This window comes from Celeribacter sp., assembly GCF_048261515.1.
In the GTDB taxonomy this organism is placed as follows: Bacteria; Pseudomonadota; Alphaproteobacteria; order Rhodobacterales; family Rhodobacteraceae; genus Celeribacter.
Map to the genome: position 1 here is coordinate 1 of NZ_JBLXFZ010000004.1, position 112,957 is coordinate 112,957.

The window sequence follows — 112,957 nt, forward strand, 5'->3', positions numbered from 1 at the left end:
AACTGCCTCTGATGTTGCCTCGCAGAACCTCTAGAGCGTCGCTCCGTCCGTCCCGTCTGGCGTCCCGTCCGCGCTGTCTGCGCCGCCGGTGAAGGGGGTTCTAAGGCTAACAAACAAAACCCGCAAGACGTTTTTTCAAAAAACTTCATTCAAACGCATTTTTTTTCTCAAACCCCTAGTTTTACTGGGTAAAAAGAAGGCAAATTCTTCACGTGCCCTTTGGTTTTCCCACTCTCTCGCCTTTGGAAGCCGAGAATCTCTTGGCGCGAATATGGGGCAATCCCCGCCCAACCACTATATGCAGTGTTCCTCACCCCAACCTGTCGTGGAATCGCCGTCCGACTCGCGATCGCCCTGCCCCGAATCTTTCCGATGGCGACATCAAAACGGGTGATTCAAATGCAAACGGGGCGCGCCGCGGGAAAATCCGTGGCACGCCCCGTCATCGTTGCTTGATCCGTATCAGCTGTAGCGAACGTCGTCGCCTGCGCTGTCGGGCGCCTTGAGGGCGTCAATAGCGGCATCGAGAGTCACATTGCCTTTCGGCGCTCCGCTATCATCCACAACGGGACAACAGTTGCTCTCTGACGCATGCAGTTTCGGCAGGGCCTCTTCGATGCTCGCCGAAAGTTGGATCGGGTCGCCTTTGCTCTCGGACACTGGGCCCATGATAGAGCGCATCCGCACCACCTTGGCGCGGTTCACGTCCTTAATGAAGTCGGTGATATAGGCGTCAGCTGGTCGCATCAGGATGTCCTGCGGATCGCCCGACTGGATGATCGCCCCGTCCCGCAGGATCGCGATGCGGTCGCCGATACGCAGCGCCTCGTCGAGATCGTGGGTGATGAAGATAATCGTTTTGTGCAGCTCCTCCTGCAATTCGAGGAGGATCGACTGCATATCCGTGCGGATCAGCGGGTCGAGCGCGGAGAAGGCCTCGTCCATGAGCAGGATGTCGGCATCCGTTGCAAGAGCGCGGGCAAGGCCCACACGTTGCTGCTGACCACCAGAGAGTTGCGAGGGGTACTGGTCCTCGAACCCGTTCAGCCCCACACGATCGAGCCACTTGCGTGCCCGTTCGTCGCGCTCTGGCTTTGCGACGCCCTGCACCTCCAGACCGTATTCGGCATTCTCCAACACCGTGCGGTGCGGGAAGAGGCCGAATTTCTGGAAGACCATGGACATCTTGAACCGTCGTAGGTCACGCAGCTTCTGCTTGCTCATGCCCAGAACATTCTCACCGTCGATCCAGATCTCCCCCGCCGTGGGTTCGATCAGGCGGTTGAGGTGGCGGATCAGGGTCGACTTCCCTGACCCCGACAGGCCCATGATGACCTGTATCTTGCGCGCAGGAATATCGAGGTTGATATTCTGAAGCCCGAGCGCATGGCCGAAGTTGTCCATCAACTCGGGTTTGCTCATACCTTCGCGCACATGCTCCATCATGGCTTCGGGCGTGTCGCCGAAGATTTTGTAGAGATCGCGGATCGAGACCTTGATCTCGTCAGAGGCGGAGGCGTCGGCAGAGCCGCTTAGGATTTGGGATGCATCAGTCATGCGCCGTCTCCCTATAGGCTTGCAGGCGTTTACCATAAGTCTGGCTCACGCGGTCGAAGATGATGGCGAGCACAACAATCGCCAGACCGTTCATCACGCCGAGCGCGAGGTACTGGTTAGCAATAGCTTGCAGCACAGGCGTGCCGAGGCCCTTCACACCGATCATCGATGCAATCACAACCATAGACAGCGCCATCATGATCGTCTGGTTCACACCCGCGAAGATGTTTGGCAGCGCCAGAGGAATCTGCACGCCGAAGAGCTTCTCGCGCTCGGAGGCGCCAAATGCGTCGGCTGCTTCCATCACCTCACGGTCTACAAGCCTGATACCGAGGTTTGTAAGGCGCACAATCGGCGGGATGGCGTAGATGCAGACTGCGATCAGACCAGGCACCTTACCGATCCCCAGAAGCATCACGACGGGGATAAGGTAGACGAAGGAGGGAATGGTCTGCATCACGTCGAGGATCGGCGTCACGATACGCTGCGCCAGATCGGAGCGCGCCATCATGATCCCTATGGGAATGCCGATTGCGATACATAAGGTTGTCGCCACCGATATGATGGCCAAGGTTGCCATCGTGTTTTCCCACATATCGAGATACCCGATGATGAGAAAGGCGACGATGGTGCCGCCCGTGATTTTCCACGACCGCGCACCAAACCACGTCATTGCCGCGATCACGGCGATGACAAGCGGCCAAGGCGCTTCGGTCAGCAGGTCTTCGAAAAAGATCAGAAATTTGAGAAGCGGCGAGAAAAAGGCTTCCAGTTCGTCGCCGAATGCGCGCGAGAAAGTTCGAAAGCTCTCGTCGATGCTTTGCTTCAACTGCGACAGGTCACGGCGACCCATAGCAGGAAACTCGATCAGCCAGTCCATATGATTGTCCCTGTTTTATAAAGAAAGGGCCCGCGGTATCCCCGCATACGCGGACCGCGGACCCTCTTATTGTCACGTCACGCACATATTAAAGTGCGTCTTTGACCTTCTCAGCCACATCGGCGGGAACCCAAGGGGTCCACACGTCTTCTTTCGTGGCAAGGAACTCAAATGCGGCGTCTTCGCCCGAGGCCTGGTTCTCGCTCATGTAAACCAGCATCTCGTTCATGACCTCGCCGGGGAAGATGCGGCTGGACATATATTCCATCGCGACACCGCCCTTTTTGGTGAACTCGTCGGTCACAACAGTGTGGACCTCGGAATTCGTCCAGGACGACGGCTGCGGATCGGCACAGTCCTGCTCGTTCTTTACCATACAGCCGTCCCAGTTTTCCGTCCCAGCCCATTCGGCTTCGAAGGGCAGCATCTGCAACTCGTACTTGCCGATAACAGCAGTCGGGGACCAGTAGTAGCCAAACCAAGGCTCGCTGCGCTCAACCGCTTTCGCGATGGAACCGTCAAGACCAGCGGCCGAACCCGGATCAACCAGAACCCAACCTTTTTCTTCCATGTCGAAGGCACGGAACATGTTGATGTTCACAAGCTGACAGCCCCAGCCCGCAGGACAACCGATGAAGGCGCCTTTGCTCTCGTCTTCGACGTAAGGGACCAGCTCAGGGTGTTCGAGCATCTTTTCGACAGTGTCGATTTCAGGATGCGCTTCCTTGAACTCTTTCGTCACCCACCAGCCTTCGCCGAGGCCCGTGATCGGACCTTCGAGAGCGGAGTGGAGACGGCCCTCTTCGAGAGCTTTGGCGAGGGGTTCACGCACTGCGTTTACCCAGAGCTCGGGCGCAACATCAGGCTCACCCTTCTCGTTCATCGAGGTAAAGGTCGGCGTGGTGTCGCCTGCGAGCAGCTCAACGTCGCAGCCATAGCCTTCTTCAAGGATAATCGCGTCGACATTCGCCATAAGCGAGGCCGAAGCCCAGTTCATCTCGGCAATAGTAATGTCGCCACATTCGTCTTGTGCGAGGGCGGCGACGGTAGATGCGGCAATAGCCATAGCGCTTGCAGCAAAAAGGTTCGTGTATTTCATAAGGGGAACTCCCGCTTACTTCGTGTGTGTGTTCATCGACCCCCTCATGTTCCACATGTGGTAACGGATCGAGCACCACCCCGAATTGGGCGATTTCTCTGCACTGTGCCGATTTTTGTCCCCTAGAGGACGCCCGTCCCGTGTGTGGAACAGGCTCGGTGGCTGAGCATGGCCAAAGACCAACACATCGCTCCCCTGTTTGCAAGCGGATATCCGCGGATAGCGGCACCTGTGACCTCAAGCGCGAACCCGCACGTAATTCCGTCGAAATGCGCACACCTCACAGCTCCCCTCGCGCACGGCACGCTACATATAGGACCATTGCTCACGCCCACCTCTATCCATGCCGCGCATCCTCCACCCTGTTCCCTGCGACGCCAGAGCGGTTGCTCTCCCGATGTGGCGTGGTTATCTGTCTTGCGACACGCCGCGCGCAGGCCTTGCCTATCGTGACGCAACAAGACCAACAGAACCAAGAAGGGCGCGCCAATGGCCAACGATCGCACACTCCTCGAAGCGGAAAACCGCGAGAAATCGAAGCGCGTGGGCGCATTGGCACAGCTTTGGCCCTTCATTCGCCCCTACCGCGCCATGATGGCACTGGCGCTCATGGCGCTTGTGCTGACGGCCTGCATCTCTCTCATCCTCCCGATTGCCGTGCGACGTGTTGTCGACGGGTTCCAGTCCTCCGAAGGTCTGCTGCTCGACAAGTATTTCGGTGCGGCATTGGCCATTGCCTTTCTTCTCGCGCTTGGCACGGGGCTGCGCTACTACCTCGTGACCCGTCTGGGCGAGCGCGTGGTGGCCGATATCCGAAAATCCGTCTTCGACCGCATGATCCGCATGTCGCCCGCCTTCTACGAGAAGATCATGACGGGTGAGGTTCTTTCGCGCATCACCACGGACACCACGCTGATCCTCTCGGTCATAGGCTCGTCTATCTCGGTGGCTCTGCGCAACTTCCTGATCCTGATCGGTGGGATGATCCTGATGCTCTTCACCTCGGCGAAGTTGACTGGGCTCGTGCTTCTGATCGTGCCCATTGTCATCGTACCAATCATCGTGCTGGGCCGCCGCCTGCGCAAACTCAGCCGCGAAAACCAAGAGTGGATCGCCTCCTCCTCAGGCACAGCCTCCGAGGCGCTTCTCTCCGCGCAAACCGTGCAGGCATTTACCGCCGAAGCCGAACAAGCGGCCCGCTTCGACGAAGTGACCGAGAAGAGCTTTGTCTCCGCACATATCCGCGTGCGGACCCGCGCAGTGATGACCGTGATCGTGATCTCGCTGATCTTCTTCGGCGTTGTCGGCGTACTGTGGATCGGTGCGCGCGATGTGCGCGAGGCCACCATGTCCATCGGCGAGTTGGTGCAATTCGTGATCTACGCGATCATGGTTGCAGGAGCCGCAGGCGCGCTTTCGGAAATATGGGGCGAGTTGCAGCGCGCGGCGGGGGCAACCGAACGACTCGTGGAACTTCTCGGGGCGCAAGATCCCGTGACCGATCCCGCCAATCCGCTCGCCCTGCCCCAACCCGTCAAAGGCGCGATCTCCTTCGACAAGGTGCGCTTCTCCTACCCTTCCCGTCCTGAAACTGCCGCGCTTGATACTGTGTCCTTCGACGTTGCAGCGGGTGAAACCGTGGCGCTGGTCGGCCCCTCGGGCGCAGGGAAATCCACGATCATCCAACTTCTGCAACGGTTCTACGATCCGCAGTCGGGCACAATCTCCATCGACGGAACACCAATCTCGGAGCTGGCGCGCGGTGCCTATCGCCAGCATATCGCGCTCGTGCCGCAAGACCCTGTAATCTTCGCCGCGTCAGCTGCGGACAACATCCGTTTCGGCCGCCCCGACGCGAGCATGGATCAAGTTATCGCGGCGGCGAAAGCGGCCAATGCGCATGACTTCCTTGCCAAGCTCCCCGAAGGCTACGACAGCTACGTCGGCGAACGCGGCATCATGCTCTCAGGCGGACAGAAGCAGCGCATCGCCATCGCCCGCGCGATCCTGCGCGATGCACCGATCCTGTTGCTCGACGAGGCGACCTCTGCACTCGACAGCGAAAGCGAACGGGCCGTGCAGACCGCCGTCGAGGAAATGTCACGCACGCGCACCACGCTCATTGTCGCGCACCGCCTTGCCACCGTGAAGAAGGCCGACCGCATCCTCGTTTTCGAGGACGGCAAGATCGTGGCCACCGGCACGCATGACTCGCTCGTCGCCGAAGGGGGCCTCTACGCCCGCCTCGCAAGATTGCAATTCACCGACGGCGGCTGAACGCTCCGTCACACCGCGGCCGTGCAAAAAGCCCCTTCCCTTCCACGGGTGTTCGGGGTCTGATACGGGCGAACATTCCAACCGACGTTAGGGAGACAAACATGGGTGTGTGGAGCTTTGTTAAAGATGCGGGCAAATCGGTGTTCGGCAAGTCCGACGATGCGCCCAACAAGGACGATCTTCTGGCCGAGATCGAGCAACTGGGCCTTGAGGCCGAGGGCGTCGAGATCGACGTCGAGGGCGACACGGTGAAAGTCGCAGGCAAGGCCAAGTCGCAAGAGCTGAAAGAAAAGATCATCATGGCTGTCGGCAATGTCGAGGGCATCTCCAAGGTGGACGATGCAGTTGAGGGCGACGATCCCGTCTTCCATGAGGTCAAGAAGGGCGACTCGCTGTGGGCCATTTCCGAGAAAACTCTCGGTTCGGGCGCGCGCTACAACGAGATTTTCGAGGCCAACCGCCCGATGCTCTCGCACCCTGATAAAATCTACCCGGGCCAGATGCTGCGTATTCCGCAGGATGGCGGCACCATGGCGTAAGCCGCCAAGGGCTGAGAACATCAAACGAAAAGGGCGTCCCGCGGGGCGCCCTTTACTTTGTCTGATACTGTACTGTGTCCGCGATTAAACCCGTTCGACGATCACCGATCCGACAGAGTAACCCGCTCCGAAGGAGCAGATCAGCCCGACCGACCCCGCCGCCAGATCCTCGCTGTTTTGTGCGAATGCGATGATGGAACCCGCCGAGGATGTGTTGGCGTAGTCTTGCAAAATGTTGGGCTGTTCGCCCGCCTCGGGCACGCGCCCCAGGACCTTCTTCCCGATGTAGTCGTTCATCGTCTTGTTCGCCTGATGCAGCCACAGACGCGTCAGATCATCCGCCACCACGCCTTCGCGCGCCATATGCTCCGCGATATGGCTGGAGACCAATGGCAGGACTTCCTTGAACACCTTACGCCCGTTTTGCATGAACTGCATGTCGCGGCGGTCGTCCATCTGGTCCTGCGCGCGACGCAGGAAGCCGTTGTTATTACGGATATTGTTGGAGAACTGCGTAGCACAGGCGGTCGAGCGGACATTGAACTGCGCAGCCCCCGCAACATCAGCCGCTTCCAAAAGCACCGCCGTCGCCACATCGCCAAAGATGAAGTGGCAGTCACGGTCACGCCACTCAAGGTGGCCCGACGTCAATTCGGGCGAGATCACGAGCGCGCGTTTGGCCGAGCCACCGCGGATCATGTCTGTTGCCGCCTGAATGCCGAAGGTCGCCGAAGAACAGGCCACATTCATGTCAAAGGCAAAGCCACCCGCGCCCATGACCTGCTGAATTTCGACCGCTATCGCGGGATAGGCGCGCTGGTGGTTCGACGCGGCACAGATGATCAAATCGACATCCCCCGCATCCACGCCTGCTTGCGCAAGCGCTTCTTGCGCCGCCGTCACCCCCATCTCCGCCATCAGCGACGGCGCGTCATCGGGGCGCGCGGGATATCGCGGGCACATCCGTTCAGGATCGAGGATACCTTCCTTGTCCATGACAAAGCGCTGCTCGATGCCACTGGCGGAGAAAATGAACTCTGACGACGAAGGTGATTTCGCCTCGACCGTCCCAGCCTCGATCTCCGCTGCATGTCGCGCGTTGTAGAGGTCGACATAGGCGTTGAAACTGGCCACCAATTCGTCATTGGTGATGACATGCGGCGGCGTGAAGACCCCGCTTCCGCTGATGACAACTTCGGCCATGGGCCCTCCCTACGGTGCGATAGAACGTTGAGCAAAGCTATATCGCGGGTTCACCCACGTCCACCGTTAGCGCAACATTTGGAGCTTTCAATGCGCCTGTGACGTGACGTCCCGACGCTGGTTTATGAAAATGACGCCGCGTAGCCCGCACCTTATCCACCCTTGCGCCGTGCCGCCGTTGCGCTCAAACTTGCAGGCGAGAAGGAGATTGTCCCGCGGCCAACGCGGGCGCAACAGGAGGGGAAACTAATGGCATCCGATTTCAGCTCGATGGAAGCGCGTGACGCAATCCACAATGAGATGGCGTGGGAAGAACGCGACGTGGCCACCACGATCTATGGGCTTTTGAGCGATACGACGTCGAAATTCCCCGACCGTCCCGCCTTTTCCTATCAGATCACCTCAGGCCCGAAGGATAAAAAAGAGACCCTGACGTGGCGGGCGTATCACGCCAAGGTCACGCAGGCCGCGAACCTGTTTCGCAAGCTTGGCATCGGTGAGAAAGACACCGTTGCCTATATCATGCCCAACTGCCACGAAACGGCGATCACCTTTGTCGGCGGCATGGTTGCGGGGATTGTGAACCCGATCAACCCACTGCTCGAACCCGAGCAAATGGCCGCGATCCTGCGCGAGACAGGGGCGAAGGTTGTTGTCACGCTCAAAAGCTTCCCCAAAACGGATGTGGCGCAAAAAGTGGCCGAAGCCGTGCGCCATGCTCCTGCGGTCAACACCGTGCTTGAGGTGGACTTGCTGCGCTACCTCAGCCCGCCCAAAAGCTGGATCGTGCCGCTCATCCGCCCCAAGAACCCCACAGCAATTGCCCATCACGCCGACTTGCTCGATTTCAACGCCGAGCTGGCAAAGATGCCCACGACGCTGCAATTCGAGGACGTCCAGAAAGACCGCGTTGCGGCCTACTTCCACACGGGCGGGACGACGGGCATGCCGAAGGTGGCACAGCACACTTACTCGGGCATGGTCTACAATGGCTGGCTCGGCAATCGGCTCCTCTTTGACGAAAAAGACGTGATCATGTGCCCGCTGCCGATGTTCCACGTGTTCGCCTGCCACGTCATCATGATGGCGCAGTTCACCTCGGGCGCGCATGGCATCTATCCTACACCTGCGGGCTATCGTGGCGATGGTGTCTTTGACAACTTCTGGAAGCTGGTCGAGCGCTATCGCGTCACCTTTATGATCACTGTGCCCACGGCCATGTCCGCGCTGATGCAGCGTCCTGTGGATGCTGACATTTCGTCGATCAAGACCGCGTTTTCGGGATCTTCCCCGCTCCCCGTCGAGCTTTACAAACGCTTCGAGCAGGCCACAGGCGTTGAGGTGATCGAGGGCTACGGCCTCACGGAGGCCACTTGTCTCACCTCGATCAACCCCGTGGGTGGCGTGAAGAAAATCGGCTCCGTTGGCATTCCCTTCCCGCATTGTGACGTCAAAATCCTGCGCGACGGACCAGACGGGCCGATTGAATGCGGCGTTGATGAAATCGGTGAGATTTGCATCGACAACCCGGGCGTTTACGCAGGCTCGACCTACACGGAAGTGGACAAGAACCACGACCTGTTCCACCACGATGTCTACCTGCGCACGGGCGATCTGGGACGTATTGATAGCGATGGCTACATCTGGATCACAGGTCGCGCCAAAGACCTGATCATCCGTGGCGGTCACAACATCGACCCCGCCGAGATCGAGGAAGCTCTGGCAGGTCACGAAGCGGTCGCCATGGTCGGCGCTATTGGCCAACCTGACTCGCACGCGGGCGAAATTCCCTGCGCCTATGTGGAGTTGGTCGCGGGTGCATCCGTGAGGATCGAGGAGCTGATGGAATACGCGCGCATCCATATCCACGAACGCGCCGCCTACCCCAAGCACATCGAAATCCTTGACGAACTGCCCAAGACCGCCGTGGGCAAGGTTTTCAAACCCGACCTGCGCAAACGCGCAATCACCCGTGTATTCAACACCGCAATGGAGGCCGCCGAGTTGAGCGCGCGCGTGGTCTCGGTCATCGATGACAAGAAACGTGGCCTTGTCGCTCAGGTTGATCCGAATGCGGGCGATGATGCCGCAACCGTCGGCAAGGTACTCGGCGCCTACGCGATCCCGTGGGAGTTCGCCAAAACCGAAGAGGCGTCCTGAGGCATCGCATTCAATTGAATGAAATTTGAAAGCAAAAGAGGGCCGCGCACTAGTACGCGGCCCTCTTCACTTTAACAGTTGTTAACGCTTTGCGCATAGCGTCCGTGAAAGAGATCGGATGTGCGCCGACGTGACCTTCAAAGGGCACGTGGACAAGGCCATATCCCTGACACAACGACACGGACGCACAGCTGCTGCAAAGGAACTGTTCACATGGTCATGGGCCTCGCCACACTTGCCGCATCACTCGCACTGACCTTTACGGTCTTGCTTAACTCCGCGGGCGCGCCACTTTGGCTTTGCATCATCAGCTACCCTTTGACGGGGGCTGCCCTGACCTTCGGCTTCGCCGCACTCTTCTTCAAATTCAAAGGCGAGAAGGATGCGCAAGCACCCATCAGAAGCGCTGGCACAAGCGGTTGGAACCGCGAGATCGAAACCCGCAAGAATGCCGCACCGCGCACATCAGAAAGGCGTGTGCCCGTACAAGAGCCCGCCGAACACGCGAAAGTCGCCTGACACCGAGCGGCGGCGCAACGCCCAACTCATCTCCTATTGCGGCAGTTCGATCTGCATCTTCACTTCTTCAGGTGGGGCGGAAGCCGCGATATCAAAGGCCTCGACGCTCTGGGAAAAATCGAACACCCGCGTGATTAACGGCCGAACATCAATCGCCCCCGACGCCAGCATCCCCAGACAACGCGGAAAGACATGGGCATAACGGAAGATGTTCTCCACCCGCGCCTCGCGCACCATGGCCGCCCCAGCGTCATAAGCAACAGGCTCCGATTGCCCCCCGATCATCACCACGCAACCACCTGGCGCGAGAGGCTCAAACACACGAGCGGCCGCTTGCGGAGCGCCCGTGGCCTCAAAAACCACATCCGCCCCCCACCCGTCCGTGGCGGCCAGCACCGTCGCAGCAAGATCATCGTGGATGGCATGAATGGGTGTTATGGCGCGCGAGAGGTTGCTGGCAATCTCCAACTTCTTCTCAGCAATGTCAGAGACGAACACCCGCGCGCACCCCGCCGCTACGGCCGAAAGCGCCGTGACCAGACCAATCGGCCCCGCCCCCATTACCACGGCCGTATCCCCGGGCTTGATCCGCGCCTTGGTCGCGGCATGCACCCCCACGGCCAGAGGTTCGACCATCGCCGCCTCACCGAAGGACACCCCTTCAGGAATGTGATAGGTGAAATCGGCGGGATGCACACAGGTCGGACGCAACACGCCATGTATCGGCGGCGTCGCCCAAAAGCGCACAGACGGATCAATGTTGTACATTCCCAAACGGGCCGCGCGCGAGTTTGGATCAGGAAGCCCTGGCTCCATACAAACACGATCGCCCACGGAAAGATTCGCAACCTCTGAGCCGCATTCGATCACCGTGCCTGACGCCTCGTGCCCCAAGACCATCGGCGCCTCCAACACAAACGGACCAATGCGCCCGTGGGTGAAATAATGCACATCCGAGCCACAAATCCCGACCGTATGCAATTTGATCCGCACATCACGCGGCCCAAGCACGGCCTCCGCACGGTCCAATTCAGGCATGTCGCGCAAAGCTAGCCTGCCGACCTCTTCAAGAACCAATGCCTGCATTCCGCGTTCCTCCCATGATGCCGAGCACCATGCATTGTGACGGTGCCACAGAAGACCGCAAGCCCATCAAACAGACAACACCCTTCTCCGCATCGGCAGCCCCCAGATCAGACGCGTGATTTCAAAAGAACGACATTTTATCTCAACGCCGCGAACGCTGTGAACTCTAGGATCAATTCTGTACCGGCGTTGTGAGCGGGCGACCATATCGTCGCAATCTTTCACTTCAGGGTGAAAGAGCTGGAGCCCCGCCATGGCCACGTTATGCGACGTTTTGGCACGATTAGAGGGAATTGAAGCGTGTTCGGCAGTGCTTAGCTATACAGGGTACACATTAGCTCATGAGAGGAAAAGTTATGTCTATTCGCAAGGTTACGGTACTCGGCACTGGCGTATTGGGCGCCCAAATCGCCTTTCAGACTGCCTATAGAGGGTTTGATGTTACCGCTTACGACATTGACGACGACAAGATCGCCTCAGCACGCAAAACAATGGAAAAACTGGGGCAGGCCTATCTCAATGATTTGCCCGATGCGACTGCGGACAAGATCACTGAAACAACCGCCCGCATCAGCTATGCCACCGACTTGGAGCAAGCGGTGCAGCAAGCCGATCTGGTGATTGAAGCGATTCCGGAGATCCTTGACCTCAAGAACAAGGTTTATGCCGAACTTGGCCGCGTTGCCGCGAGCGAGACGATTTTTGCCACCAATTCCTCGACCCTGCTGCCCTCCGACATGGCCGAGGCAACAGGACGGCCAGAACGGTTCTTGGCGCTGCACTTTGCCAATAACATCTGGCTGCACAACACCGCCGAAGTTATGGGGCACGCAAAAACCGATCCGGCCATTTTTGATGAGATTGTGAGCTTTGCCGAAGACATCGGCATGGTGCCAATTCAGGTCAAAAAAGAACAACCCGGATATGTGCTCAATTCGCTGCTCGTCCCGTTCCTTCGCGCCGCCTCGGGCCTGTTGGTCAAAGGCATTGCCAGCGCCGAAGATATCGACAAGACATGGAAAATCGGCACTGGCGCGCCCGCAGGCCCGTTCGAAATCTATGACACGGTTGGGCTAAACACGGCATATAACGTGGCCATGACAGGCGACGACACGCAAAAAGAGTTCGCCGCCTATATCAAGGAGCATTACATCGACAAAGGGAAACTGGGCCGCGCCACAGGCGAAGGGTTTTACACCTACCAAAGCTAGATTAATGGCTGACTTTACGTTCGGGCCACTCTGGTCCGAACGGTAAAGATTGGGGTATAGGCTGAATCGTTACATGCATGATTCAGCGATAATGCACATAACCCAACCGATCACATTCGCTTTGCGCCGTTAGACAAAATGGAGTTTCCCATGACGCGATCCAGTCGCATCGTCCCAGCATCTCTCAAGTCCAAGATCATGAGTGCGGAGGATGCAGCCTCGCTTATTCACAACGGCGCAGTCGTCGGGATGAGTGGCTTCACAGGCTCTGGCTACCCTAAGGAAGTTCCGCTCGCACTGGCCGCTCAAATTGAGCAGCAACATGCGCAGGGGGAACCCTTTCGGGTGAAAATCTGGTCGGGCGCTTCCACGGGGCCAGAGTTGGATGGTGCGTTGGCCAAGGCCGATGGCATTGATTTCCGCCTGCCCTACAACTCCGACCCGATCGCCCGCAAAAAGATCAACGCGGGAGAAATGAACTATTTCGACATGCACCTGAGCCAAGTCGCCCCCTTGGCATGGCAAGGGTTTCTCGGCCATCTCGATACCGCCGTGATCGAAATCTCCGGCTTTACTCCCGAGGGCAACCTCATCCCCTCCTCGTCTGTAGGCAATAACAAAACGTGGCTGGATCAGGCCGACAAGATCATTCTGGAGGTCAACCGCTGGCAAAGCGAGGCGTTGGACGGGATGCACGACATCTATTACGGCACCGACCTTCCGCCCAACCGCGTCCCGATCCCGTTGGTAAAGCCCGATGACCGCATCGGCCAAGCCCATTTCAAAGTCGACCCCAGCAAAATCGTTGCGATTGTTGAAACGGATACACCCGACCGCAATGCGCCCTTTGCCGAACCTGATGACACGGCCGAAGCCATCGCGGGGCATTTGCTCGAGTTCCTCAAGCACGAGGTTAAAGTCGGCCGCTTGCCTGCCTCTATGCTGCCACTGCAATCGGGCGTGGGCAATGTGACGAACGCGGTTCTGTCTGGCCTTCTCGACAGCCCCTTTGAAAACATGACCGCCTTTACCGAAGTGATTCAGGACGGCATGTTGGACCTTCTGGACGCGGGCAAACTGCGCATGGCCTCGGCCACCGCCTTTTCGCTGAGCCCTGACGCGGCGCACAAATTCAATGCCGATGCGCAGCGCTACCGTGACAAGCTGATCTTGCGTCCGCAGGAGATTTCCAACCATCCCGAACTGATCCGCCGCCTTGGCTGTGTGGCCATGAACGGGCTGATCGAGGCGGATATCTTCGGCAATGTGAACTCTACCCACGTCATGGGCTCACGGATTCAAAACGGGATCGGTGGTTCGGGAGACTTTGCGCGAAATGCCTATCTGTCGATCTTCATGACACCCTCGACCGCCAAGAACGGCAAAATCTCGGCCATTGTTCCGATGGCAAGCCACGTCGACCACATCTCGCAAGACGTACAGGTCATTGTCACCGAACAGGGGCTCGCAGATTTGCGTGGGCTTGCGCCGAAACAAAAGGCTGCGCTCATTATTGAGAAATGTTCGCACCCCGATTATCGCGATGCCTTGCACGACTATTTTGCGCGCGCACAGCACAGCTCCTTCGGACAACATGCGCCCAATATCCTCTCCGAAGCGCTGAGTTGGCACCAGCGCTACGTCGAAACAGGATCAATGGCATAGGCGTCATGGCATACAGGTGAAGTTGTCCCGAAGGCTGGACAGTCGGCTAGGGTGTATCCCAAAATTTTTAAGGGATGCGGCGATGGCAAAGTGCTGAAAGCTTACAGACCAGTTTCGGCGTGATGCAGTGTGCCGCTTCAACGGCGGAACAAAGCCCAACCACTCTGGCGACGCGGAAGTCGGCCAGAGTGGGCTTTGCGTCTTGGAGCGCGCAGATCTGAAATAGCAGGCTCGTTCCAAGGCGCATTTGCCGTCAGGTCGGCGCCGTTTAGTTGGCGTATGTGATGTCTATCCCGACTGCGCAGACCAATGCCTAACTTTCCTTGAATGCGCGCTGCATGGAGTCCAGAACGGGCTTGATCAGATATTGCGCAAATGTGCGCTCTGCGGTTTGAATCATCACTTGCGCGGGCATCCCTGGCACAGGGACAAATCCCGGCACCCGCTCAAGCTCGGAAGCAGGTAGAGAAATGCGCACCACATAAACCTCACGCGCGACTTGTCCGTTATCATCAAGGATGGCATCGGCGGATATATAGAACACCTTTCCCTCAAGTATGGGAGTTGTGCGTTGATTGAGCGCTGTGAGCCGCACCGACGCGAGTTGACCCGATTTAACGCTGTCGATGTCGGTTCTCGCAATCATCGCCTCAATGATCAGCGGCACATTTGAGGGCAGAATCTCGGCGATAATTGCCCCTGCTTCGACCACAGACCCAGGACCAGAATAGTTCAAACTGACGACCGTCCCCGAAACGGGCGCTTCGATCACGATGCGTTTCAAGACCGACTGAGCGTCCCTTTCTCGCTCGCGCACGGTGTCGAGTTCAATTTGAATGGACTGCAATTCGTCTAGAGCGGCTTGTCGGTAGGTATCAATGGTTTGAACCTTTTGCGCTTCATATCGCGCTTTCATTTCAAGGGACTCTTCGATCTCCGCCTCGATTTGCCCAAGCTCGCCTTCAGCATCAGCGATGGCTCGCTCAACCACACTCAACTCGCTACCGATGACAAGGCCGCGATCATACAATTTCAGCTTTTTCTGCCGTTCTTCATCAAGGAGGGAAATCTGGCGTTCGTAAGATTTTTTCTGCGCGCCATAGCCTTTGGCGCGGGCCTCCAATACAGCGATGTTTCGCGTAATGAGTGCGAGATCATTTTCCAATCTCGATCGGGCAACATCGAAAGACAACAGTTGACTGTCGAGCATCGTGGCGACCTCGGGATCAATGCGCGCCTTCAGTAACTCAGGTGGAAAACGAACCTCCGATTTTGCCCCGTATTCGGTAAGCAACCTTGCCTCGATAGCTTGAAGCCTCAGACGGCGCAGATACAGCGCACGTTGATTAGACTGCGCCGTGGTTTCATCCAACCTGAGCATTGGCTCGCCTTTGACCACTTCATCCCCTTCGGAGACATTGATCTCGGCAATGATCCCGCCCTCAAGGTGCTGCACCATCTTGTTGCGCCCCGTGGCAACGAATGATCCAGGGGCAACAACGGCGGCGGCAAGAGGTGCGGTAAATGCCCAATATCCGAACCCGCCGATAGCAAATACAAGGATTGCCAGTCCTGCGCTTACTTGGGCACGTATCGAGCGGGGAATTTCGTGATCCCACGGCTCGCTTGCTTCGATAGTTGCAGGAAGCGTGCTCATGCCAATGCTCCTTCATTAGATGCGTGCTCGGCTGCGAATTTTTCCGCCGCGGCCTTCCTGCGTTTTTCGAGTTCGCCAAGGACTTGATTCCGCCAACCGAAAATCGAGATATTGCCATCAGTGAGCATCATGATTTTATCAACTGCGGTCAGGATCGCCGGCTTTTGAGTGATAACCACGATGGTTATGCCGTTTTCGCGTGCATGGCCGAGCGCATTGACCAAGGCGGTATCGCCCGCGGCATCAAGGTTGGAATTCGGCTCGTCGAGAACAAGCAGCTTGGGGTTCCCAAAAAATGCGCGCGCAAGCCCGATACGTTGTTTTTGTCCACCGGAAAGAGGCGAGCCGTCTGCTGCTACAACCGTTTCGTACCCTTGTGGCAGGCTTGCGATCATATCATGCACATCAGCGAGCATAGCCGCACGATGGATCGCCTCATCACTGGCATTGGCACGCATACGGGCGATGTTCGCCTTGATCGTTCCAGGAAATAGCTGAACGTCTTGAGGCAAGTATCCAAGCGTTTCACCCAATTGTCTGGGTTCCCAATTCCTAAGATCCATGAGATCGAGCCGCACGGCGCCAGAGGTGGGAATGATTGAGCCAACCAGCATTTTCCCCAGTGTCGTTTTTCCCGCACCTGAGTTTCCGATGATGGCAAGCGTTTCTCCAGCACCCAGACTGAATGTTAATGCGTTCAGAACCACACTCTTGGTGCCTTTGGGCACGAACAACAGCCGCTCCACATCCAACCGCCCTTCTGGTTTGGGCAATCTCAGCTTGTCATTCAATTTCGATGTGCGTTTGAGCAATGAGGCAACGCGTTGATATGCGCCCTGTGCCATCAAGAACCCGTTCCATCCTTCAATCGCGCCTTCAATGGGGGCCAATGCACGCCCCGCCACGATAGAGGCGGCGATCACCATACCGCCTGTAATCTGGCCATCGAGGGCAAGATACGCGCCCCACCCAAGCATTCCGATTTGAGCGATCATACGAAGCATTCTCGAAATAGCCGCCGAGAAGATATTGCGATCTTGAGCCTGCACTTGCAGCTTTAAAGACTGCGCCGTGTCACTCCCCCAGATCCGAACAGCCTCTGGAATCATCGACATTGCGTTGATGATCTGGCTGTTGCGTGACATGCTGTCGAGATGGACGTTCGCCCGCACTTGAGCTTGGTTCGCGGCTTGGAACCCCTTGGATGTCATCCTTTGGTTGACCCACGCCACGATCGCCAATGCGATTGCCGTGACGACCACAATGAGCCCGAGATGCGGGTGGATCAGGAAGATCACGAAGATAAAAAACGGCGCAAAGGGCACGTCCAAAAACGATAAAAGCGTGCCGGAGACGATGAACTGGCGCAGCGTTTGCAGATCACCAAGCACCTGATATTCGCGCCCGTTGGAGTGCAACGAGGCCTGCGCCGCCGCAGATAGAACAGGAGCGCCCAATCGTGACGCCACATCCACCGCCGTGCGCATTAGCGCCAGACGGCGGATTGCGTCGAAAACAGATTGTAAAATGATCGCCCCTAAAATGACCGCCGTCAGCATGATCAACGTATCAATTGACCGAGAGGTCAAAACACGGTCAGAGATTTGGAATAGGTAGATCGGCACCGCCAGGACGAGCATATTGGTCACGGTCGTCATCAGGGCGACAAAGACGATATTACTCGTGACCCGACGATGGATCGAGCTGAGCGTTTTTGTGTAATCTTCGGGTTTGATTCGACGGTGGAAATCAGCGGTAGCCTCGTTGGCACTGCCCGTTCCCCCCATCTCGGCTAGTTTCGTTCCTTGTGTGCCAGTCACTGCAATTCTCCCATAAAAATCGCGAGTTAAGTCCCGTTAATTCAAGAAATCATTGTATTGAGCGCATCGAAATTTCCGGATTGGCATCCTTCAACGCCACAGATATCGGCCCCCGTCGCCTCATCGGACGCGGGGGTGCCATCAATCATTCCGTCGACAAGAAATGCGACCGCCTCAGTGGCCAATCCGCTCATGTCCGTATCGCCAAGATCAAGCGATGCAGCATCCGTGTCATACATTCCGGCCTGAAAGATCACGACATCGGAATAGGCGCCGCCACTGGCCATGATATCGCTGTCCAGTCCCATCACGTTGACCTTGGCGGTATTAGCGAGAATGTTGTCACCCGTGCGCAGGTCAAACTGTGAGAATGCAGCGGCATCATCGGCAAAGAGTTGGATGAGGTCGGAATCTGAAAGGATGTTGATCTGTGTGAGCGTCGTAGACATGACGTAGTCACCCTCGACGGCCAGAACCCGCGCAACCTGCGTCCCGTTCAGACCATCCAAACCATCCAAACGGAAGGGATCGAAGTCACCGGAATTCAGGCTGTCCAGCGCACGCGATGCATCGCCCGTCATTTCGGAGACCGTATCAATGCCAGAGATCGAAATTGTAGCCTCGTTCCAGAGCAGATTGGCTCCAGTTAAGACCGATCCGAGCGTTCCGTTTTCGGCAACCACAAAGTCATTATCGAGCAGGATATTTGTCTGGCTGATCGAGGCGGACTGAAACATGTCTCCGCCGACCATGATAACATCATAACCAAACTGGAAACCGTTCAGGACCGCACTGTTGACCGACATATTCTCGCCCAACGAAATATCCACCGAATGGAAAACCTGTTCGTAGGTGATAACGTCGTTGTCGGAAATCAGATTGATCTGAACGATCTGCGAGGTGAACACCAAGTCACCGTCAAGCGTGGCAAGTGCATAACCCGCTGGTGCACCAGTGTAGACTTGACCATTCGCTCCAACGACTGCGGTTGGCGCGTTCGAGCTATATGAAATCTCTGCGAAATTCCCGGACATGCTTGGCGCGACCTCGGCCTGCCCCGCAACATCGCTCATGACGAGGTCTGTGTTGCTTTCAACGTTGATCTGCGAAATCTTGACCGTTGAGGTATACTCGCCACCAACAATGAATGTCCCCGCATCAGGGGCGATCCCGCCCCAAACGGCTTCGTTCATCAGCAAGTTGTCTCCCGTGGAAATCTCTTGCGGAACGGATGTGGCGGGGGCAGCGCTCGAAATTTCGACATGCTCGGTGACACTTTCACCAGAGACAGCGCGGCCTTCGTTTACCTCTGGTTCCTCGTCGAGGACCTCCTCATCAGTCAACCGCTCCAAACGCGCATCAAGAGCGTCCGTAAGCGTTTCGGGCGTAGAGACAAGTGAGGCCCCGTCGAGGACCAAAACGCCACCATCAGCGACCGTATCGAAGGCATCATCATCACCTGTGACACGGGATATATGAGCGCCAGACAGAGCTTCAACTGGAGGTTCTTCTGTTGGGTTCGATGCGTATCTATCAAGTGCATCCGCGGCTCTAGCCAGGTTCACCAACAGCGCATCAAGCGCCTCAGGCGATGCATCTCGCGCAATACCTTCCGGCAAATCGAGCGGGCGCAGCAACAGCGTATCGTCATCCAAAAGCGTATTTTTCTGCGCCACGATCGCTGCCCAACTGTTCTCAGGCGGCAGGATGAAAAGCATCTTCCCCTGCCCGAAGTATTCCCATGCAGACATGCTGGAATAGAGTTGATTGCTAGTGTCGGCTCCGAACGCACGAAAACCCTCGCTATGAGGAATACCAACACCCATCGGGGACAGGGGCGCCGAGCTAAACCAGATCGGCATATCCACCTGCGGATACATGTCGGTGAGTGAAAGGGGAGAGGAGACATTGACCTTCACATTCAACAGGTCGCCTGGCTCATACTCAGCCTTTTGTTGTGCGGAGAATTTGTCATAGTCCAAACGGGTGAGGAGCGCGTCGATTTCTCGATCGAAATGACCAATGAAATGGGCGATCGCTTCTGAATTGCGATCAAGCATTGTCTCCTCCTTCCTGTTGCTATGGGGTTTTGGACCCTCTTGGGGACCTCTCATGGGAGGTCTTAACTGTCAGGCGTCGAGCCATTCCCGAATGGGATGTGCTGAACTAAGGACAGGAAAATGATGCGCCCGCGTGGCTATGGGATAGTGCGGGCGCATCGTGCTAAGGTCGTAGGGACCTTATGCTTCGTCGTCACCGATGGAGTAGGTGGACGTCATACCGCCACCGACCACGGTTGTGTCGACGGTATTGCCCAGAACGTTGGCGCCCATGACGATGGACTGGTTGAATGCCGTGACATCCATCTCAGCACCCGCATCAGAGTAGGCAGAACCGCCAACATAGCCATCGTCACCGTTGCCTGAGCCCCAGTCACCAATGCCGCCACCAGTGCCAGAGTCAGCGTCTTCGCCACCTTGGCCATGGCCCATTTTACCGTGACCGCCCCACCCGGAGTCAGCCTCTTCAGCAGCTGCCGAGCCACCAGCCGAAGAGATACCGTCACCGGTTTCACTTCCACCACCAGACGTGGTGCCGTTGACCGTGAAGCCACCGTTGTTCGCGACATTCGGGCTATTCAGCGTGTCGTTATCAACGAGGTTGTTGGACTGGCCAAAGATCTGACCTGAGTCGTTGCCTGCGCCAGTGAGAGCGTGATCAAGCAATTCACTCATATTCAACTCGTTGCCGGGATCGAACGAACCGTTGATATAGTCGCCCATCGAAGCGTGATCGAGGTCAATGAAATCATTGTCCTCAGGCGCGATGCCCTTGATACCAAGATCAACATCAACCGTCACAGTGGTGTCGGATGTGTTGGTATTGGAGTTCGTGTTGCCATTCACGTTTGCGTTGGTGTTCCCATTGGCATTCACGTTACCGTTGGAGTTGCCATTGGTATTACCATTGTGGTTGCCGTTCATGCTCCCATTCAGGTTACCGTTCATGTTGCCATTCAGGCTGGACGAACTCTGGGACTGACCTTGGTCCTGACCTTGACCTTGGCCCTGGTCTTGGTGTTGCCCTTGACCTTGGGCTTGCAGCTGAGCCTGAAGCTCCGCTTGCAGCTGAGCTTGTGTCTCAGACTGACCTTGGTCTTGATTCATATTCGGATCACCCTGTGGTTGAGTGGGACCGTTGCCACGACCTTTATTAGACATTGTAAATTCCTCCATGTTGGTTGCAGATCCGGAGGCCGTCATTCATTTCCAAAACGGATATTCCAGATCTTTTTGTGTGGGGAGAATCCCCGGACCTTTTTGACCGCGCCTCTTACGAACCGCTGATGGCCAAACAAGCCGCCGACGAAACGTTGCCGACAAACGAACACTGCGATGAGATCAGCGAACAGCCTAGTCGCCCATTGGGTATAGCCACTCCAAAGAATCGACCTAAGTCATTGTTTTGTAACTATTGAACAAACATCACCCATCTGAAGGAGGATATTCAGAAGGTATAGATCGATACCCCTGACTACCCAAACGGCCTACATCTTACGGAGAGCGCTTAGTTGGGTATTCTGCGACGCGGACCCCTCCCCGAAGGCGGCACAAGGAAGGCGGAAACAAGGGAGACTTCCCGCGATTTCAGGCCCTAACGGAGCCTGAATTTAGCGCTTCGCCTACACCTTTTGACGGATAGACCGCAGCCAATAGGTGATTGATAGGTTTGGTTATTGATTAACTTTTAGGCGGATCTCTTGCAGTCTCTAGGAATCAACTGGCCTCACCGTAGATTTTCCGAGGCCCAGATTTCTTCACGAATTCCGATTGCTGCTTTGTATTTGGTTCAGTCTTTAAATGTTGCTTTGCGCGTAAGTGGTCGCTTTGCGCGCAAGTGTTTGTCGCTCAGTTTCTGTGGCGAGTACTGCTTTTTCCTGGGGGGGGGAACTATGGAAAGTATTTCACTTTCTGAGGTCTCGAACGGTGAACCCGTTGAGACCTTAAAACGGTTAATATTCTTTATCGGATCTTCGAGTGTTTTTTCACCTGTCACGCTACGGACGGTGGAAACGGAGATCGAACACACACACACACTGCACGTACCTGACTTTCAGGTGCTGCATCTGGTTATGTCTGCAACACGCAGTGTGCCTCATGGGCCCGAACTATTCATGGTGGTGTGCGATTTGCATAACGCCACGGACCTATTGCAACGCTTGAGGGGCACAGATCCCTTACTGGTCAGAAGTAAACTCGTCATAGGATTCGAGAACACAGAGGACGCGCAAGTATTTTACGAAATGCATGCACAAGAAATCTGTAAACAGCACATCAGCTTTCTTCCTATGAATCTCAACGTCTGCGCTTTTCTCGGACTAATGACCGTGATCTGCGCAGGGGCGCATTACATTCCACCCGAAATAACAGTCAAAATGGCCCAAAAACCGACCGATGCCGTGGACGGGGCGCATCGTTACGCCCCCGCACCCGCACCTGCCGCCCACCATCCAACAGCGGCGCAGGCAGAGGCCATTCAGGCAGCCCTCACACCACGTGAGACCGAAGTGCTATCCTTGGCCGCTCAAGGATGCCCGAACAAAGTCATCGCCCGCGATCTGAATATTTCAGAGCACACCGTTAAGCTGCATATGCATCGCGTCATTTCAAAACTCGGTGTGTCCAACCGGACGGAGGCCGCGGCGCGCTTCCACCATGGTTACAATGAGTAGCCCGACGACCCAGACGCCGCCGAAAGACTTCGATGCGTTCTTGATGCGCATCGGACAGATTAACTATGCGTGGACCAACACAGAAAGCACGCTCATTCATTTGATGGCTGGCTTGATCCCGACGGATACGTCAACGGCAACGATTATTCACCTGACATTGAACACGACCCGTGCGCGCCTCGATCTCGTCGATCGGCTCGCCAAACGCCAAAACTGCCCCCTGCCCGCTGACGCGATCCATCGGATTCTCACCATCAGCAAAAGAATGAAAAAGCTTTCGGGGCTACGCAATCGCCTAAATCATTGCCTCTATGCCTTCGATCAAGACGGCGGGCCTGTTCGCGCAATTCAAATGCGGATTGCAGATCGAAAAAACAGTTTGGCTTATGGTGCCGAAACAGTCCTGGACGAGGCGGAACTTGCCGAGATTGATCTTGCCTTGAGGGACATACAGACACTCAACGAGGACATTTGGTCCGTCGTTTGTGATTACGACATGCCACAATGAAAGGGATGAAACAGCCGCCGCAAAAGGGCTTCGATGCATTTCGCAGCGTTTTATGTTAATATGATTTAATTCGTGGGATAGACGCGTATGGCAATCACCTTGAAACAACTGGAAATCTTCCACGGCGTTGTTGTGGCAGGCTCCATTTCCAAGGCCACAAAGCTTCTTGGCGTGTCACAGCCAACCGTATCGCAACAGCTCTCGAAGCTTGAGGATTGCCTCGGATCGCAATTGATCAAGCGTAGCCCCTCACGCTCTGACGAACTTACTCCGAGCGGAGAGCATTGGTTCCGCGTTGCAAGCGAGATAAGTCAAATATTGTCGTGCGCATGGGAACGTCATCACACCGAATTTGACGGTAAACAATTGGTCTTGCAACTGGGCTCGATCCCAAGCATGCGCCGTCGCTTTATCGCCTTAGCCGCACAAGCCGCGCGCGATGTTGAAGGGTTCAAACACTTTGCGTTCAAAACAGGCGAGAATTCCGAGCAAGTGATCGACATGATCTCCATGCACCGCGTCAATTGTGCCATCGTGAATACCAAGAGCGCCGAAGCTCTCAGTTCGTCTCTTCAGCAAGAATTCCTGTTTAGCGACCAGATCCTATGGGCCGTCCCACGCGATGTACCTATTGACTACATTGAACAAATTTTGAAAACGAAACGGCTTGGAGCCAATGCTCCGCCGTCTCTGTCATGCTTCGTCGCCATAACGGATCCTGTCTCATGGCAGAACAAAAGCGAAGGATGGTATGCGACGACGCTTCCCTTTGCCGAACCATTTTATTCCTGCCCTGTTCACCGTGCGGGAATGGAAATTGTCGCCCAAGGGCTCGCGACAGCACATTTGCCAAGCTCCCTGCTGCCGCATCTTTCGTCCTCTCTACAGGACAAAATCCGGTTTATTGATACAGGCGAACACGCGCGCGACATTTCTCTGGTCATGCCAAAGCACTTGATGACTCTAAAGCCCTTCGCACAATTTTTCACGCTTCTCGCGAAACGGGTGAAAGAAGCCCACGCCTCGGCCATGGATCAGTTTCTAACCAGAAGTGTCGGTCAGATGCGCGGCACAGATCGTTCCCCCACGCACCCCGTGAGCTACAACAGCGACTTAATCAAATAGCGATCCTTCCAAGGTACCTGCTCAGCCGCTAGCATCTGCATCGCGGTAAATTCGTTGACCTTGTAGCGTATGATGTAGCGACGCACGGAATGCCGCTTGTCGATCGACTCGGGGAAGCATCGCGCATCACAATCGCGGCCTACCTCGCCTTCCTATGGGATCGCCAGAAGCATGAGCAATCACCTCATCTTTCGACACGCCTTTAACGGAATGACCAAGAAATTAGCCCAGTGCGCCGCCTGCGGTCCCCATAACAATATGACTGATTCAATACTTTTCGGCAGGCAACCCAAAGCCATCCACAGCCGACGAAAATGGGACGAAAAAAGGCTAAAGCATTGATCTTTCGACCAGCCCGTAAATAAGCGAAGAAAATATCTGCGTTGATGGTGCTGCTGGAGAGAATTGAACTCTCGACCTCTCCCTTACCAAGGGAGTGCTCTACCTCTGAGCTACAGCAGCGCCGTGGGCGGCTGATTAGACGCAATCGCGCGCGCTTGCAAGCGCAATTTGGAGAAAAATTTGTGGCGCGCGCGCGCGCCTGCAATGGCAGGCGTGGCGCTTGGACTGGACGGGAGAGGGAGGTTTGGCTACATGGAAAGACATGAACAAGAACGCCCCGAAGGACACAGCCAAATCCAACGCCAAGCCGACTCGCGACGAGCGGCTCAAAGCGGCGTTGAAGGCCAACCTGTCGCGGCGCAAGGCACAGGCCCGCGCGCGCAAGAGCAACGCGTCCGACGGCCCCGAGACAGAGCGATAGGCAGGCAAAGATGGACAGCATTCTGGTACGCGGCAACGGGCCGCTTTCGGGGGATATCGAGATCGCGGGCGCGAAGAACGCCTGTCTGACGCTCATGCCCGCAACGCTTCTCTCCGAGGAGCCTTTGACGCTGACCAACGCCCCGCGCCTGTCAGATATCAAGACCATGACCGAACTGCTGGCCTCTCTGGGCGCCGAGGTTTCCGCGCTGCAAGACGGCAAAGTGCAGACGATGAGCTGCCACGGTGAGGTCAATCCCGTTGCGGACTACGAGATCGTGCGCAAGATGCGTGCGTCCAACCTCGTGCTCGGCCCGCTCCTTGCGCGTCTGGGTCACGCGGTTGTCTCCCTGCCTGGCGGCTGTGCAATCGGCGCGCGTCCGATGGACCTTCATACCACGGCTCTGGAAGCGCTCGGCGCGGAGATCGAACTCAAGGACGGCTACCTGCACGCAAATGCGCGCGGCGGTCTGAAAGGCGCGGTCCATAAAATGCGCTTCCCCTCCGTGGGCGCGACCGAGAACTTCCTGATGGCCGCGACGTTGGCCAAGGGCACCTCGGTTCTGGAGAATGCCGCGCGCGAACCCGAAATCGTCGATCTGGCCTCCTGCCTGCGCAAAATGGGCGCGCAGATCGAAGGCGACGGCACATCGCGCATCGAGATTCAGGGTGTTGACCGCCTGCACGGCGCAACCCACCCCGTTGTCACTGACCGCATCGAACTTGGCACCTTCATGCTGGCACCCGCGATCTGCGGCGGCGAAGTAACCTGTCTTGGCGGCAAGCTGTCGCTGGTCGAGAGCTTCGTGGCGAAACTGAACGAGGCGGGCATCGACGTGACCGAAGACGCGCGCGGGCTCACGGTCAAACGCGCGGGCGATCGGGTGAAGGCAGTGGATGTTGTCACCGAACCCTTCCCTGGCTTCCCCACCGACCTACAGGCGCAGATGATGGCGCTGCTTTGCACCGCCGAAGGCACCTCAAGACTCGAAGAGACCGTTTTCGAGAACCGCTTCATGCACGCGCCCGAACTGATCCGCATGGGCGCGGACATCGACGTTCAGGGCGGCGTGGCAACGGTGCATGGTGTTGACCGCCTCAAGGGCGCCCCAGTAATGGCCACCGATTTGCGCGCCTCTGTGTCGCTCATCCTTGCGGGTCTGGCCGCCGAGGGCGAAACGGTAGTCAGCCGCGTCTACCACCTCGATCGCGGCTATGAGCGCGTCGAGCAAAAACTGTCGGGCATCGGCGCAAGTATTGAACGCATCACGGAATAAGGAACGCTCCCATGGTCGAAGACGCACGGTTTGAAGATGGCGGCGAGCGTCCGCTCTATCTGCGCGCACTCGACACCGAGGATCTGACGGTCCTCTCCGCGCTCTGCCAGGACGCGGTGGTGCCGATGGGCGAGATTTCCTACGATGCCACGCAGCGCCGCTTTGCCTTGCTGGTCAACCGCTTCCGCTGGGAAGATGTCGCATTTGCCGAGGAACGCCGCCGCCCCGTGGAGCGAGTTCAGGCGGTTCTGGTTTTCGACGACGTTATGACCGCGAAATCCATGGGTTTCACGGCTGGCGACAAGGACACGGTGATCTCCATTCTCGCCATGACCTTCACGCCATCGACAGACGGCGCGGGTCGGGTCGAAATTACTCTGGCGGGCGACGGGGCCATCGCACTCGACGTCGAGGCGCTGGATGTCACGCTCAAGGATGTGACGCGCCCCTATGTCGCGCCATCGCGCAAAGCGCCCTCCCACGACGACCTGTGATGGCGAGCGAAATCAACCGAAACGGAAATGCTTGCCGCGACCGAGTGGCGCGAAACGTCACGCGGCCACGCCTCCACGCTTGAGGCGCGGGCAGGCGTGCGGTAAAGGCGTGGGTTCAAGGAGAACCACCCAATGCCCCAGTTTCTGTCCACCACCGACCCCGATTTCGACGCGCGCCTACGCGAGGTTCTGTCCGCCAAGCGCGAAGACAGCCCCGAAGTCGATCATATCGTGGCCGAAATCATCGCAGATGTGCGTGCGCGCGGTGATGCGGCGGTGCTGGAACTGACCGAGAAATTCGACCGTATGTCGCTCGACGCGGCGGGCCTGCGCTTTTCCGATGCCGAGGTGGATGCGCTTTGCGCTCAGGTCTCCGCAGAGGACCGCGAGGCGCTGGAACTGGCCGCCGAACGCATTCGCGCCTACCACGTTCGTCAGGTTCCGGAAGACACCATGTGGACCGACCCCGACGGGGCAACACTGGGCTGGCGCTGGACACCCGTTTCGGCGGCGGGTCTCTATGTCCCTGGTGGCCTTGCAACCTACCCGTCCTCAGTCCTGATGAACGCGATCCCCGCCAAGGTTGCGGGCGTGCCGCGGCTGGCGATCACCGTGCCTACGCCTGATGGCGAGGCCAATCCGCTGGTGCTTCTGGCCGCGCGGATTGCAGGAGTGGACGAGATATACCGTATCGGCGGCGCACAGGCCGTGGCCGCCCTCGCCTATGGCACCGAAACCATCGCCCCAGTCGACAAGATCACCGGACCAGGAAACGCCTTTGTCGCCGCAGCCAAACGGCGTGTCTTTGGCAAGGTCGGCATCGACATGATCGCAGGCCCCTCCGAGATCCTCGTGATTGCGGACAGTGACAATGACCCCGACTGGATCGCCATTGACCTGCTGTCGCAGGCCGAGCACGACGAAAGCGCCCAGTCGATCCTGATCACCGATGACGCAGCCTTCGGCAAGGCGGTTGCGGAAGCGGTTGAGGCCCGACTGGAGACACTCGAACGCCGCGCCATTGCGGGACCGTCATGGACCAACAACGGCGTTGTCATCACGGTGCGCGACCTTGATGAAGCCGCCGAGATTTCCGACCGTTTCGCGCCCGAACACCTCGAACTTTGCGTGGCCGATCCCGAGGCCCTGTCGCAAAAGATTACCCACGCGGGTGCGATCTTCCTCGGCGCATGGACGCCAGAGGCCATCGGCGACTACATCGGCGGACCGAACCACGTCCTGCCCACGGCACGCTCGGCGCGGTTCTCCTCTGGCCTGTCGACACTCGACTTCCTCAAACGCACAACGCTGGCTAAGATGACCCCCGAGGCGCTCAAGGCCATAGGCCCTGCAGCGGAAACATTGGCAAAAGCGGAAAGCCTCGAAGCGCACGGTCTGTCGGTGCGCGCTCGGCTGGATCGGCTCAACGGAGGCGTCGATGAGTAACCTCATTGCCATCACCATCGACGACACGGGTCTGGCCCCGCCAACCGCCGAAATCGAACAGGAACGTAAAGTAGCGATCTTCGACCTGCTCGAAGACAACAGCTTTGCCCTGCCTGCCCGTGACGGGCGCGACGTGCCTCCTGGTCCGTTCAAATTACTCCTGTGCATCCGAGATCGCCGCCTCGTCTTTGACCTGTCCGACGAGAGCGACGCGAAGGTCGGCGAATTCCACCTTTCGCTCGGCCCCTTCCGTCAGGTCGTCAAAGATTACTTCCAGATCTGCGAGAGCTATTTCGACGCGGTAAAGACCATGCCCCCGAGCCAGATCGAAGCCATCGACATGGCGCGGCGCGGCATCCACAACGAGGGCGCGCGCGTCCTCCAAGAGCGTCTGGAAGGCAAAGCGGTGGTCGACAGCGACACCGCACGCCGCCTGTTTACGCTCATTTGTGTGCTGCACTGGGGGGCGTGATCGCATGACAGCAGAACGCCCCACCTCCGTCCTGTTCTGCTGCGACCACAATGCCGTCCGCTCGCCCATGGCCGAGGGGCTGATGAAGAAATTCTACGGCACCGACATCTACGTCCAATCGGCGGGCGTCAAAAACGACATGGATATCGACGGTTTCGCCATCGCGGTCTGCGAGGAGATGGATGTCGAGCTGCATCGCCACCGCGCGCGCTCGTTTGAGGATATGCGCGATTGGGGCGACGACATATCGAGCTATGAACTGGTGGTGGCACTCTCGCCCGCCTCCCAACGACAAGCGCTTGAACTCACGCGCTATTACCACCTCGATGTGGTCTACTGGCCCATCATGGACCCCACGGGCATCGGCACGACCCGCGAGCAAAAGCTCGACGCCTACCGCCAAGCCCGCGACCAGATCATCGCGCGGATGACAGAGCGTTTCGGCCCGCCGCAGGGTGCATAGGGCGCAATTCACGCGCCAAAACCCGCGCCAAACCCAGCATTTGACGTCGAATGCGCGCCATTTGCGCCAATTGTGCCTTGAAAAGCCGCCCGTAAAGGCGCATTTACTGACGCGCCCGCACAATGGCGGGGAAACACATATAGGAGTGAACATGGCCAAGGAAGAAATGCTCGAATTTCCCGGTGTCGTGAAGGAACTCCTGCCGAACGCGACATTCCTGGTCGAGCTGGAAAACGGCCATACGATCATCGCTCACACGGCAGGCAAGATGCGTAAAAACCGCATCCGCGTTCTCGCAGGCGACAAAGTTCAGGTCGAAATGACCCCTTACGATCTGACCAAGGGTCGGATCAACTATCGCTTCCGCTAAGCGAACCGACCCCACATGAAACTGATCCTCGGTTCAGGCAGCCCGCGTCGGAAGGAACTTCTGGCGCAAATCGGGCTGTCGCCAGACGAGATTCGCACCCCCGACATCGACGAGGACCCCGCCAAGGGGGAATTGCCCCGTCCCTACGTTCGCCGCATGGCACGCGAAAAGGTCGAGGCCGTTCCGCGCGTGGATGGCGAGGTTGTGCTGTGTGCCGACACGACGGTTGCTTTGGGCCGGCGGATCATGGGTAAGCCTGCGGACGAGAAGGAAGCCGCTGCGTTTCTGATCGCCATGGGCGGCCGACGCCACCGCGTCATTACGGCCATCGCCGTTGCTGCGGGCGACCGTATCCTTGAGGCCGATGTTATCACCGAGGTGAAGATGAAACGCCTCAGCGACGCCGAACTCAACGCCTACCTTGCCTCTGGTGATTGGAAAGGCAAAGCGGGCGGCTATGGCATCCAAGGGCCTGCGGGCGCCTTTATCCCGTGGATACAGGGCAGTTATTCCGCCGTCATGGGCCTGCCCGTGGCCGAAACCGCCTACCTGCTGATGGCAGCGGGATACCCTGTCTATGGAGAACGTACATGAAGGGCTCCGTGATCGCCTTGGGCGAAATTGATGGAAAGCGCGCTGCGGCCCTGATCCGCGACGGCAAGCTCGATGATTTCGTCGTCGAGGCGGGCGAGAATGCCCCCCCTGCCCCTGGCTCGATTTTCCGCGCCAAAGGCGGCCGCCTCCTCAAAGGAATGGGCGGAGCGCTGCTTGATCTGCCCAATGGGGAAAGCGCCTATCTGCGTGGCTCGAAAGGTCTCAAACCTGGCGCACCCATGCTCGTGCAGGTCACGCATATCGCGGAAGAGGGCAAGGCTGTCCCCGTCACAACCCGCCTTCTGTTCAAATCGAAATACGCGATCATCACCCCCGATGCCCCTGGCCTGAATATCTCGCGCCAGATCACCGGCGAAGACGCGCTGATCATCCTCCACGATCTCGCCGCCGAGACGATGGAGGGCGCGGACGAGACGCTCGGCCTGATTCTGCGCTCCGCCTGCGAAGGGGCCAAACCCGAAGATATAATCGAAGACATCGCTGCCATGCGCGCACTGGCCGAGGCCGTTCTCGCCGACCGCGAGGGTGCGCCCGAACTGCTTGTCGATGGTGCGGACCCGTGGGAAATCGCGTGGCGTGACTGGGATGCCGATGTTTTCGACGATAGCGAGGACGCCTTCGCCAACCACGGTGTCGAGGAGATGGTGGACGCCGCTCTTGACCCGCGTTGCCCACTCACTGGCCCCGCCAGCGCCTATATCGAACCAACCCGCGCGCTTGTCGCGGTGGACGTGAACACGGGCGGAGACTTCTCCCCCGCCGCGGGCCTCAAGGCCAATATCGCTTTGGCCCGCGACCTGCCGCGCCAGTTGCGCATTCGCGGCCTTGCGGGACAGATTACCCTTGATCTGGCTCCCATGCCGAAGAAGGATCGCCGCCAGTTTGAACATAGCCTACGCGCCGCGTTCAAAGCAGACGGCAAGGACGTTGTTCTCGCAGGCTGGACCCCGCTGGGCATGTTCGAAGTGCAGAAGAAACGCACCCGTATGCCAATCGCCGAGGCCCTGAAATGAGCTGCCCGATCTGCGGAGAAGAAAGCGTCAAAGCCTACCGCCCGTTCTGCTCCAAACGCTGCGCGGATATCGACCTTGCCCGTTGGCTCAACGGCTCCTACGCCGTGCCCTCAGCGCGCGAACACGATCCCGAAGAGGTCGCCCGCGCGCTTGATGAGGAATTGAACAAGGACACCGAAAACGGCGGTAACGGCAGCTCTAACGCGCCGCATTAAGCACGACGCCGAAATAGGCGCCGCCCAGTTCCGAATTTCTTCAAATTCCCTCTGGACACCGCCGCGCCCCCCCACTAAAACCCCGCTACCCGAACGCAAAAGCGTTCCCCGTGCCTGGGTAGCTCAGGGGTAGAGCAGTGGATTGAAAATCCTCGTGTCGGTGGTTCGATTCCGCCCCCGGGCACCATTCTAAAGCCCTGAAGATAAAGGATATTCCGGACACATCAGTTATGGAATATTTACTGCTGGTCTGTTCGGGGCTACATCTGGGCTACATCCTGAAACGCTGAACCGCTTCGGGACTCCTTGTATGCCGCGCGATGCGCGGAGTCTGGGGACCGCCGGTCCCCCACCTCAACCGGAAAATACTACGTCCTGCGGCGGGCCGTGTCCTCGGCTTCACCTGCGGGCCGCTCCACCCCTTGCATGTCTTGATTTTCCAATTGCGGCGGTTCCCCCCCTGCTCTCGGCGAGGGCCAGTCCGGCAAGAGAGACACGCGCGATGCGCGGCTCACTTGCCAGCCCGTCCAATTCTGGAAGGGAGCAAGAGACTGAGGGAGGCCACAAATGGCTAATCAATTCGACATTCAACAGCATGTAACAGATTCGATTATCGGAGCGATTGAGGCGGGAACACCCCCATGGCGTCAACCGTGGACCGGGAGTAAGGCGGGCGCAGCGTTTCCCCTGCGGGCCAACGGGGAGGCGTACCGGGGGATCAACACGCTGATGCTCTGGATGATTGCCGGTCGGAAAGGCTTTGCAAGCCCGTATTGGTTCACATTCAAACAAGCCAAGGACGCGGGCGGAATGGTCCGCCGTGGTGAGAAATCCGCTTCCGTTGTCTATTACAACACGCTGGAGAAAGAGGATGAGGTGACGGGGGAGGAGGTTAAAATCCCTTATATACGGGGCTACCGTGTTTTCAACGCCGATCAGATCGACGGACTACCCGAGGATTACTATCGCTCCGCCGCCGTGGAGGCCCGAGACCTCGGGACCGAGGCCAGTCCCGAGCTTGACGCTTTCTTTGCTGCGACAGGGGTGCAGATCAAGACGACCGAGAAGCCGGAGCCTACTACCACTCAGCGCGTGACGTAATCCACATGCCCCCGGTCAGCACCTTCCATGATGCAGGCGGCTATTATGCAACCCTTGCACATGAAACGATCCACTGGACCGGCCATGAGAGTCGCCTTGACCGCTTTAAAAAAGGCCGCGACCGCGAAGCATACGCACGGGAAGAGCTTGTGGCAGAAGTCGGGGCTTGCATGACCTGCCTTGCCCTCGGGCTGATCCCTGATTTTGGGCAGAGCGGCGCATACATCGAAGGATGGCTTAAAGCGCTACATGATGACAAGAAGTTCATTTTCAGCGCCGCCAGCGCGGCACAGAAAGCGGTGGACTACATCACCGCACCCAACAAATTCCAGCAACGGGAGGCCGCGTGAGCGGCCCCCACTTCACAGGAGAGAACCACATGAAACTCCACGACCTGACGTTCGATCAGCTCGAAAGCGAATATCCGAGCGAGGCGGCGGACGCTTTCCACAACGTCGAGAACATGCAGGGGCGGAATGGTCGCGATTTGTATGAATTGATCGAAGAGGAATTCGCCCGCATCACCGAAGGGGTTGAGGCCATCGGGCAGCATGTCGTCGCGGTTGCCATCGCTCACAACCGTGACCGAAAGAGCTACCCCGCACATGCCCGAGGTAAATTTACGCTCAAAGCGGTTTCCGGGATTCCGGAATAAAGAGTCGAAGCCCCGCCATGGCGGGGCTTCTCTATACATCCATGTGAATGACACTATGAGTTTCGATCCGTCGTGACAGAACCCGTGACATTTCATGTCACAGAACCCGTCACAGCCGTTCGAGCGGGGGCAGGCCCCCTGCACCCCCTGAGCATTGATAAGGGGTGAGCAAAGGCGGGGAGCCGGTGTTCACCGACACACAATGTTCTCCAAATTTGTGAAGCCTACGTGGTGCCCATGTGAGAGTGGGTGGAAATTGTAAAAATGTTTGCAAGAGTGTCGATATATACTTTAGATGAGCACACATCCGAAAGAATGTTTCTCAGACTTTTATGAGGGCCGCGTGAAGAAGATTTTTGCACCCATCATGGCTGTTTGTACCATGATCTCTCCCGCCTATGCATTTGAACCAAAGGCCAATGTGGATTCGGCAAGCTCCAAGGCGGATCAACCCTTCAATATCCTTGGCGCTACATCTGGTATGACCTTTGATGAAGTCAAGGAGGCAGTCGCCGAGCATAAGTTTGGTCTCTATCTTGAAGAGGGCACTTACGGAATCCGCAGTGGATCGAAGAGCGTTTCCTTTGAAATGCCCATGAGCTTCGATACCCGTCTTTATGATAATCCTTCAATGTATCGAAACCTTCCGGAATATGATCGCTTAAGAGGCGAACTATCTTCGCCAGCGGCAGGCTCCGTCGTGACTTTCATTGAGCGGTCTTTCCGCATTCCTATCGAGAAAGCACCCCCCTGGGATAGCGTCATGGCAAAGCTGGTCTCAGCCTATGGAGAGCCCTCGTACTCAGATCACATCGGTAACTATTGGATATTCGATAGCACGGGCGCCCTCGTTGAAGGCAAGCCAGATGTATTTGATGGAGGATGCATTGCCCCATCGGTCAGCTTTGAATTCATGTCGACCTCAGATCTCGACAAAAACTTTTGCTCAGCAATCTATTTCGCCACAGGAAAGAACAACTCCTATGGATTGACGGCTCGCTTCCATTACCAAGATATCAAATTGAAGATCGCTGACGCGACATCGATGAGTGAGCAGATGGAAGCTGAGATAAACGCGGAGACCAAGGAAACAGATCTGGATTTGTGAAAGACCTGCTCAACTATGAAATTAAATATTCGATGACAATAGTAAGAAATTTGGGGCTTGTTGTGGGAATGACCCTTTCGCTTGCCGCCTGCAAATCTAAGACCTCCCAGACGCCAGTGGTGATTTAGGATGATGGCATCTACGTAATTAACCCACTTGGCAGCCACCCGATGAAAATGTTCTGGATCAAGGGAAATGGTAACCTGACGTCGATGGCCGGTGACTTCAAGCGGTAGAATAGGATTGCGACAAAACCGATCTGCCAAACACACCACCTTTGAATAGGCTGGACAGTTGTCGAAATTATACTGTGGCCATTGAGCTTCGATGAGGCTCCTTCACCAAATCTCGAATCATCACCACAAACAACAGGACTATCACCATGAGAGTTTTACCCAACACATGCCTGATCGCCGCTCTTTCCCTCACCGCATTTCCGGTATCCGCGTCGGAATGGACTCATAATACCCTTATGCTAGGGCAATTTGAAGGTAGCCTTGATAACAAGGCGGAAGGCTCTTTTCTCCATTATAGCTGCTCGGGTATGTCCTCAACTGTATCCTTTTCAGTGAGTGGTCTACACATAGCCGCTGGCAAGAGCGTTGTAGAAGTCGACGGCATCCAAGTCTTTGAAGGCAATACCGTCTACAATTCTTCATGGGATGAAACCAGCATTTCCAGCCGTGTCCAGGCAGACTGGGGACAGGTCCAGAAGGATAATCACAACAGGATTATCGATGCTCTCGCGTCTGGAGCAGAGGCTGTCTGGACGACGCCAAACGAGGAGAGCTTTACCTTTAATCTTGAGGGGTCCAGCGACATCCGAAACTGTAAGGTGAAGTGATTGCCGGGGGGGGGGCTTAACTGCACGGTTCGGGTCGAAATAAAACCAAACAATAATATCAGCGGCGCGATGAATTTGCGTTCTCGCCTTAAGCTTTCGCGAAAAAGGGAAAAATGAAACATGACTTCGATCGACAAACTTGATGTTTACGTAGCGCGGCAATTCAACAAAATCGGGAGCCTTTTCGTGAGGGATATCGCAGTTTCTCTCCTCATGATCAGCACGTTCGCAATGCCTTCCTCCGCAATGCTCCTGCTTTTCGAAAACGAGATTGGTTTGCTCAAATTCTGCCTATTTATGCTGCCCGCTTTTCTGGGCGCACTTGTTGCCGCATCTCCATCTATATTTCACCGTACCGGGGCGCTCACCTGGTTGTCCAAAAGCATTTTTGCGCTTTGGTTCGTTTGCGCAGGCCTGTACCTTATCTTTGGTGCGGTTTTTGCATTCGTTACCCTTTTGGGCGTCACTTTACATGAGATGTATACTCCTTACTCAATTACCTTTCTTGCGCATTACGCAATCATCGCCATTGTTCTCACATCCTATGCCACAGGCGTGCGCAGCGACGAGTGAAACGCCATCCTACTGACCAAGAGGTTACGCAGAGAGCTATGTGGAAAGGCAAGACAAACAGGAACGCGGATGCAGCGGAAATACGACCGCCCTCAACCAGCGAAGACTCTCCCAGCCCGATCAACTCCGGCGATCTACCTGGATGATCCAACAGCGCTTGCGTCACAGAACCCGTCACAGCCGGTCGAGCGGGGGCAAGCCCCCTGCACCCCCAGAGCATTGAAATGAAAGATCAGAAGGAGGGAAGGCCTCACGCTACCCTCAGCTTTAACGTTCCAAGCATCATCCTTCCGCCAGAACGCCCTCGAAGGCCAATTTGAAATCGGCTTTCGTCTGGCCGTCCTCATTGTAGAATGGAAGCCCCAGAACCTCATAGTCACGCCCCTGGAATATGGTCTCAAGACGCGCCTGACTTTTGATCTCGGAAAGGAACTCTTGTTTCCAATCATCCTGGGGACGGAGATGATCGCCCTTGGGTTCGATGAAGAGCTGCAAGATCGTACTGGCATCTGCACCCTTCTTCCGCAGGAAAAGAACAAAATCGGGTTCGAAGGCGCGTCCGGACTTAAAGTCGAACATCTTCACCGCTTTCTCATTCCGCAACAGATAAAAGTCATCATAGACATCACGAAGCCGCGCCTCCTGATCGTGCATGAATTTTATGAAGTGCTTTTCCTGATCCGTCCCATAGCTGTCGTCATAGGCGTGCCATTCCTTGCTGCTCAGGTCGATCTGATCCAGCCCCGGCACATTGCTTTCGGCCCAACTTAACCCAGTCTCACCTTCGACCCGGAGTTTTAGCACCTTGTCAGTGAAGCGGTCTTTGATGGGATAGGGCTTGAAGTCCTTGGTGCCAATGTACTCGACACTTTCGCGTTTCACCCCGCTTTCGATCTGGTGCAGAACGTATTGCGCGATGTCCAACTTTTGCCGTGGCGTCAGGTTATCCAAGTCATCGGGCAATCCGCGCACACTGACAGTGACACCACCCAGATAAGTGTCAGAGGTGACAAACTGGGTGGCGCTGGTGAGTTGCGGGAAATAGGTCTGCAAATTGACGAAGTGGAAGAAGTCGTTGGCGTCCATCGCAAAGCCCAGAATGGCCCTGCCGAAATCGGCCAGCTTGAAGTCGCGGGACACGGGTTCTTTGCTGGACGGTTTTAGAGTCAACTGTCCACCGCCAAAGGCTGAGGCTTCGGTTACTCGGCCTGTCATCAGGTTGGGATAAGTGAAGGAGCCTTCAATCTTGTAGGCGGCCAGCCCCGCCACATCGTCACGCGGATTGCGTACCCGATCATTGACCCAGACAAACTCACGTTCATAGAAGTCGGTCTGCTTGAAGCTGTCCTTGAGCCGCAGCCGCACCGTCCGGGCCGTGTCGTCCAGCATTCCGGTTTCGCGCAGGGCGTTGCGAATGTCCTGAATATACTTGGGATTGTGGGAACAGTGGTAATGTAATTCCTCCAAGATGCGCAGGGGCGCGTCCACGGCGCTGTCGTACTTGCGCTTTTCCCGTGCGGCGTCGGGCTGATCTGGGGCTGTGAAGGGGAAGTACCTCGCCCCGCGTCCGATCAACTGCGCCTCTGCCATCGTGGTCTTGCCCACCTTGTTGGCCTTGCCATCACGCGTGTCATACAGCCGTACAATGTCGAACAGGTTCAGCACGTCCCAGCCTTCGTTCAGCTTATCGACGGCAAAGATTACCCGTATCTCGTTATCTCGATCCTCAAGCGCGTTCAGCTCTATCTGTCTGTTTTCCAAATCCTTGGGGTTGTTGACGTTCACCACTTTCTCAGGCGCAAAATCGCCCTGTAGCTCACGAGCGAAATCTGCGCCGCTCATGTCTCGTTCATCCATGATGAAGGCAAAGGCACGGGAAAGCGTCTCATCGCCCTCAGAAGCCGCTCTGAGCGCGTCCAGCGCCTCGCCCGTCAGCCCCGCCACCATCGCCGTGAAGGCCGCTTCGTTGTCGGCGCTGTCCTTGATCGTCTTGGACTTCATCAGGATCACTGGCTTGCAATGCAGCCCATGCGCTTCGGCCACCTTGCGGCGGTACTGGCTCAAGACCATTGCCTGCATCATTCGTTCAACGGGCGGCAAATCGGCCTGCCGCAACTCGATGTCCTTGGAATAGCCGTCTTCCCGAAACTGCCGCAGGGAATAGTCGTAGAGTATCTTGTCGGCATACTTCGCCCGGATCGCGTCGTGGCTCAGGTCCACGGTGGCGGTAAACTCCAACAGCATGTTCTCGGGGTGCTGGCGGAAAATCTCCGACACCGTGCCTTCCCAACTGGCCTTGTCCTCTGCCTCGGTCTTGTTCAGCGTCTTCTTGGTATCGGCGTTCAGGTGGTGCGCCTCGTCCGAGATCATCACCACTTTGTAGTCGCGGAAGTCTTCGATGGTGACGGCGTTCTCTTTCGGGGCCTGCATCCGGGTATGCAGCCCTTGGATGGTGGTGAAGTGGATGTTGATCGCATCGCCTGACACCGCGTCGAAAGTGTCCACCGCGCGGATCTCCACGGGCTTGTCGTCAATGCGCACCGTGGACGCGAACAGGTGCTTGGCCGACGCGGGGTTGAGAAAGTTTTCCTTGGTCTTCTCTATGATCTGGGCGGAGTTCACGAAGAACAGGAAGTTGCGATAGCCGCGCCGGTAAAGGTCCAGGATCAGCGCCGCCATCAGCACCGTCTTGCCGCTGCCCGTGGCCATGTGGAACAGCAGGTGCGGGGCCTTGGGCCGTTCCTCGTACTTGTCGATGTAGAACAGCCAGCGTTCCAGTGCCGTGCGTTGATAGGGGCGCAACTCAATCTGGTGCGCAAGGTTCCCTGTTATGTCATCTGGGATGTCCGCCTTGAGCATCCCAAACTTTGCAACCGCATCAATCTGTTCGTTTAAAGTCTGGCTCATTGGTCCAGTCCGTAGAAAGAGCGGGTCGCACGGGCGTCTTCGTCGGAAATGTCGAAGTCCGCATCGCCAAGGGAGCCGAGATTGACATACAGGTGGTTGGCATCAAGGCAGTCCATCAACACGCGCTTGGCGTCTTCCAGCGGAAGTGCGGCGAAGTCATCGGTATCAAAGGCGCTCAGGTCCACGTCATAGCGCAGATAGCCGGTGGCCTTCATGTCGGTATGAATGCTTTGCAGCGCGGCCATATCCGGGGCTGCTTCGATCCGGTCGGCAAAGGCGGAGTTGGAAGCCGCGAGTTCGGCATAGACAAACGACCCGCCGCCCTGCCATTCGACGGCTTTAGAAATGCCGCTCTGCTCCCCTTCGATCACTTTTTTGAACCGAGATGCAGGCAAATCAAGGATATAGTCCATTTGTTCAACGGCTATCCATTTCCGCCGCATCTTGTGAGCTACTGCGGCGGTGGTGCCTGATCCCGAAAAGAAATCGAGCACGATGTCGTCCTTGGATGAAGAAAACATCTGGACAATGCGTCGCAAAAGAGCCTCGGGCTTTTTTCCAGCAGGAAAGCTAATGCCGCCTTCAGACTGCAAGTTATTTGTCGGAATGTCCGTCCAAAGATTGGAAACTGGACGTGCGACTAGCTTCTCGCCGTCTATTTCTCGAAGCCCTTTACCTAAGAAGTACACTTGTCGGCCCTGATACAAGTATATTGGATCAAGTCCCTCACGATCCAACTTGATAACGTAATCCAAGTCCCGCGATCTTCTGAGATGCTCCGTCAGCCACGCGGACGGTTTTTGAAGGGTCTTTGTCTCGAAAACTCTGTAGGCATTCTCTATTGCAAACTCGTTGGCGCGCTCAGTTGCAACAGCGGTAGCTTCTTCCGCACCGAGTTCTTTCTTGGCTTTGGCCCACTGACTGTTCGGGGTCTCTCCGCTGAACCCCATCCCATCGAGAACATGTGAGAATATACCCTTAAAACGCCATTCTTCGCAGGGGTCTTCAAAGTTTTCAATGAAGCGGGAAAAGTGTCCGAGGTCTACCTCTGCACTGCCAATGTAGGGAACGTGATATTCGAAACTCGACTTTCGCTTTGAGTAACAAAGAATGAAGTTTGTGACCTGTGTTGGTCCCGTGTTCACGGTTTTGAAGCTGGACGTGGTGGCAGCTTCGACCGACACAGTGGTTATATAGTTTTCTGCTCCGAAAACCTCATCCATTAGAACCTTGCAGTAGTGGATCTCTGTATCGTCAAGTATAACTGCAACTGCTCCTTCATTTGCCAATAAGTCTCGCGCAACCTCCAAACGGTTCCGCATGAATGTCAGCCAAGTCGAGTGGTTAAACCGATCATTGTATCGGAAGCTGTCATCTCCCGTGTTAAAGGGTGGGTCGATGTAGATCAGTTTCACCTTGCCCGCGTAGCACGCTTTCAGCGAATGCAGCGCCAGCAGGTTGTTGCCTTTGATAAGCAGGTTGTCGCCGTCTGACACCTCGCCCACGGGCTTGGCCTTTCCCGCCGCCACGGCCTCCGCATCCCAGCGTTCCCAGCCGGTCAGCACCTTGGGTTCAAACAGCCGCGTGATGTCGTCCGGGGCCAACGTCGTGTTCCAGAACACCTCGTTGCGACCCCGATCCTCTTTCGTCATGCCGCCTTCCAGCACGCAGTCCTTGTAGGGCCATGCCAGCACCACGTCGCGCGACTGGCTCAGGTAATCGCCGCGCCCATCGGTCAGGCCGATCCGGTTCTTGAAGGCGGTGTAGCTGTCGGGCAGGAAGGCTTTGTTGGACACGAAGTCCTGAAACTTCACCTTGTCGAACACCAGCGCACCCGCCACCTCGGTGAAGAAATGCGCCTTGATCGTCTCAGACTGCATCAGCAGTTCCAGCAGCCGCGCATCCATGTTCAGCGCCGCCTCGATAACCGCATTCTTGAGGATCGCCCCATCCGAGATGAACGCCTGTTCGGCTTGAAGAAGCGCGGTCAAGTCATCGAGAAGGTTCTGCATGGATGATTACCTCAATTAAATTCTTTTCACCCTTTTGACCTATCGAAAGGGAAAAATCCAGCGCCACCTCGCCTACGTCATCGCCCGCAAAACAAGGGCTTTAGCTCTGCAACTCGAACTCAAGGAGCTTGCTGACCGAAATGTGTCCTTGCCTCAGAAATCGCGCTCAGGGTCGCATGCACCGGTAGGAGAAATAGGGATGCCGCCGCCGATGAAATCAGCCCACCCTCGACCAGTTTAGACCGCCCGAGGTGGACCATACCAGGGGACCGCTCGGGCAAATCTGATAGCGCGAGTGAGACCGCAATTTCCACGTCAGACATCCCAAACCACTTTGCCCGTGCGCTCGCTTCCCGGAACGCAGCCGCCTCTTCCCTGATAGCCAGCTTCCGGTCTTTCGGGAGCCGATGGAATGCGATCAGGGCGCAACCCCGCCGTGTCGCGCTATATGCCGCCCCTGCGTCCTGCGCATCTTCTGAGCTAATCCCGATCACGCGCCCACGCACGACCACGTCGCCGGGAGCGTTTTCCGGAAATTCACGGACATATACACGCAGACCGGTATAGAAAAACGCCACCACACTCATTCCAACACATACCACGAAACTTTTCATATCCATCGCCTGCTTTCTGTTTTTCTTGCGGTGTTAATGGCATTAACATATAGTGAACAGAGTAAGAACAGCAAGCAATGTTTTGTATAGACAAGTCATATACAAAACCGCTTCGCCGGTCGCGGTCGCTCCGATAGTCGCCTGCGGCTCCGAGGGAAGAAACTTCCGGGGAATACATGATGCGTGAGAACATCCTGCAAATCAGATTGTCAGACCGCGAATGGGATCACATCGCAGACATGGCGGGGTCAGTTTCACTTCCCATGTCCAGCTATGTCCGGTCATTCATTCTGACGCAGACGCCGCCCAAACCCAAAGCCTCGGGCGTGACCGTCGAAGCAGTTGCGGCGCTGAATCGCGTCGGTGCATTGCTCAATCAAATTGCCCGTGTTGGCAACTCATCAAAGGCTTTTTCGGCGGCTGAGGTTGGGCGGGTGACAGCCGCGCGAGAGCGCATTCTTGAAATTGCAACAGAGCTAACAGGAGATTGAAATGACGACCGAAACCGCAATGGCCCGCACGATCACCATCGTTTTCACCAGCATCATGATGCTCATGATCGTCGGACTCGTGCGAGGTCTAATCTACGTCGCGGACACGCCGCGCCGCCGCCGTGCGGCGCGGAAAGCCTCTGCCGAGGTCAATCCGCAATGATCGCAAAAACCCGGAAAGGCGAAAATTTCGGCAGGCTCATACGATACCTGACAAAGCAAAATCGCGGGCGGCTTCTGGCGCTCTATAATCTCGCGTCAGACAGCCCCGAGGCGGCGGCATCTGAGATGACCGTTGCCGCCGCGCAGAGCACCCGGACGACGCAGCCAGTCATGCACATCTCGGTCAGCTATGCACAGGGAGAGCAGCCCACCCCGGCGATGATGCGGGCGGATGCGCGGCGCGTCCTGAAATCCCTCGGGTTGTCCGAAAATCAGGCGGTGGTCATCGCGCATGATGACAAAGACCACCCCCATTTTCACATCGCTGTAAACAGGGTCGGGCCGGACGGCAAAACTGTTTCCGACAGCAACAGCTATGCAAAGATTGAGAGCGCGTTGCGCCGGATCGAGGCGGAGCGCGGATGGACCGCCGTCGAAGGCCGAAACGCACCATCCCCGGCCACGGGAGAGCGTATGCGCGACCATAGGCGTAGCCGTGAACCCTACCAGCCGGATGTACCGGAGCGCGTGAGAAACGCCCTTCTGACGGCCACAAGCTGGAAGGATTTACACAGGGAAATCCGTGCCACCGGGTGGGCGTTCGAGATCGTACAAAAGGGCAAAGGGTCCGGCGCACTCCTAACCGGCCCTGACGGTCAGAAGATCGGCGCGGGGCGGATCGACCGGGCGGCAACATTGACGCAACTCCGGCGGCGGCTTGGCCGTGACCCGGAGCAGGTCAAGAAGGCGCGTATGCGGGCCGCACGGACCGCGCGGCGGGAGCTTGGCAGAGCGGCAGGCATGGCCGCGAAAGCCGCGTTCGCGCCGTTCCTCGCCCCCGGCTTCCAATCGCAACACCGCCCTCGGCGGAGGCCGAAGCGCGGCCTTCGCGCACCGGGCCTCAGATAACAGGATCACCCCATGGCACGGATCAAGAGGCCCGACGCAGCCGAGGATGATGCAACCTTGCCGCCGTCCGATGATATCCGCCGGTTCATCGTCTACGCGGGCGATCTGATCGAAGCGCAACAGCGCGTCACAGATGAACTCACTGCCGCGCGGGCAGCCCTCACCGAGGTATCCAATGGATACCAAAGAACCTCACGCGCCCTCGCAAAACGCGAGTCCGAGGGTGTCACGGTTCATATCGGGAGCGATATCGACAAAGCCCGCCAGCACATCGCACAGGCCCTCTCGGAGCCTCTGGCACGGGCCGAGGCTATCGCACGAGAAACCCGGATCACCGCGTTCCTTTCCGGCCTCACCGGCGCTGCAATCGGCGCGGGTGGCGTTGCCGTGCTGCTTATCCTCGACCTGATCTAAGGAGGATCATCATGCGAAACACATATGCCGTCCGCTGTCTCCTCGACGCTGCCACCGTTGCCCGAGATCCACTTGACGCAACCGCTTGCCGCCGTGCGGCAGGCTGGCTCAGGTGGTGCGATGGATTTGGAGCAACGCTGACCGAAGGCGAGGCCGAACGCCTTGCCCAGGGCAAGGCCTTGGGCGAGGCTGCCCGACAGCTTATCCGCCGTCTTTCGGAAGAGTTTCCCGCGCCGCCCGAGGATGCGGCCCTCACGTATCTCGATGATGACGAAGAGAGCGGATGGATGCGACACATCCCCGAGGCTACCGGAGCCGCGCGAACGGCGCGGCGCAGGGAGACAGAGGACGAAAGGCCCGAGGTTCGAGACCCGTTCGAAGACATGGAACCGGGTCTTTAAAACGAGAAAAACCGGGGCATTGCCCCGGTTTCCCGATCATGGACCTATCCGCGCTTCCACGGAATTGCACCTCGCCATCATCACATCGGCTCATCCCCGCGCAGGCGGGGAAATGTGATGAGCACCACCGGTCTTCGGCGCGATTGTCGGTTCATCCCCGGGCAGGCGGGGAATACGACTTTGTCGATCTCGGGTCATCCCCGCGCAGGCGGGGAAAATGTGATCGACCTACGAGGCCCATTCAAACCGCCTGTGCGGCGGGTAACAATAAGGATCAATCGAAACCGACCCTTGTTTAAGCGCAAGATTTCTCTATGCCGCTTGTACTCTCTAAGCCACCTGTTCGGCGGGGGACGAGATGATCAGGCAATTTGTCGCCCTCACAATCATGTATGTATGCGCCGAAAATTCAGATACAAGAAAAAACTTCGACGGTTCAGGAATTTTCTTCGTACAGGGCGGCGGCTTTCGAAAAGGCGTCAAAGAACCCCTTCTTTTCAGCATCATCATACGATTTCAGAGCGATCACAAAAGCAATGAACGTCGGGGAAACATCGCCAATTCCAGCAATGTAGCGCCCGAGTTCAGCGGGTGTTTTCCCTGCGATGTCGCTTGATGAAAAATCGAAGGCCAATGCCTTTACGTCGTCAAAGTTCATGTGTCTCTCCAGTTCATTCAATGGGCTATCTATGCGCAAATTTCCGGTGCGCAAGAAAGTTTTCGGTCAGCCGCCCCCGACCGGGGGGCGGGGGTTTGAACTGCCGCCCGTGGGTTTCGGGACGCCGCCGCCCGTAGGCTTTGGCACACCGCCGCCCGAGGGCTTCGGAGGCTGATCACCACCCGGCGCGGCACCCCCGCCGGGCGCACCCACAGGAAGCCTCGCACCGGGGCGCACAGGGGCGACGGCATACGTATTGGAGACGACTTGATCACGGTCCCCCATCCAGCGCAGAACCCGCGCGGGTAGCTCAGTGATCAGGCTGAAAGACCTTTCCAATAGCACGACGTAGATCAGCGCCATCAGCACCGCGTAACCGATGATGGCAACAAATCCGAATGTGAAATCGCCGCCGATGACGCCCTCAACAGCGTAGTAAAATCCGGCGGACAGGAGCGCATCTGACACGCGGAAAATCACCATTCCCGCGATGAACCCGAAAATCATCAGCATGGGTGTAAAGGCGAGGGTCAGCATCAGCAACCAGCCGTTCCGGCCCGCCTCGCCGCTGATCCCTTCGCCGTCCATCCTCATGTGTGACAGAGCAAAAAGGTTAATTGCGATCACCGCTTCAATCACGACAAGAAAATAACCGGTGACACCAAGGAGCCAGAAGATGAAGGGCATGATGGGCAGGACGAAAGACAGGACCACGCCCGCGCCGATCATCGCTGTGATGATCGGTCCGAAAGAGACCGCCAATGCCCCGCCCGTCGCGAGGCCAGCCAACGTTGAAATCCCGATCAGCGCGAATGCGAATGTGATCAGAAATTTCCCGATGGAGGTGAGGCCGATCATTGGATCATCGGCGAAATTTCCCGGCTCTAACGCGGAGAGGAGAATTCCGTGGAGGTTGGTGAGCATGGACTGCGCACCGGGAACGCGATCCCAGATCGAGTCCGCCGCATCAGAGTTAATCTCAGCCACTGTCGCGGCGTCGAGAGGAAAGCCAAGGGCGGCAAGTTTCCCGGAACTCTCTGCGAACTGTCTGTCATAACCCTCAAGCGTCCGGGTCATTTCAGACGAGGCGGCCATACCCTCCACATCGTCCTCAGACACATACGAACCGAGGCCCAGCCATTTCCGCCCGGTTGCGCGTCCACCGGCTTCTTCGAACAGGTCTTCGGGAGACGCCGAAAGTTGCGGCCCATCGGTCTCCGGCCTTGCCTCGATCACGGACGACAATCGGTTGTTCAGCCGCGCCAGCGTAATGTACCACGTCCCCGCGCCGATCCAGCCTTCTCCGAGACAATCCGGGCCGGTGCAGTCCACATCGCCCCGAATGCGGTCAAGGAGCATGTCGCGCCCGTCATCTGCACCGGAGGCCTCAATTGCCGCCGCCCGGAGTTCAACCATGAACTCGGACATGGCAGAGTTTGCATCGCGCGTGATCTGAGCAATCTCGTCCGAGATATCGGCCATGTCTCGGCCATTCCGCGCGTCGTCAAAATGGGTCGCGGTCAGTGTGGACATTTCGGCGGCCACAGTGTCGATCAGAACTGCGTGGCCCGTGCTGAACGCCTCTCGGAGCGCCTCCCCGTCTGTACCGAGGTCTGTCAAATACACGGGCATATCCGGCGTTTGCCACCCGCCGCACAGGCCCGGATACGACTTCCTGTCATCGCCGGGGTAGGTGATTGCAGTTGTCACTGCAATGCTCTCCGGCGGGGCATATGAAACGAGTTCACCGTCCCCCCGCAGAACCTGAACACGCGCCCGCGACCCGTGGCCCGGCACAACATTTACCATCCGGTGATATCCGATCACCGGGCGCGGCTTTGAATTGTCGGCAGCATATCCACTCGCGATATCGAGTTGATACTGCACGAGCTTCATGCACCCCGCGTTCGCATACAAATCCCGGATCAGCCCCGGCGAAACACTGGGGGCGCTGGCGGCGAGGGGGATATCATCAGATATCACCGTCTCCGCCGCCGCCGTCCACACGACGGACGCCGAGGCCGTCGCTCCCTTGACGATGTAGGCTATGCCTGCCTGCCCCAGATTGTAGCCGCCGAGGCCGGGGAGAGGGATCAGGAGGCCGACGCCGAAAAGCACACGCAGGGGTGCCCAGAGGGAGGACCACCGTTTCCCCAGCACCTCGCCCTCATGTGCGGTCTGCATAACTCCGACCGTGACATTGTAGAAGAACAGCAACCCGCCGACCGCGACGCATGCGAAATTCAGATATCCGATGATTTGAGAAAAAACCGTCGGTCCCGACGCACCCGCCGCCGAGGGGAAGAGCGGCCCGAAAATTTCATGGAGAATGACGCTCGAATAGGCATCGCCGAACTCCGTTCCGAACCCGTCCCAGAACGTCGCCGCAGACGGGTCAGCGGCGAGAGCCGGGGAGGCGATCAGCATTGCGATCAGAAAAAAGAGGTATTTCATGGCGGGTCTCGTGTGTAGAGGGCAATCAATCAGCGAACGTCTCGATATTTTCCCACACATCGGCGAAAGAACCGCACCTTTAGATATCGCTGAAAACCCCTGTCTCGAACGCGGCCCAATCACCGCAAGGTGGATCGGCATACAGAGCGTCCGCGATCTCTTCAAAAACATCTTGAGCCAATTCTGTCCGAGGCAGTTTGACAAAACTTCGGCGTTTCGCGTTCTTGATATCCATCGTGGATACGCCCAGAAGATCAGCCAATTCCCGTTGAGTCACTTTGCCATCATCCACCCGAGGATAGACACCGCCGATATCTTGAACGACCGCCCGCAGGAGTTGTCTCTTCAATGCTTCACGCTCACCGCCATGTTGCTTGATCCCGGCAACAGACGTGCGAACCTTTGAAAGCGTCGCCCGCTCATTCCGCTTTCGGATGTGCTCCATGTTGTCCCGCCACTTTTCAAATTCCGCGATATCGCGAGGCGGGCGAAACCCACCATCAGGGGTCGGGATACGCTTGAAGTCATAGTCAAGATTCACCCGGCGCACTTCCGTGATGTTGATCAGGTCGTTATGTTTACCGTCCCAAATCGACTGCACGGACGTGAGCCGCTTCAACTCCCACTTGAGACTCCCGTCATCTTCATCGTGGAATCGCATCAGGTCTTCGGCAGACGCTCGATGCCCCGCTCGGGCGACGTGTTGTGCCGCTTCGCCATCACGGATGATGTAACCACGGGTTTTCCACACGATAGCACTGTTTCCGGCATGTTTAATCTCGACAGGGTTTTGATCCATCCCAAGATTCGACAGTCCCGCCGTCAGGGCTTTGATACCGATCTTGCGATCCATTGCCTCAACTAGACCCGGCACGTCACCAAGCGACACAGGGCGGGGGAGGTGTGAAAGATGTGGAAACGATGCCATGGCCCCGTCAGTCGTCGCAGCCAGTACAGTCCCGCCGCATTCTTCAATCGCGTCGATAAGGCCGATCAGTGCCGTGCGAACAATCCCGGTAATAGCCCCAGCATGAGCAGGAGATGTGATCGGGGAGTCAGGGAGAGGCTTCACATCGTCAAAAGAGCGGGCATTCCGTGTCCGAACCCCTTGAGCCAGCTTTCCATAGAAAGAATTCACAATCTCTTTGAACATGAGGTTTTCAAGAGATTCTTTTGGGTGCTCACGCCGCCGCGCGACCATCTCAGAGAGGTAGTCGGCAAACATCAGGATGGGACGACCGTCCTCGCGTCTCGCAGGATCAAGTGTCATCATTCGCCGGACGTTGATCTCCGCCCCTTTGTTAACCGCCTCGATCAGTTCCAATGTTGTCGCATATCCGGAGCCAAACGTCGGATACACAAGCCCCCGTGATCCCGCACGGATAGGAATACAAGGCCAGCGACAATCCTCGGGAAAGCGGAAATCGACATCGGCAAGAGCAACATGAACAGACCCGTGGTCGGACAGGAAATCCTCTGCATTGCCTGCAAAGTCCTGCCAATCGCATGTTGATCTGGCGGTTTCCCAATCAGGGACGGCGAGCAACGCCGCCGCGCTGGGGTAGCAACTGGTAAAATCAAGGTCGAGGATCAGTGTGTCGTCAAACTCACCTTGAATCGCGACATTGAGACCACCAGAGAAGGCGGGGCCAAAAAATCCGTCTGCCATCTCGCGCCCGCGCGATTTTACACGTTCCGTTTTCCTATACCCCTGCACTTCAACGAGGCCGAGGTATTTCAGAAGATTGTAGGAACCTTCGTACTCGCGATACCCCGACACACCGAACCCACCGAGAGTCAGTGGCATTACAGGGAGATGGAGCATATCCACCGCGAGTTCATGCATCCGCGCATAATACGCATAGGTAATCCGGCAGTCGTTCACGCCATATTCTGCAAAGGTCACAGGGTCTGAAATCTGGAAATCTCGCATCCGGCTGATTGCGCCATCGGGGAGTTCCAGCTTCGGCACACCAACCACCTCACCCAGCGCACGAAGACTCCCTTTACCCGCAGGGGCGAGGAGAGTCGTGTCTACAACCTTCAATCCGCAGGACTCCTTGCGCTTGTTCATGACCACTTCGAAGGGAACAGTCCCGAGGGACGCGGGGGCTTTGCGGATAATATTCAACACCCCGCCAAGGGCCTCTCGGCTTTTCTGGTTGAAAGAGGCCCATTCCGCACCGCCGAAATGACTCATGAGCAGAATGGGAGCAGGCAAATACCCTCCGCCCCTTTTCCGATCCCGCATTTTCAATCTCTTGGGCTGAACGCCCAGGAGGGACCGGCACGCATCGACAATATCATCGAGACCGAGCCTCACGCCGGATTGACAGTAGAAGATGCCTTCAACAGCCCGCCCCGAAGATACAGCCAAAACTTGATAGCTGACGATATCGTTCACATCGCCGTCACGCTGAAACTCAGTATCGAGCGAGATAACAAGTTCATGGTCGAACGTGTCGAAGCGAAACCAATCACCGATGTCTCTCACTGAACCACCGTCTACATAGTGACCATGGATTTCCAATTTCACGCCCTCAGGGAGCGTGATGCGGCTCGGGTCACACTCCTTCCATGCAGGAGGAAGGGAGCAAGGAAAGTCGTCATTTGTGACAGAAAGGTCCGGATTTATCGGGTCGTAGGTGTCAAAAGTGTCAAACTTGAACAATCCCTCCATAAGGGGATATTTGACACCAACGCTAAGACCTTTATTTGAAAGGGTATTTTTAAGGTAGGTGAATTCAAAACTGCGGTAATAACCGCAATTTGCATCCCGGATTTCATGGAGGTTCGAGGGGGGCGTGGAGAAGTTTGCCGCGCGGATTTCCTCCGCAAAATCGGATGGGGTTTCACGATTCCAACGTGATAAGGTCCGATTGATCAAATCTACCTCGGCATCAGAAAAACCCCTGTAGAAATCACAGTCGGGAGGGTTCACCGAGGCGGCGGTTTTCTTGATGATATTTCGGGCTTGGAGAGCGGTCATAATCAGTCGGTTCCTTGACTGGGCGCTCCGCATCACCTATTTTGAGGGTGGAAAATGTGTGATGGAAGCGAACGTTACACTTGAGCCGGACGGCAATCCGGCGACGAAAAAGACCCCGTCGCATTCGCGGCGGGGTTTTTTTATGCGGCAGCCAACAAGGCCGCTTCCCATTCAAGGATTTCTGAAACTTTCCATCGGGTACAGCGTGCAGCAAGTTTACGCGGACGCGGGAAAGTGTTTTCGGGATGGCGGGACCAGCGCCAGATCGTATCGGCGTGGCAATTCAGGTAGCTCGCAACTTGATTAACGGTGGCCCAGCCCAAATCGGAAAAATCATCGGCGCTTTTGATGTTGTGCATGACATGCCCTCCTGTTCTGAACAGAAGGTAGTCTGCCGCTGTAAGCCGCGCTAAATACCCGAATTAGATTATTTTTGGCGCAATTCGGGGATGGTCTTATCGGTACGGTGTGTCTCTGGTTTCAATGATCTTGTCCGCTATGCGCTTGTCTGTCAGTTGAGACACTCCCACAGCCATACAGGAGTCTGAGATAGCGGCCTTGACGAAACGCAACGTAGGCCCGTCATATTCCCCGTCTGTATTCGAGCGCTTGAGCTCACCACCGTTGACCTGCCAAACTGAAAGGGCCGCATCGAAGAGCTGGTCCAAATCCCTGTCCCCTTGCCCTCCTTTCGCCTTTTCCTCCAATCCGGCCATTTGAAAGGCATGGTGCATCTCTTGTTGCACAAGCTCTTCGCCAAACATGTATTCGAGGCTTTGCAAGGCATTCAGGATATCACCGAGAGAATACCTCTTGAACGTTCCATCCTGTCTATCGAACTCAAGGCGTAGATCTCTTGCTGTCTCAATCTTACTCCGGAGCTTTCGCGTCTGTCGCTGGATGTCCTCGACAAGTTTCCTCGCAGCATCCGGTCCGATGCTCTTCTTAGAAAACTTACGCTTGTTCTGTATGAAAGTTGAAGCATGGTGCGCCAAGATATTTATAGACCTTTGGATTGCAGCTTCCTTACAGCCCCGCCCCCTTAGCTCTTTGGTCATTATCTCGATATTCTGGTCCGAGAAATACTCCCTGATGTCAAGCTCCGGATAGTGTGGCTGGGGCTCCATCAGGAACTCTTCGCCTTCGATCTCTTCTTCACTCATGTGACTTTCCTCTGCTCAATCATTTCCAAGGCTTCGGCAAGGATAGACAAGGCCTCCTCTTGGGGGTCGCGCTGGTTCGTCATCATCTTCATCAACTTAATGTACACGTGTGCAGACGCGCTGACACCTTCGCGTTTCAAAGGGTCCGTGTGGGCCAAAATTTGATCGACAACAAATGCGGAAATCTTGAGGCTGTACATTAGAGTTGAAGCCGTTCGTCTTAGATCATGGCGATGCCAATCCCGTGTTCCCGTCGCTTCGCACAGTGCTTTTTGGAAGCGCGTCAAGTTCCCCAGCTTTCCTCCCGTGGAGTTCGGGAAAACAAGGTCTGTGGGTTTGGCGTCGCTCCATCCCGGCAGGCTTCGGAGGATGTCCAAGGCTGCCCCAGACAAAGGAAGAGATTGCCCGCGCGATGGCCCCCTTGTGGCTTTCACAACTGGCTTCCGCCATACGCCATTCAGCCTATCTAAGTCCTGCCAGCGCATCGAAGCCACTTCATTGAGCCGGGCAGCGGTATAAAGAATGAATCGGAATGCAATCGGCCGATAGTCTTCATCAGGAGGTGTTTTCATCTTTCCGATGGCCGGGGCGGGATACTTCAACAGTGGCAGTACGCGTTCCAGTTCATCCTGCGTCAAAACCCGCGATCTCTCTCCCTTGATCTCGGGATCGGACGATGCCGGATCGTGGATTTCATCCATACTCGCCACATCGAGAACCACAGGTCGGGATGCCCCAACTTTGTTGAATGCCTTACGGCCTGCGGCCCAATCTAAGACAGGACCAAGGTAAGCACGGGCGCGACTTGCCTGACCGTTTGCAGTTTCCTTCCCCTCACGGGCAGGTTGATAATTGTTGATCGCGGTGGCAAAGGTCTTCGCCGAAATGCTTTCGACTGGTTGATCCAGAAGGCTTGCGAATACAGCTTCGATAACTCGACTTGCTTGCGTCCGCTCAGTTTTCGGACCCGCGGGCTGCCAAATCTTCTTCGTGCGAGATGCCTTCTCCCTGTACTCTTCGAGAAGTTCTCGCAAGGTTAGGCCATTTGCCTCGACAGCCTGACGCAGACTTCGTTTCGTTGCATTGACGTCCTCACCATTTTTGATGGCAAGGCGGTTTTCAGTTGCCCGTGTTCGTGCCTCTTTAAGTGAGAGGTCTGGGTGCTTCCCCAGGGTGATTGTTGTCACCTTGGAATTCGCGCCTCTCGCTTTCAGTACAAACGTGATCGTACCATCAGGCGACACTCGCGCTTTCAAACCTGTTGTCAGAGCGTCGGTTACTTCATACCGTTGCCCCGGACGGGGTTTCAAATTCCTCAGGTATGCTTCTGAGAATTTAATTGCAGACATTCAATCTCTCCGGGCTACACATGGACTACAAAGCACATACTATTCTGTGCAGGCGCATGCCGCAATGTGCATATGCATTCTACAATGTGAAAGTCCATTATATCCTTATAAATAAAGGTATAATCTCAGATTTGACCAATTTTATATGGGCCTAGAATTATATTGATAAAAGGATTGAAAATCCTCGTGTCGGTGGTTCGATTCCGCCCCCGGGCACCATTTAACTTCCTAATATCACGCACTTTCGGCTTCGTTCCGCTTTCTAAGTATATCGGCGCGGCGGCCTGCAGGCTTCACGTAGACGACGTTGAGAGCACTAGACATGGTGCATCGGCACGGGCGGCCTACCGCATCCATCGAGGCTACCTGAAAATGTCTTACGTCAGTGCCACGACGAACGCCCCTTAAAAGCAGGGCAGTTGTGCGACCATTTCTTGCCCCCTACAGTCGCTTTAAGGACATAGCTACTGATATGGGATAGAACTAATGATGTTTCCAAGGTTGATTATAGCTGCCGCATTGTCGGTCTCTGCAACATGCGCCTTCGCACAAGAAGAAATCGTGGGGCTCTGGAGCTTGAATGAACTTGGATGCCAAGAGCCGGAATCACTGATTTACCAAGGCTACTCAATCACCGCCCATATCTATGATGACCAGATCGAAATACACCCAAACGAGTTTCTCCAAGCACGAGGAAGCTCTTGGTTCCTCAGCCGGAGCGACACGTCTGACGCCTTCCCCACGCTCATGCGCGCTCAGGACGGGCAGCTTGAATTTGCGTGGCTGGACAGCACACCCTCAGCCGATGAAGTTCCCGGGGTCCATGAGGGCATGCTCGCGGGCGAACTGATTCCGGAAAGAAAGCCCGAGCAATTCGACACATCAACGGGCGAAAGTTGTTCTGGCTATCCGCTTGAAATTTCTCTCGTATTTGGAGAGGCATTGGCATTCCTCCAAGACCTCGACGAAGCCGTTTGGACTTGCCAAGGCGATGTCCGAACCTGCCCTGCAAAGATATTCGCCGTCGCTGATGTTTCTGGAGACAGTGAGCTTTCCGTTGCTGAGATGGCACGTGTGTTTCGCGCCAGCCTAACTCTAGGCTCGGCGTCATCTAGTGGCTCTGCCAGCGACGAGTTTGTGGCGGCAGTAACGGCTGGCTTCACCATCGCGCCTCTGGCTAGCTCGGCGGTCCTTCACTCATTTGACTATGATCGCTCTGGCGGTGTTGATTTGGGTGAACTACTGACGGAACGGTTGCCCGCCGATTGGGACATTGGATCAGCGCCTGGAAGTATGATCAAAAGCATGCTGGACGATTTAGGTGATGTGGCGCGCTTGGCAACGGGCGCAGCCAGCATGATGATGCCCTAGAAAGACACTCTTCGCATCGAAAGGCGTCAAGATTTGCTCTGTTCTCGGTAGATCGCCCTCCCCGAAAGCATGACCGTGTTCTTGACGCTTTTCAGCAGATGCTCGGTGACGCGGAAACTGTTGAAAAAAACGGGAGGCGTCCGTTGACTGGAGGTCTGCCGCTGCCGAGATGTAATCACGCGATCATTGCCAAAGATATAGCCGTCCGTACGGCGCAATGGCGATAGTTGCTTGAAAGGACGCATAATTGTGTTGCGCATCGCCAATGCAAATACCACAAAGTGCCATAGGTCGCTCGGAGTTCATTTGCGTGCCGTTTGTCATCATTCGGCGCTTTGAGATATGCCGCAACCGGATGGGTTGCGGCGCGAAAGGGTAAACAGATGAAGATAGCTGTCGCTGGTCTTGGTTATGTAGGCATGTCGAACGCAGTATTGCTAGCACAAGCCCATGACGTCGTGGCGGTCGATGTGTCGCAAGACCGTGTGGATATCGTCAATGCAGGCAAGAGCCCGATTGTCGACCCCGAGCTTGAGGACTTTCTGGCGAACCGAGACTTGTCCCTGACCGCGACCACGGATGCGCAAGCGGCCTATAAGGATGCGGAATTCGTGATCGTCGCCACCCCGACGAACTACGACCCGAAAAGCAACTATTTCGACACCTCCTCCGTCGAGGCGGTCGTGGCTCAGGTTCTTGCCGTCAACGAGACCGCAACCATCGTGATCAAATCGACGATCCCCGTGGGCTACGTCCGCCAGCTTCGCGCGCAAATGGACACAGAGCAGGTCATCTTCAGCCCCGAATTCCTCCGCGAAGGCCGTGCGCTCTATGACAACCTGCATCCCTCACGGATCATCGTAGGTGAGCGTTCCGAACGCGCCGAGGTGTTTGCCAACCTCCTGCTTGATGGCGCAATCAAAAAGGACGTGAATGTCCTCTTTGTCGATGCCGATGAGGCGGAGGCGATCAAGCTCTTTGCCAACACCTATCTCGCCATGCGCGTGGCCTTCTTCAACGAATTGGACAGCTATGCGATGGCGGGCGGCATGGACACGCGCCAGATCATCGACGGCATCTCCCTCGATCCGCGCATCGGCGGGCATTACAACAACCCCTCTTTCGGGTATGGCGGCTATTGCCTGCCGAAAGACACCAAGCAGTTGCTCGCCAACTACAACCACGTGCCGCAAAACCTCATCCGCGCCATCGTGGACGCCAACCGCACGCGCAAGGATTTTCTCTCCGACCAGATCCTGATGAAGGGGCCGAAGGTCGTCGGCATCCATCGCCTCGTGATGAAGGCCGGCTCCGACAATTTCCGCCAGTCCTCCATTCAGGGCATCATGAAGCGGATCAAGGCCAAGGGCATCGAGGTGATCGTCTATGAACCGGTGATGACGGAGCCCGATTTCTTCGGCTCGCGGGTGGTCAATGATCTCGATGCGTTCAAGGCCGAGGCCGATGTGATCGTCGCCAACCGTGTGACGGATGACATCTCGGATGTGCCGGAGAAGATCTTCACCCGCGACCTGTTCCACGCTGATTGAGGAAAAGACCCATGCCCACAGCTCTTGTCACCGGTGCCGCCGGATTTATCGGCTCTTTCGTCTGCCGCAAACTGCTCGAAGAAGGCTGGCGCGTCATCGGGCTGGATTGCATGTCCGACTATTACGACGTGGCGCTCAAAGCGCGGCGCGAGGACACGCTTCTGGCCTATGAGAATTACCGCTCGGTGCATGACAAGGTCGAACCGCCCGGCCTGTTGATGTCGCTGTTCGAAGAGGAAAAGCCCGACGCCGTGATCCACCTCGCAGCCCAAGCGGGGGTGCGCTACTCCATCGAGAACCCGCGCTCCTATCTTGAGAGCAATATTGTTGGCACGTTTGAATTGCTTGAAGCGGCGCGGGCCTATCCGCCCAAACACATGCTGCTGGCCTCGACCTCCTCGGCTTACGGCGCGAATACGGACATGCCCTATCAGGAGACGGTCAAGGCCGATCACCAGATGTCGTTTTACGCGGCAACCAAGAAATCGACCGAGAACATGGCGCACAGCTATGCCCATCTCTTTGATCTTCCGATCACCATGTTCCGCTTCTTCACGGTCTACGGCCCGTGGGGGCGGCCGGATATGGCGCTGTTCAAGTTCACCAAGGCGATCCTCGAAGACAAGCCCATCGACGTGTATAATTACGGCGATATGAAACGCGACTTCACCTATGTCGAAGACCTCGTTCACGCGATCCGACTGTTGATCGACGCGGTGCCTGTGCGGCCCGAAAACGGAGAGGTGGAGGAGGGCGACAGCCTGTCCCCCGTGGCCCCCTACCGCGTGGTGAACATCGGCAACAATGATGCTGTGCAACTGGTGGATTTTATCGAAGCGATTGAAAACGCCACCGGCAAAAAGGCCGAGCGCAACCTGATGCCGATGCAAGCCGGTGATGTGCCCGCGACATGGGCCGATGCGTCCTTGCTCAAACGGCTCACGGGCTATGCGCCGCAAACGGCTGTGCCTGAAGGCGTGGCCAATTTCGTGCGCTGGTATCGGCAGTATTACGACATCTAGGACAGATGGTGGCGCGATCCGAAAAATGGCGACGCGAATGCGCCGCCATTTTCATGATTTCGGGATTGGGAAAGTTGCGGGATTACCGCGACGCGCCATAACCGCGCCCTGCCCGCATCCCCTCGACAAAGGCTCCTGCCAATGTAGCCCAAGGGTTCGCCTCGGCGGCGCTTTCAACGGGAGGCGTGGGTGGCGCAGAGGGCCGTGCGAGGAGCCACATGAACCCTGCGACCACAACCAGAACCCCGCCCTCAATTGCGGTCGCGGTGATCGGATCGAAACGCAGGGCCAAAGCCAGCCACGCCGCGCGCGCCAGCATCACAAGGCCCGCAACACCGATCATCGCCGCCGCAACCGACAGAGCGAGCCGCGCGGAAAGAGGGGGATTGCTCGGGGACATCGGTTACTTCCGCGCCAGAAGTGCGCCGAGCGCAAAGCCGACCGCCGCCGCGCCCGCGACAGAACCCGCCGGATTGGATTTGACGAAGGTCTCGGCCTCCTCGACAGATGCCGTGGCGGCTTTGCCGAGCCGGTCCAACTCGCGCTGGCTTGCTGATTGCAATTCCGATGCGCGCTCCGAAACGCCTTCTTTCGCGGCGGCAGCTTGCATCTGCACAAGGCTGTTGACCTCTTTGGCAAGCGCACCGAAATCGGCGCGCAGTGTTTCGAGTTCCGCCTTCACATCGGCGGTCTGGGATTGTGTTTTACTCGGCATTTTTTTGGCCTCCTTTACATATGTCGTAGGCTGTCTGGGGAGAGAACGCGGCGGCGGGGGAAATGGTTCCCGAACAGGTCCAGCCGCGATTTTCTCGGAACTCGCGGGGCACGGCGCGGGTTGGTTTGGTGAAGGTCGCTACCACCGCGACCATCTGAATCAGACCCGAAAGGAGACTACCAATGCTTGGTTGGGCCATTACATTCTTCGTCGTCGCGATCATTGCTGCCGTGTTCGGATTTGGCGGCATCGCCTCCGCCTCTGCTGGCATCGCGCAACTGATCTTCTTCATCTTCCTCGCGCTGTTCATTATCGCGCTCATCGCACGTGCCGTGCGAGGCAAGCCCCCCGTCTAACACCCCCGCAGAAGATCCCGTGGAAGACCACGAAAGACACAAAAAGCCCCCCGCGCATCACGTCGCGGGGGGCTTTCTTGTAGGGCGGTAGGAGTGTTGTTCAAACGGTCAGGGTTTGCGTCGAGGCAAAGAACATCGCCTGCGACACCGCCGACTTCACCTGCTGTTCGGTGTAGGGTTTGGGGATGACAAAGGCAGGTTCGGGGCGCTCCCCCGTCAACAAACGCTCGGGGAAGGCCGTGATGAAAATCACTGGGACATCGCCTGCCGCTTTGAGGATGTCGTTCACCGCGTCAATGCCCGAGGAACCATCGGCAAGCTGGATGTCCGACAAGATCAGGTCTGGCATCTCCTTCTCGAAGAGCGCCACAGCAGCCTTTGCGGTCGGGGCAACGCCCGTAACGTAATGGCCCATTTCGGAGACAATCGACTGGATATCGAGCGCAATAATTGCCTCGTCCTCAATCACCATGACCTTACCTGCCACGCTGTCCTCCATATCGCGAAGGGCACGGGTGTAGAGCGCCTCGACATCTTCAAGCGGAAGCGCGACGATCTCCGCCACCTCCTCGCGCGAGAACCCCGCAATGGTGCGCAGGAGCAAGACCTCGCGGGTATTGGGAGTGAGTTGCGTCAGATGGGCCTGCGCGCGAGCGGCGATGCCCGTGTCCTCGGCCCCAGCAGGTGCGCCGCTGGAAATCCAGATTGCATGGAACGCCTGAAACACAGCAACGCGCGGGCTGGAGGCTTTCTCGAACGCGCTGCGATCACTCAAAAGCGCCTCCAGCATGGCGGCGACATAGGCGTCTCCGCTGTCTTGGTTGCCACATAGCGCACGCGCGTATTGGCGCAGGTACGGCAGGAGGCTTGCAACGGTTTCGGACAAGGTAGGTGCCGTAGTGGTCGTCGACATGAATAACTTCCTTTCTCGACTTTTCTCGGAACCAAACGCGGTGCTGCGTGTTTGGTTCCGAGAAAAGTGGAACCGCACGTCGGGCGGCTGCGTTAATGTATGAGACCGCGTAGCTGTGCTACCATGAGCGACGCCCCCGGGTGAAGGAAGCGAAAACCAATGAGCCAGAACTCTCCAGACGATCCGATCGAGGCCCAGATTGCCGAAAATCTGCGGCGGGCCTTCAAACAGCGCGCGGATGAAGCCGTGCCCGATAAATTCCACGACCTCCTGCAACAGTTGCGTCAACAGGACAACGAACCGCCGCAACATGCATCGCAGGAGACCCCCGATGCTTAAAGCAGAACCCCAGAACGGGTCGCCCCGCCCCGCCGCGAATGCGCGCGAAGGCAAGGCGCGCGCGCCCGACAGCGACGCAGAAACGGACGCGACACCCGATCCGCGCGACGAGATCGTGAACCACCTCGGCGCCATGCGGGCCTTTGCCCTGTCGCTGTGCCGCAATGATGCGGAGGCCGACGATCTGGTGCAGGAATCTCTGGTGAAGGCGTGGAAGAACCTCGCCAAGTTCACCCCTGGCACCAATATGCAGGCATGGCTCTTCACCATTTTGCGCAACACCTTCTACTCGGCGCATCGCAAGAAGGGGCGCGAAGTGGCCGATCCTGACGGCATCGCAGCCGAGCGGATGTCTGTGAAGCCCGCTCACGATGGCAACCTCCAGATGACCGAGTTCCTCGACGCATTCGAGACATTGCCCGTTGAACAACGCGAGGCGCTCGCGCTGGTTGGCGCGTCGGGGTATTCCTATGACGAGGCCGCCGACATGTGCGGCGTCGCCACAGGCACGATCAAGAGCCGCGTCAATCGCGGGCGCGCCCGCCTTGCCGACCTGCTCTATAGCTCTGGAGAAGGATATTCCGATATGACCGACGCGGTCACTTCCGCCATCGTCAACGCGGGCGGTCAGGGCGGGTCAGGCGCGTGAACCGCCCGCATATCTGGCCGTTTCGCGGCATCGCCTCGCGCATGGTGACAATCCTCGCGCTCGCGCTCGCGCCGATTGGGGTCATGGCTTTTCTTCAGGCGGTGCAGATCGCAAGCGATGCCGCACGGCAGGTTGAGGCCGCGCTGCTCACCGAAACCGCCGAAGCGGCGGCGGGCGAGGCGATGGCCATTGCCTCCGCCTCTGGCACGGTCGCCGCGCTTGCCGCGCATATCTCCACCGAAATAGGCACGGGGCTTGATGGTGACGCGACCGCAGCGGACGGGACGCCCGCGGGCTGCTCGGCGATGTTTGCCAACGTGGTGCGCTCCAATCCGCAGTATTCCTTCGCTGGATACGCAGATCGCAACGGCGTCGTGAGATGTGGCTCGTCGGAAGTGGGCACGGATATCTCGGGCGGGTTGGTGCATGGTCCGATGACAGAAAATCCCGACCAGATGGTCATGGCCTCCACCAGCGGACAGGTCAGCCAGACCTCGGTCATCGTCACCGCCGCACCCGTGTTCGTGGACCGCCTCTACACAGGGTTCGTCATGGTGTCCGTCCCGCACGGACGCATCCGCGATATCCTCGGCCACACACCCAACGAAACAATCGAGACAATCCTGACCTTCAACGAAGCGGGCGATATCATTTCGACCAACAGCGGTCTGGACCAGATCGACGAAGCCCTTCCCGCAAGCCGCACACTCGAAAGCCTCGTGGCATTGCGGCAATTTACCTTCAGCGACGACACCGCCGCAGGGGAGCCACGCCGCTTCGCCGTGGTGCCCATCATTCCTGGCGTTCTTTACGCGCTTGGCTCTGCGCCGCGCCTGTCGCTGGCGTGGCCGTTCCTGTCGCCGCTGGTCTTCCCAGCCCTGATGTTGATCGCGGGTCTGGTCGCTGCCTATGCCTCGGTCCACCACCTCGTTATCCGCCATATCCGCGCACTGACCCGACACATGGCCGCCTATGGCCACGACCGCACCATCCAGTCGCTGCCCCAACACCGCAGCCTGCCCGAAGAGATCCAGAAGATCGACGCGGTCTGGACCGATCTCGCCGAAACGGTTCTGCGCGACGAGGCCAATCTGGAGAACCTCCTGCACGAGAAAAACGTGTTGCTGAAAGAGGTCCACCATCGCGTAAAGAACAACCTGCAACTGATCGCCTCCATCGTGAACCTCAAGATCCGCCGCGCCACATCGCAAGAGGCGCGCCGCTCGCTCAAGGAAGTGCAGATGCGGGTGATGTCCATCGCCTCCGTCCACCAAGCACTCTACAGCCAGCCGCAGACGGGCAACGTCCCCGCCCATGTGCTGATGAGTTCGGTGATCGACAACACCATCGACGCAGGATCGACGGAACAAAACCGCATCGAAGTGACACGGCGCTACGACACCGTGCTGCTCTACCCCGATCAGGCCGTGCCCTTCCTTCTTATGGTCTCCGAGGCCGTGACCAACGCGCTCAAATACATGGGGCGGCTGGAGGACGGGACGGCTTCGCTCTCGATCACGCTCACAGCATTGGACGACGGGCGCGCGAAACTCGAAGTGATCAACACGCGCGGCACGCCCTTCTACCCGCCCGAACAGGTGCGCGGCTCGGGGCTGGGCCAATCCTTGATCGGCGGGTTCGCCACACAGATCGACGGCCATGCGGAGACCATCGACGACGAGGATTACTACGAATTTCGCCTGATCTTCAGCCCCGCCCCCTTCGATGAGGCCGATCCCGACGATGCCAAGATGGCGCACTTTGGGGAAGCTGGCGAAAGCTGACACGAGACTTCGGTAAGCCCTAATGTCAAACGACGCTCCAAACACGAAAAGGCCCCGCACATGCGGGGCCTTTCCTTGTCATACCTCGTGAGGAAGATGCGCGGCGCGTGCCTTACATCTGCGTATCGGCCTCGGGCATGGCTTCCAGTTCTTCCATTGTGAGCGACACGATCAAGTAGTCGAGATCGCCGTCCTCGTCATAGGATACCGAGAAGTCGGATTCAGCGACCGCTACAGGCTTTTCACCAAGACCAAGGAATCCGCCGACATCGACGATGACCTCACCTTCTTCGGAGGCGGTGGCTGCGGCAACCGAGTCGACTTCGCCAACCCATTCCTCGTTTTCGTCATAGACCCGCACGCCAATGAGCGCATTCGGATCCTCGACGTTGGCGAGGATTGAGGCCTCCCCCTGCACCGTCATGCCAGTGTCCAGTTCGGTGGCCGCATCGGTTTCGGCGGCCATGCTGTCAACCGCATCATCGGCCGCATTCATCGCGCCCTCGACGCCATCCGCAACCGCATCACCTGCATCCTCAACGGCGTCACCAACGCTCTCGGCGGTCTCTTCGGCGGCGTCCTTGACGTCACCATCTTCGATCGTCGCGGAGAGATCGGTTTCGGCCTCAGCGGAGATGCCCGTAGACAGGCCAGCCTCCGAGGTTTCGGTCGCAGCCTCCTGTGCCGTAAGGGCGGCGGGGACGGTCAATGCGCACCCGAGAGCTGCGCCGAGTGCGAGAGTTTTAGACGTAAACATCTTTGATCTCCTTCGTTGGATTTCACTGTGCTGGCGCTCATGCGCCTCGTGAACCCAACGCCGCCATCCAATGAGAGTTCCGAGAAAATCCGGCAAGAAGGCCAGAGCCGCGCGAACCCGCTCAAGGTGAGAAAATATGACCGATTAGGGGTTCTACGGCGCAACACTTGCTCGTATTGTTATGTGACAAATGCCACCCCAACGAGAACTGGAGCCGCGATGGAACGTCTGCTTGCCCGTGGATTGAAGATGAACCACCTGCGTCTTGCCGCAGCATTGTCACGCGAGGAAAAGCTCTCGGACGCCGCGCTGCGACTTGGGCTGGCGCAACCTGCGGCTTCGCGTCTGGCAAGCGAGATCCACCAGATCCTTGGCACACCCCTGTTTGAACGCCACGGGCGCGGGATTAAACTGACCGAAGCGGGGCGCGCCTTCGCCGCCCGCGCGCAACGTATTCTCAACGAGATCGACGATGCCGACCGCGAGGTGAGCGAGATTGCCTCAGGTGTCCACGGCACGGTGCGGATCGGCTCGGTCACGGGGCCTGCAATCGAAATGGTCATCCCCGCCGTGCGCACCGCCCGCGAACTGTCCGAAGGGATCAGGGTGGATGTCGAGGTTGCCACCTCCAACCAACTCGGTCCCATGGTGCGCAATGGCGCGCTTGATTTCGCGCTTGGCCGCCTGCCTGCCGACGAGCTGTCGCGCAACCTCACCTATTGTTCACTGGCCAAGGAACCCGTGAGCTTCATCGTCGGCAAGGATCACCCGCTGGCGAAAATCGAAGGCAAAGTGGAGAACGCCGACCTCTTCGAATGGAAATGGATCCTGCCACCGCAGAACTCGATCCTTGCGCGCACGATTGACGGTGCGTTTCGCGATATGGGCCTGCCGCAGCCCGACCGCCTCGTCAGCACCTCTTCGGCGCTCATGTCGCTGGCCTTTGCGGGCGAGACCGACAGTATCGCCGCGGTCGCGCGTCCCGTCGCGGAGCATTTCGCCGCCCGCGGTCAGGTGCATATCCTGCGCACACGCTTCTCCATCTCGGTGGAGGAATTCGGGATCATCACACGCGCGGACGCGCAACTGCCACCCGCCGCGCAGATGATCTGTGACCTTGTGAAACGCCATAAGACAAAGAAATGGGCGGGACAGGAAAAGAGGGCCAATGCGATGCGCATGGCCCTCTGATCGCTCTCGTAAAGGCGGGCTGTATCAGCCCTGCTTTTGCTTGTTGTAGACGTCGAAGATCACCGCTGCGAGCAGCACCAGACCCTTGATCATCTGTTGGTAGTCGATGCCGATGCCCATGATCGACATGCCGTTGTTCAGCACCCCCATCAGGAAAGCGCCAACAACCGCGCCGACAATCGTGCCAACACCGCCCGACATGGAGGCGCCGCCGATAAACACCGCCGCGATCACGTCGAGTTCCAGCGCGAACCCCGCTTTCGGCGTCGCGGTGTTGAGCCGCGCAGCAAAGACGAGACCCGCCGCCGCCGCCAGAACGCCCATGTTGACGAAGGCGAGGAAGGTGAGGCGCTCGGTCTTGATCCCCGAGAGCTTGGCCGCTTTCTCATTGCCGCCCATCGCGTAGACCCGCCGCCCGATCACGGTGTTCTCGGTCAGGAACGCGTAGATGATCGTCAGCACGCCCATGGTCAAAAGCACGTTGGGCAGGCCACGGAAGGTGGCCAGCTTCCACATCACGAAGACCAGCACAAAAGCCACGATGGCCGTGCGCGCGACGAAGAAGCTCTGTGGCTCGTCCTCGATCCCGTAGGCTTTGTTCGTGGCGCGCTGGCGCAGGCCGCGCCAAATCACCAGACCTGCCGCCACGAACCCCGTGACCAGAGCCAGCACGTTGACCTGACGTTGCCCCGTAAGTGCCGCGATGCTCTCACCCCAGCTTGCGGGGAAGATATCAGGGACAAACCCGTTGGCGATCACCTGAAACTCGCGCGGGAACGGGCCGACCGACTGGCCTTGCAGCAGCCATAGCGACAACCCGCGGAACACCAGCATCCCCGCCAGCGTGACGATGAAGGGCGGAATGCGCCAATAGGCGACCCAATAGCCCTGCGCCCCGCCGATCACCCCCCCCGCGATCAGACAGATCACGATGGCCACGCCCACGGGCAACTCCATCTGCACGACCATCACAGCGGCCAAAGCGCCGATAAACCCCATGACCGAGCCAACCGAAAGGTCGATATGCCCGCCCACGATCACGATCAACATGCCCAGAGCCATGATGATGATGTAGGAGTTTTGCAGCAGCAGGTTGGTGATGTTCACCGCCCTGAGCAACGTCCCATTCGTCATAATCTGGAAAAATGCCATCACGCCGATCAGCGCGAACAGCAATCCGTATTCGCGCATATTCGCGGCGATATAGGCCTTGATGCCCATCGGTTTGTTTCGTTCCATCCCCTGCTCTCCCTATTCGGCCGCTTGGTCGGCGGCATCGGCCACGATGAGCGACATGATGCGCTCCTGACTGGCCTCGGCGGCTGTGAGTTCGCCCACAAGCGCGCCTTCGTTCATGACATAAATCCGGTCGCACATGCCCAAGAGTTCGGGCATTTCCGACGAGATCATGACCACGCCTTTTCCCTGCGCGGCCAGATCGTTGATGATCGTGTAAATCTCGTATTTCGCGCCAACGTCGATCCCGCGCGTCGGCTCGTCTAGGATCAACACTTCAGGCTCGGTGAAGAGCCATTTGGCCAGAACGACCTTCTGCTGATTACCGCCCGAGAGGTTCATCACACGCTGGAACACCGTGGGTGTGCGGGTGTTGAGTGCCTCGCGGTAGCGTTCGGCGGCGCGGGTCTCTTCGTTGCGGTTTAGAATGCCGCCCGACGACACGGCGTCGAGATTTGCCAGCGTCGTGTTGAAACGGATTGTCTCGTCCAGAACCAGCCCGAGCGACTTTCGATCCTCGGTCACATAGGACAGGCCCGCGTCAATCGCGCGATCCACCCGTGAGACATCAACGGGTTTACCATGCAGGCGCACCTCGCCCGAAATGTCCCGCCCGTAGGATTTACCGAAAATCGACATGGCCAGTTCGGTGCGTCCCGATCCCATCAACCCCGCGATGCCCACGACCTCACCCGCACGCACGTTGAAGGACGCGTTGCGGATCACCTGACGGTCGGCATGTTCAGGATGGCCGACGTTCCAGTTGCTGACCTCCATCAACATCTCGCCAGGTGTGCGAACATGCTCGGGGAAGCGATGTGTCATGTCGCGCCCCACCATGTCGCGCACGATATCATCCTCGCTCAGCCCCTTGGCCTCATGGGTCGAGACCGTCATCCCGTCACGGATCACCGTCACCGTGTCAGCGACGTAGCGCACCTCACCGAGCTTGTGCGAAATGATAATGCAGGTCACACCCTGCGCCTTCAGCTCCAACATCAGGTCAAGCAGCTTGCGGCTGTCGTTTTCCTGAAGCGCGGCGGTCGGCTCGTCGAGGATCAACAGCTTCACGTCCTTGGAAAGCGCCTTTGCGATCTCGACGAGCTGCTGTTTGCCCACGCCGAGGCTGTCGACGGTTGTGGTTGGACTTTCCGACAGGCCGACCTTGCGCAAAAGCTCCTCGGTGCGCTTGTTGGTCTCGTGCCAGTTGATAATGCCCCTCGCGGCGCGCTCGTTGCCAAGAAAGATGTTCTCGGCAATCGACAGATCGGGCACCAGTGCCAGTTCCTGATGGATGATGACGATGCCGCGCGCTTCGCTATCTGAAAGTGAGCGAAAGCCCGCCAGCGCCCCCTCATAGTAGATCTCGCCATCGTAGGTGCCTTCGGGGTAGATGCCCGAGAGCACCTTCATCAGGGTCGATTTCCCCGCGCCGTTCTCGCCACAGATCGCGTGAATTTCGCCCTCTTCCACCTTCAGGTTCACCTTGTCGAGTGCTTTGACGCCAGGAAATTCCTTGGTGATGGCGCGCATCTCCAGAAGTGTGGTCATGTTTTGAACCTCGCGTGGGGGCGGTGGCCGCCCCGTTGTTCTTGCTCCCCTTGAAGGGAGATGCCCCGTGCCCGAATGCGAGCATCACGGGAACGAACACCGCCCGCGCCCAAAGCGTGGGTGCGGACGGCGCGTTTCACAGTTGCGGATCACTTACTTGATCTGGTCCATCGTGTAGTAACCAGACCCGACCAGAACCTCTTCCCAGTTGGTGCTGTCCACGGAGACAGGCTCAAGCAGATAGGAGGGAACGACTTTCACACCGTTGTCGTAGGTGGTGGTGTCGTTGATCTCGGGCTCGGCGCCACCCAGAAGGGCCTCGGCCATGCCCACGGCCACACCAGCGAGTGTGCGCGTGTCCTTGAAGACGGTGGAGTATTGCTCACCCGCCAGCATGGATTTCACGGAGGGCACTTCCGCGTCCTGACCCGTCACGATGGGCATTTTCATATCGCCAGAACCGTAGCCGACGCCTTTGAGCGAGGACAGGATGCCGATGGACAGACCGTCATAGGGGCTCAGAACGCCATGAATTGTGGCGTCGGTGTAATGCGCCGACAGGAGGTTATCCATACGTGCCTGAGCCACCGCGCCGTCCCAACGGAGCGTGCCGACCGTATCCATGCCCATCTGGCCAGAGACGATGTTGATGGTGCCGTCATCGATCAGCGGCTGCAGCACGGACATCGCGCCATCGTAGAAGAAGTAGGCGTTATTATCATCAGGCGAACCGCCGAAAAGCTCGACGTTATAGGGGCCTTCGCCGAAACGCTTCTCAAGGCCGCTCACGAGCGAGGAAGCCTGCTGCACACCAACTTTGAAGTTGTCGAAGGTCGCGTAATAGTCAACGTCGCCGCTGTCACGGATCAGGCGGTCATAGGCGATGACCTTCACACCCGCCGCCGCAGCATTGGCCAGCGCATTGGACAGCGTGGTGCCGTCGATGGCGGCGATCACGAGCACATCCACACCCTTGGTGATCATGTTCTCGATCTGCGCGAGTTGGTTGGGGATATCGTCTTCCGCGTATTGGAGATCGGTGTCGTAACCCGCTTCCGTGAACTGTTCGACCATCGAGTTGCCGTCAGAGATCCAGCGTGCCGAGGATTTCGTCGGCATGGCGATGCCGATTAGCCCGTCAGCGAATGCACCGACGGCAAGGCTGGAGAGTGCGGCGGCGAGCGCCAGCGATTTGATAGATTTCATAGTTTCCTCCCAATGGCCCTTGTTTCGGGCCGCTCCTTTCGAGGCCGGAATCAGGCCGCGAACGCATTGTGCGCACCAATGAGGGAAACACTTCTCATACATCATGGTCAAGTTACCATTTGGCATGTTTTCATGTCGTATTTGGTATCTATTTTGCTCGCACGAACGCCCAAATCCCGCCGACCAATCATGAGGCGCAACCGCACAAAAAACAGGCACCTTACGAAAAGCGCCAAAGATAGTTACCAAATCCATGCTAATAATTTGACCAAACCCGCCCACCTGCGCAGTGTGGATGTGTCAGAACGACCTCTGGCGCAGGGACGAACGGCGGGGACATGGACGACATCTTCGACGAGATGTGGGGCAGAGACGGACAGACACGCGGCCCCTACAAGAACTTCAGCACATGGCTCGACGGCGAGGATCCTTCACGGTTAAGGGCAAAGCAACGCGAAGCCGAAGAGCTCTTCCGCCTTACGGGCATCACCTTCAACGTCTACGGACGCGCCGAAGCCGAAGAACGCCTGATCCCCTTCGACATCGTTCCGCGCATCATTTCGGGCAGCGAGTGGCAGAAACTGAGCCGCGGCATCGAACAGCGCGTGCGCGCCATCAACGCCTTTCTTCACGACATTTACCACAGGCAGGAAATCATCAAAGCGGGCCGCATCCCGCAGGAGATGATCGCGCGCAATGAGGCCTTCCTGCCGCAAATGCTTGGCGTCACACCGCCCGGTGGCATCTACACCCATATCGTCGGCATCGACCTCGTTTGCACGGACGCAGGCCAGTTCTACGTGCTCGAAGACAACGCACGCACACCCTCCGGCGTCTCCTACATGCTGGAGAACCGCGAAACGATGTTGCAGATGTTCCCCGAGCTATTCTCCCGCAACAAGGTGCGGCCCGTCTCCAACTATCCGCGCGACCTGCTGCGCTCACTGGCCGCCTGCGCGCCGCCCAATTGCGAGGGGCGTCCCACCGTGGGTGTCCTGACCCCTGGCATCTACAATTCCGCCTATTTCGAACACGCCTTCCTTGCCGATCAAATGGGCGTGGAACTGGTCGAAGGCCATGACCTGCGCGTCATCGACGGGCGCGTGGCGATGCGGACAACCCAAGGCTACAAGCCCATCGACGTGCTTTACCGCCGCATCGACGACGACTTCATTGATCCGCTCAATTTCAACCCCGAAAGCCAGCTTGGCGTGCCGGGTATCATGGATGTCTACCGTGCGGGCGGCATCACCATTGCCAACGCACCGGGCACGGGGATTGCTGACGACAAGGCGATCTATTCCTACATGCCCGAGATCGTCGAATTCTACACGGGCGAACGCCCGCTTCTCGAAAACGTGCCGACATGGCGCTGCGCCGAGCCTGACGCGCTGGCCTATGTGCTCGACAACCTTGCCGATCTGGTGGTCAAGGAAGTGCATGGTTCGGGCGGCTACGGGATGCTGATCGGACCGACCGCGAGCAAGAAGGACATTGCCACCTTCCGCAGGAAGCTTCAGGCCCGCCCTGCCAACTACATCGCCCAGCCCACCCTGTCGCTCTCCACGGTGCCGATTTTCACCCGTGGCGGTCTGGCCCCGCGCCATGTCGATTTGCGACCATACGTGCTTGTCTCACCCGAAGGGATCAAGATCACCCCCGGTGGCCTGACGCGGGTCGCGCTCAAGAAGGGATCACTTGTGGTGAACTCCAGCCAAGGCGGCGGGACCAAGGACACATGGGTGCTGGAGGACTGATGGAATGCTAGGAAAAACAGCCAACGGTCTCTTCTGGATGTTCCGCTATCTGGAACGCGCCGAGAACACCACACGCCTGATCGAAACAGGCCAGCGCATGGCCCTCACCCGCCTCGATTCCACCGACAACGAATGGCGCTCGGTGATGCAGACCGCCGCCGTCTGCGACGGCTATGACGCGGCCCATGACGAGGTGACGAAGGACGCGGTGATCAACTGGATGCTGCGGGACAAGGACAACCCCGCTTCGGTCCTCTCGCTCTTTTCCGCCGCCCGTCAGAACGCACGACTGGTGCGCACGGCCTTGACCGAAGAGGTCTGGGAAGCGGTGAACGCGGCCTACATGAAGGTCCACGACCTGCTCGCACGCAAGGTGAACGAGCGCGATCTGCCAGAGGTGCTTTCCCTCATCCGCCGCCGCACGGCGCTGGTGCGCGGGGCGACCCATGGCACGATGCTGCGCAACGACATTTACGACTTCGCACGGATCGGCACCTTTCTTGAACGCGCCGACAACACCGCGCGGATCGTCGATGTGAAATACTACGTTCTGCTTCCATCTGTCTCCTCCGTCGGCTCCTCGCTCGACAACGTGCAATGGGAGACCATCCTGCGCTCGGTGTCGGCCGAGGGCGGATTTCGGATGACCTACGGCAACACCACCGACCCGCGCGATATCGCTACCTTCCTCATCCTCGACAAACGGATGCCGCGAAGTCTCGCCTTCTGCGCCTCCAAGATCGCCGATAACCTCGACTACCTGTCCCATGAATACGGTCAGACCCCGCACAGCTTCGACCTCGCGCGGCAACTCCAGAGCGACATTCTAGGCAATGATGTCGACGCGATCATGGATTTCGGGCTGCACGAATATATTCAGAAAGTTCTCGGCGCGCTGCGCACTTTGGGAAACCAGATCGAGATCGACTACAGGTTCTACGAGTGATCCCATGCATCTGACCATAAAGCACACCACCACCTACACCTTCGAGGGGCCTGTGACATATGCGCTGCAACAGCTGCGCAAGACGCCGAAATCGACGCATCAGCAAACGGTGCTGGAATGGGAAACCCGTATCGAAGGTGGCGAGAAGCAGTTGAGCTTCGAGGATCACCACAACAACACCGTGGAACTCATCGGCGCGGATCGCGATGTCGAGCGCCTGATCGTCACAAGCGAAGGCCGCGTCGAGATCAACGACGGTTTCGGTGTGGTCGGTCCACACCTCGGCCCTGCCCCCCTCTGGCTCTACCAGCGCCAAACACCACTCACCCGTGCGGGTCAGGGTGTGCGGGCGCTGGCCCGAACCGTTGAGGGTGACGAGACGCTCGACCGCCTCCACAACCTGTCGAACGCGGTGCGCGAGCGGGTGGAATTTGTCGTCGGCATCAGTCACGCCGACTGGACCGCCGAACAGGTGTTGGCCGAAGGGCGTGGCGTCTGTCAGGACCACACCCATGTCTTTATCGCCTGCGCCCGCGATCTCGACATCCCCGCCCGCTATGTCTCTGGCTACCTGATGCTCGACGACCGTATCGAACAGGACGCGATGCACGCATGGGCGGAGGCCTATGTCGAGGGATTGGGCTGGGTCGCCTTCGACGTCGCCAACGGAATTTCCCCCGATACACGCTACGTGCGTGTTGCAACGGGGCTGGACTATACCGAGGCTGCCCCTGTAACTGGAACACGGATCGGCGGCGCGGGAGAATCCCTTTCGATCGATATCGAGGTCGCCCAACAGTAGCCCCTGCCCCGAAAGCGGACCAATGGGGCCATCGAGATTGCACAGCGGAGCGCGCAGCACATGACCTATTGCGTCGGAATGGCACTGGAGAAGGGGTTGCTCTTCATGTCGGACACCCGCACCAATGCGGGACTCGACAATATTTCCACCTTCCGCAAGATGACCCACTGGGAAGTTGAGGGTGAGCGCGTTCTCACGCTCATGACCGCGGGCAACCTTGCAACGACACAGGCGCTGATCTCGCTGCTCGACGAGCGCTCCAAGGCGCCCGAGGATCGTGACCCGACCCTTCTTGCCGCTCCTTCCATGTTTCAGGCCGCGCGTATCGTGGCCGACACACTGCGCGAGGTGATCGCGGAACATGCCGAAGGCGGACAACGTGCCGACAGCGCATTCCACGCCACGGTCATTCTCGGTGGCCAGATCAAGGGCGGCCCTGCGCGGCTCTTCCTGATCTACCCAGAAGGCAATTTCATCGAGGCGGGCGAAGACACGCCCTTCTTCCAAATCGGGGAGATGAAATACGGTCGCCCCATTCTGGTGCGCGCCTACGATCCCAAGATGGATTTCGAGGACGCGATGAAGCTCTTGCTGGTCTCATTCGACAGCACGCTCAAGGCCAACCTGACGGTCGGCGCGCCCTTCGACTACCATTTCTACGAGAACGACAGCCTGTGCAAAGGGCCCACGGGACGCATCGAGTTGACCGACCCCTATTTCCAGACAATCTCGGAAGGATGGGGGGACGCGCTCAAATCCGCGCTCGACCTCCTGCCGCGCTTCGTGCCCGACAAATAGCCGACGCATGTCCGACACATAGCAGACCGCGTTTCGGACGCGTCCGTCAGGTCAGCGACGCGCCCAGCGCAAAGCCCACAACCATCAATCCGCAGACACGGCTGATGTGATCCCGAACCGCGAAAATGATCGGATCGTCGTGCATCTCACCCCGATGGGCCAGAAGCACGATCCGCGAGATCCAGTAGAGCAGCACCACACAAATTCCCCATAGAATCTGTGGGTTGGAGTATAGTTCGATGACAGCGGGCGAGTTCATGTAGAGCGCCAGCAGCAGGATCGAGACATATCCCGAACCGATCGCCATCTGGCTCATGATCGCAACATCCTCGTTGCGATACCCCCGCCCCGTAGGCTTGACCTTCCCCGCCGCAAGGTTGTCGACCAACTCCGCCTGCCGCTTAACCGCCGCCAACGCAAAAAAGAAAAACATAGAAAACGCCAACAGCCACGGCGACAGAGGCACCCCGATGGCCACCCCGCCCGCGATCACGCGCAGCGTATAGAGCCCCGCCAGAGCCGCCACATCGACCACTGCGCGGCGCTTGAAATAAAAGGAATAAGCAGTCGTCGCGGCGTAGTAGCACGCCATGACGAAAAAGAAGACAGGACCAAGAAGCAGTGCCAACAGAGCGCCCGCTGCGAGCAGCCCCGTCGCCATACCCGTCCCCCACGACAGCGGCAAATCACCTGCCGCAAAGGGTCGTTTGCACTTTCGCGCGTGATTTCGGTCAGCATCAAGGTCGAGCAAGTCATTGAGCACATAGACCGAAGAAGCCACCAGCGAGAATACCACGAAGGCCAAAAGGCCCGTGAGCACCGTGCCGAAAGTGATGTTGTGCGCCAGAAGCATGGGAATAAAGACCAGAATGTTCTTCATCCACTGGTGCGGGCGCAGCGCCTTAACCGCCGCTTTCACGGTCGATGGCGGGTGGCCAAGATGGGTCACGTCAGAGGCCACGGCCTCCGCTTTCCCTCGCAGCGCATCGTCTGCATTAACCGTCACCGCATGGGCCGCCTCGGCCCAGACATCCACATCCGCTGCGTGATCGCCCGCATAGGCAAACCCGCCCTTTCCGTATCGCTCACAAAGGAAAGCCGCTTTGTTCGGCCCCTTGAGATTGCGTGCGCCATCCGAGCCATGCACCTCGTCGAATACGCCAAGATGCGCCGCGATCTCGTCGGCAAGTACCTGATCGGAGGCGGTGACAAGCGCAACCGTGCCGCCGTCTGATTTCCATGTCTTTATAAATTCAAGGACTTCGGCGTTATACGGCAGAAGCGTTACATCCACCTGCGCATCCTGCGCGATCGCCCTCTTGAGCGCGGCCTTTCCCCGTCCAAGTGACAGGGCAGCACGCATGGCCTTCGGGAAGTCCTTCGCGGCGAGATTCCAGAAACTCTCGTAAAGCATGTCGGACCGCAGCAGCGTTCCGTCGAGATCAACCGCCAGAACCGGTTTCGCGGTTGCGGGTTTGGGAGATTTTGTGCCGCTCGTCGGCGTGCTTGTCTTACTCACGCGATGCCCTCGTATGCCTCATGTGCCGCGCTCGAAACGGGCGTAGCAACTTAGCGATCCATTGTCTTTTCGCAATGGTACCGCCAGTAAATCCTATCTGCGCCCTGTATAGCAAGCTTTCCTCCGCCTGTCCTCCACTGACATAGGCCATGCCCCCGTGTCGCCGCACAATCAGGCAAATCCGCCACGCGCGGGGAAAACGGGCGAAACGCCAACAGATGCACCGCGATACGCGGCCTGATATCATAGCCCGCGAGATCGGAAGCCTTTTCGTCGCGCAAAGGATGCCACAATCGCCTTGACCTTCGCCGCGCGGTCTCGTAGTCAATCCACCGCAACGCGGGTGTTGTGTAATGGTAAGACCTCAGCCTTCCAAGCTGATGATACGGGTTCGATTCCCGTCACCCGCTCCATTCCCCCCAATCCCTTAATCGTCAACAGGCTCAATCAGCTCCGCCCCCTGTGCGCGATTTGAGTTGACGGCCTTGTCGACCTTGTAAAAGCGCAGGGTTTCGGGATCGGCCTCCCGCATGAGCGTCGCGGCGCCATGCCCCTCTTCACCAAGCCACTTACCCCAGTCATCCGCGCCCAGCAGCACGGGGATTCTGTGGTGGATGTCGGCCATCTGACCGCGCGTTGCCTCTGTCGTGACGATGGAACAGCTTCGGACACGGGTGCCGTCCGCCTCCCAGTCCTGCCAAATCCCCGCCATGACCATCGGCCCCTCCCCCACGGGACGGATGAACCACGGCTGCTTCTCAATGCCCTCAGGGCGATACCACTCGTAGAAGCCATCGGCAGGAATAAGGCACCGCCGCGCGCGGCAGGCCGCGCGAAAGGCTGGCTTTTCGGCAATGGTCTCGGCGCGCGCATTGATCAACAATGGCCCGTTATTCGGCGCCTTATACCAATGCGGGATGAAGCCCCAACGCATGGGAACGAGGCGACGCTGGCCGTCCTCGGAAAACACCACGTGGATTTTCGTTGTCGGACAGACGTTATAGTTGGGAACAGGCGGCAGATCATTTGCCGGCGCGGCGGCAAACAGCTGCGCCATCGCGTCATCAGGGAGCGTAATGGCAAAGCGCCCACACATCAGCGGTAGGCTTTTTTCGCCAGTTCGATTTTCGCATCCATCATCGACATTTCTTTCATGATCTCGGTGCGGCGGGTTGGTTCCCCTGTCGCACGCAATTCCTCACGCAGACGTTCCAACTCGCGCGAAAGCGTGACGAATTCGGGCACGGCACCATTCTCGCGCATAATGCGATTAAGAAGCGCGTTTTCTGGATCATCGACCTTCGGCAAGGGCTTGCCCGCCCCAGGCAGGTTATCAAACTCACCACGCCGCTCGGCCTCGGCGACTTGGGCGCTGATAAGGTCAATCAATGGATGGTCCATGTGCAAACCCGTGGTCCGAATGAAAAAGGCCCCCGCACTATAGCGGAGGCCTCTGTGTTACGAAAGGGTACGGCCTTTACTTCACCGTGATGCGGCCATCCGTGTAGGGCGTGTAGGGCGCATTGGCGATCAGATACTCGGCCAGAACATCGGCCAGATCGGGGCCGTAGTCATAGGCGTTGTTTGCATCTTCGAACATCGAATAGCCGTCACCGCCATTACGCACGTAGTTGTTGGTCGCGGCGAGATAGACACGATCCATCTCCAGAGGCTCGCCGCCGACCATCACGTCGGAAATGCGGCTGCCGACTTCCGCCGACGGATCAACCGTGTAGGACATGCCCGCGACCTGCGCGAAACGACCTGCAACGTCTTCCATCTGAGACGCGCCGTTTTCAAGTGCAGCCAGAAGAGTCTCACCCGTCACCTCGAATGTGGCCAGCGTGTTTTGGAAGGGCAGAACGGTGATGATGTCGCCCATGCTCACCTGACCAGCAGGGATAGAGGCGCGCAGGCCACCGCCGTTCTGGATCACAACTTCCACACCCTGATCCTTGGTGCGATCAAGGATAGCGTCCGAAACAAGCGTGCCCATCTGACATTCCTGCAAGCGGCAGCTCTCGCGCGTGCCGTCGATATCGGCAGCGGCTTCGGCAACGATCTGGGACTTCATGTCTTCGATCGGGCCCGCAAGCTCGGCCACACGGGCCTTAACCTCGGCATCTTCCTCAACGGAGGCGTCGAGCAGAATGGTGTCACCCGTAGCGGAGGTGACATTGCCCTCGTCGTCGAACACCAGCGTCAGGTGGCCGACGTATTTGGAGAAGGCATAGGCCTGCACCACGGGCACTCCATCGACCATGGTGGGATAGGCGTAGGGCGCACCCTCTTCGTTGGAGAACAGTGTGTGGGAGTGACCGCCGACGACCGCGTCCAGACCATCCACGGCACCCGCGATTGCCATGTCCTTGTTCGCGCCGACGTGATTGAGAGCGATGATCTTGTTCACACCTTCGGCCGTCAGCGCATCAACATCATGCTGGAGGTTCTCGATCTCGTCGGAGAAAATCACCGCATCGGACGGGCTGGAGGTCTCGGGCGTATCGACGGCAAGCGCGGAGACAATGCCGACCTTTTCGCCGTTCACGTCGAGCACGACAGTATCTTTGAGCTTGCCCGCGAGGAGGTTCGATTGAGACACATCGAGGTTGCCCGAAAGGACGGGGAACTCGGCATTGTCCAGCAGCTTGAGAAGACCCTCGTCGCCGTCATCGAACTCGTGGTTGCCAACGGCCATCGCGTCGAAACCGATCTTGTTCATGAACTCGATTTCAGCATCGCCCTTATAGGTCGTGTACATCAGCGAGCCTTGATACTGGTCGCCAGCATCCAGAACGATGACGTTTTCGCCATCAAGTTCGTCGCGCAGCTGGTTGATCATGGTGATCACGCGCGCAACACCGCCGAAGCACTCACCCGCGACGTTGTCCTCTTCCGAACAGGTCGAGTCATATTTGCTGATCGGCTCTAGACGGCTGTGCAGGTCGTTGATGTGGATGACGTGGAGCGTGTAATCCGCCGAAGCCGCGCCTGCGAGCGCGGACAAAGCGACGGAGGTTGCGAGAATATTCTTGAGCATGATTGCCCCCCTGATTGTGTTTCTACAGTGATGCTGCAAATCTTTTACCGCGAAGTCAAAGATTCCGCACAACCCATGCCCTATCTTCGCAACGTAACGCTCATTTGACGGGCATTTCGTCACCCTTCACCTTCCCGCTTGACGCAGAGGGACGCGGGAGGCATCACAAGTCCATGCTAATTTACAAGATATTTCGTGCCGACGAATGGGCGGCCTTCGAGGCAGCGGGCGAAACCGTCGGCGCCCCTGTTGATGTCACCGATGGTTACATCCATTTCTCCACCGCCGAACACGCGCGCGCAACTGCGGCGAAATGGTTTGCGGGGGAAGATGGCCTGTTTCTTTTAGGGTGCCGCACCAACGCAATGGGCGACGACCTGAAATGGGAGCCCGCGCGCGGTGGTGTGCTTTTCCCCCACCTTTACCGTCCGCTTCGCATTACGGATGTAGCGTGGTGCAAACCCCTGCCACTCGTTGAAGGCTCCCATGAGTTTCCGGAGGAGATGGCATGAGTCTGACCGAAAAAATCGGCCTTACGGCCTTGCGTCGCATTGATCCCGAGAAGGCACACCGCCTCGCGCTCAACGCCCTTCGTGCAGGCCTCGCCCCCCTTCCCGGCCCGATCACATCACCACGCCTGAAAACCACGTTGGCGGGACTTGAGATGCCCAACCCCGTGGGGCTTGCCGCGGGGTTTGACAAGAATGCCGAGGCGGTCACGCAACTCTCCCGCGCGGGTTTCGGCTTCATCGAACTGGGTGCAGCAACCCCGCGCCCTCAACCTGGAAACCCCAAACCGCGCCTATTCCGCCTGACCGAAGATGCCGCCGTGATCAACCGTTTCGGGTTCAACAACGACGGGATGGAGGTGATCGGCACGCGGCTTGCACGCTGTCGCAAGACCCCACATCGCAGCGCGATTCCTGTTGGTCTCAACCTCGGCGCCAACAAAGACAGCGACGACCGCGCGGCCGATTTCGCCAAGGTGCTGGCCCATTGCGGAAACTTTATCGACTTCGCGACGGTCAATGTCTCCTCGCCCAACACCGAGAAGCTGCGCGACCTGCAAGGGCCCGAAGCGCTTGAAGCGCTGCTTGCAGGGGTTTTGGACGCACGCAAAGGATTGGAGCGCGCCGTTCCCGTGTTCCTCAAAATTGCCCCCGATCTCGACAGTGCCGAGATCGACGAGATTGCGGAAGTGGCACGCAAGTCGGGGATCGACGCGGTGATCGCCACCAACACCACACTCGACCGCGAAGGTTTGAAAAGTGCACATCGGGACGAAAAAGGCGGTCTTTCGGGTAAACCTTTGTTCGAAAAGTCCACACGCGTACTCGCACGTCTGTCCCGCACACTTGGCCACGATGTTCCGTTGATCGGTGTCGGCGGGATCGATTCCCCGCTTTCGGCCTACGCCAAGATCCGCGCGGGGGCCTGCGCGATCCAGCTTTATTCTGCGATGGTGTATCACGGGCTGTCGCTCGCCCCCCAAATCGCCAAAGGTCTCGACGACCTCTTGCAAGCGGACGGCTTCTCCTCGGTGACGGAAGCGGTCGGAACAAAACGCGGCGACTGGCTCTAGGCGCGGGCGGCGCGGTCCGCCTCGCGTTCCAGCGAGGGGTATCTCATCGCCAAGGTCACGCCGCGCGTGACATAGCTGATCAGGAGCGCGGCCCATAGGCCGTGATTGCCCATGATCGGGATAAGCGCCGTGGTCGCCGCAAAATAGACCACCACCGAGACCATCATCATATTGCGCATGTCGCGAGTGCGGGTCGCGCCGATAAACACGCCATCAAGCATCCACGCTGCCACCCCTGCAATCGGTGCGGCCACCATCCAAGGCAAGAAACGGCGCGCTTCGGCACGCACGTCCTCGGCGGTGGTCATGGTGTCGATCACCAACCCGCCCGCCAAGGCAAAAAAGACCGCCATTCCGATCACAACCACAACTCCCCAAAACGACGCCAGCAACGCCCCCCGCCGCAGCGCGCCTTTCGAGCGCGCCCCAAGGGCGGAACCGACGATAGCTTCGGCAGCAAAGGCGAACCCGTCGAGTGCAAAGGAAGTGATTGAGATGAAGAGCATCAGGATCTGGTTAGCGGCAAGAGGCACATCGCCAAATCCCGCACCATAGAAGGCGAAGGCCACGGTCATCGACAGAAGCAGGATCGAGCGGATCATGATGTCGGTGTTGACCTTCGCCATGTGGATAAGCCGCGCGCGGTCGAGAACACGCACCCACGCGCGCCATTCAGGACGACCAAAGGCGTCGCGACACAGGTAGAGCCCAAGCCCCGCGCTCGTCACCTCGGCAATCAGCGTCGCCGCGGCAACACCCTGCACACCCCAGCCGAGGCCAAGGACGAACCACACATCAAGCACGATATTGAGACCGTTCATCCACAGTTGAAGCACCAGAACGCCGCGCGTCCGCTCCAACCCGATCAGCCATCCGGTCATCCCGAAAATCGCAATCGCAAAGGGCGCCGACCAGACTCGAATGCCGATATAGGCTCGCGCGAGGGATTCGACCTCCGCGCTCGCGGGTGCGATTTTGAAGGACATCCACAGGATCGGCACCTGAAGTGCGATCACGCCCAGTCCGCCAATCAGCGCGATCATCATGGCACGGGTGAAATAGGCCGAGACCTCCGCCCCCTCACCCGCCCCACGCGCTTGTGCGACGAGGCCCGTGGTGCCCATCCGCAGAAAACCGAAAATCCAGTAGACGGACGCGAGGATCACCGCCCCGATTCCGACCGCGCCAATCGGTGCGGCTTCGCCGATCTGACCGACAACGCCCGTATCAACGGCACCAAGGATCGGCACGGTGGCATTGGACAGCACGATCGGCAACGCAATCGCAAGCACCCGCTTATGGCTCAAAGCGGGTGGTGGCGGAACGTCAGCGGGCGCGTCAACCATCGCGGCGCGGCATCAGGAAGTGGCAAACGGCTTGAGCAATGGGCCGCGCAGGATCGTCCTGCCAAACCTCCGAGTGAACGGTAGCAAAACGCCGCCCTGCCCGCGACACCCTGCCAGCGCCAAACACATCTTCGGGCCGCCCCGAGCGCATGTAGTCTACGGTCAGGTCGATAATCTTCGGCGCGACGGGGCATCCGTGCGGAGACAGGGGCGCGGTTTCGTCGGGCCAGATGCGCTCCCACGACAGGTGCATAAGCGCGGTCATTTCGAGGAACGCGGCAATCGCCCCGCCGTGCAAAGCGGGCAACATCGGGTTGCCGATCAGATCGGCATGATAGGGCATCCGCGCCGACAGCTCTGATCCTTCGCGGGCAAAGACGAACCCCATACGGCTCAGATAAGGCACCTTGTGGGTCATAATCGCCAGCGCGTGATCGCGGCGGGCGGCAACCTCGGGTGTTTCCTCCACTTGGGATTGAGGGGCTTGCTGGCTCATTTCGCGCGCTCCACGGTAAAGGCTCCAGTTGCCGTGGCAACGGGCGTGTCGGACGTGCCGTCATGCGCAGTCGCGCGGATGAAGGCCACCGAGCGTGTCATATGGTAGCAGGTCGCATGCGCGGTAATGGTCGCATCGACCGCCGCCGAACGCATGTAGTCGATCCGAAGATCAAGCGTTGCCGTGGCATAGCCTGCCTTGGGATGGCTCATGACCGCCGCCCCTGCGCAAGTGTCCATCAGCGCCGAGATCGCACCACCATGAATCACACCCGTATCGGGATCACCGATGAGTTCAGGCGAATAAGGCATAGTGATCTCGGCCTCTCCGTCCCCGACTTCGGTCAGTCTCATGCCAAGCACCCGCGCGTGCGGGATCGCCTCAATAAACTGGCGGGCGCGTTTGGTGGTGTCTTCGCTTGTGGTGTTCATAGGGATACCGCAATCGCTAATTCATCTCTGCGATTTATTGGGGCTTGCACCCGTCGGCGCAACCGCAAACTTCGCAAGTGCGACTCATGTGCAGTAGTGTCGGCAACAAAACGTGACGTAGAAACGCGTGAGGACGTGCCATGCGAGCGGACTGCGCCGCTTCGCCGCACGGCACGGTTTCGCGCATCCCGATGGCAGCTACGCACTCTCCCGCCACCGCGCTGATGTCGCATATAGTAGAGGCCAGAACGATCTTCACAGCGGTTCCCGCCTTGATCTTTACCCATTCAGTTTACTATGGTTTTCCAGACTTGCCGAACCGCCCAAACCGTAGCGGCTCGGCATCCACAAGGAGACCGGACATGGCGGAAGACCGTCTCACCTTCAAAGAGATGTGCACAAAATTCGAAGTGACGCCGCGCACCCTGCGGTACTACGAATACATCGAATTGCTCGCGCCCGAAAAAGAAGGCCGCTCGCGTTTCTACACCCCGCGTGAAGTGGCACGGATGAAACTGATCTTGCGGGGGCGCCGCTATGGATTCTCGCTGGAAGAAATCCGTCAGTGGCTCGAAATTTACGAGGAAAAGGGCACGGACGTTCAGACGCGCGCCTTTATCGAACTGGCTGATCGTCAGTTGAAGGAACTCAAGAAACAGCGCGACGACCTCGAAGGCGCTATCGCCGAGCTTCAGGAATTGCGCGACGAGGTTGATCCCTCCACCTGAGCGCAGCGACGTAACGTTCTTCTCCATATTCGAGGTGAAGACCCGCCCTCGGCGGCGTGAAAACCTCTTCACTCAAAGCACCCGACTCCCTCTGTTTTCCTGCAGCGGAAAAGCGGATTTTCCCTGTCCATACAGGAATTTCGGAGCATCTAGCCAAATCACTTGCGAAGCGAGTGTGGTAAGAATATTTCTCGTTACACCGCATAAACACTGCGGAAATGTTGTGGGTTGAGAAGTGACGCCACGTTTCGATTTTTTCGAACGGCGTCAGCCTTGTAAGATGGGCGCGAGACGATCACTTCGCGTCAATCGAGTGAGCGGCGTCCCGTGAGGGGTGCGTCAGGTCGGCGACCGGAGTGATGAGATAGTGACCAAAGAGGTAATGACAATTCGCGAAATGTGCGATGCGTTCGATGTGACGCCGCGCACCCTGCGCTTCTACGAGGCAAAAGAGCTTCTGTTTCCGATCCGCGAGGGCCAGAAACGACTGTTCACACGCCGCGACCGCGCACGGCTGGTTTTGATCCTTAAGGGAAAGAAATTCGGGTTCGCTCTTGAGGAAATCCGCCAGTTGCTCGACCTCTATGCGGAGGATGGCACCGGCGTGAAGCAAATGAGCGAGACGCTCAAAGCCTACCGTCGCCGCCTTGCGGAGATGCAGGTACAGAAAGACGAGCTTGTTCGTGTGATGGATGAGCTCGAAGCAGAGATAGCGTGGACCGAGGAACAACTCGGATCACAAGGTTCCTGAGGGGCGCCACAATCGCGCGTCCCTCCGCAAATTGAGAGGGAGGACGCCATGCCCAGCTACACCGCACCCACCAAGGACATTCAGTTCGTTTTGCATGATCTGCTCGGAGTTTCGAATTCCGACACGCCAGGCTACGACGAGTTGGAACCCGAATTCACCGAAGCCATTTTGGAGGCTGCGGGTCAGCTTGCCTCCGAAGTTCTGGCACCGCTCAACACAGTGGGCGACAAACAGGGCTGTCGGCTCGAAAACGGCGTGGTCCACACGCCCGAAGGGTTCAAGGATGCCTTCGAACAGGTGAAAGAAGGCGGCTGGACTGGCCTCGACCTTCCCGAAGAATTCGGCGGTCAGGGCATGCCCTACGTTCTTGGCACCGCCGTTGGCGAGTTGTTCTCCAGCGCGAACCAAGCCTTCACCATGTATCAGGGCCTGACCCACGGTGCGGCCTCCGCGATCCTCGTGCACGGCACGGATGAGCAGAAGGCCACCTACCTGCCGAAGATGGTCTCCTGCGAGTGGACGGGCACCATGAACCTGACCGAGCCGCATTGCGGCACGGATCTGGGTCTGATGCGCACCAAGGCAGAGCCTCAGGATAACGGCACCTACAAGATCACTGGCCAGAAGATTTTCATCTCGGCGGGCGATCATGACATGTCCGAAAACGTCATCCACCTTGTGCTGGCCAAAATCCCAGGCGGCCCCGACGGGATCAAGGGCGTGTCGCTCTTCATCGTGCCGAAATACAAGGTGAACGAAGACGGCTCCGTGGGCGAGGCCAACGGCGTCTCTGTCGGCTCCATCGAGGAGAAGATGGGCATCCACGGCAACTCAACCTGCGTGATGAACTACGACGGCGCGGAGGGTGTCCTGCTTGGCGAGATGCACAAAGGTATGCGTGCGATGTTCACCATGATGAACGAGGCTCGTCTGGGCGTCGGGATGCAGGGCATGGCACAGGCCGAGGCGGCCTATCAAAACGCGGTGATCTACGCCAAGGACCGCCTGCAAGGTCGCGCGGTCACAGGCCCCGCGAACCCTGACGGCCCCGCCGATCCGCTCATCGTCCACCCCGACATCCGCCGCAACCTGATGGATCAGAAGAGCTTCATCGAGGGCGCACGTGCCTTCATGCTCTGGGGCGCATCGCTCATCGACGCGGGCCACCGTGCGGGCGACAAGGATGCCGAAGGGCTCGTGTCCCTCATGACCCCCGTGATCAAGGGCTTCCTCACCGACAAGGGCTACGAGGCCACGGTCAACGCACAGCAAGTTTACGGCGGCCACGGCTACATCGAAGAATGGGGCATGTCGCAATTCACGCGCGATGCGCGGATTGCCATGATCTACGAAGGCGCGAACGGCGTTCAGGCGCTCGACCTCGTGGGCCGCAAACTGGCGCTCGACAGCGGCAAATACGTCATGGCCTTCTTCGATATGGTCAAGAGCTTCTGCAAAGAGAACGGCGAGGGCGATCTGGCTGAGTTCACCGAACCGCTCAAGGCCGCGTCGAAAGACCTGCAAGCGGCGGGGATGTTCTTCATGCAAAACGGCATGAAAAACCCCAATGCGGCACTGGCTGGCTCGTATGACTTCATGCATCTGTTCGGCTACACCTGCCTCGGTCTAATGTGGGCGCGCATGGCAAAAGCCTCGCTCGCCGCGCTTGAAAACGGCACAGACGACGAAGCCTTCCACCAGACAAAACTGGCGACCGCGCGCTTCTACATGGCCCGCCAGTTGCCGATGACCTCGACCCTGCTCAAACGTATCGAGAGCGGTGCCGATCCTGTCATGGCCTTGGACGCCGAAAACTTCTAAACTGGGTCTGACCCAAGACATGAGGCCCCTGCCCTTGGCGGGGGCTTTTTTTATACGCCCATGCGGCGAAATGACGGAGCGTAACCATGCCCAAACGGTTCAGAATGACGCGGCGTTTTCCTGTTTCCATGACCGAAGATGGCTATCGTCGTCTCAGGAAATTCGCACGGGAGAGCGAGTTGGAGGAGGGAGAGGCGCTGTCTTTCCTGTTCGAGAACTTTTCTTCCGTCACCGATGCAGAAAACCTCGGGCACAGGCTGAAGTTGTTCCGTGCCGATCTGGAGAAACGCAAGAAATGACAACGCGCGCATCCCTGCTTCACACGAGCCGCAATTTTGCGGCGGGGTGCCGTATATTCTTGCGTCGGACAAAAGCAGAGGCCACCGCGCGCACTCCGAAAGCGGCCTTCTCGGCCCACGGGTGCACCCGCGTATCTCGCACGCTTCATGATGACATTGTCATAACGCTGCGTAAAAGTGGCAGCGGTTTCTTGGAAAAACCACGCAAATCCCCACATTTGATGGGACGTGCTACGCAGGGGAGGTTTGCGGTATGACGATCAAACTCTACGGATTTGGCGAGAGCGGCCACTCGTATAAGGTGGCGCTGTTTCTGGAATTGGCGGGGCTCGACTGGGAGCTGGAATCCGTCGACTTCTTCAACGGTGAAGCCCGCAGCCCTGCGTTCAAGGAGATCAACCCGATGGGCGAATGCCCTGTCCTGATCGACGGGGATCTGACGCTCACACAATCGGGGGTGATCCTCGATCATCTTTCTAAGAAGACGGGGAAGCTCGCCCCCGCCGACGAGAAAGAGGCACGCGAAGTGCTGCGCTGGACGCTGTGGGACAACCACAAACTGTCGTCGCAAGCGGGCACGGCACGATTTTTGATGAACTTCCTGCCCGAGGACAAACGCCCGCAGGAGGTCATCGCCTTCATTCAGGGACGCCTCAAGGCGGCGTTGACAATCCTCGACGCGGAGCTGGCCACACGCCAATGGATCGCGGGCGGCAATGGGCCGACCACGGCAGACCTGTCGTGCTGCTCCTACCTGTTTTACCCCGAACCGTTCGGGTTCACCCGCTCGGACTGGCCAAACATCAACCGCTGGCTTTCGGACATCGAAAGCCTCAGCGGCTGGAAACACCCTTATGACGTGATGCCCCCCGCATTTCCTGCGGCGGGTTGAGGAGGACCATTATGACCGAAGCCTATATCTATGACACCGTGCGAAGCCCGCGCGGCAAAGGCCGCAAGGATGGCGCGCTACACGAGATCACCTCGGTGCGTCTTTCGGCACAAATGCTCGACGCTATCAAGGATCGCAACGGCCTTGAAGGACACGCGGTCGAGGATGTGATCTGGGGCAACGTGACCCCCATCGGTGAGCAGGGCGCTTGCCTCGCGCGTACCGCAGTTCTGGCCTCGGGGCTGGACGAGAGCATCCCCGGCTTGGCGATCAACCGCTTCTGTGCTTCGGGCATGGAAGCAGTGAACCTTGCCGCCAACCAAGTGAAGGGCGGTGCGGGCATGGCCTACATCGCAGGCGGCGTGGAAATGATGGGCCGCGTGCCGATGGGCTCCGATGGCGCCGCCATTGCCGCCGACCCCTCGCTGGCCATGTCGACCTACTTCGTGCCGCAAGGCATCTCCGCCGACATCATCGCGACCCAATACGGCTTCTCCCGCGAAGACGCGGATGCGCTCGCCGTGGAAAGCCAGAAACGCGCCGCCGCCGCTTGGGAAGCGGACCGTTTTGCGAAATCTGTCGTTCCCGTGAAAGACCAGAACGGCCTGACACTTCTGGATCGCGACGAATACATGCGCCCCGGCACAGACATGCAGTCGCTCGGCGCGCTCAAGGCGTCTTTCAAAGAGATGGGTGAGACAATGCCTGGCTTCGATGCCGTGGCGCTGATGAAATACCCGCACCTTGAGAAGATCGAGCACATCCACCACGCAGGCAACTCCTCTGGCATCGTCGATGGTGCTGCGGGCGTGCTGATCGGCAACAAGGAGTTTGGCGAGAAATACGGTCTCAAACCGCGCGCGCGCATCCGCGCCACGGCCAAGATCGGAACGGACCCGACCATCATGCTCACTGGCCCCGTGCCCGTGACCGAGAAAATCCTTGCCGACAGCGGTATGAGCATTTCCGACATCGACCTGTTCGAAGTCAACGAAGCCTTCGCCGCGGTCGTTCTGCGCTTCATGCAGGCCTTCGACGTGGATAGCGACAAGGTCAACGTCAACGGCGGCGCGATTGCCATGGGCCACCCGCTTGGCGCAACAGGCGCAATCATCATCGGCACGCTGCTCGACGAGCTGGAGCGCACGGGCAAAGGCACGGGCCTTGCTACTCTGTGCATCGCCAGCGGCATGGGCGCCGCGACAATCATCGAGAGGCTGTAACACCCAAGAGGGTCATATGGACAAGGACGGTTTTCAAGGCATGGTGGACCGAATGGCGCGTGCATACGCGGACGGTGACTTTGCCAGTTATCTGGACTGCTTTGGACTGCCCCTGACGATCGTCGCTCCTAGTGGCACGATCCATATGACCCGCGAGGACGATGTGCGCGAGATGTTCGAACTCTACTCCGACGGGCTGAAGCAACTGGCCGTCACGAACACGATCCGCATCGTCACCCAATTCGACGACTGTCTCGACGGAACCTATCTGGCCACCGTCGAGACCCACTTCTTCAGCGGCAACCACCGCGTTGCCGAACCGCACCGTTCCGCATTTCTGGCCAAGGCCACGCAGGACGGACCGCGCATCATATCCATTATGGGGACGCGAAACCCGCAAGAGGCCGTCGCGATAGCACCCACTCAAAGGGAGACCTGACATGACCGATTTCACATTGACCAAAGACGCCGATGGCGTCGGGATCATCACATGGGACGTGCCGGAGAAATCCATGAACGTCCTGTCGCTGGAGGGGATCGCCGAACTAGAAGCCTGTTTCGACGAGGCTCTGGCTGACGAGTCGATCAAAGGCATCGTCATCACCTCCGCCAAACCCGATTTCGCGGGCGGCATGGACCTCAACATCATTGCTAAGATGAAGGACGACGCGGGCGACAACCCCGCACAGGGCCTGATGGACGGACTGATGCGGATGCACGGCATCCTGCGCAAAATCGAACGCGCTGGCATGGATCCGAAAACCAACAAAGGTGGCAAGCCTGTCGCCGCCGCGCTGCCTGGCACGGCGCTTGGCATCGGATTGGAACTACCGCTGGCAACCCACCGTATCTTCGCCGCCGACAATCCCAAAGCCAAGATCGGCCTTCCCGAGATCAAGGTCGGCATATTCCCCGGCATGGGCGGCACAACCCGCGTCTCCCGTCTCGTCGGCGCCATGGCCGCCGCACCCATCCTGCTTGAAGGCAAGATGCTTGACCCCAAAAAGGCGAAGATGAGCCAGCTTGTCCATGAGGTCGTCCCCGCCGACGAACTTCTGGCCAAGGCGAAAGAATGGGTTCTGAACGCCAAGGACGCCGACATCGTTAAACCATGGGACCAAAAGGGTTGGAAAATGCCTGGCGGCGCGCCCTACCACCCCGCAGGCTTCATGACCTTTGTCGGGGCCTCGGCGATGGTCAACGGCAACACCAAGGGCGTCTATCCTGCCGCCAAAGCGCTGCTCTCGGCAGTCTACGAGGGCGCTCAGGTTCCCTTCGACACCGCGCTCAAAATCGAGGCTCGCTGGTTCACCCATGTGCTTTTGAACCCATCCTCATCGGCCATGATCCGTTCGCTCTTCATCAACAAGGAAGCTCTTGAAAAAGGCGCTAACCGTCCCTCCGTTGATGACCAGAAGGTCAAAAAGGTCGGCGTGCTCGGCGCAGGCATGATGGGCGCAGGCATTGCCTATGTCTCCGCCAAGGCGGGTATCGAAGTTGTGCTCATTGACCAGAAACAAGAAGCGGCCGACAAAGGCAAAGCCTACTCCGAAGCCATTCTCGACAAGGGTATTTCGCGCAAGAAAGTCACCCCCGAGAAGAAAGACGAGGTTCTCGGCCGCATCACCGCGACTACCGATCTCGACGCGCTTAAGGGCTGCGACCTGATCGTTGAGGCCGTATTCGAAGACGTCGGTGTGAAAGCGGAAATGACCAAGAAGGTCGAGGCCATCGTGGGTGAGGATTGCATCTTCGCCACCAACACTTCGACCCTTCCGATCACCGAACTGGCGAAGGCCAGCGCGCGCCCCGAACAGTTCATCGGCATCCACTTCTTCTCCCCCGTGGACAAGATGCTGTTGGTGGAAATCATCAAGGGCAAGGAAACGGGCGACGTCGCCGTGGCCAAGGCTCTCGACTATGTGCGCCAGATCCGCAAGACACCGATCGTGGTGAACGATGCGCGTTTCTTCTACGCCAACCGCTGCATCCTCCCCTACATCAACGAAGGGCTGCGCATGGCCGCTGAGGGAGTGGAATTGCCGCTCATTGAGAATGCTGCAAAACTTCTGGGCTTCCCGCTCGGACCGCTTCAGCTGATCGACGAGACCTCAATCGATCTCGGTGTAAAAATCGCTAAAGCCACCAAGGCGGCCATGGGCGATGCCTACCCCGACGAGGCCGTGGACGAAATTGTGTTCTGGATGTTCGATCAGGGACGTCTGGGCAGGAAAGCGGGGGCTGGCTTCTACGAATACGACGAGAAGGGAAAACGCGGGCTTCTTTGGAAGGGTTTCACGGACGAATTCCCCACTTCCGAAGTCCAACCCGATCTCGACGAAGTGCAGCATCGCCTGATGATGGCGCAGGTTCTGGAAGCGGTGCGCGCGCTTGAAGACGGCGTTCTGACGGACATCCGCGAAGGCGACGTGGGCGCGATCCTTGGCTGGGGCTTTGCACCTTGGTCGGGCGGCCCCTTCTCGTGGCTCGACATCATCGGCGCGGTGAAAGCGGTCGAGATTTGTGACCAGCTTACCGCAACGCATGGGCCTCGCTTCGAGACCCCGAAACTTCTGCGCGAATTGGCTGAGAGTGGCGAGACCTTCTACGGTCGCTTCGGCACGGGCACGGACGCGAAAGCGGCCTGACCTCAAAGCACCTGAAATGGAAACGCCCGCGCAAGACCTGCGCGGGCGTTTTTGATTCCAAGTGATTCAATTAGAGTATCAGGCGGCGCAAAAGTCCCGCTCAACTTGCTCCCACGCGCTGTCCAGTTGCGCCTCATCGCGCATCGCGGCGACAAAGCGGAGCGCCTGATCAGGCGACAGAACCTCGTAACCAGGAGTGTAGCTTTCCGCCGCTGCGTCCAGCAAATCAACGCTCTCGGCTGCAGGACAGAAGAACAACGCGCCGACATTCCCGAAAACGACCTGTTCGCTGTCGAAATAGATGGAGATGACCTCGAACACCTCGGCGTCCGCATCTGGCGCGATCCCTTTGAAACCTGTGAGCGCATGGGCGGGGACGAGGGTGAAGGGATCGCCGAACATCGCCTCGCCAAGATCGCTTTCCACCATCACGGGCTGATCGGGGAGCAAGAGCATGGCCTCGCGGTTTCCCAAGGCTCCTGCGGGAACGTGAAGGGGCACATCCGTGGCGCGACGACCAACCTCGACAAAGCGGCGTTCAACGCGGCGCACTGTCTGAAGGCCATCGTCGAAGGTCAGAACCTTGTCACCCTCCTGAACCGCCTCGACAATACGCCAGCCAATCGCCGTGGCAACCTGCGTTCCCGCAACCAGACCCGCCGTGAACACTGGCGTCGCCCCTTCGATCAATCCGCGGCGTTCCCACGCCCGCGTCAGACCTTCGGCATTGCGGACTGGCTCCCTTTGGAAAAACTGTCCCAATTTCATATCGACATCCCCCTCAGATGTTCCAATACAGCGCGAGGTGGCAATCTCGCGGTCAACTGGGACACAACCAACAGGGTAGCGACCCAACGCGCTGACAGGATGAGAAAACAAGGCGTGAAAGGTCACAGTTTGCCGCAATTCAGGCACGATTGGGGCACCATTCCAGTTTCGCGGATAATGTCGCCTATTTCATGCCATTGTTCCCAGAACAGATGGTGATTCACGCGATTTCAGGACTTTCAACACGAATTTTCTTGGGGTTTCTGGCATTTTTCTTCTGGAATTGTGCCCAAAATCGGGACGAAACGGCCCGTTCAGGCGTCTCCTGACGCTGCGTCGTTAACCGAAATGCCCCATTTCAAACGCAATCGAGCGGAGTGATTCCTCCAAATGCGGCGAAGCGCGCAGACGCCTCTTTCTTCGCGCCATTATCCCTTTGGAATTGTCGCGCGCCGCGCTTTTGTTTAAGTTGGGCGCAATCAAACAAAGAGCAGGCCGCGCATGACTGCGCTCACCGAATACGACCGATTGGAAGCCTCCGCGCTTTGGCGGGCAGCGGGCGAAAGCCAGCGCCGTGAAGTTGTCGTGTCTATCGGAGATGCAACGCTCACGATTTCCAACCTTGCCGATCAACCGTTGTCGCATTGGTCCCTGCCCGCCATCGAGCGAATCAATGGCACCAACGAGCGCACCGCGATCTATGCCCCCGCCTCAGACACCGACGAGCGACTTGAGGTTGAAGATGAAACCTTCATCGCGGCTATCGAGCGTATCCAGCACGCGCTGGAACGCGGACGTGCGCGGCCTGGCCGTTTGCGTAACGTGATTTTCGGCGGCATCGCCGTGACCTGTGCCGCGCTTGCGATTTTCTGGCTGCCTGACGCCCTGATCCGTCAAGCCACCACCATTGTGCCCAACGTGACCCGCGTCGAGATCGGCGAGCAACTCCTTGATCGAATGCAACGTCTGTCAGGAATGCCGTGCAGTTCTCCCCGCGGCAACGCCGCGCTCGCCCGCCTCAACACCCGTCTCAGGCCAGATACGGACGGGCGCCTCGTTGTGGTCGAAAGTGGCGTGCCTGTGACGCAGCACCTGCCTGGAGGGATCATCCTGCTCAACCGCGCGGTTGTCGAAGACTATGACGATCCCGCCGTCACAGCTGGCTTTGTTCTCGACGAGATGGACCGCGCCGCGACCGAAGACCCTTTAGTGCGGCTCTTGCAAGGGTCAGGGCTGATCGCGACCCTGCGCCTGCTGACGACGGGCAAGATCGACGCCGAAACGCTGGATGCCCACACAGAGATCCTGCTGACCCAAACTCCGCCAGAAACCCCGCCAAGCGCCACGCTTATTGAGCGCTTCGTCGCGGCGGAGGTGGCCATGTCGCCCTATGCCTACGCGCTGGATGTGACGGGGCAAACCACCCTGCCGTTGATCGAGGCGGATGCTGTTCTGGGTGAGAAACGCACCGTTCTAAGCGACGGGGACTGGCTGGCGTTGCAAGGTATCTGCGGCAACTGATCGCGCGCACTTTTACCGACATGGCAAAAGAAGAACCCCCCGCCGCATGCGGGGGGCGCTTTCTGCCTCGATAACTTCGCGTATCGTTATTTGCGCGCGAAAGCGTCGGCGTAACCCGCCGCCTTCACAGACCCTAGCGCGCTCAGGGTTTGCTGTGGCGAGGCAAAGGGCCCCGCCAGAACAATCTTGATGGTCTTGCCGCCACGCGATGTGACTTGCGAGGAGACAGGAAGACCGAGACCAGACAGTCGGGCGACAACGCCATTGGCATTCGCGGGGTCGCCAAAAGCACCCACCTGAACGTAGCGCAAACCCGCCTGTGCGGGCACGGGTGTCGTTGCTACCGCGTTGCCCCTCGTCGAAAGGTTGAGGTTAGACGTCGCGGAGGCGGCCACATCGCGGGCGGGTGTTTCCTGCGTCCAGACCTGTGCCTGTTGCAGATCCCCCCGCGCGGTTTGCGGGCCACGGTTCGGGTTGAGCCGCCCGTCATCCCATGCCGCCTTGTATCCCTCGGGGATTTTCACCTCTACGGGCTTGGGTAGTGTATAGCCTTGCGCGGCAGCGACACGGGCCACTTGCGATCTGTTCTCTTGAGCCGCCACAGCGCGGGCCTGCTTCTTGATCACATATTCAGACGGATGCACCGCCTGCGGCCCACAACGTACGGCGAGGCGGCTGTCGGTCTGCATATATTGCGCGGCGTTGCCCGAGAGGTTTGCACAGGTGGTCGCAGGTTGTGGCGTGGCAGCAGCCATCATCGATGCAGCGGCGATGGTCGGCTTGACCACGGGCGCAGGCACGGGTTTTGGCGCAGGCGCGGCCACGGGAATACGCACCAGCGTGGGCTCCTGCGTGGTTATCCGTTCGCCCTCAGCCGTGCGCACGGTCACACCCGCAGGCAGACGCTTGAGAATGTAATCGGCGGGATGCTCGGATTGCGGACCGCAGCGCACAGCCAACCCGTCATGTGTCGCGGTACAACCTGGCGCGCCAACGGTCTTTCCCGCCAAGGCCTCTGCCGCAGGAATCGCCGCGGGCTTGGGCGCAGCGGATTTGGTCGTGGCGGCAACCTGCACTGGCGTCGCACTCGGCTGTGTAGCTACTGGCGCGGCGGGCTTGGTCGCGGCAGCGGCCACGGTCTTGGCTACAGGTGCTGGGGTCGATGTCGGTTTCGGGTCGGCAATCACGGGTGCAGTCGCACCTGCCACCTGCGTCGGCTTGAACCCGCAAAGCACCTTGCGGCTCCGCGTAACGCGCGGCACCCAATTTACCGTATCGCCATAGCCTGCGCGCACATAGACGCAGCCCTTGCTGTCAACATACTGCGACCCTTTGAACGACGCAGGAGGAAACTCCGCAGGCTCTTCGGCGCCGCGCAGAGATTGCGCGGCAACGCCACCAACGGACAAGACAGCTAGAACAGCGGCAAGAGAAATAGTTTTGGATAGCAGCATCATGTGGCCCCCCACAAAATATTGTAGGGAGCCTACATCACACACCCCTTATTTGCAAAGAGCAAATCGCCTATTTGGTGCCGAACATCCGGTCGCCAGCATCCCCAAGTCCGGGCATGATATACCCCTTCTCGTTAAGGCGCTCATCCAGCGCGGCGGTAACGATGGGCACATCAGGGTGCGCTTTCTCCATGCGTGCCACCCCTTCGGGCGAAGCCAGAAGGCACAGGAAGCGGATATTCGTCGCGCCCGCTTCTTTCAACAGGTCAATCGCCGCCGCCGAGGAATTACCCGTCGCCAGCATCGGATCAACAGCGATCACGAGGCGATCATCCAAACTTTCAGGAACTTTGAAGTAATACTGCACAGGCTCCAGCGTTTCCTCATCGCGATAGAGGCCGACAAACCCGACACGCGCAGAGGGGATCAACTCCAGAACACCATCAAGCAACCCGTTGCCCGCACGCAGGATCGAGATCAGCGCCAGCTTCTTACCCGCCAGAACAGGCGCGTCCATTTCCACCAGCGGTGTCTCCACCTTGCGCGTCGTCATGTCCAACTCGCGCGTGACCTCATAGGCCAGAAGCTGCGATATCTCGCGCAGAAGCTGGCGAAAAACGGCAGTAGAAGTGTTCTTGTCGCGCATCAATGTGAGCTTGTGCTGGACAAGCGGGTGAGTGACGACGGTGAGATGATCTAGCATGAAAGCCCCCTATAGAAATGACCGACCCGGCCCCTTTGACGGCACGCCCAAATGGGCGGCCACCGAAGCAGCTACGTCGGTAAATGCCACCTGTCCGATAGCGCGCGCTCCGAGTCCGTGGCCCAGAACAGGCACCATTTCACGAGTGTGATCGGTGCCGAGCCACGTCGGATCGTTGCCATGATCGGCAGTGAAAATGATGAGATCGCCCTCACGGGCGCGTGCGTATAGACGCGGGATTTGCGCGTCGAACCATTCGAGGTGCCGCGCGTATCCCGCCACGTCGCGGCGGTGGCCATAGAGGCTGTCAAACTCGACGAAATTGGCGAATGTGAGGCTGCCCTCTTCAGCTTCATCCATCACGTCACACAGATGATCAAAGAGAGCCTCGTCCGTTCCCTTGCGCACCTCGTCGATGCCCTGCATGGAGAAAATGTCGCCGATCTTGCCGACCGCGTAGACCTTGCGCCCTGCTCCCTGCACCCAGTCACAAAGCGTAGGCTCAGGCGGCGCGATGGCGTAGTCGCGGCGATTGGACGTGCGGGTGAAGCCCTCCTCGACCGAACCGACGAAAGGACGCGCGATGACCCGCCCGACCTTCATCTCGTGCAGCGTAGGCGCAAGATCGACACAGAGCTTCAGCAGGCGTTCCAGCCCGAAATGCTCCTCATGTGCCGCGATCTGGAACACGCTGTCGGCAGAGGTGTAACAGATCGGCCGCCCCGTCTTGATATGCTCGGCCCCGTATTCCGCGATCACCTGCGTGCCCGAAGCATGGCAATTGGCAAGCGTCCCGTCCGCGCCGCAGAGCTTTGCCGCCTTCGCCATCAGGTCTTTGGGGAATGCGAGTTTCTCGTCGGGGAAATAGGTCCAGTCCCACGGCACAGGCACACCCGCCAATTCCCAATGCCCCGAGGGCGTGTCCTTGCCAGGCGAAATCTCAACGGCCGCACCATGGATGCCACTTGGCACTTCCACCGCAAGATTGGGAATTTCCATATCGGTTGCCTGCGCCATCGCGGCGCCAAGCCCGAGGCGACACAGGTTGGGCAGATGCAGCGGCCCCGACCGCCCCTCGTCTGCGGCACCCTGCGCACAGGCCTGCGCAATGTGGGCCAGCGTATTGGATCCGATGTCAGGCACATCACCGTTGAAGAACTTCTCCGCATCTGGCGCACCGCCGATGCCAACACTATCCATCACAACCAAAAATGCGCGGGTCATGGGCCGATCCTCTCATATACAAGCGGCGGTTCCTGCGGGGCATCCGCGCTGAAGTCCAGTGCGGCTCGGATTTCCGCCTCCGCACGATCCGCATCCTCGGGTGATTGGGCATGAATGGTTGCGATCAATTCGCCGCGCCCGAGGTAGTCGCCAATCATCGCAACATTGGACAGCCCCACAGCAGGGTGAATAGGGTCGCCTCCCTTGAGACGGCCGCCGCCCAAATGCACCACGCACATACCGAGCGCATGCCCATCCATCGCGGCGAGGTAGCCCGCACCCTGCGCCGAGACATCGCGCACCACAGGCGCCGACGGCAGGCGATCACGCCAATTGTCGACGAAATCGCGCGGGCCACCCATGGCACTCACCATCGCACCAAAACGTTCCGCCGCCGCACCGTTCTGCAAAACACCGCGCATGGCAAAGGCTGCCTGATCCGCGTCCTCGGCCATGCCTGCCAGCACCATCAACTCACCGCCTAGATCGCAGGTCAGATCGCACAGGTTGTTGTCGACCTCCCCGCTCGTCATCGCCTCCATCACGGCCATGACCTCCAGTGCATTGCCAAGGGAGGGACAAAGCGGCTGGTTCATGTCCGTGACAAGCGCCGAGGTCTTGCACCCCGCGCCATTGGCCACCGTCACCAGACTTTCGGCCAGTGCACGCGCATCCTCACGGGTTTGCATGAAAGCGCCAGAGCCGCATTTCACATCGAGAACGAGAGCCTCCAGACCTGCCGCCAGTTTCTTCGACAGGATAGATGCGGTGATGAGATCAATACTCTCCACCGTCCCTGTCACGTCGCGCACCGCATATAGCCGCTTATCGGCGGGGGCGATGGAACCCGTAGCGGAAACAATGGCAAAGCCCGTCTGACGCACGATGTCGCGGAACTTCTCTTCGCTGACTTCCGTTTTCAGGCCAGGAATGGCCTCCAACTTGTCGAGTGTTCCGCCTGTATGGCCGAGCCCGCGCCCGGACACCATCGGAACGAATCCGCCAAGAGCGGCGAGTGCGGGGGCGAGAAGGAGCGAGACACAATCCCCGATCCCGCCCGTTGAATGCTTGTCGATCGCTGGCGCAGGCGCGTCCCATGACAACACGTCACCACTGTCGCGCATCGCCAGTGTCAGCCCGACTTTCTCGGCGTCCGACATACCATTGAGAAGCGCGGCCATGGCAAAGGCACCCGCTTGTGCATCCGTCACCACGCCCGAGGCCAGCCCCATGGCAAACCACGGCAAGTCCTCATCCGAAAGGGTCTCGCGGTCGCGCAGCTTCTCGATGATCTGGCGGGCGTCCATGGCGGTCTCAGTCCATAAAATCGGTGGTAAACGCGCCAGGAAGAAGCTCGCCAACGGTCATGACCAGTTCCGCACCTGTGCGCGACACCATGGTCACAGACACATCCGGCGCGGCAAATTCACGTAGCTTCTGGCGACATCCACCACAGGGCGGCGTGGGATCATCGCTCGATCCGATCACAGCGACCTCGGCAATCTCGGTCTCCCCGGCCAGAACCATCGCCGCAATCGCCCCAGCCTCGGCACAGGTGCCTTCGGGATAGGCGGCATTCTCGACATTTACGCCCGTGTAGACTGCGCCCGATTTCGCTCGGATCGCCGCCCCCACATGGAAGTTCGAATAGGGCGCGTAGGCTTTGGGCTGGGCCTCTTTGGCCGCATCAATCAGCGACATCTGTGCGGATCTCCGTTGATGGTGAACTCTAATTTTTGACTCTTTGGTCGAGAGTGCGCCCTCGGAACACGGGATGCAAGCGCCATGGCGCGCCATGCGCGGTTTTTCCTCGTGAGAGGCTGCGAGCGGCGAATGTTTGCGCTAAACATTGCGCAAAATTGCGAGAAACACTTGCGTCTGACGGGTTTCGCGTCCTATTGGGCGGGTCACAAAGCCGCATTTGCGCGGCGCGCCAGATATTGTTTAGCATTAAACTACTTCTTGGGGAGAACGCCATGTCGAGCGATGAACGCAACGAAAGTCTGCGCAGAGCGGCGCTGCAATACCACGAATTCCCCAAACCTGGAAAACTGGAAATCCGCGCGACCAAGCCCATGGCCAACGGTCGCGATCTGGCACGCGCCTATTCCCCTGGCGTGGCGGAGGCCTGCCTTGAAATCAAGGAAGATCCTCGCACATCAACCCGCTACACCGCGCGCGGCAACCTCGTCGCGGTGGTCTCCAACGGCACCGCTGTTCTGGGCCTTGGCAATATCGGCGCGGCCGCCTCCAAACCCGTGATGGAAGGCAAGGCGGTCCTGTTCAAGAAATTCGCCAATATCGACTGTTTCGACATCGAGGTGAACGAGAACGACCCTGAGAAGCTTGCAGATATTGTGTGCTCGCTCGAGCCAACCTTCGGCGCGATTAACCTCGAAGACATCAAGGCGCCCGATTGTTTTATCGTTGAACAATTGTGCCGCGAGCGCATGAACATCCCCGTTTTCCACGATGACCAACACGGCACCGCCATCGTCGTCGGCGCTGCGGCGACCAATGCGCTCAAGGTTACGGACAAGAAATTCGAAGACATCAAGGTTGTCTCGACAGGCGGCGGCGCGGCGGGGATTGCCTGCCTCAACATGCTGCTCAAGCTCGGCGTGAAACGCGAGAATGTCTGGCTGTGCGACATCGCGGGCCTCGTTTATGAGGGACGCGAAGAGGAGATGACGCCGCAGAAAGCTGCCTACGCGCAGAAATCCGATCTGCGCACGCTCGACGATGTGATCGAAGGGGCCGACCTCTTCCTCGGCCTCTCCGGACCTGGCGTTCTCAAACCCGAAATGGTCGCGAAGATGTCGCCACAGCCGATCATCTTTGCACTCGCCAACCCGACGCCCGAGATCATGCCCGACGTCGTGAAAAAGATTGCCCCCGATGCGATCATCGCCACGGGGCGCTCGGATTATCCCAATCAGGTCAACAACGTCCTCTGCTTCCCGTTCATCTTCCGCGGGGCACTCGATGTGGGCGCGACCGAGATCAACGACTCGATGCAAATTGCCTGTATCGAAGGCATCGCAGCGCTGGCCCGCGCCACCACCTCCGCCGAAGCCGCTGCCGCCTATCAGGACGAGCGCATGACCTTCGGCCCAGATTACCTGATCCCCAAACCCTTCGACCCGCGCCTGATGGGGGTGGTTGCCTCCGCCGTCGCGGGTGCCGCAATGGAAAGCGGCGTGGCGGCCCGACCGCTCAACGACCTGAAAGCCTATAAGGACGGGCTGGACCACTCCGTGTTCAAATCCGCGCTCATCATGCGCCCCGTGTTCCAAGCCGCAGCTCAAGCCGAACGCCGCATCGCCTTCGCCGAAGGTGAGGACGAGCGCGTGCTTCGCGCGGCTCATGCGATGATCGAGGAAACAACAGACAAACCCATCCTCATCGGTCGCCCCGAAGTCGTCGCCATGCGCGCCGAACGCGCAGGCCTCAAAATCCGCCCTGGCGTGGATTTCGAGATCGTAAACCCCGAAAGTGACAGCCGCTACAAGCAATACTGGCAAGCCTATCACAACCGCATGTCGCGTCGCGGCGTGACCCCTGATCTGGCGAAAGCAATCCTGCGCACCAACACCACCGCCATCGGGGCAATCATGGTGCATGAAGGTCACGCAGACAGCATGATTTGCGGCACCTTCGGGCAATACCTATGGCACCTCAACTACGTGACGCAGATTCTTGGAACCAAGGAGTTGCACCCTGTTGGCGCGCTTTCGCTGATGATCCTTGAGGACGGGCCGCTCTTCATCGCGGACACCCATGTTCACACGGAACCCACGCCCGAACAGATCGCCGAAACCGTCATCGCCACCGCACGCCACATCCGTCGGTTCGGGGTCGAGCCCAATATCGCCCTGTGTTCACACTCGGAATTCGGCAACCTCAACTGCATGTCGGGTCGGAATATGCGTGAAGCCCTCGCCATTCTCGACAGCGAACCGCGCGACTTCGCCTATGAGGGTGAGATGCATATCGACAGCGCGCTGACCCCCGATCTGCGTGATCGGAAATTCCCCCATTCCCGCCTAGAAGGCCCCGCCAACGCGCTGGTCTTTGCCATTGCGGACGCCTCCTCTGGCGTGCGTAACATCCTGAAATCAAAGGGCGGCGGGTTGGAAGTAGGTCCGATCCTGATGGGCATGGGCAACCGCGCACATATCGTGACGCCCTCGATCACCTCACGCGGGCTGCTCAACATGTCGGCCATCGCGGGCACTCCCGTGACGCATTACGGCTGACCCCTGCCCGCCCCACGCCGCCTTTTGAGGGCGCGCGCGAGAACGATCAGACGGCTATCGCCGATGCAAACCCCATGCGAATTGCAAATTTTGCAAACCACTTGACTACACAGGTTTGCAGAAATTCTCTGCAATGGTGCCGCCCACTTTGATACGTATCATGGCGCGGAGACCTGCGCGTGAGGAATGCTTGCGCAAATAGTGGCCGTAGAGCACGGGGAAGGAGACCTCGCGCGCGGCGACTGTCAGGCGCGTTTTGCCCGCAGGCAGTGAGGAGATATGCATGGGATATTCTGACGTATATGAAGGCTGGAAAGCCGATCCGGAGAAGTTCTGGATGGAGGCCGCGGAGGAGGTTCATTGGTATAAGAAACCCTCCAAAGCCCTGTTTGACGACAATGCTCCGATTTACGAGTGGTTCTCGGACGGGCTGACCAACACATGCTATAACGCGGTGGACCGTCACGTTGAGGCTGGTCGTGGCGATGAACTGGCGATCATGCATGAAAGCCCGATCACTCACTCGACCAAGGGCATCACCTACAAAGATTTGCAAACCCGCGTGGCCACGCTGGCTGGCGCACTCCAGCAGCGCGGCGTCGGCAAAGGGGATCGTGTCATCATCTACATGCCGATGATCCCCGAAGCTCTGGAAGCCATGCTGGCCTGTGCCCGCATCGGAGCCGTGCACTCGGTCGTCTTCGGCGGCTTTGCAGCCCATGAGCTGGCCGTGCGGATTGACGACTGCACCCCCAAAGCGATCATCGCCGCCTCCTGCGGGTTGGAGCCGAACCGCGTGGTGCATTACAAACCGCTGCTGGACGAAGCCATCGAAGAGGCCGAACACAAGCCCGATTTCTGCGTGATTTTCCAGCGCGAGCAAGAGGTTGCCAAACTCAAAGAAGGTCGTGACTTCAACTGGCACGGTTTCCAGTATGGCGTGAAACCGGTGGATTGTTTGCCGGTCGAAGGCAACCACCCTGCCTATATTCTCTACACCTCCGGCACGACCGGCGCGCCGAAAGGCGTTGTGCGCTCCACGGGCGGTCATCTGGTGGCGCTCAACTGGACGATGAAGAACATCTACAACATCGAGGCGGGCGACACATTCTGGGCCGCGTCGGATGTGGGTTGGGTCGTCGGACACAGCTACATTTGCTATGCACCGCTCATCAAAGGCGCGCAAACCATTGTGTTTGAAGGCAAACCCATCGGCACCCCGCATCCGGGCGTGTTCTGGCGGATCATCCAGAACCACCGCGTCAAATCCTTCTTTACCGCACCCACGGCGCTGCGCGCGATCAAACGCGAAGACCCGAACGGCGACTGGATCAAGCGCTACAAGCTGCACGAGCTTCAGGCGATCTTCCTCGCAGGCGAACGTGCCGACCCCGACACGATCAAATGGACGCAGGAGAAATTCGGCGTGCCAGTGATCGACCACTGGTGGCAGACGGAAACCGGCTGGGCGATTGCCGCAAACCCGCTCGGGATCGAGGAACTTCCGGTCAAGATCGGTTCGCCCTCTGTGGCCATGCCCGGTTACGACATCGATATTCTCGACGAGGCGGGCCATCCCGTCGAAGCAGGCGAGCTGGGCTCCATTGCGATCAAACTGCCCCTGCCTCCAGGCACGTTGCAGAACCTTTGGAAGGCCGAAGAGCGTTACAAGAAGAGCTATCTCTCCACCTTCCCTGGCTACTATGAAACAGGTGACGCAGGGATCAAGGACGAAGACGGCTACCTCTACATCATGGCGCGCACCGATGATGTGATTAACGTCGCGGGCCACCGTCTTTCGACGGGCGCAATGGAGGAAGTTCTCTCCAACCACCCTGACGTGGCCGAATGTGCCGTGATCGGTGTGAGCGACGACCTCAAAGGGCAGGTCCCCTTGGGCTTCCTCTGCCTCAACGCGGGATGTGAACGCACGGAGGCGGAGATCGTTAAGGAATGTGTCGCCGCCGTTCGCAACGAGATCGGCCCCGTCGCAGCCTTCAAACTGGCCTGCGTGGTCGACCGCCTGCCCAAAACCCGTTCGGGCAAGATCCTGCGTGGCACGATGGTCAAAATCGCCGACGGTCAGGATTACAAGATGCCCGCTACCATCGACGATCCAGCGATCCTCGACGAGATCAAGGTGGCACTTCAGGGGCTTGGCTTCGCCAAGTAACTCCACCACGGACCAAACAGCAAAACGCGCCCCACGGGGCGCGTTTTTCATTCTAGGCGTCTGGGCCCGCGCGTCGCGCCAAACGGGTCAGGTAAACTGCTCGCGCAACAGGCGCTCTTCCAGCCCGTGCCCTGGATCAAAAAGAATACGGTGCTTCACACGCGGCTCGGACCTAATCTCGACCCAATGCACGATCCCCGCCGAACGGCTGTCCGCATCGGCCATCACAGGACGCTTCTCGGCCTCCAGAATGTCGAACCGCACATGCGCGCTCTTTGGCAAAAGCGCGCCACGCCACCGACGCGGTCGAAACGCCGCCATTGCCGTGAGCGCCAGAACATCCGACCCGATTGGCAGGATCGGTCCTCGCGCGGAGTAGTTGTAGGCCGTGGAGCCCGCGGGCGTTGCGACCAGCGCCCCGTCACACACAAGCTCTTCCATCCGAACTTTGCCATCCACCGACACGCGCAACCGCGCTGCCTGTGGCCCCGCGCGCAACAAAGATACTTCGTTGATCGCCAATGCCTTATGCTCGGCGCCTTGCGCCCCGCCAGCCGTCATCGTCAGCGGATTGATGACCTCCATCTCTGCAACGCGCAGCCGCGCCAGCAAGCCCTCTTCCTTGAATTCGTTCATCAAGAACCCGACGGTGCCGCAATTCATCCCGTAGACGGGTGTGTCCAGATGCATCGTCCCGTGCAGCGTGTGCAGCATGAAACCGTCACCACCCAAGGCCACGATGATCTCCGCATCCTCAACCGGCACGCTCGTATAGAGCGCCTCCAGACGCTCTTTCGCGCGTTGTGCGATCTGTGCCTCGGAGGCGGTGATTGCGATCTTGACCATGGTCTGACTTTCTCTTCTGGCGGCATTGCCGCTCTGTCGGTCCTGACTAGCAAATGCCCGTCACCATTTCACGCCTTTTCGCCGCCCCGCACGCCGCCAATCGGAAACCCGCACCGCTCTTGATACCGCATTCATCTTCATTATGTGTGCAAAACACCTTTTCCCATTGTGACAGTTTGGCTAAACAGCGGGCGACACTCCCACGCTGCCAAGGAGCACGCCCCATGACTTCCAATGTCCGCGACGCCGGTTTCTTCACCGAAAGCCTCGCCTCCCGCGATCCCGAACTCTTCGACGCCATGTCGCTCGAACTGGGTCGCCAACGCGACGAGATCGAATTGATCGCCTCCGAGAACATCGTTTCCGCTGCCGTGATGGAAGCGCAAGGCTCCGTGCTCACAAACAAATATGCCGAGGGCTACCCGGGCCGCCGCTACTACGGTGGTTGCCAATACGTTGATTTGGCCGAGAACCTCGCCCGCGACCGTGCGAAAGAGCTGTTCGACTGTAAATACGCCAACGTCCAGCCGAACTCGGGCTCGCAAGCCAACCAAGGGGTTTTCACCGCCCTCCTGAAACCCGGTGACACGATTCTCGGCATGTCGCTGGACGCAGGCGGCCACCTGACGCACGGCGCCAAGCCCAACCAATCGGGCAAGTGGTTCAACGCCATCCAATACGGCGTGCGCAAACAGGACCAGCGTATCGACTACGATCAGGTGCAAGAACTGGCCAACGAGCACAAACCCAAGATGATCATCGCGGGTGGCTCGGCCATTCCCCGTCAGGTCGATTTCGCGAAAATGCGCGAGATTGCCGATAGCGTTGGCGCTTACCTGATGGTCGACATGGCGCACTTCGCGGGGCTCGTCGCGGGTGGTCAACACCCCTCGCCCTTCCCCTATGCCGATGTCGCAACCACCACGACCCACAAAACTCTCCGAGGACCGCGCGGCGGCATGATCCTCACGAACGATGTGGAGATCGCCAAGAAGGTAAATTCCGCCATCTTCCCCGGCATTCAGGGCGGCCCGCTCATGCATGTGATCGCAGCGAAAGCCGTGGCATTCGGCGAGGCGCTGCGCCCCGAATTCAAGGTCTACGCCGAGCAGGTCATCAAGAATGCGCAGGCGCTCGCAGATCAGCTTATGAAAGGTGGCCTCGACATCGTCACAGGCGGCACCGATACGCATGTTCTCCTCGTCGACCTGCGCCCCAAAGGGGTGAAGGGCAACGCCACCGAGGATGCTCTGGGCCGCGCGCATATCACCTGTAACAAGAACGGCATCCCCTTCGACCCCGAGCCGCCGATGGTCACTTCTGGCGTCCGTCTCGGCACCCCTGCGGGCACAACGCGCGGGTTTGGCGAAGAGGAATTCCGCAAGATTGCCGATCTGATCGTCGAGGTTGTGGATGGTCTTGCCACCAATGGCGAAGAGGGCAACGCCGAGGTAGAAGCCAAGGTGAAAGCCGAAGTGGCCGCACTTTGCGAACGCTTCCCGCTCTACCCCAACCTCTAAGAGTTGGACAAATCAAACGGATCAGGGGCCTTCGGGCCCCTTTTTCGTGTCTGAATACGTCTATTTCGAACAGAGTGGGTGAACGCACTATCCCTCGCTGACTTACCCAAACCGAACAGTTGGGCAAATCGAACACCAGATTTCTCGGAGGTGAATGGTGGCGCCTATATCAGCCCACGCCAAAGCATGACGCCGAGCACCAATCCCACGACCACAAAAATCACGAAGGCCACGGCGGTAATGACATCAAGAATCTTACCCTTACGCCGTTGCCACGGATCAACCGCACCGAGATATTTTGCGAGGTTGGACAGTGCCCGCTCGACACGTTTGCGGTCAATTTGCCGCGACAGTTTCGGATGGGATTCCAATGCGATAGCATCAACAATCAACTGACCGTCCCGCCGCGCCCATCGTGGAAGACGCCGCCCAGCCTTCGCCAGCTTGCTAGCGAAATCCGACCCTGCCCGAATGCCCAGACGGTCCCGCATGAGCGCGGCCAGTGCTTCGGCACGATATGTGATCGACTGTTCCATCGACGCGGAACTTAGGGGCTTTTCGTCGGGCATCCAAGCCACTAAGTCTGTGCCATGCTCAATTACGTCATCAACGGTTCGCCAACCGACCGCCCGCCCCTACTCATCGTCCACGGCCTCTTTGGCTCGGCGCGAAACTGGGGCGTCATCGCAAAACGCTTGTCCGATCAACGACTTGTCGTTTCCGTCGATATGCGAAACCACGGCGAAAGCCCGCGGTTTCCGACCCAAAGCTACACGGAAATGGCGAACGATCTGAACGAGGTGCTCGCGCATCTCTCCGAGCATGGGCCGTTTCACGTTATGGGTCATTCGATGGGAGGGAAGTCGGCGATGATCCTAGCGCTGGAGCATCCAGAACGGCTCAAGTCCCTCATCGTCGCGGACATTTCGCCTGTCGCATACGACCACGACAACACCCATCTGATCCACGCCATGCGCGGACTGGACCTGTCGAAGATCGAGCGCAGATCAGAGGCCGACGCGGTGCTCAAGCGTGACATTCCCAATCCTGGCGTGCGGGCATTCCTCTTGCAAAGCCTTGTCGTAAAAGAGAAAAAATGGCTGCTCAACCTCGACGTTCTGGAAGAATACATGCCGCAAATCGTGGGGTTCCCCGAGGTATCAGGACAGTTCGACGGACCCGCGTTCTTCCTGTCGGGGGGCGAAAGCACCTATGTTTCGCGCGATCATCGTGCGGCGACGAAGGCACTTTTCCCTGCTGCGCGCTTTGCCTCTATCCCTGACACGGGGCATTGGTTACATGCCGAAAAGCCACGGGAATTCGAGGCGGCGATGCGGGCATGGATGGAGGCGACCGACGGATAATTTCGTTGTATTTCAATATGTTGCTACAGGCTTTCGAGCTTCCTCGACACCACCCACGTCACGGGTATAGCCAGCGCGAAACCGATGGCCGCCGCGATGAGGATTGGACGTAGAGTGTCCATACCAGAGGTCAGGGCGACCACCACGCCAACACCCATAAGTGTCGTAGAAATAAGGGAAAACAGGATTCCGAAAAGGCGAGTCATGGGATCTCTCCATTGGTGGCGTTCGCGCATATCCGATCCTACGGCCCGCGCGCCGCGTGTTTCCTTGATCCCGATCAAGCGTACGCCTTTGTGGCACATTGTTTAAACTCTTGCAGGAGAATGTGGCCGCACATTCAAACTGTTGGAGATCTTTATGTTGCCCTTTTCCATGAATTTGACTGACCTGCGCTCCCGCCTCACGGAGGTTCTGGATCGTGTCCAGACAGGCGACCACGCCATCGTACGCCGCTATGGTCGAGCAGTCGCGGCCATCGTGCCGATGGAAGACCTCGAACGCATCTGGGAACACATCGACGACGAAAAACTCGGCCCCCGCCAAGCCAGTGGCCGCCGACCAGGCCGATCCATTGGGCCGTGGGACAGAATACTTGCCAAGGCAGACGCCGAACGTGAAGCGGCGCGACGCGAAGGGCGCGACAAGAAATGGGTGGCTTTTTGGGTTTGGGTGCGGTCGCTGCAAAGCAGCGATTGAACACCGTGGGGCGGCGGTCAAAGCGCCCAGACGCGTTCGCACACCTGCGAACGCCGGTTTAGGTTCGCCAACGCTCGGAAGCCGAAACAGCAGTTAACGGCCCGCTCGCAACCTTATGGTGTCCTTAAAGAATGGCACCCCAGCGCCTGACCCGAGGGTGGGTTCTGACCGATACGTTGTATCAAAGTAATCTCCTTGAAAACTTCTTACAAAATAGCTATGCTGTATTCACGATCTGAACCTAGGCACAACCTAGAAAGTAGGATTGTCCCGGCGAGCAGGCGACTGCTCGCCCTTTTTCATAAGAAGACTATGCCTTGCGGGTGTTCTCTAGATGCTTTTTTGTTCAGAACCCCGTCTAGCCTATCAAAATAATTTACTGCCCTTTTGCGCCTAATATACGAATTTGGAGCTAGTTTTTGCTGCAAAAAATAAGCCACCACATCACACGATTGAATCGGCAGTGAAGAAGCGGAATCTTTTTCCGCCGGGTCTTCGATAATTTTGTGAATTGGGTGGTTAGTGAAACCGCCACCCCAACGGTTTGGAATTGGATTATGCACCGACATTTTCCGCATTATTCCCGTAAGCTTTTTGCCCGCCGTTGCATCTGTGTACACTGTTCCAAACGAACGCCTATATCCTCCTGGAAAATTCCCATGAACTAAGGTGTTTTCAAAACGTTGGAACAGTGTCCTCCATGCCGAAGAGAAAACATCATAGCTCGAGGGCTTTCCCATTTTATCAACAACAACATTCGTAATTGAAATTGAATTTAATTTTGCAAGCTCATCCAAATAGTTACGCAGTATTGCCAGTCGTATATGTTTCTCAATACCGAATGGGTTTTTCCGTAGCATTTCCACACTATGAACCTCAGCCCTCATTGGAAATCCATAGGCCCCTCTCAAGGTCTTTCGAAATTGAATAATGCGATCAACAAAGCCTCGCCATTCACTTTCATGAACGACAATGCCGCTGAGGCAAAAGTATCTAGTCTGGGCGGTATTGTTACCAGCGTCACCACTCTCATCAACATACATCAAATACATAGTTTCACCTCGCAAATGAGTATTACAAAAGAACTTACCAGCAACCGCCGCACCTTATTGTAAATATCCATTTGAAACTAAAAACTAAAACATAAATAACTTCATCAGCTAAACGCGTGACGCTACCTAGCGCCCAAGCTCCACGGGATGGGTGCGTGCTTACTTCCAACGGAAAAGACACTGCCACCCACCTGCACTAAAACAGACGAATGATCGCGAAGCGATCAATCATCCATTTTAAGTGCGCTGATAAATGCTTCCTGCGGAATCTCTACTTTCCCGAACTGGCGCATCCGTTTCTTACCCGCTTTCTGCTTCTCCAGCAGTTTCTTCTTCCGCGTGGCGTCGCCGCCGTAGCATTTGGCGGTCACGTCTTTGCGCATGGCGGAGAGGGTTTCGCGGGCGATGACCTTGCCGCCGATGGCGGCTTGGATCGGGATTTTGAACATGTGACGGGGAATGAGTTCCTTGAGCTTTTCGCACATGGCGCGGCCACGCATTTCGGCACGGTCGCGGTGGACCATCATGGAGAGCGCGTCGACGGGTTCTTCGTTCACGAGGATCTGCATCTTCACAAGGTTGTCCTCGCGATACTCGGTGAACTGGTAGTCGAAAGAGGCATAGCCTTTGGTCACGGATTTCAGGCGGTCGTAGAAGTCGAAGACGACCTCGTTGAGCGGCAGGTCGTAGACAGCCATGGCACGGGTGCCTGCATAGGTCAGGTCAAGCTGGATGCCGCGGCGGTCCTGACAGAGTTTGAGCACATCGCCCAAGTATTCGTCGGGGACCATGATCGTAGCCTTGATGCGCGGTTCCTCGATGTGGTCGACATAAGTGAGGTCGGGCATGTCGGCGGGATTGTGGAGTTCCTCGACCGTGCCGTCCTTCATGTGGACATGGTAAACCACCGAGGGCGCGGTTGTGATCAGGTCGAGATCGTATTCGCGCTCAAGGCGGTCACGGATGACCTCAAGGTGAAGCAGACCAAGGAAGCCGCAGCGGAAGCCGAAGCCGAGAGCGGCAGAGGTTTCCATCTCGGCAGAGAAGGACGCGTCGTTGAGTTGCAGTTTCTCGATGGCGGCGCGCAGGTCTTCGAAGTCGTTGGCGTCCACGGGGAAGAGGCCGCAGAAAACCACGGGCACGGAGGGTTTGAACCCCGCCAGCGGCGCGTCGCATTGCGCCTTCTCATGGGTGATCGTGTCGCCCACCTTGGTGTCGCGCACCTGTTTGATAGAGGCGGTAAAGACGCCGATCTCGCCCGGACCAAGCTCGGGGAAATCGACCATTTGCGGCTTCAGCACGGCGAGCTTGTCGATCTTGTAGGTCGCGCCCGCCTGCATCATGCGGATCTGGTCGCCCTTCTTGATCGTGCCGTCGATGACGCGGAACATGACGACCACGCCAAGGTAGGCATCATACCAGCTGTCCACCAGCATGGCCTTGAGCGGCGCGTTACGGTCGCCTTCAGGTGCGGGCAGGCGCGTGACGATGGCCTCCAGCACGTCGGGAATGCCGAGTCCCGTTTTGGCGGAGATTTCAATAGCCTCGGAGGCATCAATCCCGATCACATCCTCGATCTGTTCACACACGCGTTCAGGCTCGGCTGCGGGCAGGTCGATCTTGTTGAGGACGGGGACGATCTCGTGGTCGGCGTCGATGGCGGTGTAGACGTTGGCGAGCGTCTGCGCCTCAACACCTTGGGTCGCGTCCACAACCAGAAGCGAGCCCTCGACCGCACGCATGGAGCGGCTGACCTCATAGGCGAAGTCAACGTGACCGGGCGTGTCGATGAGGTTGAGGATATACAGCTCACCGTCATTGGCGGTGTATTCGATGCGCACCGAGTTTGCCTTGATCGTGATGCCGCGCTCGCGCTCGATGTCCATCGCATCAAGCATCTGCGCCTGCATGTCGCGGTCCTTCACCGTCCCCGTGGACTGGATCAGACGGTCGGCCAGCGTGGATTTCCCGTGGTCGATGTGGGCGACAATCGAGAAGTTACGGATGTTTTTCAGCTCGGTCATGAACGGCCTTCAAAGCTTGGGGTTTGACCGATTTCTATGGGGGGAAAGGGGAAGAATGTCTAGTCCTGTCGGCGGGGAAAGCGCGGATGTGGCCTTCCCTAGCCAAGAGAGGTCCGAACCACCCCCATAGCACCTTCGCAGGAAACGCCGCCGCAAAGCGCGCTGATCACGAAGCCGAGAATTGCCCCGCGCCGCCAAATCCCGCATAGTAGGCGCAACGCATCGCGACAAGGCGGGCAAGAACAATCACAGCATTGACGAGGGCAGTCATGGCACGGGCAACTCAGGTGGTATTTTTAGTGGCAATCACGGCGACGCTGGCGTCCTGTGGCGGCGGCGGGCGGTCGGTTTCGCGAGGCGCAACCGCCACGGCTTTTTCGACGGGGCCTGTCTATGAGGCCTGTATGCGCGCGGGACGTAAAGACGCCTCGACAGCGCGTTGCGGTTGCGTTCAGGCCTCGGCGGATGGCGTTCTCTCCTCCTCGGATCAGAAACGTGCGGCAAAGTTCTTCAAAGACCCGCACCACGCACAGGAAATCCGCCAGTCGGACAACCCGCTGCACGAAGCCTTCTGGAAGCGCTACAGGAATTTCGCGACCACCGCCGAGCAGGTCTGTGCCTGACGGGTTCTACCACCCGCTCAACACGCTCAAACCCGAAGGCACGGGGATCTGGGTCGCCGACGGGCCATCGGTGCCGTTCTATGGTGTCAATTTCCCCACGCGCATGACGGTGGTGCGGATCGGCACGCAAGAATTGCCGCGCGCCTTCCGCTGGCTGCTCTAGTCGAGCGTGGCGATCAACCCATCGGCGCATTGCTCGATCAATTCCAGAGCCCCGTCGAAGTCGCGGGTAAAATAGGGGTCAGGCACGGCGGTCTCATGGGTATCCGCGAAATCGGTGAAGAGCCGTATCGGTGTGACATTGCTCGCGGGACGCAGCCCCTCGGCATCGCGCTGGTTCTCCTCATCCATCACCACGATCAGATCAAAGGCGTCGAAATCGCCCGCATGGAACTGACGCGCACGCAGGGGCGAGAGGTCATAGCCCCGCGCGGCACCTACCGCCTGCATCGGACCATAGGGCGGCTCGCCCACATGCCACGCACCCGTACCCGCGCTGTCGAGGGTGAGGTCGGGGAAAAGCGATGCGGCCTTGGCCCGCGTGACGGCCTCGGCGGCAGGCGAACGGCAGATATTGCCCAGACAGACGAAGAGAATTTTGCGCATGGCGTGAAGTTTGGCGTAAGCTCACACAGGACGCAAGCAAAGGAATGACACGGATGGTTGGCGCAATTCTTGTGTTGTCGGGAGCGGGGCTGTCGGCGGAGAGTGGGTTAAAGACCTTTCGCGCCGAAGATGGGCTGTGGGAGAACTACCGTGTTGAGGATGTGGCCACGCCAGAAGCCTTCGCGCGCGACCCCGCGCTGGTGCAAAGGTTCTACAACGAAAGACGCGCAGATGTGGCCGTCGCCCGTCCCAACCCTGCTCATGAGGCATTGGCACGGTTGCAGCAGGCGCATGGCGAATCTGTCCACCTCGTGACGCAGAACATCGACGATCTTCTGGAACGGGGCGGCGCGCGGGATGTGTTTCATATGCACGGGGAGGTCAATTCGGCGCTCTGTGCTGCCTGCGGACATCGTTGGCCCGCGCCTGACGTGATGGAAGCGGGCCACCCCTGCCCCGCCTGCGGTGCGCCCGCCGCGCGGCCCGACATCGTGTGGTTCGGGGAAATGCCCTATCACATGGACCGCATACAGGCGGCGCTGGAGGCAAGCGATCTCTTCGTGGCGCTTGGCACTTCTGGCACTGTCTACCCCGCTGCAGGGTTCCGCCAGATGGCGCAACAACTCGGCATCCGCACGATGGAGATCAACCTCGACGCATCCGGCGCGCTGTTTGACGAGGTGCGTGAAGGCCCCGCCAGCACGGTGGTGCCTGAATGGGTGAGCGAAGTGCTAAACGGCTGAGGCAGCGTAAGTATTTGCACCGCAAAGTAGACCGCCGCCCGAGACAGGCCAAACGCGCAACGGACATAAAAAAGGCACCCGCAGATGGGGTGCCTTTGGTCGTTGGATAGGGGTGTGATCAGTGGTCCATATTGCTATGGTCGTGATCGTGGTCATGGTCCATGTCACCGTGGTCGTGATCGTGATCCATGTCACCGTGGTCGTGATCGTGATCCATGTCACCGTGATCCATTTCCATCGACATTTCTTCAGTGCGCTGAAGGTCAACGGGAATCTCGACGGTGATGTCGCCCGCGTCTTCGAAGGTCAGGGTGACGGAGATCACATCGCCGTCGTTCATCGAACGGTTGAGACCCATGAACATCACGTGGTCGCCGCCGCGCTTGAGTGCATGGCTGCCGCCTGCGGGGATGGTGAATCCCTCGGGGACGTGCATCATTTTCATGACGCCATCGCCCATGTCTTTATGGGTGTGAAGCTCGACGCGCTTGGCAATATCGGAGGCCGCGTCGATGAGCTGGTCATCCGCATCGCCCGAATTCTTGATCACGAAAAAGGCTGCGCCTGCTTTTGCCGAAGGGCCCGAGGCGCGGGCATAGGCGTCCTCGATGGTGATTTCAGCAACGGCGGGCAGAGCGAAGGCAAGGGCGGAGAGACCCGCGAGAAGGGTTGTTTTGAAGGTCATATCAGGTGGTCCTGTTCTGTCTGGTATCTTGAAAAACGGTGGTTGGGTTTTGTGAGTCTCAGACAACAGGGGGGCCACGCGCAGTGGCGGGCAGAGCATCCACGCCCGAACGGGCGAGTGCTGTGGCGGGCGCATCGAGTGGTTCGGCGTGGCGCAAAGGGGCCGCGAGGGAGAAGACCTGCCCCACGTCCGCAATCACGCTAAGCGCGCAGTCGGGGCAGATGTGCGACGGGCCGAGAGGCTCGCCGTTTTCGTCGTAAAGCACTGTGACTGGCCCCGTGCCCGTACACAGCACCATCTCGCCCGCAGCATCCGTCATCGTGCCACGCGCCACCGCCATCGACTGGCTGGTGACGATCAACAAGAGCGCGAAAAGCGCGGCTATGACGGGTCGGATCTGTCGCATATCACCGCCATCCATACCTGCGCGCGCGGGCTTTTGGAAGTGTCGGGGAGCGGGTGCGACGGTTTGTGCCTCCCCCCACCAAGGACGATGAAGTAGACACGCAAAAACCCCGCGCGGGCAGCCACACGGGGTTTTCGAAAGATGTCGGCGCGAAAGTCGCTGGCCGCTTACGCGGTGGCGGCTTGTGCCTTGGCGATCTCTTTCTTGATCTTCAGCGCGTTGGCGGAGAGATCTTCGTCCTTGGCTTTCGCAAGGAAGGCATCGAGGCCACCACGGTGGTCAATGGTGCGCAGCGCGGCCGCGGAGATTTTCAGCTTGAAAGAGCGGCCGAGGGCTTCCGACATCAACGTGGTGTCGTTGAGGTTCGGAAGGAAACGGCGGCGGGTTCTGTTCTTGGCGTGGCTGACATTGTTGCCAGTCATCGGGCCTTTACCGGTCAGTTCGCAACGGCGTGCCATGGGTTTATCCTCGTCTTCGTAAGCGGGCGACAGGCGCGCACGCAGATTCTATCAGTTCCTGAATGGATCGGCGCTCTCTATGAGGCGCGCGGGGCAGAAAATCAAGCGCCCAAAAGCGCCAAATCCCCGAAAACTCACCGATTCAAACAGAAAAGAGCACCGCCCGCAGGAAATCCAAGTGACAGCGCCCGAAATTCAGTGCGCGGTAGTTAGGCGATGGCGGGAGAATCGTCAAGGGGGATCGACGGGGGAATCGGTGCGCAGGTGGCGGAACGAGCCCCCTGCCTGCGCTCACCCCTCTTTCAGCGCCGCCAGAACATCCGCCGCTGCACGCGTGGGCGTCATAGCGCCCTGCGCGACCTGACGTGCCAGATCGTCGACCGTAGACTTGAGCGGTTCGCGCTCCAACTGACCCAGCAGGCCAAGGCGGATTTCCTGACCGAACCAGTATTCCGCCTGTTCGGCGCGGCGGGCATCGAAAAACCCGTTCTCGCGCCGCCACGCGATCAGCGCCTGCATATCGTCCCATGCTTCGGCCAGCCCGTCCTCCTGAAGCGCGGAAACCGTCATCGCCTTGGGGAACCCTTCGGGGTCTTGCGGACGCTTGCGGATCAGACGCAGCGCCCCCGCATAATCAGAACAAGTGCGCTTGGCGGCAGGCAGGAGATCGCCATCGGCCTTGTTCACGAGAATCATGTCGGCCATCTCCATGATGCCGCGTTTGACGCCCTGCAATTCGTCCCCACCCGCAGGCGCGAGCAGCAGCACGAAGAGGTCGGACATCTCGGAGACCACTGTTTCGGATTGCCCCACGCCAACGGTTTCGATCAGAATGATGTCATAGCCCGCCGCCTCGCACAGTGCGACCGCCTCACGGGTGCGCCGCGCAACACCGCCCAATTCAGATTGCGAGGGCGACGGACGGATAAAGGCATTCTTCTCGCGGCTAAGCATTTCCATCCGCGTCTTGTCACCCAAGATCGAGCCGCCCGAACGGGCCGAGGAGGGGTCGACCGCAAGCACGGCGACCTTCATCCCCTTGCCGATCAGCATCATCCCGAAACTCTCGATCAAGGTGGATTTCCCGACACCAGGCGTGCCCGACAACCCGGTGCGCAGTGCCTGACGGTCGGCATCCTTGATATGCTCCATCAACTCGGTGGCCATGGCGCGATGATCGGGGCGCGCGCTTTCCACAAGCGTGATGGCACGGGCCAGCGCACGGCGGTTTCCCGCGATCACATCTTTGGCGAGGGTTGCTGCATCCATCTCGGTCTCCATCGGCTCGTGCTGCGCGCGGCAGGTCGGCTCAGGAATGCCCGATGGGGGCGGCGAAGTCTAGGTTCAGGGCAGGGTTTTCACCCGTGCAGATGGGTGCTTTTCGTCGCGGGTCGGATGGGGGATAAGGACGGCATGGAGAGATTGCCGATTGAAGATGTGCTGGACGAGGTGGTGGCCCATGTGGCCGCCACGGGGCGCGTTGTGCTTATGGCGCCCCCTGGTGCGGGGAAGACAACCCGCGTGCCTCTGGCGCTTCTGGACACGATCAAGGGGCGGATCGTTATGCTGGAGCCGCGACGGCTGGCCGCACGCTCTGCCGCCGAACGCATGGCCGCGACCCTTGGTGAACGGGCGGGCGAGACAGTGGGCTACCGCATGCGCGGCGCGACGAATATCTCGAAGGCGACACGGATCGAGGTTGTCACCGAAGGCATTCTGACGCGCATGTTGCAACGCGACCCCGAATTGACCGGTGTGGGTGCAGTGATCTTTGACGAGTTCCACGAACGCAGCCTGAACGCCGATCTGGGGCTGGCGCTCATCGAGGAGGTGCGCGGGGCGCTGCGCGACGATCTGGCCGTTGTGGTGATGTCGGCGACACTGGACGCAGGGCCCGTGGCGGCTCTCTTGGGCGATGCGCCCGTGGTGGTCTCCGAAGGTCGCGCCTACCCCGTCGAGACCCGCTGGCTTGAGGCCCCTGTGCCAAAGACGCGGCGGCTTGAGGATGCCGTCGCCGATCTGGTCATCGAGGCGGTGGAGGCCGAGGCGGGATCGGTGCTGGTCTTCCTGCCAGGAGAAGGAGAAATCCGCCGCGTCCAGGGGAAACTGGACAGGCGGTTGCCGCGCGATTGCGTGGTACG

At 58.5% G+C, this 112,957-nt stretch carries 111 protein-coding genes and 3 tRNA genes (1 of these 114 cut by a window edge); 64 read left to right on the plus strand and 50 right to left on the minus strand.

What is annotated here, in order from left to right; genetic code table 11:
- Positions 1-462: 462 nt before the first annotated feature.
- From ACN0SC_RS08515 to ACN0SC_RS08525, 3 genes are all read right to left on the minus strand, one after another.
- Positions 463-1,557, minus strand: coding sequence for a quaternary amine ABC transporter ATP-binding protein (locus ACN0SC_RS08515; protein ID WP_417249248.1), 1,095 nt, complete (start codon positions 1,555-1,557; stop codon positions 463-465).
- Entirely contained in the window at positions 1,550-2,437 is an 888-nt protein-coding gene (locus ACN0SC_RS08520; protein ID WP_417249249.1) for an ABC transporter permease, read from the minus strand. The genes ACN0SC_RS08515 and ACN0SC_RS08520 overlap by 8 nt, the downstream gene beginning before the upstream one ends.
- An 88-nt stretch (positions 2,438-2,525) precedes the next feature.
- Complete coding sequence (locus ACN0SC_RS08525; RefSeq protein WP_417249250.1) at positions 2,526-3,536, minus strand: ABC transporter substrate-binding protein; 1,011 nt, start codon at positions 3,534-3,536, stop codon at positions 2,526-2,528.
- 489 nt (positions 3,537-4,025) lie between these two features.
- Here ACN0SC_RS08525 and ACN0SC_RS08530 point away from each other — a divergent pair, with 489 nt between their 5' ends.
- Positions 4,026-5,813, plus strand: a complete 1,788-nt coding sequence (locus ACN0SC_RS08530; protein ID WP_417249251.1) for an ABC transporter transmembrane domain-containing protein — start codon at positions 4,026-4,028, stop codon at positions 5,811-5,813.
- Between the two features lie 101 nt (positions 5,814-5,914).
- Positions 5,915-6,352 (plus strand): peptidoglycan-binding protein LysM, encoded by a 438-nt coding sequence (gene lysM, locus ACN0SC_RS08535; RefSeq protein WP_417249252.1) that lies wholly within the window; start codon positions 5,915-5,917, stop codon positions 6,350-6,352.
- Positions 6,353-6,436: 84 nt separating this feature from the next.
- On the opposite strand, the gene ACN0SC_RS08540 is transcribed toward lysM, so the two are convergent.
- Positions 6,437-7,555, minus strand: coding sequence for a beta-ketoacyl-ACP synthase III (locus tag ACN0SC_RS08540; protein WP_417249253.1), 1,119 nt, complete (start codon positions 7,553-7,555; stop codon positions 6,437-6,439).
- 249 nt (positions 7,556-7,804) lie between these two features.
- Here ACN0SC_RS08540 and ACN0SC_RS08545 point away from each other — a divergent pair, with 249 nt between their 5' ends.
- Entirely contained in the window at positions 7,805-9,715 is a 1,911-nt protein-coding gene (locus ACN0SC_RS08545) for an acyl-CoA synthetase (RefSeq protein WP_417249254.1), read from the plus strand.
- Positions 9,716-9,928: 213 nt separating this feature from the next.
- Positions 9,929-10,234 carry a hypothetical protein gene (locus tag ACN0SC_RS08550; RefSeq protein ID WP_417249255.1) on the plus strand — a complete coding sequence of 102 codons (306 nt, stop codon included), beginning with the start codon at positions 9,929-9,931 and terminating at the stop codon, positions 10,232-10,234.
- Between the two features lie 33 nt (positions 10,235-10,267).
- On the opposite strand, the gene ACN0SC_RS08555 is transcribed toward ACN0SC_RS08550, so the two are convergent.
- Complete coding sequence (locus ACN0SC_RS08555; RefSeq protein WP_417249256.1) at positions 10,268-11,320, minus strand: NAD(P)-dependent alcohol dehydrogenase; 1,053 nt, start codon at positions 11,318-11,320, stop codon at positions 10,268-10,270.
- Positions 11,321-11,676: 356 nt separating this feature from the next.
- Between ACN0SC_RS08555 and ACN0SC_RS08560 the strand changes: the two genes are divergently transcribed.
- Together ACN0SC_RS08560 and ACN0SC_RS08565 are read left to right on the plus strand one after the other, a co-directional pair.
- Positions 11,677-12,531, plus strand: coding sequence for a 3-hydroxyacyl-CoA dehydrogenase (locus ACN0SC_RS08560; RefSeq protein WP_417249257.1), 855 nt, complete (start codon positions 11,677-11,679; stop codon positions 12,529-12,531).
- Positions 12,532-12,681: 150 nt separating this feature from the next.
- Positions 12,682-14,196 carry an acetyl-CoA hydrolase/transferase family protein gene (locus ACN0SC_RS08565; RefSeq protein WP_417249258.1) on the plus strand — a complete coding sequence of 505 codons (1,515 nt, stop codon included), beginning with the start codon at positions 12,682-12,684 and terminating at the stop codon, positions 14,194-14,196.
- Positions 14,197-14,509: 313 nt separating this feature from the next.
- Here ACN0SC_RS08565 and ACN0SC_RS08570 read toward each other — a convergent pair whose 3' ends face one another.
- The 4 genes from ACN0SC_RS08570 to ACN0SC_RS08585 form a co-directional block, all read right to left on the minus strand.
- On the minus strand, positions 14,510-15,853 hold the full coding sequence (locus tag ACN0SC_RS08570) for an HlyD family type I secretion periplasmic adaptor subunit (protein ID WP_417249259.1): 1,344 nt from the start codon (positions 15,851-15,853) through the stop codon (positions 14,510-14,512).
- A complete protein-coding gene (locus ACN0SC_RS08575) occupies positions 15,850-17,640 on the minus strand; it encodes a type I secretion system permease/ATPase (RefSeq protein WP_417249524.1) in 1,791 nt (596 codons plus the stop codon). Before ACN0SC_RS08575 ends, ACN0SC_RS08570 begins: the two co-directional genes overlap by 4 nt.
- 74 nt (positions 17,641-17,714) lie before the next feature.
- A complete protein-coding gene (locus ACN0SC_RS08580) occupies positions 17,715-19,733 on the minus strand; it encodes a hypothetical protein (RefSeq protein ID WP_417249260.1) in 2,019 nt (672 codons plus the stop codon).
- A 180-nt stretch (positions 19,734-19,913) separates the two neighbouring features.
- A complete protein-coding gene (locus ACN0SC_RS08585; RefSeq protein WP_417249261.1) occupies positions 19,914-20,681 on the minus strand; it encodes a hypothetical protein in 768 nt (255 codons plus the stop codon).
- 944 nt (positions 20,682-21,625) lie between these two features.
- Between ACN0SC_RS08585 and ACN0SC_RS08590 the strand changes: the two genes are divergently transcribed.
- The 3 genes from ACN0SC_RS08590 to ACN0SC_RS08600 all read left to right on the plus strand — a co-directional run bounded on the left by ACN0SC_RS08590 (position 21,626) and on the right by ACN0SC_RS08600 (position 24,038).
- Complete coding sequence (locus ACN0SC_RS08590) at positions 21,626-22,405, plus strand: helix-turn-helix transcriptional regulator (RefSeq protein WP_417249262.1); 780 nt, start codon at positions 21,626-21,628, stop codon at positions 22,403-22,405.
- Positions 22,398-22,913, plus strand: coding sequence for a hypothetical protein (locus tag ACN0SC_RS08595; RefSeq protein WP_417249263.1), 516 nt, complete (start codon positions 22,398-22,400; stop codon positions 22,911-22,913). Before ACN0SC_RS08590 ends, ACN0SC_RS08595 begins: the two co-directional genes overlap by 8 nt.
- 87 nt (positions 22,914-23,000) lie before the next feature.
- The gene (locus ACN0SC_RS08600) at positions 23,001-24,038 is read left to right on the plus strand and encodes a LysR family transcriptional regulator (RefSeq protein WP_417249264.1); all 1,038 of its coding nucleotides are present in this window, start codon (positions 23,001-23,003) and stop codon (positions 24,036-24,038) included.
- 387 nt (positions 24,039-24,425) lie between these two features.
- Here ACN0SC_RS08600 and ACN0SC_RS08605 read toward each other — a convergent pair.
- Positions 24,426-24,500 (minus strand) — tRNA-Thr (locus ACN0SC_RS08605).
- A 124-nt stretch (positions 24,501-24,624) separates the two neighbouring features.
- On the opposite strand from ACN0SC_RS08605, the gene ACN0SC_RS08610 reads away from it, so the two are divergent.
- From ACN0SC_RS08610 to ACN0SC_RS08690, 17 genes are all read left to right on the plus strand, one after another.
- Positions 24,625-24,801: a hypothetical protein gene (locus ACN0SC_RS08610; protein ID WP_417249530.1), complete on the plus strand. Its 177-nt coding sequence runs from the start codon at positions 24,625-24,627 to the stop codon at positions 24,799-24,801.
- A 10-nt stretch (positions 24,802-24,811) separates the two neighbouring features.
- Positions 24,812-26,077 (plus strand): UDP-N-acetylglucosamine 1-carboxyvinyltransferase, encoded by a 1,266-nt coding sequence (gene murA / locus ACN0SC_RS08615; protein WP_417249265.1) that lies wholly within the window; start codon positions 24,812-24,814, stop codon positions 26,075-26,077.
- 11 nt (positions 26,078-26,088) lie between these two features.
- Complete coding sequence (locus ACN0SC_RS08620) at positions 26,089-26,571, plus strand: DUF2948 family protein (protein ID WP_417249266.1); 483 nt, start codon at positions 26,089-26,091, stop codon at positions 26,569-26,571.
- A gap of 132 nt (positions 26,572-26,703) precedes the next feature.
- Entirely contained in the window at positions 26,704-28,017 is a 1,314-nt protein-coding gene (hisD, locus tag ACN0SC_RS08625; protein ID WP_417249267.1) for a histidinol dehydrogenase, read from the plus strand.
- The gene (locus ACN0SC_RS08630; protein ID WP_417249268.1) at positions 28,010-28,489 is read left to right on the plus strand and encodes a UPF0262 family protein; all 480 of its coding nucleotides are present in this window, start codon (positions 28,010-28,012) and stop codon (positions 28,487-28,489) included. Before hisD ends, ACN0SC_RS08630 begins: the two co-directional genes overlap by 8 nt.
- A gap of 4 nt (positions 28,490-28,493) precedes the next feature.
- Entirely contained in the window at positions 28,494-28,952 is a 459-nt protein-coding gene (locus ACN0SC_RS08635; RefSeq protein ID WP_417249269.1) for a low molecular weight phosphatase family protein, read from the plus strand.
- 151 nt (positions 28,953-29,103) lie between these two features.
- Complete coding sequence (infA, locus tag ACN0SC_RS08640; protein ID WP_009573923.1) at positions 29,104-29,322, plus strand: translation initiation factor IF-1; 219 nt, start codon at positions 29,104-29,106, stop codon at positions 29,320-29,322.
- Between the two features lie 15 nt (positions 29,323-29,337).
- Positions 29,338-29,916 (plus strand): Maf family protein, encoded by a 579-nt coding sequence (locus ACN0SC_RS08645; protein ID WP_417249270.1) that lies wholly within the window; start codon positions 29,338-29,340, stop codon positions 29,914-29,916.
- The gene (locus ACN0SC_RS08650) at positions 29,913-30,950 is read left to right on the plus strand and encodes a ribonuclease E/G (protein WP_417249271.1); all 1,038 of its coding nucleotides are present in this window, start codon (positions 29,913-29,915) and stop codon (positions 30,948-30,950) included. Before ACN0SC_RS08645 ends, ACN0SC_RS08650 begins: the two co-directional genes overlap by 4 nt.
- Positions 30,947-31,165 (plus strand): DNA gyrase inhibitor YacG, encoded by a 219-nt coding sequence (locus ACN0SC_RS08655; protein ID WP_417249272.1) that lies wholly within the window; start codon positions 30,947-30,949, stop codon positions 31,163-31,165. The genes ACN0SC_RS08650 and ACN0SC_RS08655 overlap by 4 nt, the downstream gene beginning before the upstream one ends.
- 112 nt (positions 31,166-31,277) lie before the next feature.
- Positions 31,278-31,352: transfer RNA gene (locus ACN0SC_RS08660), tRNA-Phe, on the plus strand.
- Positions 31,353-31,732: 380 nt separating this feature from the next.
- Entirely contained in the window at positions 31,733-32,266 is a 534-nt protein-coding gene (locus ACN0SC_RS08665; RefSeq protein ID WP_417249273.1) for an ArdC-like ssDNA-binding domain-containing protein, read from the plus strand.
- Positions 32,266-32,616 carry a zincin-like metallopeptidase domain-containing protein gene (locus tag ACN0SC_RS08670; protein WP_417249525.1) on the plus strand — a complete coding sequence of 117 codons (351 nt, stop codon included), beginning with the start codon at positions 32,266-32,268 and terminating at the stop codon, positions 32,614-32,616. Before ACN0SC_RS08665 ends, ACN0SC_RS08670 begins: the two co-directional genes overlap by 1 nt.
- Before the next feature lie 29 nt (positions 32,617-32,645).
- Entirely contained in the window at positions 32,646-32,921 is a 276-nt protein-coding gene (locus tag ACN0SC_RS08675; protein WP_417249274.1) for a hypothetical protein, read from the plus strand.
- A 343-nt stretch (positions 32,922-33,264) separates the two neighbouring features.
- Positions 33,265-34,029 carry a hypothetical protein gene (locus tag ACN0SC_RS08680; RefSeq protein WP_417249275.1) on the plus strand — a complete coding sequence of 255 codons (765 nt, stop codon included), beginning with the start codon at positions 33,265-33,267 and terminating at the stop codon, positions 34,027-34,029.
- Positions 34,030-34,411: 382 nt separating this feature from the next.
- Positions 34,412-34,873, plus strand: coding sequence for a hypothetical protein (locus tag ACN0SC_RS08685; RefSeq protein ID WP_417249276.1), 462 nt, complete (start codon positions 34,412-34,414; stop codon positions 34,871-34,873).
- Positions 34,874-34,993: 120 nt separating this feature from the next.
- Positions 34,994-35,446 carry a hypothetical protein gene (locus tag ACN0SC_RS08690; RefSeq protein ID WP_417249277.1) on the plus strand — a complete coding sequence of 151 codons (453 nt, stop codon included), beginning with the start codon at positions 34,994-34,996 and terminating at the stop codon, positions 35,444-35,446.
- A gap of 282 nt (positions 35,447-35,728) precedes the next feature.
- Here ACN0SC_RS08690 and ACN0SC_RS08695 read toward each other — a convergent pair whose 3' ends face one another.
- From ACN0SC_RS08695 to ACN0SC_RS08705, 3 genes are all read right to left on the minus strand, one after another.
- The gene (locus ACN0SC_RS08695) at positions 35,729-38,353 is read right to left on the minus strand and encodes a DEAD/DEAH box helicase family protein (RefSeq protein ID WP_417249278.1); all 2,625 of its coding nucleotides are present in this window, start codon (positions 38,351-38,353) and stop codon (positions 35,729-35,731) included.
- Positions 38,350-40,365, minus strand: coding sequence for a DNA methyltransferase (locus ACN0SC_RS08700; RefSeq protein ID WP_417249279.1), 2,016 nt, complete (start codon positions 40,363-40,365; stop codon positions 38,350-38,352). Before ACN0SC_RS08700 ends, ACN0SC_RS08695 begins: the two co-directional genes overlap by 4 nt.
- A gap of 119 nt (positions 40,366-40,484) precedes the next feature.
- Positions 40,485-40,985: a hypothetical protein gene (locus ACN0SC_RS08705; protein ID WP_417249280.1), complete on the minus strand. Its 501-nt coding sequence runs from the start codon at positions 40,983-40,985 to the stop codon at positions 40,485-40,487.
- 173 nt (positions 40,986-41,158) lie between these two features.
- Between ACN0SC_RS08705 and ACN0SC_RS08710 the strand changes: the two genes are divergently transcribed.
- From ACN0SC_RS08710 to ACN0SC_RS08730, 5 genes are read left to right on the plus strand one after another with little or no spacing between them, the layout of a single operon-like run.
- On the plus strand, positions 41,159-41,470 hold the full coding sequence (locus ACN0SC_RS08710) for a plasmid mobilization protein (RefSeq protein WP_417249281.1): 312 nt from the start codon (positions 41,159-41,161) through the stop codon (positions 41,468-41,470).
- A 1-nt stretch (position 41,471) separates the two neighbouring features.
- A complete protein-coding gene (locus ACN0SC_RS08715; protein ID WP_417249282.1) occupies positions 41,472-41,633 on the plus strand; it encodes a hypothetical protein in 162 nt (53 codons plus the stop codon).
- Entirely contained in the window at positions 41,630-42,541 is a 912-nt protein-coding gene (locus tag ACN0SC_RS08720; protein WP_417249283.1) for a relaxase/mobilization nuclease domain-containing protein, read from the plus strand. The genes ACN0SC_RS08715 and ACN0SC_RS08720 overlap by 4 nt, the downstream gene beginning before the upstream one ends.
- Before the next feature lie 12 nt (positions 42,542-42,553).
- A complete protein-coding gene (locus tag ACN0SC_RS08725; protein ID WP_417249284.1) occupies positions 42,554-42,955 on the plus strand; it encodes a hypothetical protein in 402 nt (133 codons plus the stop codon).
- 11 nt (positions 42,956-42,966) lie between these two features.
- The gene (locus tag ACN0SC_RS08730; RefSeq protein WP_417249285.1) at positions 42,967-43,356 is read left to right on the plus strand and encodes a hypothetical protein; all 390 of its coding nucleotides are present in this window, start codon (positions 42,967-42,969) and stop codon (positions 43,354-43,356) included.
- 436 nt (positions 43,357-43,792) lie between these two features.
- Here ACN0SC_RS08730 and ACN0SC_RS08735 read toward each other — a convergent pair whose 3' ends face one another.
- The 6 genes from ACN0SC_RS08735 to ACN0SC_RS08760 form a co-directional block, all read right to left on the minus strand.
- Positions 43,793-44,014 carry a hypothetical protein gene (locus ACN0SC_RS08735; protein ID WP_417249286.1) on the minus strand — a complete coding sequence of 74 codons (222 nt, stop codon included), beginning with the start codon at positions 44,012-44,014 and terminating at the stop codon, positions 43,793-43,795.
- A gap of 66 nt (positions 44,015-44,080) precedes the next feature.
- Positions 44,081-46,468 (minus strand): DotA/TraY family protein, encoded by a 2,388-nt coding sequence (locus ACN0SC_RS08740; protein WP_417249287.1) that lies wholly within the window; start codon positions 46,466-46,468, stop codon positions 44,081-44,083.
- 79 nt (positions 46,469-46,547) lie between these two features.
- Complete coding sequence (locus ACN0SC_RS08745; RefSeq protein WP_417249288.1) at positions 46,548-49,457, minus strand: hypothetical protein; 2,910 nt, start codon at positions 49,455-49,457, stop codon at positions 46,548-46,550.
- A gap of 140 nt (positions 49,458-49,597) precedes the next feature.
- On the minus strand, positions 49,598-49,816 hold the full coding sequence (locus ACN0SC_RS08750) for a helix-turn-helix transcriptional regulator (protein WP_417249289.1): 219 nt from the start codon (positions 49,814-49,816) through the stop codon (positions 49,598-49,600).
- Between the two features lie 96 nt (positions 49,817-49,912).
- Positions 49,913-50,620 (minus strand): hypothetical protein, encoded by a 708-nt coding sequence (locus ACN0SC_RS08755; protein ID WP_417249290.1) that lies wholly within the window; start codon positions 50,618-50,620, stop codon positions 49,913-49,915.
- Positions 50,617-51,969 (minus strand): tyrosine-type recombinase/integrase, encoded by a 1,353-nt coding sequence (locus tag ACN0SC_RS08760; protein WP_417249291.1) that lies wholly within the window; start codon positions 51,967-51,969, stop codon positions 50,617-50,619. The genes ACN0SC_RS08755 and ACN0SC_RS08760 overlap by 4 nt, the downstream gene beginning before the upstream one ends.
- Before the next feature lie 486 nt (positions 51,970-52,455).
- Here ACN0SC_RS08760 and ACN0SC_RS08765 point away from each other — a divergent pair, with 486 nt between their 5' ends.
- The 3 genes from ACN0SC_RS08765 (at position 52,456) to ACN0SC_RS08775 (ending at position 55,912) form a co-directional block, all read left to right on the plus strand.
- A complete protein-coding gene (locus tag ACN0SC_RS08765) occupies positions 52,456-53,340 on the plus strand; it encodes a hypothetical protein (protein ID WP_417249292.1) in 885 nt (294 codons plus the stop codon).
- A gap of 383 nt (positions 53,341-53,723) precedes the next feature.
- The gene (locus ACN0SC_RS08770; protein ID WP_417249293.1) at positions 53,724-54,890 is read left to right on the plus strand and encodes a nucleotide sugar dehydrogenase; all 1,167 of its coding nucleotides are present in this window, start codon (positions 53,724-53,726) and stop codon (positions 54,888-54,890) included.
- Positions 54,891-54,901: 11 nt separating this feature from the next.
- Positions 54,902-55,912 (plus strand): GDP-mannose 4,6-dehydratase, encoded by a 1,011-nt coding sequence (locus ACN0SC_RS08775; RefSeq protein WP_417249294.1) that lies wholly within the window; start codon positions 54,902-54,904, stop codon positions 55,910-55,912.
- A gap of 82 nt (positions 55,913-55,994) precedes the next feature.
- On the opposite strand, the gene ACN0SC_RS08780 is transcribed toward ACN0SC_RS08775, so the two are convergent.
- Both ACN0SC_RS08780 and ACN0SC_RS08785 read right to left on the minus strand, forming a co-directional pair.
- Complete coding sequence (locus tag ACN0SC_RS08780; RefSeq protein ID WP_417249295.1) at positions 55,995-56,312, minus strand: hypothetical protein; 318 nt, start codon at positions 56,310-56,312, stop codon at positions 55,995-55,997.
- A gap of 3 nt (positions 56,313-56,315) precedes the next feature.
- Positions 56,316-56,627, minus strand: a complete 312-nt coding sequence (locus ACN0SC_RS08785) for a hypothetical protein (protein ID WP_417249296.1) — start codon at positions 56,625-56,627, stop codon at positions 56,316-56,318.
- A 182-nt stretch (positions 56,628-56,809) separates the two neighbouring features.
- Between ACN0SC_RS08785 and ACN0SC_RS08790 the strand changes: the two genes are divergently transcribed.
- Positions 56,810-56,983 (plus strand): DUF1328 domain-containing protein, encoded by a 174-nt coding sequence (locus ACN0SC_RS08790; RefSeq protein WP_417249297.1) that lies wholly within the window; start codon positions 56,810-56,812, stop codon positions 56,981-56,983.
- Between the two features lie 100 nt (positions 56,984-57,083).
- On the opposite strand, the gene ACN0SC_RS08795 is transcribed toward ACN0SC_RS08790, so the two are convergent.
- On the minus strand, positions 57,084-57,896 hold the full coding sequence (locus ACN0SC_RS08795; RefSeq protein WP_417249298.1) for a response regulator: 813 nt from the start codon (positions 57,894-57,896) through the stop codon (positions 57,084-57,086).
- 159 nt (positions 57,897-58,055) lie between these two features.
- On the opposite strand from ACN0SC_RS08795, the gene ACN0SC_RS08800 reads away from it, so the two are divergent.
- The 3 genes from ACN0SC_RS08800 to ACN0SC_RS08810 are packed head-to-tail and all read left to right on the plus strand — an operon-like array spanning position 58,056 to position 60,668.
- Positions 58,056-58,235 (plus strand): NepR family anti-sigma factor, encoded by a 180-nt coding sequence (locus ACN0SC_RS08800; RefSeq protein ID WP_417249299.1) that lies wholly within the window; start codon positions 58,056-58,058, stop codon positions 58,233-58,235.
- Positions 58,228-58,884 carry an RNA polymerase sigma factor gene (locus tag ACN0SC_RS08805; RefSeq protein ID WP_417249300.1) on the plus strand — a complete coding sequence of 219 codons (657 nt, stop codon included), beginning with the start codon at positions 58,228-58,230 and terminating at the stop codon, positions 58,882-58,884. The genes ACN0SC_RS08800 and ACN0SC_RS08805 overlap by 8 nt, the downstream gene beginning before the upstream one ends.
- A complete protein-coding gene (locus ACN0SC_RS08810; RefSeq protein WP_417249301.1) occupies positions 58,881-60,668 on the plus strand; it encodes a sensor histidine kinase in 1,788 nt (595 codons plus the stop codon). Before ACN0SC_RS08805 ends, ACN0SC_RS08810 begins: the two co-directional genes overlap by 4 nt.
- 112 nt (positions 60,669-60,780) lie before the next feature.
- On the opposite strand, the gene ACN0SC_RS08815 is transcribed toward ACN0SC_RS08810, so the two are convergent.
- Positions 60,781-61,425, minus strand: a complete 645-nt coding sequence (locus ACN0SC_RS08815) for a hypothetical protein (protein ID WP_417249302.1) — start codon at positions 61,423-61,425, stop codon at positions 60,781-60,783.
- A 219-nt stretch (positions 61,426-61,644) separates the two neighbouring features.
- On the opposite strand from ACN0SC_RS08815, the gene ACN0SC_RS08820 reads away from it, so the two are divergent.
- Entirely contained in the window at positions 61,645-62,616 is a 972-nt protein-coding gene (locus ACN0SC_RS08820) for a LysR substrate-binding domain-containing protein (RefSeq protein ID WP_417249303.1), read from the plus strand.
- A gap of 24 nt (positions 62,617-62,640) precedes the next feature.
- Here the strand turns inward: ACN0SC_RS08820 and mmsB are convergent, their stop codons facing one another.
- The 3 genes from mmsB to chvE form a co-directional block, all read right to left on the minus strand.
- On the minus strand, positions 62,641-63,855 hold the full coding sequence (mmsB, locus tag ACN0SC_RS08825) for a multiple monosaccharide ABC transporter permease (protein WP_417249304.1): 1,215 nt from the start codon (positions 63,853-63,855) through the stop codon (positions 62,641-62,643).
- Between the two features lie 12 nt (positions 63,856-63,867).
- Complete coding sequence (gene mmsA, locus ACN0SC_RS08830; RefSeq protein WP_417249305.1) at positions 63,868-65,403, minus strand: multiple monosaccharide ABC transporter ATP-binding protein; 1,536 nt, start codon at positions 65,401-65,403, stop codon at positions 63,868-63,870.
- 153 nt (positions 65,404-65,556) lie between these two features.
- Entirely contained in the window at positions 65,557-66,609 is a 1,053-nt protein-coding gene (chvE, locus tag ACN0SC_RS08835) for a multiple monosaccharide ABC transporter substrate-binding protein (RefSeq protein ID WP_417249306.1), read from the minus strand.
- Between the two features lie 338 nt (positions 66,610-66,947).
- Between chvE and ACN0SC_RS08840 the strand changes: the two genes are divergently transcribed.
- The 4 genes from ACN0SC_RS08840 to ACN0SC_RS08855 are packed head-to-tail and all read left to right on the plus strand — an operon-like array spanning position 66,948 to position 70,912.
- Positions 66,948-68,366, plus strand: coding sequence for a circularly permuted type 2 ATP-grasp protein (locus ACN0SC_RS08840; protein WP_417249307.1), 1,419 nt, complete (start codon positions 66,948-66,950; stop codon positions 68,364-68,366).
- 4 nt (positions 68,367-68,370) lie between these two features.
- A complete protein-coding gene (locus ACN0SC_RS08845; protein WP_417249308.1) occupies positions 68,371-69,312 on the plus strand; it encodes an alpha-E domain-containing protein in 942 nt (313 codons plus the stop codon).
- A gap of 4 nt (positions 69,313-69,316) precedes the next feature.
- Positions 69,317-70,114, plus strand: a complete 798-nt coding sequence (locus tag ACN0SC_RS08850; protein ID WP_417249309.1) for a transglutaminase family protein — start codon at positions 69,317-69,319, stop codon at positions 70,112-70,114.
- A 60-nt stretch (positions 70,115-70,174) separates the two neighbouring features.
- Complete coding sequence (locus ACN0SC_RS08855; protein WP_417249310.1) at positions 70,175-70,912, plus strand: peptidase; 738 nt, start codon at positions 70,175-70,177, stop codon at positions 70,910-70,912.
- 46 nt (positions 70,913-70,958) lie between these two features.
- Here ACN0SC_RS08855 and ACN0SC_RS08860 read toward each other — a convergent pair whose 3' ends face one another.
- Positions 70,959-72,431, minus strand: a complete 1,473-nt coding sequence (locus tag ACN0SC_RS08860) for a UbiA family prenyltransferase (RefSeq protein WP_417249311.1) — start codon at positions 72,429-72,431, stop codon at positions 70,959-70,961.
- A gap of 339 nt (positions 72,432-72,770) precedes the next feature.
- Between ACN0SC_RS08860 and ACN0SC_RS08865 the strand changes: the two genes are divergently transcribed.
- Positions 72,771-72,844: transfer RNA gene (locus tag ACN0SC_RS08865), tRNA-Gly, on the plus strand.
- A 14-nt stretch (positions 72,845-72,858) separates the two neighbouring features.
- Here the strand turns inward: ACN0SC_RS08865 and ACN0SC_RS08870 are convergent.
- The 3 genes from ACN0SC_RS08870 to ACN0SC_RS08880 form a co-directional block, all read right to left on the minus strand.
- On the minus strand, positions 72,859-73,527 hold the full coding sequence (locus tag ACN0SC_RS08870; protein WP_417249312.1) for an SOS response-associated peptidase: 669 nt from the start codon (positions 73,525-73,527) through the stop codon (positions 72,859-72,861).
- Positions 73,527-73,832, minus strand: coding sequence for a DUF1992 domain-containing protein (locus ACN0SC_RS08875; protein WP_417249313.1), 306 nt, complete (start codon positions 73,830-73,832; stop codon positions 73,527-73,529). Before ACN0SC_RS08875 ends, ACN0SC_RS08870 begins: the two co-directional genes overlap by 1 nt.
- A 76-nt stretch (positions 73,833-73,908) precedes the next feature.
- Positions 73,909-75,471: a bifunctional metallophosphatase/5'-nucleotidase gene (locus ACN0SC_RS08880; protein WP_417249314.1), complete on the minus strand. Its 1,563-nt coding sequence runs from the start codon at positions 75,469-75,471 to the stop codon at positions 73,909-73,911.
- Between the two features lie 173 nt (positions 75,472-75,644).
- Between ACN0SC_RS08880 and ACN0SC_RS08885 the strand changes: the two genes are divergently transcribed.
- Together ACN0SC_RS08885 and ACN0SC_RS08890 are read left to right on the plus strand one after the other, a co-directional pair.
- Complete coding sequence (locus tag ACN0SC_RS08885; RefSeq protein WP_417249315.1) at positions 75,645-75,983, plus strand: DUF952 domain-containing protein; 339 nt, start codon at positions 75,645-75,647, stop codon at positions 75,981-75,983.
- A complete protein-coding gene (locus ACN0SC_RS08890) occupies positions 75,980-77,053 on the plus strand; it encodes a quinone-dependent dihydroorotate dehydrogenase (RefSeq protein WP_417249316.1) in 1,074 nt (357 codons plus the stop codon). The genes ACN0SC_RS08885 and ACN0SC_RS08890 overlap by 4 nt, the downstream gene beginning before the upstream one ends.
- Here the strand turns inward: ACN0SC_RS08890 and ACN0SC_RS08895 are convergent.
- From ACN0SC_RS08895 to ACN0SC_RS08905, 3 genes are read right to left on the minus strand one after another with little or no spacing between them, the layout of a single operon-like run.
- Positions 77,050-78,399: an MATE family efflux transporter gene (locus tag ACN0SC_RS08895; RefSeq protein WP_417249317.1), complete on the minus strand. Its 1,350-nt coding sequence runs from the start codon at positions 78,397-78,399 to the stop codon at positions 77,050-77,052. The genes ACN0SC_RS08890 and ACN0SC_RS08895 overlap by 4 nt on opposite strands.
- On the minus strand, positions 78,392-78,895 hold the full coding sequence (locus ACN0SC_RS08900) for a PaaI family thioesterase (RefSeq protein ID WP_417249318.1): 504 nt from the start codon (positions 78,893-78,895) through the stop codon (positions 78,392-78,394). Before ACN0SC_RS08900 ends, ACN0SC_RS08895 begins: the two co-directional genes overlap by 8 nt.
- A complete protein-coding gene (locus ACN0SC_RS08905) occupies positions 78,892-79,326 on the minus strand; it encodes a PaaI family thioesterase (RefSeq protein WP_417249319.1) in 435 nt (144 codons plus the stop codon). Before ACN0SC_RS08905 ends, ACN0SC_RS08900 begins: the two co-directional genes overlap by 4 nt.
- Before the next feature lie 362 nt (positions 79,327-79,688).
- On the opposite strand from ACN0SC_RS08905, the gene ACN0SC_RS08910 reads away from it, so the two are divergent.
- The 8 genes from ACN0SC_RS08910 (at position 79,689) to ACN0SC_RS08945 (ending at position 87,688) form a co-directional block, all read left to right on the plus strand.
- A complete protein-coding gene (locus ACN0SC_RS08910; RefSeq protein ID WP_417249320.1) occupies positions 79,689-80,054 on the plus strand; it encodes a MerR family transcriptional regulator in 366 nt (121 codons plus the stop codon).
- 367 nt (positions 80,055-80,421) lie between these two features.
- Positions 80,422-80,805 (plus strand): MerR family transcriptional regulator, encoded by a 384-nt coding sequence (locus ACN0SC_RS08915; protein ID WP_417249321.1) that lies wholly within the window; start codon positions 80,422-80,424, stop codon positions 80,803-80,805.
- A 48-nt stretch (positions 80,806-80,853) separates the two neighbouring features.
- A complete protein-coding gene (locus tag ACN0SC_RS08920; RefSeq protein WP_417249322.1) occupies positions 80,854-82,626 on the plus strand; it encodes an acyl-CoA dehydrogenase C-terminal domain-containing protein in 1,773 nt (590 codons plus the stop codon).
- A gap of 86 nt (positions 82,627-82,712) precedes the next feature.
- Positions 82,713-82,925, plus strand: a complete 213-nt coding sequence (locus ACN0SC_RS08925; protein WP_417249323.1) for a hypothetical protein — start codon at positions 82,713-82,715, stop codon at positions 82,923-82,925.
- Positions 82,926-83,178: 253 nt separating this feature from the next.
- Positions 83,179-83,817: a glutathione S-transferase family protein gene (locus tag ACN0SC_RS08930; RefSeq protein WP_417249324.1), complete on the plus strand. Its 639-nt coding sequence runs from the start codon at positions 83,179-83,181 to the stop codon at positions 83,815-83,817.
- A gap of 11 nt (positions 83,818-83,828) precedes the next feature.
- Positions 83,829-85,040, plus strand: a complete 1,212-nt coding sequence (locus ACN0SC_RS08935) for an acetyl-CoA C-acetyltransferase (protein WP_417249325.1) — start codon at positions 83,829-83,831, stop codon at positions 85,038-85,040.
- Positions 85,041-85,056: 16 nt separating this feature from the next.
- Positions 85,057-85,479: a hypothetical protein gene (locus tag ACN0SC_RS08940; protein ID WP_417249326.1), complete on the plus strand. Its 423-nt coding sequence runs from the start codon at positions 85,057-85,059 to the stop codon at positions 85,477-85,479.
- 1 nt (position 85,480) lies between these two features.
- Positions 85,481-87,688 carry a 3-hydroxyacyl-CoA dehydrogenase NAD-binding domain-containing protein gene (locus ACN0SC_RS08945; RefSeq protein WP_417249327.1) on the plus strand — a complete coding sequence of 736 codons (2,208 nt, stop codon included), beginning with the start codon at positions 85,481-85,483 and terminating at the stop codon, positions 87,686-87,688.
- A gap of 78 nt (positions 87,689-87,766) precedes the next feature.
- Here the strand turns inward: ACN0SC_RS08945 and ACN0SC_RS08950 are convergent, their stop codons facing one another.
- Positions 87,767-88,456 (minus strand): Hint domain-containing protein, encoded by a 690-nt coding sequence (locus ACN0SC_RS08950; RefSeq protein WP_417249328.1) that lies wholly within the window; start codon positions 88,454-88,456, stop codon positions 87,767-87,769.
- Between the two features lie 501 nt (positions 88,457-88,957).
- On the opposite strand from ACN0SC_RS08950, the gene ACN0SC_RS08955 reads away from it, so the two are divergent.
- Complete coding sequence (locus ACN0SC_RS08955) at positions 88,958-89,977, plus strand: hypothetical protein (RefSeq protein ID WP_417249329.1); 1,020 nt, start codon at positions 88,958-88,960, stop codon at positions 89,975-89,977.
- 86 nt (positions 89,978-90,063) lie between these two features.
- Here the strand turns inward: ACN0SC_RS08955 and ACN0SC_RS08960 are convergent, their stop codons facing one another.
- From ACN0SC_RS08960 to ACN0SC_RS08980, 5 genes are all read right to left on the minus strand, one after another.
- On the minus strand, positions 90,064-91,434 hold the full coding sequence (locus tag ACN0SC_RS08960; protein ID WP_417249330.1) for an SPOR domain-containing protein: 1,371 nt from the start codon (positions 91,432-91,434) through the stop codon (positions 90,064-90,066).
- A 67-nt stretch (positions 91,435-91,501) separates the two neighbouring features.
- The gene (upp, locus tag ACN0SC_RS08965) at positions 91,502-92,134 is read right to left on the minus strand and encodes a uracil phosphoribosyltransferase (RefSeq protein ID WP_417249331.1); all 633 of its coding nucleotides are present in this window, start codon (positions 92,132-92,134) and stop codon (positions 91,502-91,504) included.
- 9 nt (positions 92,135-92,143) lie between these two features.
- Positions 92,144-93,358, minus strand: a complete 1,215-nt coding sequence (locus ACN0SC_RS08970) for a phosphopentomutase (protein ID WP_417249332.1) — start codon at positions 93,356-93,358, stop codon at positions 92,144-92,146.
- Positions 93,355-94,665: a thymidine phosphorylase gene (locus tag ACN0SC_RS08975; RefSeq protein ID WP_417249333.1), complete on the minus strand. Its 1,311-nt coding sequence runs from the start codon at positions 94,663-94,665 to the stop codon at positions 93,355-93,357. Before ACN0SC_RS08975 ends, ACN0SC_RS08970 begins: the two co-directional genes overlap by 4 nt.
- Positions 94,666-94,672: 7 nt before the next feature.
- Positions 94,673-95,155, minus strand: a complete 483-nt coding sequence (locus ACN0SC_RS08980; protein WP_417249334.1) for a cytidine deaminase — start codon at positions 95,153-95,155, stop codon at positions 94,673-94,675.
- A 179-nt stretch (positions 95,156-95,334) separates the two neighbouring features.
- On the opposite strand from ACN0SC_RS08980, the gene ACN0SC_RS08985 reads away from it, so the two are divergent.
- Entirely contained in the window at positions 95,335-97,617 is a 2,283-nt protein-coding gene (locus ACN0SC_RS08985; RefSeq protein WP_417249335.1) for an NADP-dependent malic enzyme, read from the plus strand.
- A gap of 105 nt (positions 97,618-97,722) precedes the next feature.
- Here the strand turns inward: ACN0SC_RS08985 and ACN0SC_RS08990 are convergent, their stop codons facing one another.
- A complete protein-coding gene (locus ACN0SC_RS08990) occupies positions 97,723-97,902 on the minus strand; it encodes a hypothetical protein (RefSeq protein WP_417249336.1) in 180 nt (59 codons plus the stop codon).
- Here ACN0SC_RS08990 and ACN0SC_RS08995 point away from each other — a divergent pair.
- The gene (locus ACN0SC_RS08995; protein ID WP_417249337.1) at positions 97,901-99,790 is read left to right on the plus strand and encodes a propionyl-CoA synthetase; all 1,890 of its coding nucleotides are present in this window, start codon (positions 97,901-97,903) and stop codon (positions 99,788-99,790) included. The two genes, ACN0SC_RS08990 and ACN0SC_RS08995, sit on opposite strands and share 2 nt — an antisense overlap.
- Positions 99,791-99,877: 87 nt before the next feature.
- Here ACN0SC_RS08995 and ACN0SC_RS09000 read toward each other — a convergent pair whose 3' ends face one another.
- The gene (locus ACN0SC_RS09000) at positions 99,878-100,636 is read right to left on the minus strand and encodes an NAD kinase (protein ID WP_417249338.1); all 759 of its coding nucleotides are present in this window, start codon (positions 100,634-100,636) and stop codon (positions 99,878-99,880) included.
- Between the two features lie 224 nt (positions 100,637-100,860).
- Here ACN0SC_RS09000 and glyA point away from each other — a divergent pair, with 224 nt between their 5' ends.
- Positions 100,861-102,156 carry a serine hydroxymethyltransferase gene (gene glyA / locus ACN0SC_RS09005; protein ID WP_417249339.1) on the plus strand — a complete coding sequence of 432 codons (1,296 nt, stop codon included), beginning with the start codon at positions 100,861-100,863 and terminating at the stop codon, positions 102,154-102,156.
- A 164-nt stretch (positions 102,157-102,320) separates the two neighbouring features.
- Here glyA and ACN0SC_RS09010 read toward each other — a convergent pair whose 3' ends face one another.
- Positions 102,321-102,725, minus strand: coding sequence for a hypothetical protein (locus ACN0SC_RS09010; RefSeq protein ID WP_417249340.1), 405 nt, complete (start codon positions 102,723-102,725; stop codon positions 102,321-102,323).
- A 21-nt stretch (positions 102,726-102,746) separates the two neighbouring features.
- Between ACN0SC_RS09010 and ACN0SC_RS09015 the strand changes: the two genes are divergently transcribed.
- Positions 102,747-103,520, plus strand: coding sequence for an alpha/beta fold hydrolase (locus tag ACN0SC_RS09015; protein ID WP_417249341.1), 774 nt, complete (start codon positions 102,747-102,749; stop codon positions 103,518-103,520).
- A 23-nt stretch (positions 103,521-103,543) separates the two neighbouring features.
- Here ACN0SC_RS09015 and ACN0SC_RS09020 read toward each other — a convergent pair whose 3' ends face one another.
- Positions 103,544-103,726, minus strand: a complete 183-nt coding sequence (locus ACN0SC_RS09020) for a CTP synthetase (protein ID WP_417249342.1) — start codon at positions 103,724-103,726, stop codon at positions 103,544-103,546.
- Between the two features lie 154 nt (positions 103,727-103,880).
- Here ACN0SC_RS09020 and ACN0SC_RS09025 point away from each other — a divergent pair, with 154 nt between their 5' ends.
- Positions 103,881-104,219 carry a type II toxin-antitoxin system Phd/YefM family antitoxin gene (locus ACN0SC_RS09025; RefSeq protein WP_417249343.1) on the plus strand — a complete coding sequence of 113 codons (339 nt, stop codon included), beginning with the start codon at positions 103,881-103,883 and terminating at the stop codon, positions 104,217-104,219.
- Between the two features lie 299 nt (positions 104,220-104,518).
- Here the strand turns inward: ACN0SC_RS09025 and ACN0SC_RS09030 are convergent, their stop codons facing one another.
- Together ACN0SC_RS09030 and lepA are read right to left on the minus strand one after the other, a co-directional pair.
- On the minus strand, positions 104,519-105,271 hold the full coding sequence (locus ACN0SC_RS09030) for a DUF3800 domain-containing protein (RefSeq protein WP_417249344.1): 753 nt from the start codon (positions 105,269-105,271) through the stop codon (positions 104,519-104,521).
- Between the two features lie 224 nt (positions 105,272-105,495).
- On the minus strand, positions 105,496-107,295 hold the full coding sequence (gene lepA, locus ACN0SC_RS09035) for a translation elongation factor 4 (RefSeq protein WP_417249345.1): 1,800 nt from the start codon (positions 107,293-107,295) through the stop codon (positions 105,496-105,498).
- A 269-nt stretch (positions 107,296-107,564) separates the two neighbouring features.
- On the opposite strand from lepA, the gene ACN0SC_RS09040 reads away from it, so the two are divergent.
- Together ACN0SC_RS09040 and ACN0SC_RS09045 are read left to right on the plus strand one after the other, a co-directional pair.
- Complete coding sequence (locus tag ACN0SC_RS09040; RefSeq protein WP_417249346.1) at positions 107,565-107,918, plus strand: arginine transporter; 354 nt, start codon at positions 107,565-107,567, stop codon at positions 107,916-107,918.
- The gene (locus ACN0SC_RS09045) at positions 107,911-108,081 is read left to right on the plus strand and encodes a hypothetical protein (RefSeq protein WP_417249347.1); all 171 of its coding nucleotides are present in this window, start codon (positions 107,911-107,913) and stop codon (positions 108,079-108,081) included. The genes ACN0SC_RS09040 and ACN0SC_RS09045 overlap by 8 nt, the downstream gene beginning before the upstream one ends.
- Here the strand turns inward: ACN0SC_RS09045 and ACN0SC_RS09050 are convergent.
- Complete coding sequence (locus ACN0SC_RS09050; RefSeq protein ID WP_417249348.1) at positions 108,078-108,524, minus strand: low molecular weight protein-tyrosine-phosphatase; 447 nt, start codon at positions 108,522-108,524, stop codon at positions 108,078-108,080. The genes ACN0SC_RS09045 and ACN0SC_RS09050 overlap by 4 nt on opposite strands.
- Positions 108,525-108,577: 53 nt before the next feature.
- Between ACN0SC_RS09050 and ACN0SC_RS09055 the strand changes: the two genes are divergently transcribed.
- Entirely contained in the window at positions 108,578-109,267 is a 690-nt protein-coding gene (locus ACN0SC_RS09055) for an NAD-dependent deacylase (protein WP_417249349.1), read from the plus strand.
- Positions 109,268-109,385: 118 nt separating this feature from the next.
- Here the strand turns inward: ACN0SC_RS09055 and ACN0SC_RS09060 are convergent, their stop codons facing one another.
- From ACN0SC_RS09060 to meaB, 4 genes are all read right to left on the minus strand, one after another.
- Entirely contained in the window at positions 109,386-109,952 is a 567-nt protein-coding gene (locus ACN0SC_RS09060; RefSeq protein WP_417249350.1) for a copper chaperone PCu(A)C, read from the minus strand.
- 58 nt (positions 109,953-110,010) lie between these two features.
- A complete protein-coding gene (locus tag ACN0SC_RS09065) occupies positions 110,011-110,358 on the minus strand; it encodes a hypothetical protein (protein WP_417249351.1) in 348 nt (115 codons plus the stop codon).
- Positions 110,359-110,525: 167 nt separating this feature from the next.
- A complete protein-coding gene (gene rpmB / locus ACN0SC_RS09070) occupies positions 110,526-110,816 on the minus strand; it encodes a 50S ribosomal protein L28 (RefSeq protein WP_417249352.1) in 291 nt (96 codons plus the stop codon).
- A gap of 291 nt (positions 110,817-111,107) precedes the next feature.
- Entirely contained in the window at positions 111,108-112,085 is a 978-nt protein-coding gene (meaB, locus tag ACN0SC_RS09075) for a methylmalonyl Co-A mutase-associated GTPase MeaB (RefSeq protein ID WP_417249353.1), read from the minus strand.
- A gap of 144 nt (positions 112,086-112,229) precedes the next feature.
- On the opposite strand from meaB, the gene hrpB reads away from it, so the two are divergent.
- On the plus strand, positions 112,230-112,957 hold the start of the coding sequence (hrpB, locus tag ACN0SC_RS09080; RefSeq protein ID WP_417249354.1) for an ATP-dependent helicase HrpB. Its footprint extends 1,681 nt past the window's final position; only the first 728 of its 2,409 coding nucleotides appear in the window; it begins with the start codon at positions 112,230-112,232; the stop codon falls past the right edge of the window.

Bases quoted from the DNA above. Each gene is read 5' to 3' on its own strand.
- ACN0SC_RS08515 (WP_417249248.1), bottom strand. From the start codon at position 1,557: ATGACTGATGCATCCCAAATCCTAAGCGGCTCTGCCGACGCCTCCGCC.
- ACN0SC_RS08520 (WP_417249249.1), bottom strand. From the start codon at position 2,437: ATGGACTGGCTGATCGAGTTTCCTGCTATGGGTCGCCGTGACCTGTCG.
- ACN0SC_RS08525 (WP_417249250.1), bottom strand. From the start codon at position 3,536: ATGAAATACACGAACCTTTTTGCTGCAAGCGCTATGGCTATTGCCGCA.
- ACN0SC_RS08530 (WP_417249251.1), top strand. From the start codon at position 4,026: ATGGCCAACGATCGCACACTCCTCGAAGCGGAAAACCGCGAGAAATCG.
- lysM (WP_417249252.1), top strand. From the start codon at position 5,915: ATGGGTGTGTGGAGCTTTGTTAAAGATGCGGGCAAATCGGTGTTCGGC.
- ACN0SC_RS08540 (WP_417249253.1), bottom strand. From the start codon at position 7,555: ATGGCCGAAGTTGTCATCAGCGGAAGCGGGGTCTTCACGCCGCCGCAT.
- ACN0SC_RS08545 (WP_417249254.1), top strand. From the start codon at position 7,805: ATGGCATCCGATTTCAGCTCGATGGAAGCGCGTGACGCAATCCACAAT.
- ACN0SC_RS08550 (WP_417249255.1), top strand. From the start codon at position 9,929: ATGGTCATGGGCCTCGCCACACTTGCCGCATCACTCGCACTGACCTTT.
- ACN0SC_RS08555 (WP_417249256.1), bottom strand. From the start codon at position 11,320: ATGCAGGCATTGGTTCTTGAAGAGGTCGGCAGGCTAGCTTTGCGCGAC.
- ACN0SC_RS08560 (WP_417249257.1), top strand. From the start codon at position 11,677: ATGTCTATTCGCAAGGTTACGGTACTCGGCACTGGCGTATTGGGCGCC.
- ACN0SC_RS08565 (WP_417249258.1), top strand. From the start codon at position 12,682: ATGACGCGATCCAGTCGCATCGTCCCAGCATCTCTCAAGTCCAAGATC.
- ACN0SC_RS08570 (WP_417249259.1), bottom strand. From the start codon at position 15,853: ATGAGCACGCTTCCTGCAACTATCGAAGCAAGCGAGCCGTGGGATCAC.
- ACN0SC_RS08575 (WP_417249524.1), bottom strand. From the start codon at position 17,640: ATGGGGGGAACGGGCAGTGCCAACGAGGCTACCGCTGATTTCCACCGT.
- ACN0SC_RS08580 (WP_417249260.1), bottom strand. From the start codon at position 19,733: ATGCTTGATCGCAATTCAGAAGCGATCGCCCATTTCATTGGTCATTTC.
- ACN0SC_RS08585 (WP_417249261.1), bottom strand. From the start codon at position 20,681: ATGAACGGTAACCTGAATGGGAGCATGAACGGCAACCACAATGGTAAT.
- ACN0SC_RS08590 (WP_417249262.1), top strand. From the start codon at position 21,626: ATGGAAAGTATTTCACTTTCTGAGGTCTCGAACGGTGAACCCGTTGAG.
- ACN0SC_RS08595 (WP_417249263.1), top strand. From the start codon at position 22,398: ATGAGTAGCCCGACGACCCAGACGCCGCCGAAAGACTTCGATGCGTTC.
- ACN0SC_RS08600 (WP_417249264.1), top strand. From the start codon at position 23,001: ATGGCAATCACCTTGAAACAACTGGAAATCTTCCACGGCGTTGTTGTG.
- murA (WP_417249265.1), top strand. From the start codon at position 24,812: ATGGACAGCATTCTGGTACGCGGCAACGGGCCGCTTTCGGGGGATATC.
- ACN0SC_RS08620 (WP_417249266.1), top strand. From the start codon at position 26,089: ATGGTCGAAGACGCACGGTTTGAAGATGGCGGCGAGCGTCCGCTCTAT.
- hisD (WP_417249267.1), top strand. From the start codon at position 26,704: ATGCCCCAGTTTCTGTCCACCACCGACCCCGATTTCGACGCGCGCCTA.
- ACN0SC_RS08630 (WP_417249268.1), top strand. From the start codon at position 28,010: ATGAGTAACCTCATTGCCATCACCATCGACGACACGGGTCTGGCCCCG.
- ACN0SC_RS08635 (WP_417249269.1), top strand. From the start codon at position 28,494: ATGACAGCAGAACGCCCCACCTCCGTCCTGTTCTGCTGCGACCACAAT.
- infA (WP_009573923.1), top strand. From the start codon at position 29,104: ATGGCCAAGGAAGAAATGCTCGAATTTCCCGGTGTCGTGAAGGAACTC.
- ACN0SC_RS08645 (WP_417249270.1), top strand. From the start codon at position 29,338: ATGAAACTGATCCTCGGTTCAGGCAGCCCGCGTCGGAAGGAACTTCTG.
- ACN0SC_RS08650 (WP_417249271.1), top strand. From the start codon at position 29,913: ATGAAGGGCTCCGTGATCGCCTTGGGCGAAATTGATGGAAAGCGCGCT.
- ACN0SC_RS08655 (WP_417249272.1), top strand. From the start codon at position 30,947: ATGAGCTGCCCGATCTGCGGAGAAGAAAGCGTCAAAGCCTACCGCCCG.
- ACN0SC_RS08665 (WP_417249273.1), top strand. From the start codon at position 31,733: ATGGCTAATCAATTCGACATTCAACAGCATGTAACAGATTCGATTATC.
- ACN0SC_RS08675 (WP_417249274.1), top strand. From the start codon at position 32,646: ATGAAACTCCACGACCTGACGTTCGATCAGCTCGAAAGCGAATATCCG.
- ACN0SC_RS08685 (WP_417249276.1), top strand. From the start codon at position 34,412: ATGAGAGTTTTACCCAACACATGCCTGATCGCCGCTCTTTCCCTCACC.
- ACN0SC_RS08690 (WP_417249277.1), top strand. From the start codon at position 34,994: ATGACTTCGATCGACAAACTTGATGTTTACGTAGCGCGGCAATTCAAC.
- ACN0SC_RS08695 (WP_417249278.1), bottom strand. From the start codon at position 38,353: ATGAGCCAGACTTTAAACGAACAGATTGATGCGGTTGCAAAGTTTGGG.
- ACN0SC_RS08700 (WP_417249279.1), bottom strand. From the start codon at position 40,365: ATGCAGAACCTTCTCGATGACTTGACCGCGCTTCTTCAAGCCGAACAG.
- ACN0SC_RS08705 (WP_417249280.1), bottom strand. From the start codon at position 40,985: ATGGATATGAAAAGTTTCGTGGTATGTGTTGGAATGAGTGTGGTGGCG.
- ACN0SC_RS08710 (WP_417249281.1), top strand. From the start codon at position 41,159: ATGCGTGAGAACATCCTGCAAATCAGATTGTCAGACCGCGAATGGGAT.
- ACN0SC_RS08715 (WP_417249282.1), top strand. From the start codon at position 41,472: ATGACGACCGAAACCGCAATGGCCCGCACGATCACCATCGTTTTCACC.
- ACN0SC_RS08720 (WP_417249283.1), top strand. From the start codon at position 41,630: ATGATCGCAAAAACCCGGAAAGGCGAAAATTTCGGCAGGCTCATACGA.
- ACN0SC_RS08725 (WP_417249284.1), top strand. From the start codon at position 42,554: ATGGCACGGATCAAGAGGCCCGACGCAGCCGAGGATGATGCAACCTTG.
- ACN0SC_RS08730 (WP_417249285.1), top strand. From the start codon at position 42,967: ATGCGAAACACATATGCCGTCCGCTGTCTCCTCGACGCTGCCACCGTT.
- ACN0SC_RS08735 (WP_417249286.1), bottom strand. From the start codon at position 44,014: ATGAACTTTGACGACGTAAAGGCATTGGCCTTCGATTTTTCATCAAGC.
- ACN0SC_RS08740 (WP_417249287.1), bottom strand. From the start codon at position 46,468: ATGAAATACCTCTTTTTTCTGATCGCAATGCTGATCGCCTCCCCGGCT.
- ACN0SC_RS08745 (WP_417249288.1), bottom strand. From the start codon at position 49,457: ATGACCGCTCTCCAAGCCCGAAATATCATCAAGAAAACCGCCGCCTCG.
- ACN0SC_RS08750 (WP_417249289.1), bottom strand. From the start codon at position 49,816: ATGCACAACATCAAAAGCGCCGATGATTTTTCCGATTTGGGCTGGGCC.
- ACN0SC_RS08755 (WP_417249290.1), bottom strand. From the start codon at position 50,620: ATGAGTGAAGAAGAGATCGAAGGCGAAGAGTTCCTGATGGAGCCCCAG.
- ACN0SC_RS08760 (WP_417249291.1), bottom strand. From the start codon at position 51,969: ATGTCTGCAATTAAATTCTCAGAAGCATACCTGAGGAATTTGAAACCC.
- ACN0SC_RS08765 (WP_417249292.1), top strand. From the start codon at position 52,456: ATGATGTTTCCAAGGTTGATTATAGCTGCCGCATTGTCGGTCTCTGCA.
- ACN0SC_RS08770 (WP_417249293.1), top strand. From the start codon at position 53,724: ATGAAGATAGCTGTCGCTGGTCTTGGTTATGTAGGCATGTCGAACGCA.
- ACN0SC_RS08775 (WP_417249294.1), top strand. From the start codon at position 54,902: ATGCCCACAGCTCTTGTCACCGGTGCCGCCGGATTTATCGGCTCTTTC.
- ACN0SC_RS08780 (WP_417249295.1), bottom strand. From the start codon at position 56,312: ATGTCCCCGAGCAATCCCCCTCTTTCCGCGCGGCTCGCTCTGTCGGTT.
- ACN0SC_RS08785 (WP_417249296.1), bottom strand. From the start codon at position 56,627: ATGCCGAGTAAAACACAATCCCAGACCGCCGATGTGAAGGCGGAACTC.
- ACN0SC_RS08790 (WP_417249297.1), top strand. From the start codon at position 56,810: ATGCTTGGTTGGGCCATTACATTCTTCGTCGTCGCGATCATTGCTGCC.
- ACN0SC_RS08795 (WP_417249298.1), bottom strand. From the start codon at position 57,896: ATGTCGACGACCACTACGGCACCTACCTTGTCCGAAACCGTTGCAAGC.
- ACN0SC_RS08800 (WP_417249299.1), top strand. From the start codon at position 58,056: ATGAGCCAGAACTCTCCAGACGATCCGATCGAGGCCCAGATTGCCGAA.
- ACN0SC_RS08805 (WP_417249300.1), top strand. From the start codon at position 58,228: ATGCTTAAAGCAGAACCCCAGAACGGGTCGCCCCGCCCCGCCGCGAAT.
- ACN0SC_RS08815 (WP_417249302.1), bottom strand. From the start codon at position 61,425: ATGTTTACGTCTAAAACTCTCGCACTCGGCGCAGCTCTCGGGTGCGCA.
- ACN0SC_RS08820 (WP_417249303.1), top strand. From the start codon at position 61,645: ATGGAACGTCTGCTTGCCCGTGGATTGAAGATGAACCACCTGCGTCTT.
- mmsB (WP_417249304.1), bottom strand. From the start codon at position 63,855: ATGGAACGAAACAAACCGATGGGCATCAAGGCCTATATCGCCGCGAAT.
- mmsA (WP_417249305.1), bottom strand. From the start codon at position 65,403: ATGACCACACTTCTGGAGATGCGCGCCATCACCAAGGAATTTCCTGGC.
- chvE (WP_417249306.1), bottom strand. From the start codon at position 66,609: ATGAAATCTATCAAATCGCTGGCGCTCGCCGCCGCACTCTCCAGCCTT.
- ACN0SC_RS08840 (WP_417249307.1), top strand. From the start codon at position 66,948: ATGGACGACATCTTCGACGAGATGTGGGGCAGAGACGGACAGACACGC.
- ACN0SC_RS08845 (WP_417249308.1), top strand. From the start codon at position 68,371: ATGCTAGGAAAAACAGCCAACGGTCTCTTCTGGATGTTCCGCTATCTG.
- ACN0SC_RS08850 (WP_417249309.1), top strand. From the start codon at position 69,317: ATGCATCTGACCATAAAGCACACCACCACCTACACCTTCGAGGGGCCT.
- ACN0SC_RS08855 (WP_417249310.1), top strand. From the start codon at position 70,175: ATGACCTATTGCGTCGGAATGGCACTGGAGAAGGGGTTGCTCTTCATG.
- ACN0SC_RS08870 (WP_417249312.1), bottom strand. From the start codon at position 73,527: ATGTGTGGGCGCTTTGCCATTACGCTCCCTGATGACGCGATGGCGCAG.
- ACN0SC_RS08875 (WP_417249313.1), bottom strand. From the start codon at position 73,832: ATGGACCATCCATTGATTGACCTTATCAGCGCCCAAGTCGCCGAGGCC.
- ACN0SC_RS08880 (WP_417249314.1), bottom strand. From the start codon at position 75,471: ATGCTCAAGAATATTCTCGCAACCTCCGTCGCTTTGTCCGCGCTCGCA.
- ACN0SC_RS08885 (WP_417249315.1), top strand. From the start codon at position 75,645: ATGCTAATTTACAAGATATTTCGTGCCGACGAATGGGCGGCCTTCGAG.
- ACN0SC_RS08890 (WP_417249316.1), top strand. From the start codon at position 75,980: ATGAGTCTGACCGAAAAAATCGGCCTTACGGCCTTGCGTCGCATTGAT.
- ACN0SC_RS08895 (WP_417249317.1), bottom strand. From the start codon at position 78,399: ATGGTTGACGCGCCCGCTGACGTTCCGCCACCACCCGCTTTGAGCCAT.
- ACN0SC_RS08900 (WP_417249318.1), bottom strand. From the start codon at position 78,895: ATGAGCCAGCAAGCCCCTCAATCCCAAGTGGAGGAAACACCCGAGGTT.
- ACN0SC_RS08905 (WP_417249319.1), bottom strand. From the start codon at position 79,326: ATGAACACCACAAGCGAAGACACCACCAAACGCGCCCGCCAGTTTATT.
- ACN0SC_RS08910 (WP_417249320.1), top strand. From the start codon at position 79,689: ATGGCGGAAGACCGTCTCACCTTCAAAGAGATGTGCACAAAATTCGAA.
- ACN0SC_RS08920 (WP_417249322.1), top strand. From the start codon at position 80,854: ATGCCCAGCTACACCGCACCCACCAAGGACATTCAGTTCGTTTTGCAT.
- ACN0SC_RS08925 (WP_417249323.1), top strand. From the start codon at position 82,713: ATGCCCAAACGGTTCAGAATGACGCGGCGTTTTCCTGTTTCCATGACC.
- ACN0SC_RS08930 (WP_417249324.1), top strand. From the start codon at position 83,179: ATGACGATCAAACTCTACGGATTTGGCGAGAGCGGCCACTCGTATAAG.
- ACN0SC_RS08935 (WP_417249325.1), top strand. From the start codon at position 83,829: ATGACCGAAGCCTATATCTATGACACCGTGCGAAGCCCGCGCGGCAAA.
- ACN0SC_RS08940 (WP_417249326.1), top strand. From the start codon at position 85,057: ATGGACAAGGACGGTTTTCAAGGCATGGTGGACCGAATGGCGCGTGCA.
- ACN0SC_RS08945 (WP_417249327.1), top strand. From the start codon at position 85,481: ATGACCGATTTCACATTGACCAAAGACGCCGATGGCGTCGGGATCATC.
- ACN0SC_RS08950 (WP_417249328.1), bottom strand. From the start codon at position 88,456: ATGAAATTGGGACAGTTTTTCCAAAGGGAGCCAGTCCGCAATGCCGAA.
- ACN0SC_RS08955 (WP_417249329.1), top strand. From the start codon at position 88,958: ATGACTGCGCTCACCGAATACGACCGATTGGAAGCCTCCGCGCTTTGG.
- ACN0SC_RS08960 (WP_417249330.1), bottom strand. From the start codon at position 91,434: ATGATGCTGCTATCCAAAACTATTTCTCTTGCCGCTGTTCTAGCTGTC.
- upp (WP_417249331.1), bottom strand. From the start codon at position 92,134: ATGCTAGATCATCTCACCGTCGTCACTCACCCGCTTGTCCAGCACAAG.
- ACN0SC_RS08970 (WP_417249332.1), bottom strand. From the start codon at position 93,358: ATGACCCGCGCATTTTTGGTTGTGATGGATAGTGTTGGCATCGGCGGT.
- ACN0SC_RS08975 (WP_417249333.1), bottom strand. From the start codon at position 94,665: ATGGACGCCCGCCAGATCATCGAGAAGCTGCGCGACCGCGAGACCCTT.
- ACN0SC_RS08980 (WP_417249334.1), bottom strand. From the start codon at position 95,155: ATGGCGCGCCATGGCGCTTGCATCCCGTGTTCCGAGGGCGCACTCTCG.
- ACN0SC_RS08985 (WP_417249335.1), top strand. From the start codon at position 95,335: ATGTCGAGCGATGAACGCAACGAAAGTCTGCGCAGAGCGGCGCTGCAA.
- ACN0SC_RS08995 (WP_417249337.1), top strand. From the start codon at position 97,901: ATGGGATATTCTGACGTATATGAAGGCTGGAAAGCCGATCCGGAGAAG.
- ACN0SC_RS08990 (WP_417249336.1), bottom strand. From the start codon at position 97,902: ATGCATATCTCCTCACTGCCTGCGGGCAAAACGCGCCTGACAGTCGCC.
- ACN0SC_RS09000 (WP_417249338.1), bottom strand. From the start codon at position 100,636: ATGGTCAAGATCGCAATCACCGCCTCCGAGGCACAGATCGCACAACGC.
- glyA (WP_417249339.1), top strand. From the start codon at position 100,861: ATGACTTCCAATGTCCGCGACGCCGGTTTCTTCACCGAAAGCCTCGCC.
- ACN0SC_RS09010 (WP_417249340.1), bottom strand. From the start codon at position 102,725: ATGCCCGACGAAAAGCCCCTAAGTTCCGCGTCGATGGAACAGTCGATC.
- ACN0SC_RS09015 (WP_417249341.1), top strand. From the start codon at position 102,747: ATGCTCAATTACGTCATCAACGGTTCGCCAACCGACCGCCCGCCCCTA.
- ACN0SC_RS09020 (WP_417249342.1), bottom strand. From the start codon at position 103,726: ATGACTCGCCTTTTCGGAATCCTGTTTTCCCTTATTTCTACGACACTT.
- ACN0SC_RS09025 (WP_417249343.1), top strand. From the start codon at position 103,881: ATGTTGCCCTTTTCCATGAATTTGACTGACCTGCGCTCCCGCCTCACG.
- ACN0SC_RS09030 (WP_417249344.1), bottom strand. From the start codon at position 105,271: ATGTATTTGATGTATGTTGATGAGAGTGGTGACGCTGGTAACAATACC.
- lepA (WP_417249345.1), bottom strand. From the start codon at position 107,295: ATGACCGAGCTGAAAAACATCCGTAACTTCTCGATTGTCGCCCACATC.
- ACN0SC_RS09040 (WP_417249346.1), top strand. From the start codon at position 107,565: ATGGCACGGGCAACTCAGGTGGTATTTTTAGTGGCAATCACGGCGACG.
- ACN0SC_RS09050 (WP_417249348.1), bottom strand. From the start codon at position 108,524: ATGCGCAAAATTCTCTTCGTCTGTCTGGGCAATATCTGCCGTTCGCCT.
- ACN0SC_RS09055 (WP_417249349.1), top strand. From the start codon at position 108,578: ATGGTTGGCGCAATTCTTGTGTTGTCGGGAGCGGGGCTGTCGGCGGAG.
- ACN0SC_RS09060 (WP_417249350.1), bottom strand. From the start codon at position 109,952: ATGACCTTCAAAACAACCCTTCTCGCGGGTCTCTCCGCCCTTGCCTTC.
- ACN0SC_RS09065 (WP_417249351.1), bottom strand. From the start codon at position 110,358: ATGCGACAGATCCGACCCGTCATAGCCGCGCTTTTCGCGCTCTTGTTG.
- rpmB (WP_417249352.1), bottom strand. From the start codon at position 110,816: ATGGCACGCCGTTGCGAACTGACCGGTAAAGGCCCGATGACTGGCAAC.
- meaB (WP_417249353.1), bottom strand. From the start codon at position 112,085: ATGGATGCAGCAACCCTCGCCAAAGATGTGATCGCGGGAAACCGCCGT.